This window comes from Vibrio sp. Y51_MX_L26 (genome assembly GCF_024181935.1).
In the GTDB taxonomy this organism is placed as follows: domain Bacteria; phylum Pseudomonadota; class Gammaproteobacteria; order Enterobacterales; family Vibrionaceae; genus Vibrio; species Vibrio diabolicus.
In genome coordinates, this window is the sequence record NZ_JAMZAS010000001.1 from 74671 (window position 1) to 190013 (window position 115343).

Genomic DNA, 115343 nt, shown 5'->3' on the forward strand with positions numbered 1-115343 from the left:
TTGCTGTTGCTGTTGCTGTTGCTGTTGCTGTTGCTGTTGCTGTTGCTGTTGCTGTTGCTGTTGCTGTTGCTGTTGCTGTTGCTGTTGCTGTTGCTGTTGCTGTTGCTGTTGCTGTTGCTGTTGCTGTTTCAGCTTTTGTTCCACAACCGACAAGTTTTTCTTTGCAGCTTCAAAGTTGGGCTTTTCTTCAAGCAGTTTTTTATAAAGCTCTGCTGCTTCTTCTAATTGACCATTTTGCGCCAGAGAGTTGGCAAGGTTATAGCGGCCGTTAGGAGAGGAGTCATGAGAAAATGCTTCAATAGCGGCTTCGTAGTCACCTTTTTGGTAACTGGCGGCTCCTTTCCAGCTTGGGTTTGTAAATAGGTTTTGCGCCTGTTCATACTCACCTTGCTTGTAGAGTTCCGCTCCTCGTTGGTCGGCATTTAAGAACGGATTTGCTTCAGCGTGTTGTGTCCAAGTCATCGGTATTATTGTTGCCACAAACATCCAAATCAGGCCGCGTCGGAACAGTAAAGCTGCAGGCAGAAGTAACAGCGGCAGCAACCAAAAGCCACCGTTTAAGCGAGAGTCAGTGCTCACTTCTTCACTCTGCTTGGCCGAAAGTTGACTGCCAACGTTGTTCGTAAAGGCTGAAATGTTCTCAACATCGCGATTGGTGTGCTGAATAGGAACAAAAATTCCACCTGTTTTCTTTGCTAGTATTTGTAAATTCTTCAGATTTGTTTTCGCTACGACTGTTGTGCCTTGTGCAGTTTTTAAAAGAGAACCATCGGGTAGGGCGATGGGAGCGCCATTAGCGGTTCCTACTGCGAGAACTGAGATGCGAATGTTTTTACCTTCGACCAAATTCAACGTCCGAGACAGTTCTGACTCATCAAGGTCATCAGCTAACACGATGATGTCGCCTTGTTGCACACCTGCTTGAGAGAACTGGTTGAGCGCTAATTCAATTGCGGAAGGCAGGTTTGCCCCTTGAAAAGGCATTAGCTCTGGTGACAAATTCTCGATAATGACGGCAAGCGTACTGGAATCAGTCGTCAGTGGACTTAAGTTATAGGCATCGCCAGCGTAAGCAATAAGACCCGTAGCCCCTTCTTTCCATTTAGGAAGTAAGTCCAGCGCCTTATAACGTGTTTGCGCGAGTCGATTAGGCTTGATGTCCGTAGCGAACATCGAGCGAGACATATCAAGCACTAAAATGCGGTTTTGGTTTAACTCAAAGCTTGGGCGAGCGTTGGATTGCCAGCTTGGTCCCGCTAGCGCAATACAGGCAATCGCCCAAGCTACGCCCCAGAGAATAAAATAGTGTTTGGACTGCGTGTTTTGTCCGAGCACTTTAGCTAGGTGAGGGGCAATCAGTGTCGATTTTTTTGCTCTAAATTTGTGATTGAGCAAGAGCGCAATAGGGATTGCGATAAGCCCCAAAAGCCAATAAGGGTTAAGGAAAATAAACTCAGCCATGTTTTCTCCTCAGTAGGAATAACAATACCGACAGTACGAATGCAGCGCTTAATGGGTATGGGAACCATTCTGACTGCGGACGCCAAGTTTGCGTGTCGCTTGACACGGGCTCGAGCTGGTTGATCGTGTCGTAGATCTTTTCGAGCTGTTCAGTATCTCGCGCCCGAAAATATTGTCCACCAGTCATCTCTGCCACTTTAGTTAGTGTTTGCTCATCCAAGTCGGCTGCGGTGTTAACCTTGCGAGTCATGAAAAACTCTTTCACCATCATTTCACCAGCACCTACGCCTACGGTGTAAATGGTCGCATTGTATTTTTTTGCGATTTCCGCTGCTTCGAGCGGTTCGAGCACACCGGCAGTATTGCTGCCGTCACTAAGCAAAATCATGACTCGTTGCGGAGCATCACTGTCTACAAAAGTTTTCGTGCCTAGACCAATACCATCACCAATGGCGGTTCGTTGACCAACCAAGCCGATGACTGTTTGATTAATCTGCTGCATGACGGTTTTACGGTCTGCAGTGAGTGGCGTTTGCAAATACGCGTGATCGCCAAACAAAACAACCCCGAGACGGTCACCTTTTCTTTTTGCCACGAAATCCGATAGAACTTTTTTGACAGCGGTGAGGCGGTCAATGTATTCGCCGTTGAGCTCCATGTCTTCTTGTTGCATCGAGCCAGATAGGTCGACGACTAACATCAAGTCCCGGTATTTGGGTTGGAACTCAACTGGATCACCAAACCAAACTGGACGCGCACAAGCAATGATAAGAAGAACCCAGATCGCCACTGATAGTGATTTTTGCAGGGCTTGCTTAGGCTTGCTGCCATTCTCATTAGCTGGTAAGTACGCCAATTTGATCTCGGCTTGTTGAGATTCTTGTGGCAGGAGCTTGTATACCAGCCAGGGGACAGGCAGCAAAAATAGTGCCCACCACCAGACAAATTCAATGTTTAGCCATTGGGCAAGATCGGTTATGAGTGTTTGCTCAGTCACGGTTATTTGCCTTTTTCTTTGGTGGCAAAGCGTGAGTTATCCAAAAGACACAATCATCGACCAAGCTTTGATGATTTTCTTGAGAGGATTTCTGATACAGCGCTTCTTGCCACTGATGTTGTTTGTCTACGAATCGAGTTTCTTTGGTATGGCTATCGAGAAATTCATACCAAGCGATTCCAGTTAATGGCGCGATTTCTTCACGCGGAAAGTAACTCAATGCCGCCTGACGCAATATTTCTAGAGCAGAGGAAGGGGTATGAGGTGTGACAGATTGAGTTAAAAGTTTTAAGGCTGCCTTTTGCGCGCGTAGGCGTTTTTTACGCCACTTCGTATAAAGATAAATGCTGAAAACGAAAAGTACGGTGGCCGCAAGCACTGCCCACCATCCCCAAGCGAGCGGAAACCAATCCGGAGCGTTTGGTAAAATCAGAGGTTCAAGGTCTAGGCTTTGGTTGTTTGTTGTCATTATTATTACTGCTTAATAAATGCTGCTTGTACAGTTTGTTAGCTTAATTGTGAAATCAAGGGCCAACCACTTGATAGCGTGTTAAATGGAATCGCCATCGAATGGCATTGCTGTTTAATGGTTTCTTGGTGTTGAGTAAAGTGTGTTTCGAGTTCCTTTCTTTGGCCCTTGGAGCCAAAGTTGAACCATTGACTACGTTGTCCATCTGAGGCTTTTACTTGACCTCTAAAGTTTGTTTCACCTCTTTCTAAAGGGTCATAAAACTGTATAGCCCTCACACTGTTGTGCTGTTTTAGTCGACGTAACTGCGTCAACTCTGCTGCGCTTATGTGGGCAAAGTCGCTGAGCATAATCAGTTCGCTGCCCTTAGGTGTCAGTGTATGAAGTGTTTCTAACACCTGAGTATACGGCAGTGTACGAGCCTCGTTGTTGGCAGTACGAGCCACCTGCGCGTTATGTGTATCGACGATAGCATTAAGAATCCGCAGCCCCTGTTTTTGTAGAGAGGAAGGGCGAAACTCAAAACATTGATGTCCATCGTCAATCACCGCACCGATGCGATCCTTTTTAGCCAAAGTGAGCCAAATCAACACGCTGGCAAAGTGAGCCAATTGAACCGACTTAAGCATATACTTAGACCCAAAATGCAGGCTAGAACTCAGGTCAAGGTAAAGAATCACAGCTTGCTCTTTGTCTTCTGCAAATAACTTTGTGTGCGCTTTCCCTGTACGAGCAGTTACCCGCCAATCAATACTGCGGATATCATCGCCAGGTTGGTATTGGCGTACTTCCATAAAATCCATGCCTCGCCCTTTTTGGCGGCTGGTATGGTTACCGCTCATTTGCGACCAGATACTTTGTGCTGGTGGCAACCAACGTACAGATTGAGTGCGGTATTGCAGCAGCTCTTCAAGGGTTAATGTCACCCCATTCGCATGAGGTGGCAGTGGATGCGTTGTGGACATATCACTCCCTCGTCTTATGCACTGCCAACGAGGTTTAGCAGCTTATCAATGACTTGGTTTGCTGTAATGCCTTCCGCTTGAGCGTGGTAACTCAGTAATAAACGGTGGCGCAAAACCGGATAAGCCATGGTTTGAACATCTTCTGGGGACACAAAATCACGACCTGCAAGCCAAGCGTGCGCACGGGCACAACGATCCAGAGCGATGGTGGCACGTGGACTAACGCCCATTGACAACCACTTATCCAGCTCAGTGTCATATTCGCTGGCTCGACGTGTTGCCATAACTAAACGGACGATGTACTGCTCTATCGTTTCCGCCATATGAATATCCAACACTTCTTTACGCGCAGTGAAGATATCTTGTTGGCTTAACATTGGGCGCTCGACGGTAGTTTCGCCTTTTGCTTCACCGCGGTTAATACGCAAGATAGATAGCTCATGTTCCGCATCTGGGTATTCCACTTCTAAATGTAATAAAAAGCGATCTAGCTGTGCTTCAGGTAGTGGATAAGTCCCTTCTTGTTCAATCGGGTTTTGAGTCGCCATGACCAAAAACAACTCTGGCAACGGGTAAGTATGGCGACCTGCTGTGACTTGTTTTTCTGCCATTGCTTCAAGCATCGCCGCTTGTACTTTGGCCGGTGCACGGTTTATCTCATCCGCAAGAATAAGAGAATTGAAGATAGGACCAGATTGGAAAGTGAACTCTCCGGTTTCGGGGCGGAAGATATCGGTGCCGGTTAAATCGGCTGGCAGCAAGTCAGGGGTAAACTGAATTCGGTGGAAGTCGCCTTCAACACAATCTGAGAGTGATTTTACTGCACGGGTTTTTGCCAGCCCAGGAGGGCCCTCAACCAAAATATGTCCATCGGCCAAAAGGGCAACAAGCAGTTGTTTGACTAGATCTTGCTGACCAATGATCTGCGACTCTAGGTATTGCTGAAGAGTTTCGAAGTTAGATTTATGCATGCTTTGGACTCTCGATATCCATTTGATTTTTGTGTTGAGTATTGGTCATTTTCCAGATGGAAAAAGTTCCAATGCGCTTTCGCAATTTATCTTTTCAATATTGGGACTCTGCAGAGAATTGCAAGTACTTGCTATCACTGAAAGTTCTTATCTGACATGGCGTTACATTTATTTTTCATAATATAGTGAGAAATGCCTCTAGTTTTGTATATGTGAGCCGATAAAGTTTCTGTGATGTGCGTGTCATGAGATATGCACCAGATTCCCCTTATGGGGCCAATAACAAGTGATTCTTTTAAAAGGTCCGAATATGTTGAAACTTCATTCCTTGAGCATCAAACAGAAGGTTGTACTTGGTATTACGTTTGCTGTTTTAGCATCAACAATTATCGTTGGTGTTATGGCTCAGCGTCATGCAAGAGATGTGTTGAGCCACCGTCTTGTTGATATCGAACTACCTGCGATGCTGCAGCAAATCAATACAGAAATTGACCGCGAAGTTGTAGAGATGCAACAAGCCGCAAAACAGCTCGCAACAAACGAGTTTATTGTCGAAGCTCTATCTAATACAGACCGCGATCCGTCGGTAGAAGTTCAGTTAGTTCAGCAGCTCAATAACGTTAAATCCCAGTACGGACTAAATGATGCGTCGGTAGCCAATCGTCAAACGGCATATTACTGGAATCAAAACGGGTTCTTGCGTCAGCTTAATCGAACTCAAGATGCTTGGTTCTTTGGCTTTACGTCTTCTGGTCAAGAAACGTCAGTGAGCGTTTTCCAAGAGGCAAACGGCGAAGTAAAAATGTTTGCCAACTACCAAGACTTAAATGGTACATCAATGTCAGGTCTTTCAAAGTCGATGGACGACATGGTTGCGCTGCTCAATGGGTTTAAAATTGAAGATACGGGTTATGTGTTCCTCACTAACGAACAGGGTGAGATTCAAATACATCGTCAACAAGGTAAAAACCAAACTTCTATCACCAAGCTATTTGGTAGTGATGCGAGTGCACTGCTGAATAAAAACAGCTTCAATTTGATTAATGTGGACTTTGAAGGGCAGGACACGTTTGTTTCCAGTTTGTATGTTCCTTCAATGAATTGGTTTGTCATTGGTGTAGTTCCTGTCGATGAAGTCTTCGCGGACCTAAATGCTACTGCGCAAAAAATGCTGTTTACGACCATCATTGTCGCCGTTGTATTCATCCTGATGGGCGTATGGTTGGCAAATAGTATTACTAAACCAATTCGACTGATTGTTGATCGTTTTACCGATCTTGGGCAAGGTGAGGGCGACTTGGCGCAGCGCATTGAAATTCAGGGTAATGATGAAATTGCTCAGCTTTCAAAAGGCTTCAACGGATTTATTGAGAAGATCCACGCCACAATGAAAGAAGTTGCTTTAACCAGTGGCTCATTAAGTCAAGCGGCAGAAAGTGTGTCGACGAAAGCAACATCCACACATGACAACAGCCAAGAGCAACGTGATCAAACCATTCAAGTTGTTGCGGCGATTAATCAGATGGGTGCGACCATCAGCGAAATTGCATCGAACGCGGCTACTGCTGCCGATACGGCAAATCAGGCTTCTGATAATACTCAAACGGGTCGTGAAGTGGTTATGAAAGCCAAAGAGGTGATTAGCCGCCTAGCTGATGACGTAGAAACGACCAATATTGTCGTCACGCAGCTGGCATCGACAACTAAAGATATTGGCTCGATTCTGGGCGTAATTCGTGACATATCAGAACAAACCAACTTGCTCGCGTTGAATGCCGCGATTGAGGCTGCACGCGCTGGAGAGCAAGGTCGTGGTTTTGCGGTGGTTGCTGACGAGGTAAGAAACCTAGCGTCACGCACGGCTGATTCAACAGAAGAGATCCAACGGATGATCAACCAACTTCAAAGTGACGCACAAGACGCAGTAAGTGCGATGGAAGCGGGTAAAGCGGTCACTATTGAAGGGGTCGCTTCAACCGATGAAGCAGTGGAAGTGTTAGTCAATATTTCTGAGCGAATTACAGACATCTCTGATCGTAATACGCAAGTTGCGACGGCGACGGAAGAGCAATCCACTGTGGTGCATACCATTAACCAAAACATTGAAGAAATCAACGCGATCAATGAAATGACAACGGCAACGGCAGAAGAGCTGGCGGATGCAAGTCGTGATCTTCAAGCGCTCTCTTCACGTCTGGACAAGATGGTTGGTAGCTTCAAGCTATAGAGTTGGATAGAATAGCCGAAGTTTAAAAGTTCACTAACTAAATTTAGGTAAGTACTATGAATGACTTCGAAAAAGAACTAGAGCAGATTTCTCAGGAAGCCGCTCAGGAGCCAGAAGTAAAACTGCCGTCGCTAGAAGAGCAAAAAGCGATCGTCGCTGAGCTAAAAAAGCTAGAAGCAGAAGGTAAGTTGACGCCAGAAGTGTTAGAGCAACACTTTGGTAAATTTAACCAAAAAAACTCTGTTCCAGTTCACTAAGCTAGGGTGAGGTTTCGGCTCTAACGGGCGCGACAAAATCACCAACTCAAATACAAAAAGGGAGTGTATGCTCCCTTTTTAATGCCTGAAAAATGCTAATACCCCTTACATACTTGCTACTTAAAAATTATTGACACTTCAATGAGTTATTAATTAGTACTAGTTATTTTCATACTTGACAAGACTACCGCTCTATCTAAATCTATTGCGTATTTCAATAAAAGCGACCAAGGGAATGCGATCAGGATGGAGCAACAAAAAACAAGAAATGTCATTTTAATCACGGAGGGCAGTCTGCAGTCATCTCTGCTGAAAGATGTATTGGAGACCAAACTCGGTATTAGTGTTGCTCTAATCACACCAGACTCTCTTATTCACGGAGCGTTAGATTCGCCTTTAGCGTCAGCCATTATTGTTGATTGCAGCGTGATCACTGATGAAATCTTTCGGCGTTATTCGGAGTTTAAAGAGTCGCAACAGAAAGATACGCTCGAAATCTTAATTAATTGTGATCAATCCATTTCAACTGAAGATCTTTTTGCTTGGCGTACTCTAGCAGGTATTTTCTATACCTCTGATGATATAAAAACGCTGCAAGTTGGGATTGGTAAGGTACTTCAGGGGGATATGTGGTTCAGCCGTAAGTTTTCTCAGCAATACATTACTCACCTTCGTCGCCACTGCAAACCTATAAATAAGAATGTTCCCGCTATTTTGACCAAACGAGAGCAACAAATAATTACCTTTCTCTCTATGGGGGCTTCCAATCAACAAATTGCCGAACAACTATTTGTGAGCGAGAATACGGTAAAGACTCATTTACACAATATTTTCAAGAAGATTGAAGTAAAAAATAGAGTCCAAGCACTTATTTGGGCGAAAGAAAATATTTCGGATAACTCGTTAACAGTGTAATGTCCTTGAAATATTGCGTTATTTAATTTAGTGAATTCTTAATCATTACTGTGACCTAAATGTGTTAAAAGTGTTTCTTTTATGAGAAACACTTTTTTTGATTCTCTTTTTAATAACTTTGGAATTTAAAAAAGTAGCAAATAACTTTACTCTGTGGACTAGCACTTACATATCACACTAAGTGCGGACGATTAACGACTAATTTAAGAATGTTAAGTCACTGAAAGTATGAGAAACATTATGGAACAGTATATGGAAAAGCCTGAAGTCCTAATGCTCACTCAACAAAGTTTACAGAGTGAAAACTTTAAGGAAATGCTTTCTAAAAATATAGAAACTAAAATAACGATCATAGATACTAAAAACCCTAGCTATCACGAACTCATTCCGGAACGCTACTTTTTGCTTGTTGATTTTTCAGTTGAGATTCCATCCGAAACTTTAGTTTATTTAAAAGATAGTAATAAAGTGCTAGGAACCATAATGCTTAATTTAGGTTATGACTTAGACACAGAAGAACTCGCCTCATGGCCGCATGTAAAGGGTATATTCGGTCCGGGAGACTCCATGGACAAGGTGTGTCAGGGGTTAAAAGCAATAATAAAAGGGGATAATTGGCTGTCTCGAAGATTACTGGATCAGCTGGTTAATTATTATCGAGGAAAAGAAGCGAATAGCATTATTGAGCCTGCTATCGAGGTAGAGCTTACTCGGCGTGAAATTCAAGTTTTAAAAATGTTGAAAGAAGGAGGCTCAAATATGGAAATTGCTGATTCTTTATTTATCAGTGAGCATACTATTAAATCACATCTATACAATATTTTTAGAAAGTTAGAAGTAAAGAACCGTACGCAAGCAACAAGTTGGGCTAGGCGAAATTTGTAGTACTAGTATTAACTTACTGTAATAAAAAGAAAATACTCTATAAAGTACTAAGTTTTATATTTATTATTAAAATGTCAGTCTGAAATATCATCCCATATTCAAACTTATTCCTATTCGGTTGACTATTAGACTTCTCATGTCTGTTACAAATCTACTCAGACATAGAATAAAAGGTCTATTCAATTATTAAGACAAGAGGGAATAAAAATGAGCACAAGTGACAATGACACGTATCTAGGCGATGCAGGTGTAAATAACCAATTTGCTGATTTCGATGGCGGCGATGACTTGTTTATTGGTTTTGGTGGTAATGATTCGTTTGTTGGCGGTGGCGGTAACGATTATGTGATCGGCGGCGACGGTGATGATCGCCTAACTGGTGGTGCTGGTGATGACATCCTAAGGGCTGGTACAGGAAACGATTACCTCGGCGGTGGTACAGGTAATGATTTGCTTTTGGGTTTGTTGGGTGACAACAAACTAAATGGCGGCGTCGGTGAAGATATTCTTGTAGCTGGTTCTGGTGATAATGTTCTAGTTGGCGGCAGCAATGGCGATAAGTTTGTGTTCACGGATAAGTTTGGTGGCCATGGCGAAGCAAAAGTTGTGGATTTCACCATTGGTGAAGATTCTTTGCACATTATTAGCGACTCGGTCACAGACTTCGGTGATTTAAGCTTTAGCTATGATGCTGTAGGTAATGCCGTGTTTACCGATGGTGCTGATCTAACCGTGAAACTCATTGGCGTTACCGAAACTGACATCAATACTTACGGTGCGGATTTATTTGCAATCTAAATGACCTAAATCACTCAGAATGGGATTAGTTTGTGTGGCTCTGTCACGCGGAGGTGAACTAACTCGGTCATTCTAGAGTGTATTTGAGGCTGTCTTAAGTTAGGTGCTAGCTTTTGCTGGCGCCTACATTTTCAATTTAAACGGAAATAGTCGTGCAAAAAACGGTTTTCAAAGAAGTGAGACAAAAACTATGCACGCTTGCGGGCTTGCTAATCGCTTTTAGCCTTTTTATCAACTTACTAGTCCTCTCGATACCCTTGTACATGCTTCAAGTGTACAACCGAGTGATATCCTCCTATTCAACCGATACTCTACTTTTGCTCACTATTATCGTGATTGTCGCGTTATTAACCATGTCGATTATTGATATCGCTCGCGCCCAAATGAGTAAATCATTTGGTTATTGGATGGACACCAAACTGTCCACTTTTATGCTTAAGCGCAGCATTCAATACCAATCGCACACAGGGAAGAGTTACACCTCGCAAACGCTGCGAGACATTCAGAACATCAAAAGCTTTTTGAGCAGCCAAGCACCCTATCCACTATTGGATGCGCCTTGGACACCGCTGTTTATTTTGTTCGTATATTTATTGCACCCAGTATTGGGTCACATCGCGTTACTCGGGTCTATCGTATTGTTTAGTCTCGGGCTACTCAATGAGCTAATGACGCGTAAAACCATGCAAGAAAGTGAAGTTAGGGCGATCTCTCATATCAACAACGCCGAGCTAGCCACGCAAAATGCCAATTCAATTCTTGCGATGGGGATGATGAACGCGTTTTTAGAGAAATGGCAGTCGCGCGTGAATGAAGTCAATGTGCTCGAAGAGCGAGTGGCAGGTAAGTCCATTTACATGGCTAACTTTTCTAAGTTTGTACGTGGTTCACTACAGATCTTTTTGCTGGGGGGCGGAGCATGGTTAGTGATCCAACATGAGATTACTGCGGGAGCGATGATCGCGAGTTCCATTTTAATGAGTCGGGCACTCTCGCCGATGGAGCAGGCGATTGGAACATGGCGAAGTGCTATGTCTGCTAAAGGCGCGTATAAACGACTAAAAGAAATCGACGCAATCGTGCGCCAAGATGAATCGAATATGCCACTGCCAAAGCCAAAAGGACACTATGAACTTACTGGACTTGCTTATCGCCATCCTGGCACAGCAGAGCCTGTACTCTCATCGATCAACTTATCTATTCCTCCCGGAGTCGCTGTCGGAGTTATTGGCCCTTCTGGTACTGGTAAATCGACGTTTGCTCGGTTGTTATTAGGTACGATCAAGCCATTAGCAGGTAAGGTTACGCTTGATGGTATGGAAGTGTCTACTTGGGCATCGGAAGATCGCGGCGCCCATTTTGGTTATCTCGCTCAAGAAGTAGAGTTGTTTCCTGGCACAATTCGGGAGAACATCGCGCGCTTCAAAGAGGAAGACCCCGCTAAAGTCATCAAGGCGGCGCAACTAGCAGGATGTCATGAATTAATACTCAAGAAAAACAAAGGCTATGATTTCGTTATTGGCGAAAATGGCCGTGGTTTATCTGGAGGAGAAAGGCAGAGAATCGCACTTGCAAGAGCCGTTTATGGCGATCCATCTATTGTGATTTTCGATGAAGCTAATGCCAACCTTGATGGTGAAGGAGAGGCTGCATATCAACGTTTGATTGCCCATTTAAAGGCGCAAGGATCAACGATTATCGTCATTGCCCATAATCCGAGTACATTACGACAAATGGATAGATTGCTGTATTTAGCTGAAGGTCGAGTCAAATTATACGGTGATAAAGATGAAGTATTAAAACGCTTGATGGGCGAAGAAAGAACAGATATTCCAAGGGTAAGAAATGAGCAATCAACTGCCAGCCGTTAATCAGCATCCGTCTGAAACCGTTTATCGTTTTAGTCCGCAAGCGAAACTAAGCTTTCGAAAGCCAATTTTACTTGGTGTGGTGACGCTAAGTGTTTTTCTTGGCGGTCTAGGCTACTGGGCTGCGACAGCGAAATTAGAGAGTGCTGCGATTGCTTATGGCGATTTGTCTGTTCTCACTAAGCGACAAGAAATTCAACATCTAGAAGGCGGCATTATTGAAAAGCTGTACGTGCAGGAGGGGGACTTAGTTGAAAAAGGTCAATTATTAATTCAACTCTCTAAGCGACAAGCTATGGCGAAGTTGGATTCATTAAGTGGTCAGTTTATTCATACTCTAGCGAAGGAAAACCGTCTAAGTGCTGAGCTAGATGAATTGCCAACGATCGTATGGTCTGATGATCTTGAAAGTATTCCTCGCGTCGATATCGTCCAAGAAGCTCAACTGGTTCAAAACAAGATCTTTGAAGCGAGAAAGCGATTCTTTGATAGTAAGCTGAGCATCATTGAGCAGAGTATTTCTGGGGCAAATTTGGAGCTGGAAAACCTCCAGCAAACCAAAGTAATTGAGAGAGAAAGACTCAATTTTATCGCCGAAGAAATAGACAGTAACCAAGCTCTAGTTCAAAAAGGCTTTTCGGGTAAATCCACCTTACTTCAACTCAAACGTCTTGCGGCGGAAGTGCGGAGTACCTTAAGTCAGTTAGACAGACAATCACTCACAGTAAGCAAAAGGTTGGATGAAAACCAAGCGCAAATTGAAGAGTTGAAGCTTGAAAGACTAAATGAGATTGTCGAGGAGCTACGAAACACCAAAAAGGAAATCGTCGCCATTCGTGAAGAGTATCGCTCAGCACAAGATATTGTAGCGAGAACAACCATCAATGCACCTATTGCAGGCCGTGTGGTCAACATGCAGGTGTTTACTGAAAAAGGTGTGATTGGTTCGGGTGAAACGCTATTGGAGTTGGTTCCTCAAGACGATAAGTTGTTAGTCGAGGCTCGCGTGAATCCCCAGGATATCGATTTAGTTAACCCAGGTCAGCAGGCGCATGTTCGTCTGACCGCTCTGAATGCTAGAACGTTGGCACCATTAGACGGCACGGTGTTAACGATTTCTGCGGATAAGCTTTCACAAGAAAACCAAGAGGATTTTTACCTCGCTAGAATTGCAATTTCGCAAGAAGATGTAGCCAAACACCGCTTAACTTCAGGAATGAACGCGGAAGTGCTTATTTTATCTGAACCGCGAACGCCTTTAAGTTATTTAATAAAGCCAATCACTGAAAGCATGAATCGCGCTTTTAGAGAGGAGTAATCTCAAAAGTACTTGAGTGAACACGGACAACTGACAAAATAATTTGTTATGGTTACCCGTTACTAGGCCGTATTTTAATTCTAAGGGAGCCGTGGAATGGAGAAAGTGCAGTTAGTCGTCGATTTTCTTCTCACTCATAAACTGATTTTTACCGCACTGATCTTTGTGATTATGTGGTTAATTCGTCGTACCATTTTATCGATGATTCGTGGTGACCATGCCTTTCTTTCTGAAGATCAGCGCAGCTGGATGTCCAGAACTAAGAACGGCACCTTTGCCGTTACATTACTGATTTTATTTATTTTATGGCAATCAGAAATAAACGAGTTTGCTCTAAGTGTCACGGCGATAGCGGTTGCCATTGTTGTGGCATCCAAAGAGATAATTTTGTGTTTTACAGGCTCGATTCAAAGAGCAAGCTCACGTTCTTTTCGTGTCGGTGACTGGATTGAGGTCGGTAAACTGTGCGGCGAAGTGATCGAGCACAATATGATGGCGACGGTGATTCAAGAGATCGACCTGCACCATGGTCAATATCACTACACCGGAAAAACCGCGACCTTACCCAATAGTATGTTTTTTACTTACCCAGTAAAGAACCTCAATTTTATGAAGCGCTACGTCTACCACAATTTCTCTATCGTGGTGAAAGACTTCGTTAATTTGTATCCTCTGTTACCAATCTTGACCGACAAGATTGAAGAGCATTGTAGCTACTTCAGTGATGTTGCACATCGCTACAATGCGATGATTGAAAAACACGCTGGGGTCGATCTTCCCGGTGCAGAGCCACATATGCATATTTCTAGCAATATCAATGGTGAGCAGATTTTGCATGTTATGATTTTCTGCCCGACCGATAAAGCTAACCACTTGGAGCATTTGATTCGTAAAGACTTTATGGAACTTTATGAGCAGCGCTTTCCTGTGGTGAGTGAAAAATAGAGAAGTGTCGTACGCCAGTTAGAAAAACAAACCCCGCTATCAAACATAGCGGGGTTTGTTTTTCTAACGGTATTTCCAGCTCTAACTATATTCCCTGAATACTTAGCTGAATTTACTTTTCAGCATTAAAAACAGAAAGTAAGTACTGCCTAAAATAGCGACCAATGTGCCAGCTGCGACCTGACTTGGATAAATAGCGATTTGTCCCAGCCAATCTGCCCACAACATTAGGGTTGCACCAATTAAGGCTCCGACACTTAGTTGCTCTTTCACTTTTCTTGCTCCTAACATCATCGCCATATGGGGAGCGACCAAGCCAACAAAAGATATCGGACCAACTGTAGCGGTAGAAAAGGCGCATAATAAAGCAACGATGGTGAGCATTAGCGTATTGGCTACGGTGGGGTTAAGTCCTCGTGCATTTGAGAATTGTCGTCCGATGGAAATTAATGTTAGCCAGCGAGAAACCGCGAATACAGCGGTAAGCAGAACCATTATTGCCAAACATAGCATCAGTGCGGTGTCGGCTGTGACTCGATAAATTGAACCAGTTAGCCATAATAAAATTTTGTAACTGTCACCAGAACCTTGAGCTAGCGAAAATTGAACAAGGGCTTCTAATAGTGCCGTTAGTGCGATGCCGGACAACACGAAGTTAGATGGATTAAAATTGCTTCGTTTACCGATAATCAGCAATAACATCAATACGGACATACTTCCGAAAAAAGCGATACCCCAGTTAAATGCGGAGATAAGTGACCCAGCGATGACTCCTGTCGTAATAATGGCAAACGTGGCTCCGGAAGACACACCGAGAATATCGGGACTTGCCAGAGGGTTGTAAACAATGCGTTGCAAAATGATTCCGGCAACGGATAGAGCAATAGCGACAGAAAGTGCAGTTAACATTCTCGGCCAGCGCAATTGCCATTGGAACTCACCTGGCACAGACCATTGAATTCCGTTCATACCATGGGTAACGAATGAGTAAGCTAGAATCCCAACCAGACTGAATAGCGCAATGCTGCATACCGCGCGTTTAGAAAGCGCCGTTTTTCCTTGGCTCATTGAAAGGTTAAGTTGATCGGTTGCCGTCAGCTTTTTACGAGTAAACCAAATTAAAGCGGGAGCGCCAATAGCTGCAGCCGCTACGCCGCTAGGAATGGTTTCCTCTAACCATAAGCTTAGCGAGATAGCGGCAGAGTCTGTGATGATTAATAGCATTGCGCCCAAAAGCATGCTGCTGATCAATTCGTCGCGCGGTGTTCTTGCCCCCATCGCTCTGGCGATATTGGGGGTCAGTAATCCGATGAAGCTGATAATGCCAACTGCGGTGATTGAGGCAGATACCAGCCAAATACCCATCACCATTAACGTACCAAAAGCAGGTAATACTGCTAACCCACGCGCTGCTGCGCCTTCTTGCCCTAGTTTCATTAAGGTCAGAATACGTGGTGCGACGATCAAAATGACGATTGCAATAGCAGCGCGTGGCAGCAACCATTCAAACCAATCCCAGCTGTATTGTGAGAGGTCGCCTGCTCCCCACATAAAAATATTTTGCGCAAACTGAGCATTTAAAATAATGATGGCTGTGGCGATAGAACCGAGCAGGATATTAATCACCATCCCCGAAACGACCAGCGGCAAACCTGTCATATTACGCACACCAGCAATTGATACGATCAGGCCAAACGCCACTAAAGCCCCCGCCATTGCGGCTAATGCAGAGTAATCGGCTACCCAATCGACGAACCAAATGTTTACCACGACTAATGCAAGCCAAGCACCAGAAGAGGTGCCAAGAGTTAACGGCGAGGTGAGGTTATTCTGCGTTAATTGCTGCATTAAGCTGCCGGTGAGACCAAGCATGGCACCAACAAGCAGGGTCATACTTAACCTAGGAAGCTGAGCTTGCGTAAAAAATACGTCACGAAATTCGCTCGCTACCTCTGGTTTTGTTAATAATTGCCATTGTTCGAAGAGTGATAAATTAGTGTCAATTTGTAGACTAAAGACGCTAAGTAACGTAATCAGCGCCAGATAACCAATATAATGTTTCGTTCTCATTGCTTTGGTGCCAACTCTATTAGACTGTCGGTAATCGCTTCAGCGGTGTATTGCAAAGACATAGCACCGCCATACGCCCACACTGCTCTGACTGAATTTACCCGCAGCTTCTTTACAAACGGCATCGCTTGCCAAAGTGGCGAATCTTTCAGTTTGCGTTCTTCTGGGAAAGGTTGTACGTAGAGAACGTAGCTGTTTTGAAGGTTTTGAAGTCGATTAATCCGATCTTGCTTTACGCCCCACGCGCGTGGAGCCTCTTTAATTGGAGCGTGTAATCCCAGCTTTCTGACCACGTAGTCTGTGGTGGAATTTTCGGTTGCAAGAAACACCGTATTCGGGGTTGAAAAACGCATCACCAGAACACTGAGCGGCTCAGAGTAATAGTGGCGAATTCGCTGGCGCATCTGCGCAAATGAAGCATCTAATTCTGCCAGTTTCTGTTCAGCAAGTGCCTCTTTATTGAATAGCTTGCCGAGCGTACGAAAGTGACGAATGGCCGTTTCAGCTGCGGCCTCACTTTCGGAAAAATTAGGTAAATAGATTACCGGAGCAATTTGTTTGAGTAACGGAATCAAGTCTTGCTGTGGAGACGCAGCAAGGATGACATCTGGTTTCAAACTGGCTATTTTTTCTAAGTTGGGCTCTGCTCGGGTTCCAATATCTTCGATTGACTCTGGCGCATACGGATTAACCACCCATTGGCGGTAGCCTGGTAAATTAGGGGCAGCAATTGGTTCCACGCCTAGCGCCAAAACTTGTTCTAGGATGTCCCAATTTAAGGCGATAACGCGCTGCGGCGCTTGCTCAAAACTATGCTCACCATATTCATCGGTAACGGTGATGACTGCATTTGCATTAGTCATAAAAAATGCTAACAGAAAAGCAGATTGTGTAACCACAGTAAGTAAACGAGCTATTATGCGCATACAACAGCCACCTTTTGGCTCGCCAATGTGTTGGCTGGAGTTGGATGATCAATGAGCTTAATCGGTGACTCATACAACTCAGAAAGGCGCTCCTCATCTAGCAACATGTCGGCGGTGCCTTCAAAGGCAATTTTACCTTTCTTGAGCGCAACAATGTGGGTTGCATAGCGCAGTGCTAAGTTCAAATCGTGCAGGATCACGATAATGCCTACGTTCTCGGTTCTATTTAGCTCTGCCAGTAACGCCATCAGTTGAAATTGATGGTGAACATCGAGCGCGGAGGTCGGTTCGTCTAGGATCAAAATTGGCGATTGTTGAGCCAACAGCATAGACACCCAAGCGCGTTGACGCTCGCCGCCCGATAAGTCATCCGCCAAAGCTTGAGCAAAAGGTGTAACTCCTGTTCGTTCCATAGCCTGCGTGATGATCTGTTTGTCTTCAGGTTTCCAACGACCAAGTGCGCCACGCCACGGAAAGCGGCCTAAGCGCACTAGCTCTTCTACCGTTAAACCAGCTGAGGAGGGCAGCTTTTGTGGCAAATAGGCGATCTGCTTTGCCAGCTCTTTGGTTTTGAGTGATGAAAGGGAAGTGTCGTTTAATGCTACCGTGCCTTTATCTGGTGACATTTGACCAGAAAGCAGGTTCACCAGTGTCGATTTGCCTGAACCGTTATGGCCCAAAACGACAGTTAGTTCATTCGTTGGGATGTTAAGTTGGTCGATGACGAGGATCTGACGTCCACCTCGAACGATCTCAATATTAGACAGTTGAAACATGGATGACTCTTAGGAGAAAACTCCCCCTCAAGAGAGGGGAGTAGAAAGTTCAATTACCAGCGGTAGTTTGCGTTTAGCATGACAGAGCGAGACTGGCCGTAGTAACACCAGTAATCGCAACCTGAAACAAACTCTTTATCCAGAATGTTGTTAACGTTTAGCTGTGCTTGCCACTGTGAAGTGATGTCGTAAGTGACTGACGCATCCCAAAGAGTGACTGAAGGAACAGTTAGGTTCGAGTTCTTAGGGTTATCTTTTGACTCACCTACGTAGCGCACACCAGTACCGATATTGAGGCCTGGAATCAGGCTGTAGGCGCTGTAGTCTACCCATGCTGAAGCTTGGTGTTCAGGAATAAGTGCGGCTTGTTTTTTACCTTGGCCAAAACTCTCATCTGTTTTCGCTTTAGTGTAGGTGTAGCTTGCCATCAGTTTTAGATCGTCGGTTAGCTGCGCCGTGCTTTCAAGCTCAATACCTTGAGAAGTCACTTCACCCGTTTGTGTCGCGATCCATGTTGATGGGTTGGTCACCAACGCGTTCTTTTGCGTAATGTCGAACCATGCAAGGTTGATAAAGCCATCCATAAAGCTTGGCTCATACTTCACACCCACTTCTACTTGCTCGCCTTCCAGCGGTTTGTAAAGCTCATTGGTTGCTGTATCAATTGTACTGATCACTTCAAACGACTGAGAGTAGTTTGCGTAAGGTGACAGACCATTGTTTGCAAGGAACATCACACCCGCGCTGAGAGACAACTGACCATCATCACGAGATTCGTTTTGATCAACGCCTGCGCCTTTGCCAGAGTTTTCTGTTTTCACCCAGTCGTAACGAGCACCGATGTTACCAATCCACTGTTCATGCAGTTTCAATTGGTATTGCGAATAGACACTTGCTTGAGATTTCTCAATCTCACGTTTCACGTTGTTGGCAGGATCAAGAGGGGTGAAGTTGCCGTAAACTGGGTTCCACGGGTTGATGGTGCCAAACGCGTAGTTGTCCTGCTCGTCGCCATCGGTTTTGTGGAATTGCAGATCCATACCGACAAGCACCGTGTGCTCTGCGTTGTCAGTCATCCAGTTGCCGACAGCGTTATTGTCGAATGTGATGCTCTGGTTTTTGCCGTCACGGAATACGATGCCTTGCGCTAATTCTTCTTTTGCAGGATCGTTGTTTGAGAATGCGTAAGAGCTGCGCAAGTACAACTCATTGGAGCCGTAGTTGAGATTTTGAGAGAATGACCACGTGTCATTGATGTCGTGCTCTAGTAAGTAACCTAGAGAAAACTGCGTGCGTTCGTATTTATCGTAGTTTGGCTGACCAAGGTTAGTCGAAGGATCGATTTTGCCAAAGTTAGAACCAATCAGAGTACCTGCTGCCGGGAAGAATGGGTTAGTTGGTACACCGTCATCATGAAGGTAAGTAGCCAAAACGGTCAGCATTGTACGGTCAGAAATGTCGAACTCGACACTTGGCGCTAGGTAGAAACGCTCGTTATTTGTGCCGTCCAGTTCACCGTCTTGGCTTGTCATCAGGCCAACCAAACGGTAGCGGATTGTGCCAGCGTCGTTTGCTTCATCAGCAATGTCAAAACCTACAGACTGGTGTTGGTTGTTGCCTACTTCGACTTTTACTTCACCTTGAGGCGTAAACGTTGGTTTTTTCTGCACCGCATTCACGATACCGCCTGGTGCCGATTCACCAAACAGAATAGCTGATGGGCCTTTAACCACTTCCACACTTTCTAGGCCGTAAGGTTCGACCAACCATGTGTAGTAACCATCGCGGAAGAGGCGGTTGCCGTTTAGGTAAGTCGCTGCGTCAAAACCGCGAACTTTGAACCAATCGGTGTCGTTGTCTGCGCCATAAGGCTGAGCGGTTACGCCAGATGTGTAGCGTAATGCTTCGTCCAATTTTTGCGGTGCACGAACGCGAAGCTCGTCTTCAGAGATAATAGAAACGCTGCGTGGTGTTTCTGCCGCAGGGGTTTCTACTTTAAGTGCTTGCGCGGTGACCGTAATGGTCTCCATGGCAATCACGTCATCTTGTACAACGTCTTCTTGAGCTTGTGCTGTGAATGCAACCACTGCTGCTGTTGGTGCCAAAGCACAGACCAACGCGTTACGGATCGCGATGGTCAGTAAGTTATTCTTTGTCATAAATATATTCCCGACAATTATGATTAACGCTAAGCTTAATTGTAATTATTATCATTTGAACTTTTGTTTCGGTATTTTACTGACTTTTGTATCAAAAGATAGTAAAACGTTCGCAAATTCATTCGCGGTACTTAAAGTCGTTGTTATGTTCAATTGGTTTGAAAAACTGACCCAACCCTTTCCCCAGATGGAAACCGAAAAGCCACCGAAGACACTTTTTGGCTTCTGTCGCTTTTACACTCGTGGCTTTGAAGCCCCTTTACTTGTCATGGCTGTGTTCAGTGCGCTTATTGCCATTACTGAGGTGACGCTGTTGCGTTATATGGGTGAGCTCGTCGATATTCTCTCTAATCAGGATCGCGCAACATTCTGGCAAGATCAGGGTGATCGCATGCTAATGATGCTGTTCTTAGTGGCGGTTGTGATGCCAGCTCTCGGTTTTGTCCACTCAATGGTGATGCACCAAACGTTATTGGGTAACTACCCGATGTCTATCCGTTGGTTGATTCACCGTTACTTGCTAAAACAAGCGGTTGGATTTTTCCAACGTGACTTTGCAGGCCGAGTTGCGACCAAAGTGATGCAAAGTGCGTTAGCGGTACGAGAAACGGTCATGAAGTTGGTGGATGTACTGGTTTATATCAGCGTTTATTTTCTTTCGATGCTTTGGATGATGGGCGAGGCCGATGGTTTGCTGATGTTGCCTATTGTGATTTGGATAGGAATGTACGCGGTTATCCAGTTCTACTTTATCCCTAAAATGAAACAAGTAGCGACAGAGCAAGCGGATGCTCGCTCTGTAATGACTGGACGCATTGTCGATTCTTACACCAACATTTCTACCGTAAAACTATTCGCTCATTCACAGCGAGAGTTGGAATACGCAGAAAGCAGCATGAAGCAATTTTTGGTGACGGTTTACCGCCAAATGCGCATGGTGACTTGTTTGCTGTTTAGTGTTGATGCCATCAACTATTTGCTGCTGATGTCTATTAGTGCCATTTCGGTTTATCTATGGCTAGATCACGCTGTAACAATTGGTGCTATTGCGATTGCCATCAGTATTGCGTTGCGCGTACAAGGTATGTCGAAGTGGATCATGTGGGAAGTTAGCGCACTGTTTGAAAACATCGGTACAGTAGTAGACGGTATAAATACGATTTCAAACGATGTTGAAGTGAAAGACGTACCAAATGCTAAGCCTTTGCAAATCTCTCAAGGTGAGATCTGCTTTGATCACGTAGGTTTTAACTACAGTGATGAGAAGGCAGTATTTGAGAACTTGAATCTGACTATCAAACCGGGCGAAAAAGTCGGCATTGTCGGTCGCTCTGGGGCAGGTAAATCCACGTTGGTCAACTTGTTGCTGCGCTTTTACGACGTAAATAGCGGTAAGATTTGTATTGATGGACAGGACATTTCGCAAGTCGAACAAGAGTCGCTTCGCCAACACATCGGTATGATCACGCAAGACACCTCTTTGCTGCATCGTTCAATTAAAGAGAACATTCTTTACGGTGATCCAGATGCTTCAATGGATGCCGTTATCGCAGCTGCTGAGAAAGCACATGCCCATGATTTCATTCAATCTCTACGAGACGAGCAAGGTAACGTTGGCTATGACGTTGAAGTGGGTGAACGCGGTGTGAAGCTGTCTGGTGGTCAGCGTCAACGTGTGGCGATTGCTCGCGTGCTGCTGAAAAACGCGCCAATTTTGATCATGGATGAAGCAACGTCTGCACTTGATTCAGAAGTAGAATCGGCAATTCAAGAAAACCTTGAAGTTCTGATGGAAGGAAAAACTGTGATTGCGATTGCTCACCGTTTATCAACGATTGCCGCGATGGATCGTTTGATTGTGATGGATGACGGCAAAATCATTGAGCAAGGCTCGCATTACGAGCTGCTGCAATTGGGTGGTGTTTACGCTCAGTTGTGGAAGCATCAAACCGGCGACTTTTTGTCTGAGCAAGGTGATGCTCAACTGCAAGTCATCTAATATGACGCTACACGAAAGAGGGCAAATGCTCTAATGCCGATCAGTTAACGGATTAATCGGCAGATCAATTGCACGCTCTTCCTGTATGTAAAAATCCGATAGACTACGTTTATCGGATTTTTATGCACGTTTCCCAAGCCCTAAACATCATCAAACCAAATCAAGTTGAGATTCTCGCAGATCTCCTGCCAATTGAACTCATCAATAGTGCTTATGAGCTGACTGACACCGTTACTCTAAGAAAACGAAAGCTAATTTTAGAGTCGATGTTGTGGTTACTGGTTGGCATGGCTATCTATAACGATAAATCCATGGCAGATATTGTAAACATGCTCGATATTGCTTACCGCACATGTAAGCCATTTGTTGTTCCAAGTGCATTACCACAGCGAAGAAAAAATTCTCGGAGAATCAGCCGCTAAAGCGCTCTTTGAGTGTACGCAGCGTCATTGGTTCGCTCAGGCTAACTTGCCGAATTGGAATGGTGAGGTTACTCTGCGTCGATGGGGTTTTATGGCGAGCAGAAGACTCGAAAGACAATGCTGAAGCGTTTGCTAAGCCCACGAATAAGGATGGCCAAGAGACGCAGTATCCACAGTTACATATGGTATGTCAGATGGAATTGAGCAGTCATTTGATCACAGGCAGTGCATTCGACTGCTATACCGTGAACGAAATGAAGTTAGCCTAGCAACTTATAGAGACGACCCCCCAATAAAAGCCTAACGCTCTTCGACAAAGGTTTTTACTCCCTTGGTTTGCTTCAAGCATGGAGCTCGAAAGGCATCAATCGACATTGGCTTATCCCGATGAAAAAGGACTAACTTATGAAATTGTTCAGTCTCTAGGCAGAAAAGATAAACTGATAAAACTGAAGAGTAATCCGCAAGCGCGTAAGAAGTGGCCAGAGCTAGAACAAGAAGTAGTTGTACGCTTAATCACAAGAGTCAAAGATGGCAAGTAATACGATGTTCTCACCTCAATGCTTGATCCTATGCTCTACCCAAAGTCAGGTATCGTAGGCTTATATGGGTATCGTTGGGAAATTGAACTCTGCTACCGTGAGCAAAAACAGTACATGCTTGGTAACCGACTCACGCTTCGAAGTCGGACTCCCTGAATTAGTGAAGCAAGAACTCTGGGGAATACTACTGACCTATAACTTGGTCTGGTATCAAATGGTGCAGATGTGTAATAAGTTGAATGGAGATTACTTGCCAGATCAACTTAGCTTCAATGGAGCATTAGCTCACATCATACGCCTGATAGTGGGACTTCCATACTCGTCACCAGGAGCCATACCGAGACAACTTCAAAACTTTTACGCAATGAGTGGGAGTTTAATATTGGAGCCTAGGTGAGAAAGATTCTGTCCTAGAGTAGTGAAGAATAAGCCAAGTCGATATCTTAGAAAAACAATGCCGATCGCCTTAAGTGAACGGCATTAGGGCCTTTGCTCCCTTTTTAGTTATCAAGTATCCGTTATTAAGCTCAGGTTGAGACAGAAGTTTATTTAAGTTTCTGATGAATACGGTAGCCAACAACAAAACCTATGTAGAATAGCGCTGCGAGAGTAAGCATTGCCGTAGCGTACGCCAGTAGGCTGTTTAACCCTAAACCAAAAGCCAGAGTGAAGGCGATACCATGAATGGCCTCCGCAGGGATTCGGTACCAAGCAGCGTGGACGGAAGATCCGAAGAGGATAAAGGTACTAAGTAAGACAATCGTGCCGCCTATAAAGCCGACCCATCTGCTGTTGTTCATGTTGTAATCTCAGGTGTTACCTAGGTAACGTAACAAAATATTTCAGAGCCTGTATTATACAACCGAGAGAGGGTATAGGTGGTAGAAATATTTGCCTCACAAACTAAGAGGCCATCTAAGTGGCCTCTTTTTAACCGATTTAACGGCATCCGTTATGACGCAAAGGTGTGAGGCTTGTAAGAAACCTAACCTTTGGCATTCGTGTCGGGTTGTGCTTCTGGTTGTAGCGTCCAATCACCACCAAGCGATTTGTAGAGCGCAATCGTAGCGCGTGCGGTTTGTAACTTTGCCGCGACTCGCTGATCTTGCATCATGCGTTGCTGACGTTGCGCGTCCAAAACCGACAAATGATCAATCAAGCCAGCGCGGTAAAGTGACTTAGCTTTGTTGACGGCGTTATTGGTGGCTTTCAATGCCTCATCGATTCGGCGCTGATTTTCTTGGCTGCGGCCATAAGTAAACAGCGTGGATTCGGTTTCTGCCAAAGCCGCCTCTACCGTATGTTGATAAGACAATGTCGCCGAATCAAAACGCGCTTGGTTGATGGCTTCAATCGCTTCGCCACGACCCCCATCGAACAAGTTCCAGCTTACGCCTGCCGCACCCATCCAACCGAAAGAATCGCTACTGAAGAGATCGTCAAAGCTTGACGCCGACAACCCCGGAGCGCCCGTCAAAAAGAACTTCGGATATTGATCAGCAACGCTTGCTGCTAACTCTTCATTGAGCGCGGCCATTTCGCGCTCGGCTAAGCGAATATCGGTACGACGCTTCAACAGATCGGAAGGTAAACCGACCGGCACCATGTCTTGCATGACAGGTACACTATGTTGCTTAGACAGACGGATTTCGACTTGCGTTAGCGGCTCGCCAAGCAGCACCGCTAAACGATGTTTGTGCGCTTGTTGTGCAATCTCTAACTGCGGAACGAGCGATTCCATCGCCGCAAGCGTGGCCTTCGCTTGGGCTAAATCGAGATCAGAACCGTAGCCGCTGCGCACGACTTTCTCGACGAGATCAAGTGTGCGTCGTTGATCTTCTAAGTTCGACTTTGCTAACTCAAGGCGCTCGCTTGCGCCTTGGTATTGCAAGTAATTGTGAATCAAATCCGCTGTGATCACCGTGTTCAAGCCGCTTTGATAGATCTGAGCTTGTTCGAGACGAATTTGCGCCGCGTTCGCTTGGCGGTCAATGCGCCCAAACAGATCAACTTCCCAAGCGATACTCGCGCCTGCAAATACGCCATCGTGTTGATTATCCATTAGGGTGACGTTACCAATTTGAGGTGGTAGACCCGGCACGGCATCACTGAGTGGATTCAATATCGGACCGAGTGAAGAGTCATTTTTACTGAACTGATAGTTCATGTAACCCGCACCGAGATTAATTGTCGGTACTTTGAATGACTCCACCATGGTTTTATAGTTGTTGGCCATTTTCACCCGCTCGGCCGCCACTTTCAGCGGAATGTTTTGGCTCTGCATGTCTTGAACCATTTGATTCAACACTGGATCGTGAAACTTAGTCCACCAAAACTCAACGTGTTGTGAATCGGTACTCAACCCTGCATTTTCGGCGTTCAAGTAGGTTTCTGCCATGCTGGTGGTCGGTGCTTGGTAGTCTGGCCCCACTGCACAGCCCGCTAAACTTAGGGCTAGAACGACAGGCGTTAGAATGAATTTTTTCACGATGACGCCTCCTCTAGCTCAGCGTTGGTTTGTATGGATGGTGCTTTTTCTTTATAAGCAAGGCGATACAGTGCCGGCATGACAAACAGTGACAATATGGTTGCGGCCGCCAAGCCTCCGATGATGGTTGCCGCCATTTGGTCAAACAGCAGATCTGACAGCAGCGGTATCATGCCGAGAGCGGTCGTTAACGCACCCATAGAAATAGCCATAGTACGGTTGACCGTGGCTTCTTTGATGGCGTCAGACAAGCTCATGCCATTTGCGCGTTCGAGCTCAATTTGATCCATTAGTACGATGCCATTTTTGATGATCATCCCGGTCAGAGTGATGGCTCCGATCAGTGCCATAAAGCCAAATGGTTTATCGAATCCAAGCAGAGCAAACACGGCCCCTGATGCTGCCAGTGGTAGCGTTGCGAGGATGATGATTGGCTGCTTAAAGCCGTTGAACATCGCGACTAGGATGATCACCATGATCAGCATTGCTTTTGGTTGCTGCTTCATGATGTCGGTGACCGCTTTGTCTTCATCGTAATATTCGCCGCCCCATTCCATGCTGTAACCCGCCGGAAGTTGGATAGCTTCAACCTGATCTTTAATGGCATTTCTTACGTTCGCTGGTGTGGAGTCTCGGCTCACACCCGCTTGAACCGTGATGGTTTTCACGCGGTCTCGTCGCCAAATCATGCTCTCTTCGGTGACCAGTTCGAATCCATCCACCACTTGACCAAGCGGAACGCTGTTAAAGCCAAGTAGCGAGCGCACAGGTAGCGTTTCTAGTGACGCCATGTTTTGCGATGTGCCACGTAACTGAATTGGAATCAGCTCATCATTCAGGTTCATTTGTCCGAGCGGCATGCCGTCTGATGCACGTTTTAGCGCGAAAGCGACATCGGCGCGGTTAATGCCTGCTTGACGCATTTTGTCTTGGTTTAGAATCGGCTTGAGCACTTTGCTTTCTTGGCGCCAATCATCGCGAATGTATTTTGCATCAGGGTTTGAAGCAAAAATCGTTTTCGCTACCGCCGCTAGTTGATGTAATACGGTTTCATCCGGACCAGAAAAACGCACCTCAACCGCGAACTTATCTTTGGTTGCCAGCTTCAGCGCTCGGAAGCGAGGTTCGGCATCCGGAAACGCCTCTTCCAGCCAATCATCACCACGCGTTACTAAGTGACTGATACTCTCGTAGTCTTTGGTGTTGATCAGAATCTGCCCGTAGGCAGGGTCGAGCGGCTCAGGTTCTACCGTTACCGAAAAGCGCGGTGCACTGGTGCCGACATAGCTAGAGATACTTTCCACTTCTGGCTGTGCGACCAACCATTCTTCAACTTTGCGCATGTCTGCCGAGGTTTGTTCTATCTTGGCACCATTGGGTAGCCAGTAATCGAGAAATACAATTGAGCGATCCGACTGAGGAATAAAGTTCACGGCCACATACGGGATTGCCACGGCGGTGATTAAAATCAGCGGAACCAAAGCGGCTAATGCTTTACGCGGGTTGTCCACCGTCCAGAATACCAACTGTTTATAACGGCTCGGTTTGGTCTCTTCTCTGTTAGCTTTTGGCTTGATGAACATCCACGCCATTAATACCGTAAACGTCATCGCGACGATCCATGAAAGCAACAGTGACGATGCCACAATGTAGAACACAGAGCTCGCAAACTCGGCGGAGTCGGTTTTGGAGAACAACACTGGGCTTGCGCCCATAATCGCGATGATTGTTGCGCCTAAAAGTGGCACAGCGGTTTCTTTGACCGAATCAATCGCGGCGCGAGTTCGCTCGATACCTTTGTTGAGCTTGGCGATCATCATATCGGTGATCACAATGGCGTTATCCACCAACATGCCCAGTGCGAGAATAAACGTACCTAGCGAGACACGGTGTAAATCGATGCTGGCGATGTTCATGTATACAAGCGTGAGCAAAATCGTCAGGAGCAAGCTTGCGCCAACGATGGTTGCACTCTTAAAGCCCATGAAAACCAACAACACCACAAAAACAATCGCGACACTTTCAAGCAGGTTGCCAACAAAGTCGTCGATAGACTTTTGTACTTCTTCAGGTTGATAAGCAACGGTCGAGATGTCGACACCCAGCGGCAGTGTTGCTTGGTAGTTAGCGATGATGTCTTGAATCGTATCGCCAAGTGACACCACGTTAATGCCTTGAACTGGGCTCACCGCCAAGGTGACAGCGGGCTCTCCGTTGTAGCGGTTTTCTGCCAATGCTGGTGTTTGATAACCCATGGTGATGTCGGCGATGTCACCAAGACGAATCAACCCCGAGCCAAACTCTGCGGTGCCACCATTGATGATTAAATTGCGAATGTCTTCTAGAGACTGAAACTCACTGGTTTGCGCAATACGAATACGCTCTGTACCTGCATCGAATTTTCCCGCTTCGAACGTGCTGTTTTGTGTGCTCAGTTGGTTCCAAACTTGTGCGATCGACAAACCATATTGAGCCAAGCGCTCGTCTGGCATATCGATATGTACAACGCGAGGTTGAACGCCGTGTAGCTCGATCTTTTTGATGCCGTCGACGGCTTTGATTTGGCGTTGCAGCTCTTCGGCGTAGCGACGCAACTCTTCTGGCGCAGCATCTGTGCTGTGGATAGAGAAAAGCATGCCGTAGACTTCAGAGAACTCGTCTTGTACTACGCTGATCTGCGCGCTGGAAGGCAGCTGCAGTTTTACATCGTCCACTTTGCGTCTCAATAAGTCCCATTCCTGCGGAAGTGCTTTGGAATTAAGGCTCTCTTTGAGGTCAACAAAGACCATAGATAAACCGGGGCGAGACAATGAGCGCAAGCGATCTAACTCCGCCATTTCCTGCAATTTGGTTTCCACGGTATCGGTGACTTGGTGTTCGACTTCTTCGGCAGATGCACCCGGATAAAGGGTCACGACTACCGCAGTTTTTACCGTAAAGCTCGGGTCTTCCAACTTGCCTAAGTCGAAGTAAGAATAGATGCCAGCGATCACGCTCAATACGATAAAGAACAGAACGAACTTACGTTGGCGAATCGCGAATTCAGCTAAATTGATCATGGATTCGCACCTACAACGTCTTGATGGTCAGGTTTGGGGCGGCATCGCCCTCGCTCAGATAATGGCTACCGCTGATCACCACGTAATCGCCTTGCTCAAAACTTCCGGTCACACACGCTTGGTATGCGTCGATAGAGTCAAGATTGACCGGCTCTGAATGAATAACCGCATCACGAACCACATTCACGTGCAGAGTTTGTTTCTCACCCAAAATTGCAGAGTAAGGAAAGCAATGGCTTGAGTGACTGGTGTTGAGCGCGGTGTTTACCGTGACTGCTTTACCGTTGAATAGCGCACTGGAAATCGAATCGATGTCTAGCGTGACGGTATAGGTTTGTTTGAGCAGGTGCTTTTTCGGCGCGATTTCTGCCACGGTTGCTCGGTAGGATTGCTCCGAATCATACCAAGTCAACGATGCTGGCTGACCTAGTGCGAATTGCGCAATCATATTTTCCGGCACGTCGATGTCGACTTCCCAGCTGCCTTCTTGCTGAATTGACACAACACTGCCGCCCGGCAAGGTTTGCTCATGTGGATCAACAGAAACGTCGGCAACAATGCCAGTGAATGGCGCACGTAGAGTGGTGTAACGTAGGGCATCTTTTGCACGTTGGATGTTTTTCTCAACCACTTTGACAGCAGAGAGGCTACGCTCGTAGCTGCTGATGGCTCGGTCTAAGTTTACGCTGGCAATGGCATCATCAGAAGTCGCTTGTTTTACGCGCTTTAACTCGGCTTTCGCGAGTTTGTGTGCTGATTGTGCTTCTAACATACGTGCTTGTAATTCTTCTAATGAGACTTGGTAGTCGTGCTTGTCCAGCGTGGCAATGACTTGGCCTTTTTCTACCAAGCTGCCTTTATTTACGAACACGCTTTCCACGGTGCCAGGTACACGAAAAGAGAGTGAGGCGGTTTCTTTTGCTTTTACGATCCCGCTGAATGATTTGTTGAGTTCTTCATTCCTTTCGTTGACTTCAATTACTTGAACGGGTCTGGATGAGCTTGGCTCCTCAACCTGGGGTTGAGCTTGATTACAGCCGAGTAGAGAGAGCGCGATAGTGCTCAGCGCAGCGGTTTTGATTTGATGATTCATAAGATGGCTCCATAATTTCGGCGCCATCTTATAATTCACAGATGTTCAGATAATCATGCGTACGCATGATTCAATGTCACAAAATTTATGACAATAAATGTAAACTACAAAAGTTTTGGTATTTTATTGCACAAGTGTTCAATAAGTAATCGACTAGCTTGGTTCAGCGTTTTCGGCTTAGGGTAGAGCAACCACCCCGTTTCTTCTGTGACGGCATATTGAGACAATACTTGCACCAATGCACCGGATTCGAGCTCATTTTTTACCAACAGTTTTGGGATATAACTAATGCCGCGGTCAAGCACTGTGGAGCTTTTGATAAAGCCGATGTTGTTGGAAATGAGTTTCGGTTTGAGCGCTACGTTTTGTTCCTGAAAATGCCAAAGGTTGTCGACATTGCCATTTGGCCAACGAAAACAAATGCACTGATGATCGCTCAACGCTTCTAATGTGGCGGGTGTGCCGTGAGTTTGAAGATAGTTCGGTGAGGCAACGACACATCGGTCTAGCGTTAAGATCTTTCTCGCGACAATGTCTGAATCAAACAGTATGCCGCCGTGCAGCGCGATGTCCAACCCCTGCTGAAACATATCAATAAAGCCATTGTTGATATTGCGAATGTCGAGCTCAACCTGCGGGTATTGATCCTGAAATTCAAACAAAATGGGTTGAAGAGGTTCATAGGTTTCTGGCAGAAGGCCAAGTTTGATTTTGCCTCTGACCTCGATGCTTTCGTTACTGGCTTGCTGGTTTGCCGAATCAAGTAAGGTGAGCACTTTTTGCAGATCTTGGTAGTAGGCATCGCCTTTGTTTGTCAGCGAAAGGCTGCGAGTGGTGCGGTGAAAAAGTTGCGTTCCGAGGTAACGTTCCAGTTCTCCAATGCGTCGGCTAACATTTGCTCGTGGCAAATCCAAAGCATTGGCTGCCGCTGTAAAGCTGCCAAGTTGGACGACTTTGGTGAACAGTTTTAGATCGTCAATTTTCACTCTTGAACTCCATACTCTTTGAGCGCCGTACTAAACCCTGACACTCTAGAGTATTGATGTGTGGTATACAAAACTTATTATTAATTATCGAAATATAAATAAGGGCTTCAACATGTTGAGATTTATACAACGTCGCCGCATTAAGAAAGTGATTAAGCTAATGAGTACCAGATTGGTGGTGGGATACGGCAGTCGTGAGTACTTTTCCGTCGGTCAGGTAAAGACGAGCACCAGTGAGTTAAGCACGTGCCAACAAAAAATTGCGTTGGCGTTGTACGCGAATCCGCAAGATCTTGATTTGGAAAATCAACCAGAGTTGCAAGCCATCCGCTCTGATGTGGCGAATGACTTCTTTTCTGGTGCCGATTATACCGCTCAAGATGTGCTTAATTTATTCGGTGCTGGTGGCTGGAAAGGCGGCCGAATGGAAGATGGAATGTCTCATCATTTTGGTATGCACAGCCGATACTAGAGCGAGCTAACCTTATAAAGTCTTGTCAGTTAACTCGCTATATCACTTTGCCTTGTGAGGTGTCACTCCGATGCTTTGTTAAGCGGTACGCTTTACGAGGCAGAAGTGCTTTTTACCGCGTTGTAGTAACCAGTATTGGTCAAACAGTGGGAAGCTTAAACTCGGGTTATCAGCCGACACTTTTTCACCGTTTACACTGATGGCGTTGTTGCTGATGTGTTCGCGTGCAACACGTTTCGAGCTTGCTAAGCCCGACTCAATCAACAGCTCAACCAAATCTTGTTGTGCGCTCTCAATGCTTGGTAAACCATCCAACTCCAATTGTTTTAATTCACTCAAACTCAGTTGTTGCACATTACCGCTGAATAAAGCTTGCGTGATGCGTTCGGCACTGGCTAGACCTTCTTCGCCATGAACAAATCGCGTCATTTCCTCAGCGAGAATACGTTGTGCTTGCGGCTTGCCTTGGCTTGCTTGGTCTTGCGCTTCAATGCTGGCAATTTCTTCGCAGCTCAAGAACGTGTAGTAACGCAAGAAGTGGTAAACGTCGGCGTCTTCTGCGCCAAGCCAGAACTGGTAGAAGGCGTAAGGCGAGGTTTTGCTAGGATCTAGCCATACTGCGCCGCCTTCGGTTTTGCCAAATTTGGTGCCATCGGATTTGGTGATCAGCGGCAGAGTTAAGCCAAATACTTGCTCACCATTTTGGCGACGAGTTAAATCGATCCCGCTGACGATGTTTCCCCATTGGTCATTGCCACCGATTTGCAGACGGCAACCGTATTGACGGTTTAGCTCGGCAAAATCGTACGATTGCAGCAGAGCGTAGCTAAATTCGGTGAAGGAGATACCTTGGTCAGGTCGTTGCAGGCGTTGTTTTACCGATTCTCGGTTGATCATGGTATTGATCGAGAAGTGCTTACCCACATCACGGAAGAAGTCGATGACGTTGATCGCTTTCATCCAGTCAGCATTGTTCACCATGATCATTGGCTTGGTCAGTTGGTGATTCATCAACTGCTGAATTTGATTAGAAAGATCGTTAACCCAACCTGAGACGATTTCTGAAGAATTCAGGCTGCGCTCGGTCGCTTTAAAGCTCGGGTCGCCAATCATGCCCGTTGCACCGCCAATCAAGGCAACAGCTTGGTGTCCGGCATCTTGAAAGCGCTTAAGCATGATCAAAGGCACAAGGTGGCCGATGTGCAAGCTGCCAGCTGTAGGATCGAAGCCGCAGTAAACGGTTTGTGGCCGTGAGAGAAGTGTCTGAATTTCTTCCAAATCGCTGGCCTGCGCAATCAAGCCACGATCTTGTAAATCTTGCAGTAATGGTGTCGTCATTCTTTTTGTCTGTCTTATTGGTTGTTGTATTCAGACTAAAACGCGACACATTTTGTCGATATATCCCTTAAGGGACAGTTTTTTATCTTGAATGGAGAATAAGGTGATTGAGGAAAAGCTGGAATAACTCACTCAATGAAGACACATTTAACTGCGAGTAAATGCGTTTTCGATGATTTTTGACCGTGCCTTGCACTAAGTGTAACCGCGCGGCAATTTCTTTGGTGTCAAACCCTTGAGCGAGAAGTGAAGCCACCTCTTGCTCGCGACGAGTGAGTGATTCTACGCCAAATGTTGCTAAAGCTTGCTCAATGGCTAATCGCATACTGCCAGAATAAGCACTCTGGGCAAAAACAGGCTCAGAAAAGGTAAACTCCGTTTGTTTCCAGTGCTGTTGACAAAGCGATTGAATTATCGGGAAGTAGGGCTTTAATTTATTGATTTGCTGTTGAGAAAAGTATTTTCCATCATTCATATACCCGAAGTACAACATGACCCAACGGCCAGGTTCGACTTCGACTAGCATGCTCAGTTCGTCTTTCCACCCTGTCTGATGGTAGAACTGTTCGCAGTAGGAAGTAAAATCAACGCCTTTGCGTGCTACGTCTTTGAGCGTAAATACGCCTTGTTGCTTTGTCTCGTTTAGTTTGAGAAAAAAAGGGTCATTTTGAAATGAGTCAGTAAGGTAGCGTTGAAAAAGTAACTCTCGCTCGTTCTCAATCGAGTCGTAGAGATAGATAGGATGTTTACCTTCTCGATAACCTAAAATAACCGCGCAATCAAAATGAAAAAGAGTGCGAATGACACGCATAAGCTTAGGAGTAAAGTTAGGCGTATTAAGAGCAGAAATTGCTTCTGCCAGCAGATTATTAAAGTTATTGTCAGGCATGGGATACCGAATCGCAGATGGTTTTGGGCAAGCATAACGAAAAGCCATCCAACGAGAAAGGGAAGTCACCATCTTCTGGTGACTTCCCATGAGAAAGTTGCACAAGTACTCAGTTTTGAGGAGTCATAGCTACGTTAACTTATTGATAAGGGTGCACAAGTACTCAGTTTTGAGGAGTCATAGCTACGTTAACTTATTGATAAGGGTGCATAACAACCGTTCTATTTAAGCGATTAGTTGCTATGCGTTACTGCGAGTTGGTGAGCTCTTCGTTAACCCAATATTTAGAACCAGACACGTTGGCATCGATGAGCAAGCCTTTTGCATTCAACTGATAAACGGCGACGCCACTGTTAAATTGCTTTGAAAGTTGCTCAGAATCTTCGCCAGCTACAGCAGAGGCTTCACTGGTCGCTTCCCATCCTTCGTTGACGAAAGTGTCAAAGTCTTCTTTGCTCTCAAACAGAATCACTTGTTGGTAAAACTTGCCGCCAGCCCCAAGTGCGACGCCCAAACCAAACATATTCATATAAGTGCGTTTTTCTGTTTCCTTATTGACAGCGACACCTGACCCTGAGTTGGTGTGAAACAATAAAGACAATTTACGAGAATCAAAGACCGCGTAGCCGTAAGCGTTGTCGTAAATGGCTTTGGCCTCTGGCTTTTCATTAAACAACTTGAGCAAAGCACTATCCGCCATTAAGTCTACGGCTTGGCGAGCTTCTTCTGGCGTGTCGCCTTCCATCAGTTCATCAATTTTCTTGTCGGCTGCATCTATCCATTCTTTGCTTTTCTCGATACTAGCTTCTGTCCACTCGCCCGCGGTATTGATTGCTTCCTCGGACCAGTTCGTGAAATCTTGCCACGCTTGTTTTGAAAACGCTTTGGTATCGTCCCAAGCATCTTGGGCAGTATCAGAAACTGCGTCGCCAAGCTCAGACATTTTATTGGAAATTTCATCCCAATCGGCATAAGCAGGGGATGACAGGAGCATCAATGTAGTAAGGAGTGCGATAGACTTTTTCATCAAATTCTCTCTGGAGTTGTCGATACATCATTCATTCTAGGTCATCAGACTTTGATAATGAAATTGACTAAATGGCGATCTTGAGAGAGGAATCACGAACTGATTGCGAAATGACGTATGAATAACAAAGCCCTCACAAGGGGAGTGTGAGGGCTTAAGTTTTTAGCGCGTTACTTGCTGCTAACTTTACCGAGCTGTAACCAAGTATCGATAACGGTGTCTGGGTTTAGTGAAACAGAGCTGATGCCTTGCTCCATCAACCATTCCGCCAAATCTTCATGATCTGATGGGCCCTGACCACAAATACCCACGTACTTGCCAGCTTTGGTTGCTGCGTCAATTGCCATTTTCAGCATGATTTTCACCGCCGCGTTACGCTCATCAAATAGGTGAGCAACGTCGCCAGAGTCACGGTCCAGACCAAGCGTTAGCTGAGTCATGTCGTTTGAACCAATCGAGAAGCCATCAAAGTACTTCAAGAACTCATCGGCAAGTACCGCGTTGGATGGCAGTTCACACATCATGATGACTTTAAGACCTTGGTCGCCACGGCGCAGATCAAACTTAGCTAGCAAATCAATCACTGAGGCAGCTTCGCTTGGTGTACGCACGAATGGAATCATGATTTCAACGTTTTTCAGACCCATTTCGTTACGAACGCGCTTGATAGCTTGAGTTTCTAACTCGAAGCAATCTTCAAACACTGGAGAAATGTAACGAGACGCACCACGGAAGCCAAGCATTGGGTTTTCTTCATGCGGTTCGTAGGCTTTACCACCAACCAAGTTGCTGTATTCGTTCGACTTAAAGTCAGACATACGAACGATGACGCGTTTTGGCCAGAAAGCAGAAGCGATAGTCGCGATGCCTTCAGTCAGTTTGCTTACGTAGAAATCGATAGGATCTTTGTAACCACGAATGCGCTGTTTGATTTCTGCTTTTAGCTCATCGCTTTGCGCATCAAAGTTAAGTAATGCTTTCGGGTGAATACCGATCATCTTGTTGATGATGAACTCTAGACGAGCAAGGCCAACACCTTCGTTTGGAATCTGAGCAAAGTCGAATGCGCGATCTGGGTTGCCCACATTCATCATCACTTTGGTCGGCAGCAGTGGCAGTTCATCAACAGAAGAGCGTTTTACATCAAACTCAAGTTCACCTTGGTAAACGTAACCCGTTTCGCCTTCTGCACAAGATACTGTTACTGTTGCGCCATCAGTCAGTTTGCTTGTCGCATCGCCACAGCCAACGATTGCAGGAATACCAAGTTCACGAGCAATGATTGCTGCGTGACAAGTACGTCCGCCACGGTTGGTAACAATAGCAGAAGCTTTCTTCATCACTGGTTCCCAGTCTGGGTCAGTCATGTCTGTAACTAACACATCACCTTCTTGAACCAATGACATTTGGTCCAGAGAATCAACCAAACGCACTGCACCTTTACCGATACGTTGACCGATTGCACGACCTTCAATCAAAACATCTGCTTTGTTTTGTAGCTCGTAGCGCTCAATCACGTTTTGTTCCGTTTGTGAACATACGGTTTCAGGACGCGCTTGAACAATGTACAGCTTGCCGTCGATGCCATCTTTTGCCCACTCAATGTCCATTGGACGCTGGTAGTGCTTCTCGATGATCATCGCTTGTTTGGCGAGCTCTTTGATCTCTTCGTCGTTCAGTGAGAACGTGTTGCGCTCTTCATCAGAAGTGTCAACGATATCAACTTGTTTGCCGATCTCTTGGTTGTCAGAGTAGATCATTTTGATCAACTTAGAACCAAATGTTTTCTTAACGATCGGGTGCTCACCTGCTTCAAGCATTGGCTTATGAACGTAGAATTCATCAGGGTTTACTGCGCCTTGAACGACCATTTCACCTAGGCCCCATGAAGAGGTGATGAAGACAACTTGGTCGAAACCAGACTCAGTATCAAGCGTAAACATTACACCCGAAGAAGCTTTGTCTGAACGCACCATACGTTGGATACCCGCAGATAGCGAGATACCACGGTGGTCGAAACCTTGGTGTACACGGTAAGAGATCGCACGGTCGTTAAATAGAGAAGCGTAAACGTGCTTAGTTGCTTCTAGTACTGCATCGATGCCTTTCACGTTCAAAAACGTTTCTTGCTGACCAGCAAAAGAAGCATCAGGCAGGTCTTCTGCCGTAGCAGACGAACGAACTGCGACTGAAAGCTCAGGGTTGCCTTCAATCAGTTCTTGGTAGTTTTCACGGATTTCTTGTTCAAGGTCCGCAGGGAAAGGGGCCTCTAATACCCATTGACGGATGGTTGCACCTGTCTTACGCAGAGCTTCCACATCCTCAACGTCTAGTTCATCAAGTAATTGGTGAATACGCTCATCCAAACCTTCGTGGTCAAGGAATTGGTTAAACGCGTATGAGGTTGTCGCAAAACCATTTGGTACAGAAACGCCTGCGTTCGCTAGGTTAGAAACCATTTCGCCAAGTGAAGCATTCTTACCGCCGACTTTGTCGACATCATCCATGGATAGGCCATTGAACCAGAGGGTGTTCTTTTGCATGTCTTTCTCCAGAAACATTGCAGCTTAGTAGGGGGACTTAAATCGCTCTAAACAATCGCATGTTGGCTGTTATTACACTTTGACCATACATTGCTTCATTTAGATTGATATCAAAGGCAAACGATTACGTTCTGGCTGAAAAAAATTCAAAAGAATTTTTAAAGCTGTGGTGAACCTAACTGAAAGCCAAACTGATTTATTAATATTATGTTTACCATCCTACTCAAAAGATTTTGAAAAATTAAACAGAAATGCAAATAAATAACCAAAGTCGTGATGTGTTCTATGTTTCTGACGGTACGGCGATAACATGTGAGACATTAGGGCATGTTGTTCTCGGTCAATTTCCGTTCATTCCTAACGAAAAAACCTTTCCGTTCGTAGAAAGCCAGGACAAAGTTGCTGACGTTGTAAAAGAAATTGAAACTTCCTACCAACGCAATGGCGTCAAACCTCTGGTGTTTTTCTCTATCGTGGTGCCAGACGTACGTGAAATGCTGCTGGAAGCGCCTGCATACAGCTACGATGTGTTGGAAAGCATTGTACAGAAAGTGCAAGATGACATTCAGATGGCGCCAAAACCCAAGTTGCAACGTTCTCGCAGTGTGGGGAAAGATTCCGATACCTATTTCGACCGTATCGCGGCCATTGAATATACATTGGCGCATGATGATGGCATCACGCTAAAAGGGTTGGAGCAAGCCGATATCATCCTGCTGGGAGTATCGCGCAGCGGAAAAACCCCCACCAGCTTGTATATGGCGATGCAATTTGGTTTGCGTGTCGTGAACTATCCGTTCATTGCGGAAGATGTGAAGATGATGCGTTTGTTGCCTGAGTTTGAGATCCATCGTCATAAATTATTCGGGCTTACTATCGACCCTGAACGTTTGACTGAAATCCGTGAGAATCGTTTGTCTGGAAGTGATTACGCCAGTACTGAGCAGTGTAAGTTGGAGCTAGACACCGTAGAGGCGTTGTTTAGAAGAGAGGCGATCCCATACATCAATACGTCCTCTCTCTCTGTGGAAGAGATCACCACGCGTATTCTTGAAAAAGCAGGGATGAAGCGCCGTTTGTTTGGTTAACAGGGGGCACCAACATCGTCGTGTGCAAGAGGAGGCGAGTAACTCCTCCTCTTGTGCATCTAAAGATGCCTTACACAGAATGATTTAATAGTATTGGAACATCTTTTGGATGTCTTGATAGTTTTTGGTTTGAGTCAGTGACAGCATCAGTAAGATACGTGCTTTTTGTGGGTTTAGTGTGCCTGAGGCAACAAAGCCATATTTGTCGTCATCAATTTCAGCATCCAAAGTGGTTGAGCCGGTTGGTGTGCGAGAGCTTCTTACAACAACAACGCCATCTTTGCTCGCTTTTTCTAGCTCATCAAAGATCGTGTGGTACAAGTTACCATTACCCACACCAGCACTTACAATACCGTCAAACTTGGCATCAACAAAGGCTTTGACTGGTAAGCTCGACGCATTTGCATAGTTATAAACAATTCCTACTTTAGGTAGTGTGTTGAGTTTTGATACATCGAATGGTGTTTCTGTGGTGTGTTTACGCTCTGGGCTTCGTTGATATTTGGCATCGCTATTATGAATGTAACCGATAGGACCAAAGTTAGGTGACTGGAAAGTACTGACGGAGGTGGTGTTTGTTTTAGTTACGTCTCGCGCATCGAAAATAGTGTCATTCATCGCGACTAACACGCCGCGCCCTTCAGAATCTTCATCGGTGGCAGTCACGACGGCGTTGTATAAATTAACTGGGCCATCAGCACTCATTGCGGTGGAAGGACGCATTGCACCGACGATCACAACTGGCTTTTTGCTCTTGACGGTCAGATCAAGGAAGTAAGCGGTTTCTTCTAATGTATCGGTACCATGAGTAATGACGATACCGTCAACATCATCTTGAGCGAGCAGTTCGTTGACGCGTTTGGCTAATTTAAGCCATACCTCATCATTCATATCTTGTGAACCAATACTGACCACTTGCTCTCCGGAAATATCGGCAATGTTGGTCATGCTAGGTACCGCAGAAATCAATGATTCGACACCGACTTTACCTGCGGTGTAGTTTGACTCTGTCGCAGATTGACCTGCGCCTGCTATGGTGCCGCCAGTGGCAAGGATTTTAATGTTCGGAAGATCGGATTGCGCAAAAGAGAACGAACTGATGCATAAACCGAGAGTTATCGTACTGAGGCGGAAAAGATTTTTCGTCATAGGAATCACCTGCTGTTAGGTTGGATGTTGGGGAACTCATCTATCCTAAAAACAGCGGGTTAGATTTTTTGAGCACTAGTTCAACAAATTGCAGATGAAGATCGTGATCAAGCAATCAGTTAAAGAACATTAATTCAAACAATTAACTTAAATAACGTGCTTCTTTAACAAGTGAGATGTACTAATAACGTGCACAATGCGTTATATGCTCTAATCTATTGATTGATAAATAAAGAGGGAAGGGAGGCGCGATTAGGTTACTAAACACGAATTGAGAAGTGCAATTTCTTCAAAGTTTACAGTGTAAAAAAAGCGGCTTTACCCCGGAACAGATAAAAGCCGCTTGCCAATGATGTGTTAATTCACATCTTATCGCATAATCATTTGTTCACGGCCTGGACCCACAGACACCATTTTTACTGGTACGCCCATCAGTTCCTCAATGCGTAGAACGTATTTCTGTGCTGCTACTGGAAGCTCTTCAAACTTACGACAACCTGTGATGTCCTCGCTCCAGCTTTCCATCTTCTCGTAGATTGGCGCAAGAGATGCCGTTTGAGGCCAGATTGGGTTTTCGCTGTGGTCGCCTTCGTAGCCAACACAGATTTTCAGATCGTTAAGGCCAGTCAAACAGTCTACTTTCGTTAGTGCAATTTCAGTTGCGGCTTGAAGTTCAACACCGTTCTTTGTTGCTACTGCGTCGAAGTAACCCATATCGCGTGGGCGACCTGTAGTTGCACCAAACTCGCCTGCAAGTTCGCGGAAAGCGTCTTGCTCTTCCATTGCCGTGATCAACGTACCGGTACCTACTGATGAGCTGAATGCTTTTGCAACCGCAATAACGCGCTCAGGACGAAGTGCTGGAAGACCACTGCCGATACCCGCATACATTGATACAACGTTAGAAGATGTTGTCCAAGGGTACTCACCGTAAACAAGGTCACGACCCGCACCAAGCTGCGCTTCGAACAACAGTGTTTTGTCTTTTGTTTGTAGCTCTTTTAGAGGCAGCGTTACGTTGCAAATTGAATCGCGCCAAGGTGCAGATACTTCTAGCAGCCAGTTCGCCAGTTCTTCAGCGGTTTGTTCAAAATCGAACGTCGGGTAAAGCGCACGCAGTTGTGGCAGTTTCCAATCCATCATGAATTGAAGGCGTTCAACCAATACTTCTGGTTGCTTCAACCAACCAACTAGGATGCCTTTCTTCATTACGCGGTCACCGTACGCAGGTGCAATACCTTGACGAGTTGAGCCGTATGCTTTGTCGCCTAAACGTTGTTCTTCTAGCGTATCTTCTAGTGCGTGTAGAGGTAGACAGAGTGTTGCGCGATCAGAGATGCACATATTCACTTTTACACCCGCTTCTTCAACTTCCGCAATCTCCTGAGACAGCAATGCAGGGCTGATAACCATACCCGGACCTAATACTGCCAAACAGTCTGGGTTGAAAACGCCACTTGGTAGCTGGTGCAGCTTGAACGTACCTAGGTCGTTAACCACGGTGTGACCCGCGTTGTTACCACCTTGGAAACGAATGCTTGCAGAAGCTTGCTCTGCCAAAAAGTCAACGATGCGGCCTTTGCCTTCATCACCCCAGTTTGCACCCACAACAACGATAGACGACATAATTTAATCTCCAAAAACAGATGCAAAAATCTTAAGATGTTCGCCATAATAAGAGAAATTAATTATACTCATTAACTTGATAAGAATCTCATATCGGAATTGGCAATGTTAGATTTGAACTGGCTGCGAACCTTCGTAACTCTTGCAGAGGTAAAGCATTTCGGCAAAACAGCGACGGAACTGCACATGACGCAACCGAACGTCAGCTTGCATATCAAGCAGTTGGAGCAGGCCACACGCACGAAATTGATTGAGCGAAATCCTGTGCAGTTGACGCAAGCGGGGAAGCGTTTGTTAGATACGGCGCAGCGGATGCTTAATGAGCTGCAAATTTGCCAATCGGATCTCAATGCCATCAACGATCTTACGCAAGGAACGCTTTCTATTGCGGCGAGCGATATCGTTTCACGTTTACTGCTTATCAAACCATTTCAGCAATTCAAAAGTGAATACCCGGGTATCGACTTGGCATTGTTCAATACCACGTCTTCTCAAGCGGTGGATTTGGTGAAAAGTGCGCGTGCCGATATCGGCTTTGTTATCGCACAAAAAGAGAGTCAACCGCTGCATTTTACGCCTCTCACGCAGATTCATTGGTGTGCGTTTGGCGATAACATTTTTGAGTGGCAGGACAATCGAAAAGAGAGCCAGACGTTGATTCTGCTAGGGCACGACACGCGAACCCGTGAGCTGATAGATGCGTCTTTACCTGAGTTAAATCTGCCGAAGCATCGCGTGATGGAAGTGGGCAGTGTGGAAGCACAAATCGACTGGGCAGAAGCAGGATTTGGGACCGCCATTGTGCCGGATTTCTCTCTTGATCCGAGGTTAACGCTTTCCCGAGAAGTCACGCCTTTGCCTAGTTTTCCAAACACCGATTTCGGCTACATTGTGCGCCAAAATCAGGTACTCTCCAAAGCCGCCAAACAGCTACTCACTTGGGTTGGAGAGAATGTGTCAGTGGTGGGAGAGTAACGGATGAAAGATGACGACATTATTGTTTCGCTTCCCTCTCTGATTCATCGCATTGGCGGTGAGAATGCTAAACGCATTAAAGTCATTGCGGCGGATTGCGGGTGTGACGTTAAGCGAGTTAGGCGTTCTCGTCATTGGCAAGTTTCTGGAGAAGCTTTGAACTTAAAAGCGTTACTTGATCAGCTAAAAGCAGGGCAGTGTGAAGAGCTAAGGTTTGTGATGAATAAGTTGGAGAAAGGGTTATCCGTTCATCAGGACAAACTGGAACCGTTAGAAGAAAAACTGATTCGGTTGGTGGTGCAAAACCCAAATATCACCTTGGCAGAGTTGATGACAGAAACGCACTGTACGATTGCGCAAGCCAGAGCAGCTCGGTTTGAAGCGGAAATGCTCTAGCGTAGAATTTTTATTTACTCATTCTAGCAGCCAATGTTACGGTGCGGGCTATTACTAAAAATTAAGGCCATTTTTTATCATGGATATTTGGAAGCTCCTCCTTTTTATTCCCGCTTGCTTTGCTCTGAATATGACTCCAGGCCCAAACAACTTATTGGCAATGAATAATGCGCGTTGTTACGGTTTTCGTGCCGCGTTTGTCGCTAGTTTAGGGCGTATTACGGCATTTTCTGGTATGATCGCGTTGTCTGCCTCTGGGCTCGCAGTGATTTTGTACACATCAGAAATGCTGTTTTTAGCGTTAAAGCTGGTGGGTGCGTTGTACCTATTGTGGATTGCATTCAACCTTTGGCGTTCGGAATCGAGCCCGCTCTCTGAGTTAACTAACTCACGCAACTATGCAGGGCTTGCGAAACAAGAGTTTACGCTTGCCGCCGGCAACCCGAAGGCGATTCTTATTTTTACTGCATTTTTGCCGCAGTTTGTAGATGTGAACGCTAACGTTCAAGAGCAGTTTTTTGCCCTTGGCTCCACGTTTTTGATATTAGAAATGGTCGCCATTTCAATTTACGCGATTTTTGGTTTGTACCTTAGACATTGGTTCTCAAATCCAAAAATGGCGAAACGTTTTAATCGCGGATGTTCGCTGTTTTTAGCCGCATCTGGTGTGAATTTGCTACTAAGTAAGCAATAACGCACATCATTTCTGTAGCGTATTTTTTCTATTAAAAAGAGCCGCTGATGTTATATCAGCGGCTCTTTTCGTTTATGCATCTATTGTTTGTTGTTACCACATCAAGTCATCTGGCACGACGAAATCTGCGTATGGGTCGTCTTCTGCTGGAATGTCCGATTCTGGTTCTTTCTGTTCGATGATGACGGATTCATCACGTTGAGCAATTTTATTCGCTACTCCGCGTGGAATGACAACGTAGCTTTCACCGACAATCGCAATGGCTAGAATGCCTTTAATCAACTGTTCACGGATGAGAGCATCAACATACAGTGACTTAACCAAGGTGCCATCGGTGAAGTTGTACTTAATATCGCCATCTTTTAAGTCGATCTTGTTCATCTCAATCAATTGATTGATTTGCGCTTTGAGCTCTTTATTCAAACGCTCGGCATTTTGCTGTTCGCTCAATTGTTTATCACGCTCTAACTGTTGGCGTTTATTCTCTTCAACCGCCGCTTTTACTTCGCGTGCTTGAACGCGTGATTTTTTAGAGCCTTTCTTCGCTTTCTTTAGTTTCTTTTCATTAACTAAGCCAGCTTTCAGCATTTGTTCTTGAAGGGTAAGTTTTGCCATGTTTCATCCAGTTAGTGCGCAATTTTGTGCATTTTAGCGAGTCCTTATCAGCAAGGAAAGGGCGATGATGACACGTCGGAGAAATTATCGGACTCAAGCAAACGCAATGCGTCCCAAAGCATCACTTGGTTGGAGCTTAGTACAGGAATACCAAAGCGGCTTGAGAAATAAGGCAGTAGATGCATGACTCGCATGTTCGTGCATGAAATAAATACCGCGTCCACAGTGCAATCAATCGACTCAAGCAGCTGCGCTAAGGCATTTTCTATGTCTTGTCCTCCAATGGTTGGGATATGGGGATCGTAGTCGAGATTGAAATACCCAAAGGCCAGAACGTCAATGCCATGTTCGGTCATGGACTCATAAAGTGGGTGATTGACGTCATTAGTATACGGCGTCAGAATAACGATTCTTTGAGCTTGATGGTGTTCAAGCGCTCTCAGTGCGGCTTGCCAAGGGTTAGTTGTTATGGCTTCGGGTCTCTCTTGACGAATTAAATCAGTGATTTTATCGGAGCCAATGAGCACACTAGCTGACGTACAGCCAAACGCCATGACGTTGATTGGCCACATTGGCACGATGGTGCGTACACACTCGTGGATACTGTTTTGCATGTCTGTTAAGTGCAGAGGATCGACAGTACCTGTAGTGAGAAAGCGTGAAGTGTATAAGCGAACATCTGCGGGTAAATGCTCGCGCCATTCGTTTTCTAGCACATAGTCGGTCGCGAGTTGAATGAGTCCGATTGAACGTTGATAAGCGGATACATCCGCCGAAAACTCAAACTGAGTGGTTAAAGATTGAAACGTACAGAGCTCTGGCATGTTACGGCCCTCAAAAAGTGCGGTGGTTGCCCACCGCCAAAGTCACAGGGAATAAGTTACATCGTGGATTGAATGCTGGTGAGTTGTTGAGCGGTGTAGTCAGCGATTGCGGTGTCTTGAACGCCAGTTCCCGTTAAATCACATACCGAAACATCGTCAACACGCCTTGAGTAGAGGTGCTTGCCGCAAATGATGTCGCCAAGTTCGACTAGGCTACGGGTGAGCGGTTTGTCTACACCACGTAATTCGCCAAGTGATTCTGACTGACTGATTCGATCAACCACCAGATGCTCAGCGTTTAGGATGACTGAGGTGGCAAGCTCACGTTTATGAGGGCTGTCTGAACCCATAGCGATCACGTGTGCTCCGGATGGGATATCTTCCCAATTCAGCAAAGGTTCTTTTGATGGTGTTGTCGTGACAATAATGTCGGCTTCTTGGCATGCTTGCTGGATAGAGGAGTGTACGGATACGGATAGATCGTATCGTTGCTCCATACGTTGTTTGTAAGCCTGCGATTTTGTGTTGTCTCTTGCCCAGATGTTCACTTGGGAGATTGGCCTAACTAATTTTATTGCAGCGACTTGTAGTTCTGCTTGAAGCCCACTGCCAATAACCGTAATTTTAGATGCTTCTGAGTTCGACAGGTATTTCGCGGAGGTAGCGCCGGCGAGAGCAGTACGAATGTCGGTTAGATACCCTTCGTCAAACAATACGCTATCAACCAGCCCTGTTTTCGCGCTAAAGAGCACCATCAAACCATTTAGGCTGGGTAGTCCCAGTTTTGGGTTATCAAAAAAACCTGGGCTGATTTTTATCGCGAAGCGCTCATTGCCTTTGATATGCGCCGTTTTTACATCCACTTCGCCGTTATGCTCTTCGATTGCCATACTAAGAATCGGAGGCATGGTGACGTTGCCTTGCCCAAGTGCTTTGAAGCCATTTTCCACGGCCGCTAACGCATTAAGATCTAACTGAGTCACTTGCTCTATCTGAGATTTACTATAGATTTTCATTCGCACGACCTCGGTTATTCTTTGACTTGGCGGCCAATTTTTAATGCCGTCTCAAAAGTGTCTGAAGAGACGTTTTTTCCACTGAGCACCAAAACGACTTTCTTACCGCGTAAGTCCAGTTGATGCTGGTGAATGGCGGCAAGCCCCACTGCGGCTGCGCCTTCTACGGCAAATTTTTCTGCATCGAAAATATCTGCCATGCCTTTGGCGATGTTGTGTTCACTGACTAAAAACGCTTTATCCATGACTTCTTGCACGAGTTTGAAGGTATAGCGATTGTCTAAACCTATGCCGCCACCTAAGCTGTCAGCAAACGATTCGTGCTCTTCAACTTGTACTGGTTTTCCTGCTTTAATGCTTTCTACCATCGCAGCGCCTTTGTCCATGGAAACGCCATACACGTTCACTTTGCTGCTATTTGATTTTGCGGCTAAGCCAATACCACCAATCAATCCGCCACCAGATAACCCGGCGAAAATGACGTCGACATCAGGAAGATCTTCAATGATTTCTAGCCCAATGGTCCCTTGTCCGGCGATGATGTCTGGGTGTTCGAATGGTGAGAGATAGGTCATCGACTCTTCTTCTGTTAGCCTCAATGCTTCTCGCTCCGCGTCGTCTTGAGCTTGACCAACAATTCGAACTTCTGCGCCTAATGCTTTAATTGCGTCGACTTTGTTTTGTGGCACTAAATTGGACATACAAATCACGGTGCGGACTCCTAGTCGTTGCCCAGCATAAGCCACGGCACGGCCGTGATTACCAGTAGAGCAAGTGACGACGCCATGTTGTTTTTGTTCCTCACTCAGTTTGTTCATGGCATGAGTCGCTCCACGCAATTTAAAAGCACCAATAGGTTGTAGTGTTTCCAGTTTTAACCAAATTTCACATTGATATTGTTGCGATAACAGTGGTGAGTGAAGTAATGGTGTGCGACTGACTAATCCGTTAATCGCTTTCTTTGCGGCAAAGATTGCTTGTGTTTCCATGTAGTACGTCTCTTAGGACCGCCCCCTCTAATTTGGTCAGAGGGGGCGGTAATCATTGGTAGGTTTGTGAGTTGGTTAATTCGCGGTTATTTTGGCTGCCACTGTTTAGACGTGACGAGGTTATCCATCACTTTATTGACCGCTTGGTGCGCTTTGTCGACAATAGTGTCGATGTCATTACGATTTGCGATAAGCGGTGGAGCAAATCCGAGGATGTCACCATGTGGCATGGCGCGAGCGATTAAGCCTTGCTCTAAACAGGCCGCCGCGATTTGCGGACCTACTTTCAAGTTTGGATCAAAGTGTGCTCGGCGGAGTTTATCTGAAGAAAACTCCAACGCATGCAACAAGCCAACGCCACGAGTATCACCGACCAATGGATGATCGTTAAACGTCTCCGCCATACGTTGCTGCAGGTAAGCACCGACCTCGGCTGCGTTTTGCACCAAGCCTTCACGTTCAATGATATCGAGGTTGCAGTTCGCGGCTGCCGCTCCCATTGGGTGACCGGAGTAGGTATAACCGTGTCCGATAGCGCCCCATTGGTCGGTGCCGTTTTCTAGCACACTCCAAACTCGTTCACCCACGATCACGCCAGACAGCGGTTGATACGCTGAGGTTAACCCTTTCGCTACCGTGATGAGATCCGGTTTCATGTCGTAGTGCAGTGAGCCAAAATCGGAGCCGAGGCGGCCAAAGCCACAGACCACTTCATCCGCAATCAAGAGTACATCGTATTTGTCGAGTACTTTGCGAATCGCCTGCCAGTACCCTTCTGGTGGTGGCACAATACCGCCAGTACCGAGCACTGGTTCCGCAATCATCGCTGCTACCGTTTCAGGGCCTTCTTCCAAGATCATCGCTTCGAGTTGATCCGCACAATATTGAGAGAATTCAAGCTCAGACATGCTCTCGTCTTCACGGCGATAGTAATACGGCGCCATAGTGTGCTTGATGCGCTCAAGCGGTAAATCAAAATGTGCGTGGAACAGAGGTAGCCCTGTCATTGAACCCGAAGCGATACTTGAGCCATGGTAGCCGCGATCACGGGAGATGATTTTTTTCTTCTCTGGTAGACCACGAGCATTGTTGTAATACCACACCAACTTAAGTTGAGTTTCGTTCGCATCACTGCCTGACATGCCGTAGTAGACTTTACTCATGCCTTCAGGCGCCATTTTGATGATGCGATCTGACAGTGTCACTAGTGCTTCGTTGGTATGACCGACGTAAGTATGGTAGTACGCCAGCTCTTTGGCTTGTTCATAAATAGCATCGGCCATTTCAGTCCTGCCATAGCCAATGTTCACACAATACAACCCGGCAAAGCCGTCTATCAGCTCGATGCCTTCTGAATCGGTGATGCGTATTCCGCTTCCGCTCGAGATAATTCTTCCCGAAAGCTCCCCAGCCGCATACTGCTTCAGGTGGGTTGAGGCATGAAATACTCTCTGACGGTCGATCTCTAAAAGTTGTTGGGTTTTGTTGCTCATGATCCTTCTCCTCGAATAATTGGATATCCATATTTCGTGCCTTAACTGCCACTGACGGTTGGTAAAGCGCCTAAGCAGCAGTATTTGATTTCACTGTATTCTTCAAAGCCGTGGCGACTGCCTTCTCGTCCAAGCCCTGACTGTTTCACGCCGCCGAATGGGATAGGGTGGCCAGTCATCTTGACGGAGTTCACGCTCACCATGCCAAACTCCAAACCACGCATGCAGCGCCAAATTTGGTGAATATCGTGACCATAAACATAGGCAGCTAAGCCGTACTCAGTGTCGTTGCTCATTTCAATCACGGTATCTAAGCCTTGGTAAGGCAATACGCCTGCCACAGGACAAAAATTCTCTTCGCGATACACCGCCATATCAGGGGTGACATCGGCCAGCAATGTCGGCGCAAAGAAGTTTTCGCCTGGTACGGGCTGGTGGTATCCCGCTACCAATCGCGCGCCTTTGTCGAGTGCGTCACGCACCAAATCATGCGCTTTATCCGCCGCAGCGCGATTGATCAGCGGCCCCATGGTGGTTTTTTCATCTAAACCATTGCCTAAAATGATGTGGCTCATTTCTTTGGCAAACGCTTCCAAAAACGCTTCGTACTTATCTTCGGGGACGAAAATACGGTTTGCGGCCAAGCAGTCTTGTCCTGCAGTTTGAAACTTGGCATCCACGGCGGCTTTGGCTGCTTGCTCGACATCCATATCTGGCAGCACGATGAAAGGGGCATTACCGCCGAGCTCCATACTGCACTTCTTCACGGTTTGTGCCGCGTCACGCAGCAGCAACTTACCCACTCGAGTTGAACCTGTGAACGAGAGCGCTTTGACTTTATCGGAGTGACACAAGGTTTGTGACACCATCACCGCATCGCCAGTGATCACGTTAAATACACCAGGTGGAAAGCCAGCTCGGTCTGCTAATTCTGCCAAGGCCAATGCGGAGAAAGGCGTTTCACTGGCAGGTTTGATAAGCACCGGACAGCCTATCGCTAATGCTGCGGCGGCTTTACGGGTGACCATTGCATTAGGAAAATTCCATGGTGTAATCAGAGCTGCGACACCAATCGGTTCGCGCACCGTTGACAGCTGCGCATTCGGAATATGACTTGGGATGGTTTCGCCATAACTGCGGCGTGCTTCCTCTGCAAACCAACGAACAAAGGATGCGCCGTAGTCAATTTCACCCAAAGCATCACTTAATGTTTTGCCTTGCTCCATAACCATCAAACGAGCAAGATCTTGTTTTGATTCTAAAATCAGATCGTGCCAACGCATGAGAATTTCAGCGCGCTCTTCTGCTTGCATTTTTCGCCATTGACGAAAGGCTTGGTCGGCTTCATCAATCGCTTGATAGAGTTGTTGCTGAGATAGCTTGGTAATGTAGCCGATGACCTTACCATCCGCTGGATTATCCACCGGATGAAATTGGTCACCACTTACCCATTTGCCATTTACGTACGCTAAACCTCTCACCAAACGTACGTCTTTCATTATCGCCATCATGTCGTGCGAGGCTTTTAATTCCTCAGCATGTAAGCTGTGCAGTGCTGTCATGAGTCCTTCTCCCAGCGTCGTTGTCCATAGTTAAACTGTAATGGAGAAGTGACCGAAATAATTTCTGATGCCGAGGTTTAAACCATCAAAACTTTCTTTTCCACACCATCAGATATGGTGATTTTTCTGGTCGTCTTTTAAGCGTGTTTTCCCTTTTAGAACAAGGCGTTTTGGTTCACTTCTAATGTGCCTGCATCACGTTTGATTGTTTTCGTCACGATGTAAGTAAAGTAGCGCTCAATGCCCACTTCTGACTCTAACCAGTTGTCGATAAGCCGCTGATATTGGTCAATATCTTCCGACTGAATTTTGAGGATGTAATCGACACCGCCGCCTGTGGCATAACAATCAGTGACTTCTGGTGAGTGTTGAACCAGTTGCTCGAAACGTTTGAACGCTTGGGCACTGTGCTCTTTGAGCGTAACTTCAACCATGACCGACGTTCGTTTGAACAAAACATCGGTATTTACTTTTGCCCCGTAGCCTTCAATGATGCCTGCTTCTTCCAGTTTTTTGACACGCTCCCAGCAAGGGCTCACGGATAGGTTAATGGCCTCGGCAAGGTGAGATTTGGTAATACGGCCATTGTCATGAAGTATTTGTAGAATTTTTACGTCGTAGCGATCGAGGCGCATAATTGGTCTCCCTGTAAAATACCAATCAGTTCAGAATAGTTGATGACTGGTCAACCGCTATAAGGTGGCCCGAAGGCCACTCCTTTTTCTGTTATTGATTGAACTCTTGTTCCAGTGAGCTCAGCACCGCTTTACCGCTGTCGCCTGTAAGCTCGATGTATTTGTCCCGCATTGGCATAGAGGCTTGTTTAAATGCTGCACGTTCGTCACTGTCGAGTTTGATCATCTGCATATCTGGTTTTGCTTGCTTAATTTGCTCAAGACGTTTTTGGTTAAACTCATCCTGTTTTTCAAATATAAAGTCAGTCATACCAGCGATGACTTTATTGACCTGATCTTGGCGGTCTTGTGGAAGGGTTTCGAACCAACTGTTGTTGGTAATGACAGTAGTAGTAAATTGTTGTTGTCCTGCCCAGATCATGTAGTCGTTCACTTCGTAGAACTTCATTTCTTCGATAGCAAAAACGGGGTTTACTTGACCATCGATCATTTTAAGTTGCAGAGCACCATAGACTTCTGAGTAGGGTAAAGGCGTAGGGTCGGCTCCAAACGATTTATAAGCCTCAACCAGCATTGGCGATGCCATCACGCGTATTTTGAAGTTATCAAAATCTTTTGGAGAACGAATCTCACGGTTGGTCGTCCACACCATTTCACCTTCTGGATACATAGTGAGAAGTTTGAGGTTTTTCTGTTCTAGCTTTTTGCCGAGTGTGTCATAGATAGTAGGGCTTGAACTCAGCACTTTTTTATTCACATCATTGTCTTGCGACAAAAGGTAAGGGATGGAGAAAACCTGCATTTCGGGCACGAATGAACCAAAAATACCTGGCGATGCGTTGGTAAATTGGATAATACCGTTCGCAGTAAGCTCGGTAAGATCTTCTGACTGACCTAATGTGCCGTATGGATAGACTTCCACTGTGACGTCGCCATCGGTTGCATTTTCGATGCGCTTTTTAAACTCTTGCGCATAAGCATCTTGCACCGAGCCTTTGACTTCTTCTAGAGCGAATTTCCACGTTTCTGCATAAACATTGCTGGTGGCAAAGCTGGCAGCGATCAGTACGGCACTCGTTAGGTAGCTGTGTTTCATCGGATTCATCCATTTCTTCCTTAATCAGTTTGTGAGTCAATTCACCAACGGCAGGTGATACACCAGACCCGATGTTGTGTCGTGTTTAGGGCGTGTTGACCTTTCGAGCTGATTTTTGCAGCGCTTTGTGGGTGGCCTACATAAAAAGCCGATAACGCAGTAGAAATGAACCACAAAGGCTGCCCGAAGGGTTCGGTTTAAATCGTTTTATGCTTTGTTGAAGACCATTTGCTTAGAATGACTAGGCTGCATAGTCTTCGCCGCGCCTAAAACGATTTTACCTCGAACAAAATTTAACCGCGAAAGGTCAATACGCCCTAGTAAGAGTTAGTTTAATTCGCCACAGTCTTCGGCAATTACGGCGACCGTGTCACCAATGTTGACCATGGCAGGGAAACGACGTGCAGCAAAAATCCCACTGCGCTGCGCTTTGTATTCGATTGGGTCGCTCCCTGTACGCTCGGTTGAATAGATTCTTGCCAGTACATCGTCTTGTTTGATGGTATCGCCAAGCTCAAATAAGTATTCGGTGATACCGTTGTGCTGGCTTTGCACGTAGCAACTTGCATCGGGCATATCAAGCAACCTAGTTGGCAGGGTTGGTTTTTCGTAATCACCTGATAAGTTGCCTGAAAAACGCAAGAAGTTACGAATACCACGGTCGGCATAAGCGATGGTTTCTGGAGTGCTGGTTCCGCCACCTCTGAGCTCTGTGGTGACGAAGATTTTGCCTTGAGATTCCACTGCGGTGTCGTACAGGCTAGTGGCGTCCATTTCGAGCAAGATCATGGTGTAAGGTGCGCCAAACAGTTTCGCACCTAAGATGCATGCTTCTTCTTGATCGAGGTTGTCGAGGCGATGGGCTGCGGCGAAAGGCACGATGTCTAACGTTTTACCACCTGAATGAATGTCTAACGCAAAATCGCACATGGGTACTAAGTAACGAGTAAAGTAATCCGCGATTTTTTCGGTCACTGAGCCTACAGGGTTTCCGGGAAAGCTGCGATTTAAATTCCCTTTATCGATAGACGATGTGCGCGAGGCATTTTGTACCGCAGGTAAGTTCATCATTGGCACAATAATGACGCGCCCTTGGATTTGCTCTGCTTGCAGCGAGTTTGCCAATTTAAGCAGGCTGGTAATGCCTTCGTATTCATCACCGTGATTACCGCCAGTAAGCAGCGCCGTTGGCCCGTGACCATTTTTGATCACGGTGATAGGTATCATGATGCTTCCCCAAGCGGAGTCATCATGGGAATAGGGCAGCGCTAAAAAGCCGTGCTGCACGCCTTCTCGGTCAAAGTCTACGGTGGCTGTGATCGAGCTCTTTTGCATATCGAGTCCTTTTTGTTCTTAAGCCTAGTTCAACAGAACTTACGGTTTGAAAAATTAGTGTTTAACAAATAAGTGGCGTGGAAAATCACACAGTGTTTTTGCACCATCACGGGTGATGACAATGCTTTCGGTGGTTTCTAACCCCCAGTCTTCAAACCATAGCCCCGGCATAAAGTGGAATGTCATGCCTTCTTTTAATACGGTTTTATCGGTGTCTCGCAAGCTCATGGTTCGTTCGCCCCAGTCAGGAGGGTAGCTCAGACCAATTGGGTAACCACAGCGGGCGCCTTCACGTGAGAATCCTGCTTTATCCAGAACTTGGTTCAATGCGTTGGCGATGTCGGCGCAAGTATTGCCTGGTCTTGCGACTTCTAAGCCTGCTTCGAGACCTAAAGTTAATGCTTCATCTGCACGTTTGAATTTGTCGTCTGGTTCCCCAAGAAAAATAGTGCGAGAGAGTGGGCAATGGTAACGGCGATGCGCCCCAGCGATTTCGAAAAAAGTACCTTCGCCTTTTTTGAAAGGCCTATCGTCCCACGTTAGGTGAGGTGCAGAAGCATCAGAACCAGATGGTAAAAGCGGTACGATCGCGGTGTAATCGCCAAAGTGATCTTCATGCCCAAGTACTGCTTGGCGGTTAATCTCGGCGACAAGGTGATGTTTCGGCAATCCTGGCTCGATCATATCGAACGCGACACGATGCATGTTTTCAACAATGCGAGCTGCGCGGTACATATAAGCCAGTTCTTGATCAGATTTAACGGCGCGACACCAATTGACTAGCCCGGTTGCATCGAGAAGTTGAGCATTCGGTAAGTGCGTGGTGAGTGACTCGTAAGCGGTGGCACTAAAGTAATAGTTATCTTTTTCCACACCGATACGGCCGCGATCCCAAAGACGCGGGGCGAGTACCGCTTCTACCAAAAAATCCATTGGGTGTAATGGTGGATTCATTACATAATGGTCTGGGTAGTAAGTGATATTTTCTGCCGACATATACGCAGTTCTGTATGCCCCATTGGCATCTTGGCAGCGCCCAAACCAAACAGGCTCGCCAGATGATCCTACAACGACACATTGTGGGACATAAAAAGACCAACCGTCATAACCTGTCAGCCATGCCATGTTAGAAGGGTCGTGAATGATAAGGACATCCAACTCTCGTTCTTCCATCGACTGCCGAACTTTTGTTAATCGGTCCTGGAATTCATCCAGTGTAAAATGCAAAGCAACGCCTCTCATATTTTCTCCTTGTTAAAAATCCGACGCCTTATGGGCCTTCGGAGACGTTGAGGTATTTCTACCTTCCACCAGGTCAGCCAGACCTGCGTTTAAAAACTATTGCAACTCACCACTGCGGCTGGGTTTGGATTAAACGATGCCATTTAACATGTTTGTTGAATCTATATTTCTCATGTCAATCATTACAATTGTGGCTCATTTTTGTGCATTACACCGCATTTGATGGCTAAAAACTCGCCATTTGTTAAATTGAAGTTACAATGAGCATTAAAAATGAATCAATTAAAATATTGTGTCATGACAATTTCTTTGAACCCGATCATTCGCCCAGGCACCGCTAAGTACATCTCCATTGGCAATTATCTTGTCGAATGTGTCCGCAGTGGTTACCTAAAACCCGGTACTCGACTACCCACACATCGTGAGTTTGCGGAGCAAATTGGCGTGAGCGTACAAACCGTCAGTCATGCATATGGTTATGCAGAGAAAAAAGGTGCGCTCGAGTCTTGGGTGGGAAACGGTACGTTTGTAAAATCAGGCTTTGTGGATGAAAGCACGGACACGGAGTTCATGCTGACGCAAGAGATGAAAGAAACGCCGGATGAAATTGATATGTCGATCGCTCATCCGGTAGTAACCGATCGCCACATTACGCTTTTTAATCAGGCGTTAATGGAAATTGCTGGGCAAACAAACAATCGCAGTTTGATCAGTAAAGCAAAGCCAGTAACAGGTCAGCCTCATCATATTGAGTCCGGAGCGCGATTTCTCAGTAGCCAAGGGTTAGACGTTGGTACCGATCAAATATTACTCACAAACGGTGCATGCCATGGCTTGACCTTGGCTTTAAGCACCGTTGTTGAACACGGTGATTTAGTCGCTTGTGGCCACTTAGTCGATCATGGCTTGATCTCTCGCTCGAGAATGCTTGGATTTAAGTTACAGCCGCTTGAGATGGATGAGTTTGGTATCACGCCGGATGCATTTGAATGGGCATGTAAACACAAACCAATCAAGGCGCTGTGTTGCACACCGAGCATGGCCAATCCGAATAGTGCGCATATGGATATTTCGCGCCGAGAGGCGATAGCAAATATTGCGAAGCAGTATGAGATCTACGTGATTGAAGATGACGTGTATGGGGCACTAGAGCCCAATCGTGTCCCACCTCTCGCCGCACTGTTACCCGAGCAGGCTTTTTATGTCACCAGTTTAACCAAAGTCGTAGCGCCAGGTATGCGTACGGGCTATTTAACGGTCCCACGTCATTTTTTGCAGCATGCGATTGGCCGTTTAGCAGCGACGAGTTGGTCTGCGACCCCGCTACCGTTTGAAGTCGCTCATTTGTGGATCGAGAACGGTACATTAAATCGACTTATTCGATTTCAAGTCAATGAATTTGCCAAGCGCCAGCGAATAGCAAAAGCTACTTTAGAAGGGCATGTTTATAGCTCACACCCGAATGGTCAGCACATTTGGTTGAGGTTACCTGAGCAGTGGAGCAGTGATGATCTGGTCGCTTCGGCTAAGCGTTCTGGGGTGCAGATCACGGGGTATAAACCTTTTGTTCTCGATACTAATCAGCCAATGCCTTACGTGCGAATCAGTTTGGGAGCAGAGACTAATCGAGGCTACATCAAGCATGGGTTATCTGTGATTGCAGAAATTCTCGATACAAACCCTCCAACCTCTCACTTTTTGGTCTGAGCAGTATGCTCTGACCAATTTTTTCTGCGAAAGCGCCAAGTTCAGAAAATCTTTCTTATTCACCTGATTGACTTGATTGTCATGAAAAAGATAACGTTTCATTAACATTTTTGTTGATCAGGAGCAGCGCGGATGAAAGGGATTTTTCAGTGGCTAGATAAATATATACAGAAAGCGGAGGCGGCACTGCTCATTGGCTCGGTGCTTCTTATTGCGTTGAACTCAATTGCTAACGTGTTAGGGCGCTACCTCTTTAGCCAAAGCATCTACTTTTCGGAAGAACTCAATTATTTCCTCATTATCGCCGTCACGTTTATTGGTTGCAGTTATGCTGCCCGCCAATCTCGCCATATCCGTATGACGGCATTTACCGATATGCTTCCAAAGCGTATACAAACTTTAGCAAACGGCATTATTTATTTACTCACCGCCGCATTGGTGGCGGTGCTAACTTGGTATTCGTGGCAATACATTGGCAAGGTGAGCCAAATGGGGCGTCTTTCTCCTGCAATGCAAGTACCTTTGAGTTGGGTGTACTTAATCGCACCGGTTGGCCTTTTCTTTAGCACGGTTCAGTTCGCGCGTGTGGGTGGTCGCCATATCAAACGTTTTATAACGCTGACAAAGCGTTCACGCTCATCTCGACCAGATGGCATCGGCTCTACCACTAAGCAGGAGAAAGCGCTATGACGACCGCTCTTGTTGCAACGATGATCACGTTGTTGGCTTTTGGCTTTCCGATGTTGGTACCGCTATTAGCGGCGACCATGTTGGGATTTATTGTTTTTCTTGGCTTGGGGCCAGATTTTATGATCCAGCAAATGCTTGCTGGCATCAAACCCGCTGCGTTGATCGCTGTGCCTATGTTTATTCTCGCGGCAGAAATTATTACCCGAGGCGTGGCAGCAACGCGCTTGCTAGATGTCGCAATGGCGTTTGTTGGGCACGTTCGTGGCGGTCTGGCGATCACCTCATCGCTTAGCTGTGCGATGTTTGGTGCGGTATCTGGGTCTACACAAGCCACCGTTGTTTCTGTTGGCTCTATTATGCGACCGAAAATGTTGGAGTATGGTTACAAAGACAGTTTTGCTCTGGCTTTGATTATTAACGCCTCTGACTTAGCGCTCCTTATTCCACCGAGTATCGGTATGATCATCTATGGTGTGGTGTCTGGAACATCGGTTGCTGAGCTGTTTATTGCTGGTATTGGACCGGCGATCGTGATTTTATTGATGTTTTCTGCCTACTGTTATTTTTATGCAGGTAAAATCTCTGTAGAAAATGCCCCGCGAGCCAGCTGGAAAGAACGTTGGACCACAATACGTAAAGCGGTTTTACCATTTGGTTTTCCGATCATTACTGTTGGCGGTATTTATGCTGGAGTATTTAGCCCTACCGAAGCGGCGTCGGTTTCGGTGTTGTACGCTGTGTTATTAGAAATGGTTATCTTCCGTAAAGTGAAATGGAAGGAGCTTGGCGAAATCGCGCTTTCTACGGGCATGGTTACCGCGGTGGTATTTATCTTAGTCGCAGCAGGGGCTGCTTTTTCTTGGGTAATTTCATTTGCCCAGATCCCGCAAGAATTGTTGGGTATGATCGGGATTAATGATCTTTCGCAGACCGAGTTACTGGTCGTTATTTCAATTGCGTTCTTTATTGGTTGTATGTTCGTTGATCCAATCGTAGTGATGCTGATTTTGATCCCTATCTTTGCACCTGTGATTAAGTCCTCTGGCATTGACCCAGTACTTGTCGGCACCATCGTGACCTTGCAAGCAGCGATAGGTTCTGCAACGCCGCCATTCGGTTGTGATATTTTTACCGCGATTGCCGTGTTTAAACGCCCTTATGTAGAAGTGATTCGCGGGACACCACCGTTTGTGTTCATCTTGCTTTTGGTCTCTGTGATGCTGATTTTCTTCCCATCAATCTCACTCGCGCTGCGCGATCTTGCTTTCCGTTAGCAATTCACTTAATCCATTCAGCCGCTGTACATCAGCGGCTTTTTCTTTTCTTCAAACCGGAATATTTATCCATCCTTCTTAGACCAAAGTCGCCCATGCACATAAACAGATTGGCTGAAGGCATGCACAAAATTGCTATCTCCATTTATCTATGAGAGTGATAACAGCCTACACACTAATTCCTAAGTAATATCTGCGTCATCGTGAGAACAAAGGATTAGTCCCTATGTACAAATATAAATTACCTGTCCTTGAGAAGATCGGCTTTGGCGCCGGTGACATGGCAGTCAACGTGGTGATTTCATCGATGATGTTAATAATCACCTTCTTCTATACGGATATTTTTGGCATCAAACCCGAAGATTTAGCCATGCTATTCATCGTGGTTCGATTGATCGACGCGGTGACCGACCCACTAATGGGCATGATTACCGATAAATTTACCTCTCGTTGGGGTCGCTACCGCCAATACCTACTCTTTCTAGCGATTCCTTTCGGTATCTCGGTTTACCTCGCGTTCAGCACACCTGATGGCGATTACAACACCAAGCTGGTTTACGCCTACGCGACCTACATTCTTGTCACCTTGATGTTTACCGCCGTGACGATTCCGTACATCTCGCTAATTAGTGTGATGACCGATGACCCGAAAGAGCGCCTGTCTGCAAACGGCTATCGCTTATTCTTCGCCAAAATCGCGGCGTTTCTTGTCACCATCATCGTTCCGCAGTTATCAGCGGCATGGGGTCAAGACAACATCCAGTTGGGTTACCAATATTCGATGGGTCTAATGGGACTGATGGGCACATTGCTGTTCTTGTTCTGCTTCGCGACCACCAAAGAGCGTATCGAACACGTTGTCGATAAAAAATCGTTTAAAGACCAAGTCAAACTGCTGGTGAAAAACGACCAGTGGTTGGTACTGTGCGCGGTATGTGTAACGGGCACTATCGGCTACGTAATCCGTGGTTCTGTCGCAGCGTACTACGCCAAGTATTACCTTGGTGGCGATGCGGGCACGATTTCCGCGTTTCTCGCAACGGGGGTAAGTGCGGCGATTCTGGCGATGGTCGCCTCGACTTGGATCACGAAGAAGTACTGCAAAATTAAACTGTTCCGCTACAGCCAAGTCGCGGTGCTACTGCTTAGCGCGATGCTGTACTTGTTTGTCGGTCGCGAAGACTTGGCGCTGGCTTTCGTGTTGTATTTCTTGGTGTCGTTCGTAGTGGATCTGCATGCTCCAGTATTCTGGTCAGCGATTGCAGAAGCCGTCGACTACGGCGCGTACAAAACGGGTAAACGCGTATCTGGGCTGGCGTTCGGCGGTATCTCATTTAGCCAAAAATTGGGCATGGGTATCGGCGGCGCGGTAGTCGGTTGGCTACTCACCTTCTTCAACTACGTACCAAACGAAGCGCAGTCAGATTACGCCCTAACAGGTATCGCGCTGATGCTAACGGTTATCCCTGGCTTGTTCCACTTCTTGATGGGCTCATTAATGTTCAAATACAAAGTGACCGACAAGTACTACCAAGCAATGACAGCGACCAACATCCTAGAAGAAGAGAAAAATCTAAGCGATGTTCAATCTTCAAAACCTCAATCACGTTACGCAAATTAAGGTAAGCAGTATGACTGATTTCGTAAATCCCATTATTGAGCAACGTGCCGACCCGCACATCTACAAACACACGGACGGCTACTACTATTTCACCGCTTCGGTACCGGAATATGATCGCATTGAGATTCGTCGAGCAAAAACCATTGCTGAGCTCGACACCACCAGCGAACTAATTAACGCATGGTACAAACCCGATACAGGCCCTTACAGTGATTTAATCTGGGCGCCAGAGCTGCACTTTATCGACAACGCTTGGTATGTCTACTTTGCCGCCGCGCCATCAAGAGAAATCATCGATGGCTTGTTCCAGCACCGCATGTACGCGATTTCTAACTCGAACCCGAATCCAATCACGCCGGAATGGACATTCGAAGGACAAATCGACACTGGCATGGATACGTTCTGTTTGGATGCGACTTCATTCAGCCACAAAGGCGTTAACTACTATGTTTGGGCGCAAAAGGACAACAACATTGGCGGTAACTCTAACTTGTACATTGCAGAGTTAGAAACACCGACCAAACTGCGTACGGCGCCACAGTGCCTGACCATTCCAGAGTTTGAGTGGGAGCAAATCGGCTTTTGGGTTAATGAAGGGCCGTCGGTGATCCACCGTCACGGTAAATTCTGGATGACTTATTCCGCCAGCGCGACCGACGAAAACTACTGCATGGGCCTGCTCTACGCGGATGAAAACAGTGACTTGCTTGACCCGAAAAGCTGGGTAAAAGCCGAGCACCCCGTGTTTAAAACTAACTGGGAGAAAAAGGTCTACGGACCGGGCCACAATAGCTTTACCGTCGATGAACAAGGCCACGACTTGCTGGTGTACCACGCGCGCGATTACACCGAAATTGAGGGCGACCCGCTTTGGGATCCGAACCGCCATACGCGCATCAAACGCCTCATCTGGAAAGACGGTTTTCCTATCTTCGGCGAAGCGATTTAACCCTGTTATCTCAGTACCTGCATTTCGCGGGTACTGTGTTTTTGAAAGGAGCCTTTATGCCCAACAGCATCATTCCACCCGACTCGATCAAAGCCGCTATCGAGCGCGAGCTCTTCACTGATGGAGAACCAGCTAAGGTTCATATTTTACGCAATCATCACGGCATGACGGCCACGTTTATGGACATCGGCGCCACATGGCTAAGCTGCCAACTTCCTACGCCTTCAGGGCAGCGAGAAGTACTGCTCGGCATGACATCACTGCGCGATTATCAGTCCCATTCGGCGTTTTTAGGCGCGACCATCGGCCGCTTTGCCAATCGTATTGCCAAAGGACAGTTCAGCTTAAACGGACAAACGTATTCGATTACCCGTAACGATAACGGCAACAGCCTACATGGTGGTATTGAAGGTTTTGATAAGCGCCGCTGGTTGGTGAAAGCCAAAAGCGACTCTCACATTACGTACTGTTTAATGTCTCCAGACGGTGACCAAGGATTCCCAGGAAACCTCACCGCCGAAGTCGCGTATACACTGACGGAAAACAACCAATTGTGCATCGAATACTCGGCGATTTGTGACCAAGACTGCCCGATCAACCTGACCAACCATGCCTACTTTAATTTGGATGGTGCCGAGTCAGGCAAAACCATTCTCGACCATGAATTGCAACTGCGAGCGAACGAATATCTGCCTACTGATGAAGAGCTTATCCCGACAGGCAAACTCAAAGCAGTGCAAGAAAGCAGTTTTGACTTCAATACCGCGAAGCGAATCGGGGCACGTTTGCTGGAAGATGAAGACCAGAAGCTCGCTAAAGGCTATGACCACGCTTTTACTTTGCCAGAGGAGCTGACTGACGGCGCAAGCACGATCGCTCGGCTGATTAGCTCAGATAAACAGGTGGTGATGTCTGTGTTTACCGACAAACCGGCGATTCAGTTCTACAGCGGTAACTTCTTGGCAGGAACGCCGTCACGCACTGGTGAATATCAAGATTATCAAGGATTAGCGCTTGAAACTCAGTTCTTACCGGACTGCCCTAACCATCCAGAATGGCCAGAAACGAACAAACGCTTTATTACCCAAAAGTCATTCTACCAGCACCAAACCAGCTACCAGTTTACGACCCATCACAGCAAGTAATCACAAACGATTCGGGCAGGTGAAATTCCTGCCCGATCACGCTTACATCACTTTCTCACGATAGAGTTTCGGGCTTAACCCTGCTTTGTTCTTGAACACGCGTGAAAAGTAGAGCGGGTCAGAATAACCAATCAAGCGAGAGATTTGGTTGATGGAGTAGTTCGACGTCACCAGCAACTGCTTGGCACGGCTGATGCGTTGGTCATCTCGCCATTGGGTAATCGTCATGCCGACTTCATCGCGGAACAAATGTCCTAAGCGAGACGGCGACAAACAGACTAACTCCGCCAATTTTTCATTACTGAAATCTTCGTTGAGGTGCTTGGCCATGTAGTTCAAGACCTCGGTGATACGTGGATCTACGCGCTTCTTAATCAGATTAGGCTGGTTCATCTTGCATCGAATCAGTAACTGCTCTAGCAAGTTGAGCGTCAGTTCATCGCTGTATGGCTCGTCCTGTTTGCTCAATTCTTCTATCTGCTTAAACAGCAGCTCAAGCTTTTCTTGATCGTCAATGTGCACGCCTTTTGTGATAAACACACCGTTGATGCAGTTTTCCCACTTAAGACGGTTAATCCAATATGCGCGAGGGCGAAAATAAATCCAGCGGTGGTACCAATCCTCCGCCTGTTCTGAGCGGTGGTAATAGTGCGGTACACCTGTGGGAAAGAGCAATAAATCGCCTTCGTTGACCGTAAAAGACTCATCACCGTGGAACACAGTGCCTTGTCCTTTAACCGTCAGGTTGATGATAAAGCCCTTCATCCCATTCGGACGGTCTATCACAAAGTCTAGATCGTTGCCTTTTGAGATCGGCGTTAAGCCCGCAACCAAATGAGCATTGAAGTCATATCCAGGTTTCAGTGGATCGTTTTGCATTCTCTCTTCCGTATGACAGCAGTATACCAATCGTAGTAAATAACTGTTCATTCTAGCTTGCTAAAATACTCGATAACTGCATTAAAATTTTTGATTGTAGAATAACTACTTATCGAAAAATTTTGCCTTGTTCTCAAGCATTTTTTCTACGCGATTTCTGACCATTTACTTACTGTGATTGGTATTAACAAGTGCCGCAAAAGTCGCGCGGCGAAAAAGTAAATCAAAGTGGGAAGAGTTGTTTGAGTAATTGTGCTAACCCTTCGCCATGGTTGTCGGTCGTGGTCACTCTATCGGCGTGACGCTTAACGCCTTCATCGGCGTGCAACATCGCAACACCACAACCCGCCATGCTCAACATGGATACATCATTATAGTTGTCACCAACCGCAACCGCTTGCTCAATATCAAGTTGCAGTGTAGCAAGATAGTCTTTCAACGCTTGACCTTTGCTGTGGCCTTTCATCGCCAAATCCACGCGATTCTCGCCGGAGAATGAACCAGAAAAGTGCTCAACAATCGCAGGTTCCTGCATAAAGGTGTGAAAGTTTTCATCGTCGCCCTGAACCACAAACTTCCAAACCTCGGTCGCTAACTCCAATTCGTGGCGAAAGTCTTCGATTTGGTAAATATTAGGTCTTTTCTCAATTGGATAGCTCATCGCCCAACGTTGCAGCGGGATCATGTAAGGCATCGGATTTTGCTGTAAGTACGCCATGCCAGACTCGGTATACATCACCATTCTTAGCGCGTGCTGATTGGCTAAGCTTAAGAAGTCTTTCGCCAAAGATTTAGGAATCGGCATGCTGGTTTCAACCGTATCCGACGCATAGTCATAACGATACACGCCATTGCAGCAGATGATTGGCGTATCGATGCCAAGCTCTTCGTAGTAAGGCTTGGCCGCCGTATGATGACGCCCAGTCACCACCATCACGTGATATTTTTTCGCTAGCTGCTGCACACACTCGATAACCCAAGGGTTCAACGTGTGGTCGTCTCTGAGCGTGGTTCCATCAAGGTCTAGTGCAAGCACTTGGTATGACATAATTGTTCCTTTTGGCATCCGCATAAAGATCCAATTTTACTCGATTATTCCGCGCAAGAATGAAATAAGTAACGAAAACGAGGGGTTGAGGGAATAGTTCAAGTCATTGGGGGAAAGAAGATACGAAGTGCGGAAGTCGATTAGAGAAAACGCCTATTCAACTGAACTCGTCAGCCAAATAGGCGTTGGCGTTGTTAGATACCGCTGCTAAAACGGTAGAACAGGCTGTTGTGTTTTAGCCCTGTTTTGAAGTCACGAATGGTGGTGTTCTTATCAATCACAACCAGCTCGATACCCGCAAATTCAGCGAAGTCTTCCAACATATCTAAGGTAACGTTTTGCGTGTATACGCTATGGTGCGCGCCACCAGCATGAATCCACGCCGCTGCCGACACTTCTAGATTTGGTTGTGGTTCCCAAAGCGCGTGTGCCACTGGCAAGTTTGGTAGCTCTGATGGTGGCGTCACGGTATCAATTTCGTTCACCAACAAGCGGTAGCGGTTACCTAAATCAATCAAGGTCGCCACTAATGCTGGGCCTGCTTTGGCACTGAAAATTGCGCGAGCCACATCGTCGGTTTTACCAATAGTATGACGATGGATTTCAATCGATGGTTTATCAGCCGCAATCGTCGGGCACACTTCCAACATATGCGCGCCCAGCACTTGTCCTTCACCGGTTAGGTTGTAGGTGTAATCTTCCATAAAAGACGTACCGCCCGGTAAACCTTGACCCATGGTCTTGATGATGCGTGTCAGCGCCGCTGTTTTCCAGTCGCCTTCACCGCCGTAGCCGTAGCCTTTTTCCATTAAACGTTGCGTTGCAAGGCCAGGCAGGTTAGTTAAACCCGTCAGGTTTTCAAACGTGTTGACGAATGCCATGCAGCCACGCTCTTGCAGGAAGGTTTCCATACCGAGTTCAAGACGCGCTTCGTTCTTAAGAATTTCTAGCTGTTCTGGCGTTTCGAAGATCTCAGGCGCGATACGATACGTAGCGCGGTACTCTTCTAGCAGAGCGTTAATTGCACTGTCTTCCACTTGGTTGACGACTTCGGTCAGTTCACCCAAACCGTAGGCGTGTACTTCGAAGCCAAACTCGATTTGCGCACTGACTTTGTTGCCTTCTGTTACTGCTACTTGACGCATGTTGTCGCCAAAACGAGCAACACGTAGCGTGTGGCTTTCGTGCCAGCCAATCGCTGCACGGCACCAGTGGTCAAGCTGCTTGCGTACAGATTCTTTCTGCCAATGACCAACGATCACTCGGCGATCCAAACCAAGACGCGTGCCGATAAAGCCAAATTCACGGTCACCGTGCGCACTTTGGTTTAGGTTCATGTAGTTCATATCGATGCTTTCCCAAGGCAGCGCTTCGCTGAACTGGGTGTGCAAATGAACAAACGGTTTGTTCAGTTGCTTAAGACCAGAAATCCACATTTTGGCTGGCGAGAAAGTGTGCATCCACAGCACCACGCCCAGACAGTTTTCGTCGTTGTTCGCTTGTTGGCAAACGTTCAGGATCTCTTCAGGAGACTTCACCGTCTCTTTACACACAATCGGCACACACACATCGTTGCTCTGGTTAAAGCCTGCAACGATCTCTTCGCTGTTCTTCGCCACTTGCTCCAATACTTTAGGGCCGTAAAGGTGCTGTGAACCTGTGATAAACCATACAGATTTGTTCGTTAAATCTTTCATAAGTGCCTCTGTTATTCTGTGTCGCATGGTCACCTCGCCAATTCGCCAGGCGACGATTGTTAGTTACTTTTGTCCGTAGTACGCGTCTTTGCCGTGCTTGCGCAGGTAGTGCTTATCCAGCAAGGTCTGTGGAATCGGCAACGTGCTCGGATTGATGGTCAGGGTGCGGAATGCCATTTTGGCGACTTCTTCCACCACCACCGCGTTGTGTACCGCGTTGTGCGGGTCAGTTCCCCAAGTAAATGGCGCGTGCTCGCGAACCAAGATGCCAGGAATCGCCATCGGGTCACCCTCACCAATCGTCTCGACGATCACTTTGCCGGTATTCAGCTCGTAATCGCTTTCAATCTCTTGTTGAGTCAAAGCGCGCGCACATGGAATATGGCCGTAGAAATAGTCCGCATGAGTGGTACCAAACGCAGGAATCACCGCGCCCGCTTGCGCCCATGAAGTCGCATAAGACGAATGGGTATGCACCACACCGCCCAATTGAGGAAATGCACGGTACAACTCTAGATGTGTCGCGGTATCTGAAGATGGTTTCAGAGAGCCTTGAATCACCGAACCATCTAGGTCGACGATCACCATGTTCTCTGGACAAAGATCTTCGTAGGCAACGCCGCTTGGCTTAATCACCACCAAGCCCGACTTGCGGTCGATACCGGAAACGTTGCCCCAGGTAAATGTCACCAACTTATGAACTTGTAAGTCCATATTGGCACGCCAAACTTGCTCTCTGAGTTCAGGGAGTAGCAGCGGATTAGAGATCACGTCCTGCATGCTTAAGCCTCCTTCTGTTGGTCAGTAAAGGTTTCAATGTGCTGACCTAGTTGCGAGTACGCTTGATGACGGCCTTGATAGAAGTCCGCACGGCGCTGAACTGGGGTGTATACGTGTCGGATTGGGCTCGCCATTGCCGCCTGCGCTTCGCTCACACTAGCATGTGCATCCGCAGCAACAGCCGCGAAGATAGCCGCGCCCAAGGCACAACATTGGTCAGATTCGACCACTGCGATATCACGTCCCATTACGTCGGCACAGGTCTGCATCACCAGTGGTGATTTCTGCGCAATCCCGCCAATCGCCAACACACGATTCACATCAACGCCTTGGGTTGTCATGCAATCCATGATCGCCTTGGCACTGTGCGCCGTTGATTCCACCAAGCTGTAGAAAATGTCAGGAGCTGAGCTACCAAGGTTTAATCCACTCACCACGCCTTTCAAACGCTGGTTGGCATTTGGTGTTCTGCGACCGTTGTGCCAGTCGAGGCTGAGTGGTGAATGTTCCGTTTGTGGATGTTCAATCGCCGCATCGGCCAACATTGGGATCAGGACATTGTCGAGGTTGTCGAGCAGGTGCTGGTCTTCAGGGTGCTTAGCCACCCATTGTTGGATTGGCCACATCAATAAACGTTTGTACCACGCATAAACATCACCAAATGCCGATTGACCCGCTTCGAGTGCCACCAGTTGAGGAAGCGCGCTGCCTTTCACTTGGCCGCAAATCCCTTCAATGGTTTTGTCACCCAGCTGCTGTGGGTCAACCATCAAAATGTCACAGGTAGAAGTACCGATCACTTTCACTAAATCGTGCTCACCCGCACCCGCGCCGACTGCACCCATGTGACAGTCAAACTCACCGATAGCGACAGCGATACCTTCCGGTAGGCCAAAGCGCTCAGCCCATTCGGCCGACAGCAGACCTGCTTGTTGGTCTGAGGTATATACGCGGTCAAACATACGCTCGCGAATACCGTCTAGAGTCGGTGAAATTGCAGATAAGAATTCTTGAGACGGCAGACCGTTCCACTCGTCATGCCATAGTGCTTTGTGCCCCGCCGCACAGATGCCACGACGTAGTTTATTCGGTGCTTGATTACCGGAGATTAACGCTGGAATCCAGTCACATAACTCGACCCAAGTGTATGCTTGCTCAGCGACTTTTGCGTCTTGCTCACCGATCCATGCAGCTTTCGCCCAGAACCATTCAGATGAGTAAATGCCGCCAACATAACGGGTGTAATCAGGGAAATCACCGCTGTGCGCAAGCTGGTTGATGCGCTCTGCTTTTTGAATCGAGGTGTGGTCTTTCCACAAAATGAACATTGCGTTTGGATTGTGTTCAAACTCTGGCAACAGCGCCAGTACATTACCGTCTTTGTCCACTGGCGCTGGTGTTGAACCTGTGGTGTCGACGCCGATACCCACGACGCTTTGTCGTACTTGTTCTGATACTTGTGCCAGCGTCTCTTTGACAGCGGCTGTCATCGCTTCGATGTAGTCGCGAGGGTGTTGGCGGAACTGCGACATCGCCGCGTGACAATATTGTCCTTCCATCCAGCGCGGATAGTATTGAACGCCACATGCCACTTCCTGACCTGTGGTCGTATTTACCAATAATGCACGAACAGAATCAGAGCCGAAGTCCAGACCAATCGTATATTTTTCAACACTCATAACTGCCTACCAATGATTGAAAGTGAAGGTTTGTTTTCACTTATTTAATCGGAGCAGCGTGGGGAGCTCCATTCAGGCATCGGCTAAATATATAGACAATATCGCTAGCCACTGCAGAGTGCTATTTCGATCGGTTTCGCAAGGGCTAGCTGGATAGCGTTAGAAAGCATAAGAAATAGCGAGCATATAAACGTTTGCTAAACCTAGAAAACAGGCTCTACTTCATACTATTTTCTTTATAAAACAATAAGTAACAGAAATGCCTCTTCAAAATAATCGTTCTGAAAAAGTTGCTATATGAATGGATAAAATCGCTATAAATTTTTCACGTGATCGAGTTCGCTTTATTTCAGATTCACATTCCTAAACTAACGCCATTCCAACGTGAAAAATTCAAAGGGTAACTAATTATGGAAAATGTGCAGGCGATATCGCCACCAGTACAAAAAGATGGGTTAAAGATCCGCGAAAGGATGGGATACGGATTCGGTGATGCTGGCGGTACAGTCATTACTGGCTTGATTTCTAACTTCTTAACCTTTTTCTACACCGACATTTTTGGTTTAACACCGGCGATCGTTGGTACCATTTTCGTCGTGCTGCGCATCTTTGACGCCGTTACCGACCCTTTAGTCGGCGTGATTGCCGATAAAACAGAAACCAAACACGGCAAGTTCCGTCCATTTATCTTATGGACCGCGGTGCCGCTAGCACTAATCTGTATTATGACCTTTACCGTCCCAGACCTTTCTTACGGCTGGAAAGTGTTCTACGCGATTGTCACTTACTTTGGTTTATCGCTACTTTACACCCTTAACAACGTCCCTTATTGCGCGCTGATCACTCGCATCACGGATAATCCAGCGGAAGTGATCTCTTGTCAGTCTTACCGCTTTGCCATTTCAGGCGTAGCTGGTTTTGCTGTTTCGGCGGGTCTTCCGTTCTTGGTGACTTACTTTGGTGGAGACGACCAAGCATTAGGTTACCAAGTTGGCGTAGGTATTCTCGCATTTGCGGCGATGCTGATGATCCTTTTCTGCTTCTTCAATACTAAAGAACATATCAAAGCAAAAACAACCAAGTTTGACCTGAAGAAGAACCTGAAAAACATCCGTCAAAACGACCAATTGATCCTCACTTTCATCATGTCGCTACTGCTGATCACCATCTTCAACACCAAAGGCGGCGCGGCGATGTACTTTATCACTTACGTGCTGAATGAAGGCGGGACTTACGTATCATGGTTCTTTGGTCTGGCGACGCTTGGCGGCATCATCGGCGCGTTGATTCTTCCTTACTTCACCCAGCGTTTTAAAGTGCGTGACATCTACTTTGCGATTAATGCAATCCTAGCTGTCGCTCACTTTGTAGTGTACTTCGTACCGGGAGACAGCCCGACTCTATGGCTTGGCCTCGTCTTTATCTGCTGTGTGGTATTTGGCTTTGCCCTACCGCTGCACTTCACCATGGTGGCGTTTGCCGACGAATACGGCGTATTCAAAACTGGGGTCAGAACATCAGGCATGAACTTCGCGTTCAACCTCTTCTTTATCAAACTCGCTTGGGCGCTATCTGGTCTTATCATCAGCGGCGTATTGGTTGCGGTGTCTTACTCTGCTGGTGCAGAGAACCAAACGCCGCTTTCGCTACAAGGCATCTCGCTACTTTCAACCATCATCCCTGGCGTACTGCATTTACTCCTTGCTCTGACAGTGAAGCGTTTCTTTGTCGATAAAGAACTGCTTTCCAGCTTAGCAATGAAAAAATTAGAAACTGGTCAAGCATCTATTTAATGGGTTTTATCATGAAAATGACTTCCATCAAGCCACTTGAAATCGCATTACAAAATATTGATATTCAAGACTCTTTTTGGCTTAACTATCAAAAATTAGTGAAAGACGTTGTGATTCCGTATCAATGGGATGCGCTGAATGACAACATCGAAGGTGCAGAGCCAAGCCACGCGATCGACAACTACGCAATCGCGGCAGGCCTACAAGATGGTGAATTCCACGGCATGGTCTTCCAAGACAGTGATGTAACCAAATGGCTGGAATCCGCGGCGTACATCTTAGCGAAAAATCCAGATCCGGCGTTGGAAAAAACCATTGATGACATCGTCGATTTACTCGCTAAAGTGCAAGATGACAACGGCTACCTAAACACGTATTTCACGATCAAAGAACCAGAGAATCGCTGGAAAGACCTATGTGAATGCCACGAGTTATATTGTGCAGGACATTTGTTTGAGGCGGCAGTGGCTTACTATCAAGCGACGGGGAAAGATAAGCTGCTCAACATCTCTTGCAAATTTGCCGACCACATTGCCGACACCTTTGGCCCTGAAGAAGGTCAAATTCAAGGCTATCCGGGACACCCAGAGATCGAACTGGCGTTAATGCGCCTATACGAAGTGACGGGCAACCAACGTTACTCGGATCTAACAGATTTCTTTATTGAGCAACGTGGTAAAAAACAAGACCCGCATTTCTACGATCAAGAACAAGCCAAGCGTGACGGTGGTTTCCATTACAACGACCACGGCCCGTCTTGGATGATCAAAGACAAAACCTACAGCCAAGCGCACAAACACTTGAGCGAACAGAAAGAAGCGATTGGTCACGCGGTTCGATTTGTCTACTTGTTGGCGGGTGTAGCCCATCTGGCGCGTCTATCGAAAGACCAAGAGAAGTTCAATTGGTGTAAGGACTTGTGGCGTAATGTCATCGACAAACAGATGTACATTACTGGCGCGATTGGTTCTCAAAGCCGTGGCGAAGCATTCACCACCGATTACGACTTGCCAAACGACACCGCGTATACCGAGACCTGTGCATCAGTAGGTTTATTGATGTTTGCCAACCGTATGCTGCAAATCGAGAGCGACGGCGAGTACGGCGACATTATGGAGCGCGCGCTGTACAACACCATCCTTGCAGGCATGGCGCTAGACGGCAAACACTTCTTCTACGTCAATCCGCTGGAAGTTACGCCGAAAGTTATTCATGCCAACCACAAATACGATCACGTCAAACCGGTACGTCAGGCATGGTTTGGCTGTTCATGCTGTCCGACCAACGTCGCTCGTACGCTGGCGTCTTTAGGGCAGTACATTTTCACCGTCAAAGAAGATGTGGCGCTGGTGAACCTGTTTATCTCCAATCAAGCCAAACTGGAGCTAAACCAGCAACCGATCACGCTAAGCATTGACGCCAACATCCCACAAAGCGATAAAGTGTCGATTAGCGTAACAGACGCCAACCAAGTCAACGGTTCGATTGCGGTACGCGTGCCAAGCTGGTGTGCCAATATGAGCGCAACGCTCAACGGCAAAGCCATCGACGTCAAAGCCAATAGCAAACAGGGATACCTGTACATCACCAACACATGGAATAGCGGCGATAAGATTGAAGTCACGCTGCCGATGGAAGCGTTTTTTATCCAAGCGAATCCATTGCTGAGCGTCAACTTTGGTAAAGTCGCGGTGCAGCGTGGACCTTTCGTTTACTGTATTGAGCAAGCGGACAACGGCGAAGCGTTACACACCATTAAAGTTGAAGCCAAATCTGGTCTGAAAGAGGTGGAAGGCGAAGGATTATTTGCTGGTAGCGTATTGCTCAAAGCGAGCGGGTCTAAAGTCGTCATCCAAGACGCACCTCAGCAATCGTTGTACCACCATTATCCGTACACGCCGCAAGAGCAAACTTGCGACATCACCTTGATTCCTTACTACGCGTGGGCAAACCGTGGGGAAGGTGAAATGCGAGTTTGGATAAACGAAAAGTAACCCGCGCCAATTTAAACCTTAGCCAAAAAAAGACGCCTCAACGGCGTCTTTTTATTTGCGTGAGTAAGTGGCTACTCACTGCTGTTGTCTTGTCTCCATTGGCTGGGCGACTTTCCTGTCCAACTGCGAAAGTGGCGGCTGAATACCGCAGTTTCTGCATAGCCCAGTTGTAACGCGATATCGGTAATACTCTGAATATTTTCACTTAAACGCTGCTCGGCAAAATCCTGTCGTACTTGTTGTAACAACTGTCGATAACTTGTTTCCTGTTGTTTTAACTTGCTTTGCAGCATTCTTGGGTGCAGGTCTAATGCTCTTGCAACGCGCTCCACGCTGCATTCTCCCGTCGACAACAAACGACCAATCATATTCGCTGCTTGATCACTCAGATTGTTAGGATAGCGGGTTTGCAAATACTTGAGGTGCTGTTGAAAGTGGCGCTCTAGTGCGTCTTCATCTTGGTGGTTCTTAGCGTTAAGCAGGCTCGCTTTAAGTAGGATACCGTCAAACTTATCACCAAAACGCAGTTTGTTCTGTTGGGCAAACTTGCTTTGCTCTACTTCCAATGTTGCGTGTTGAGTCAAATGTAGCGCGAAGTGGCTTGCTTCAATATCGAGCAAACTGGCGATAAACATGGCTAAGTGTGACACACTGAGCTGCATCAACTGCGCAATACCGCGGTCACTATTCACATCAATATTGAGCGACAATCGTACCCAATCATCTTGTGGCGTCATGTTGAGAGTAACGCCTGACGAATGCAGATAGAGATAATCATTCACCCGCGCCAATGCATCACCGACCGTTTCAGCACGAGAAACCAGCATCGGCAAATCGCCTAAACTTTGCAGGTTTTGGCGCTCGGCGAGTAACGCACCAAACAACGGTTGCTTACAACGAGCAGCCGCTTCCTCCAGCAATTCAGCCAATCTTGGATAAGCGAGATACGTATCGGGATCGCGAAACTGCGCGGCAGACAGGCCAGCAGCGGCCATTATCTCTTGCGGATTCTGACCTAATTCTGAAACCAAGCTATCAAATTTATCGGCAGCGCCACTTCGTACGATATACATGTCTCGATTTTTAAATGTTAACAGGTTGTAAATCGCAATATATCAAATTTACTTCGTAAAAGGTCAAGTGAGTGCCAGTGAGTTGATCTAAGTTACATTTCGATAACAACAACGCATGGATGAGAAGCTGTATGGAACTTATCAATAAAACTGCCATCGTGACTGGCGCTGCGGGTGGAATTGGGCAAGCTATTATTGCAAAGCTAAGAGAGCAAGGAGCCAAAGTGCTTGCTGTCGATATTTCAGAGCAATCACTGCAAATGTACGCAAGTTTTGGCTCTAAGCAGTTGGAAACCTTTGTTGCGGACGTCACCGATTACCAACAAGTCGAAGCCATGGTGAGGTACGCGGTCGAACAATTTGGCTCACTTGACATCATGGTCAACAATGCAGGTATCGGCGCACCGAAACCTCTGCTTGAACATGATCCTATCGCCGACTTTGAGCCTATCTCTAAAGTCAACCAAAACGGCGTTTACTATGGCATTCTCGCCGCTGGACGACAATTCCAAGCGCAAGGGACACCGGGCGTGATCCTCAATACCTCTTCCGTTTACGCCCAAATGGCCTCCGAGATGACGTTTACCTACAACGTCAGTAAAGCCGCAGTCGATATGATGACCAAATGCGCCGCTCTAGAGTTAGCGCCTCTGGATATTCGTGTGTGTGCCGTCGCTCCGGGACGTGTCGATACTCCGATGTTAAGGCAATACGAAGAGATCGGCTTGTGGAACCACATCCGCAAAGAACAGATGCGCCAAAACTTCACGCAACCAGAAGAGATTGCCAACGTGGTAGCGTTTCTTGTCAGCGAGAAAGCCAACTGTATCAACGGCTGCACCATTAGCGCATCTGACGGTTTCGAGAATTTTAAGTACCCGCTCATGGGATAGATGGAATAGGCGAGCACGCCAAATTACAGCAATAGTGAGGATGTAAGTTATGTCATTACCAGAAGTTATTCAGCATCAAGATTTCCTATTAACTCTTAATACTAATGAAGAGTCGATCATTAAAGACGCGCTACCGGGTGTTGATGTTTACCCGCTGTTTCTTGACCCAGAAAATGGTACGTGGGTGATTCGCGCCAAGTTCAAACCGGGTATCACTCTGCCTAAGCACTTCCATACTGGTGTGGTGCATTTCTATACACTGAGTGGCGCGTGGCACTACATCGAGTATCCAGACCAAGTCCAAACCGCTGGTAGCTACTTATATGAGCCGGGCGGTTCGATTCATACCTTTCACTGTCCAGAAGAGTCGGGTGGCGCAGATGGCTTTATGGTGATCCAAGGTGCGAACATTAACTTTGACGAAGAGGGTAACTTTATCAACATCATGGATGCAGGTTGGATTGAGCAAGTGGTGGTTGCCGCTGCCAAAGCGCAAGGCTTCACTGCGCGCTATATCAAACCGGGTGCGATTGCTGCCCTGAGTGATGAGCTAGCGGAGTAACCCCATGCAACAGATGAACAGTATCGTAATGCAGGATGGTAGTGTCCGCCTGAAGCAAGTCGAAATCCCCAAACCCGCAGCGGGACAAGTCTTGGTTCGTAGTCTCGCCTGTGGGATTTGTGGCTCCGACCTACACATTACTCGACACGCGGATGAGGTGTTTGATGTATTCTACCAGCTCGGGTTGATGCCTGATGAAGTAGGTGAGCACGCTCAAGTGATGTTGGGACATGAATTCTGTGCGGAAATTGTCGAATACGGTGCCGATACGCAGCAAACGTTGCCTGTCGGTAGCCGAGTCACCTCTGTTCCGATGTTGCTCAGCCAAAATGGCGCAGGCGTTGGTGTCACTCCGGGTACTTACGGCGCTTACTCTGAGTATTTCCTACTTGATGAAGCGCTCCTACTGCCAGTGCCTGACGAAATACCGTCTGAAGCGGCAGCGTTAACCGAGCCGCTGGCGGTCGGTTTGCATGCGGTCAATCGCAGTGAAATCGAAACGGATGATACAGCGCTGGTTGTCGGTTGCGGCCCTATAGGGCTGGCGGTGATTGCAGCGCTCAAACAACGCGGTGTGAGCAACATTCTTGCGGTCGATCTTCAGGAAGAGAAGCTGCAACTTGCCAGCGAGTTTGGCGCAAATCGATTGATCAACCCGACCAAGGAGGACGAGATCGCCGTCGGGGCACAGTATGGAATGAATTCACGTTTGGTCATCTATGAGTGTGTTGGCAAACATACTTTGATTGATGATTTCATGCGCCGTGCTCCTGCCCGATCTCGAATCGTTGTATCAGGCATTCATACGGCTCCAGCAACCATTAACTACGCGTACGCGACGGTAAAAGAGCTCGATTTGAGATTCTCTTACTACTACCAACCGCAAGAGTTTGAGCAATGCCTTCAAGCGATTGCCGAACACAAGTTGCCTTGGCAGAAAATGCTTACCGCCAAAGTGGGAATCGATGGTGTGGAAGATGCGTTTAGACAGTTAATGACGCCAAATGATCACATCAAAGTCGTTATCGAACCTTGGCGCAGCGGCGCGTTAGAAGTGATTTAACTCTTAGCCAGATTAAGCTAGCTAAAACCAATTCTAGTTTGGTGACAGCCCCAACCGTAGCAGCTAGGTTGGGGCTTTTTTTGTTAGGCCTGTTCTGCGTATTCCTGTTGCAGAGCAGGGTAATCGGTGTAGCCTCGTTCGTTTCCGCCAAACAACGTTGAGCCATCGAGTTCTGCCAACGGATGTTGATGTTGCAAGCGAGAGACTAAGTCTGGGTTTGCTACGAATGGCCGTCCGAATGCGACAAGATCCGCGTAGCCTTTCTCTAATACTTCGTTTGCTCGTTGAGGATCGTAGCGACCTGCAACAATGATAGCGTTGTGAAAGCGCTTTCTAAGTTCGATTCGAAACGTCTCAGGAATCGTTGGAGCATCTGCCCAATCGGCCTCGGACAAGTGCAAGTAGGCAATGTCGCGCTCCTGTAGCTGTTTTGATGCTTCCAAGATTGTTGGCACGATATCTGGGCAGTCCATATCTTTAAACGTAATGAATGGTGCCAATCTCACTCCAACTCGATGCGCACCAACAGCGGCGATAACTGCATCCACCACTTCGATAAGAAAACGGATACGATTTTCTCGTGAACCGCCGTAGTTGTCTGTTCGATGGTTTGAGTTGGTTCTTAAGTACTGATCGATCAGATACCCATTCCCGCCGTGGATTTCTACACCATCAAAACCCGATTCAATGGCGCGTTTGGCTGCGTTCGCGAAATCACCGGCAACTCGGTTGATGTCCGCTTGTGTCATGGCGCGTGGCTCAACACAATCGACCATATTGCCGTTGCCTTGTTCATCTGCAATCCAAACTTGCGTCTCTACCGGAGCGAGCGCAGATGGCGCGATAGGCTGTTCACCATTTTGGAATGTTGGGTGAGACACTCTGCCCACATGCCATAGCTGACAAAACATCGCTGCGCCTTGTAATTTGACCGCTTGGGTCACACCTTGCCAGCCGGCCACTTGCGCATCGGTGTAAACGCCAGGTGTGAACGAATAGCCTTGAGAATCGTCCGAAATTTGTGTGGCTTCGGAAATGATCAGCCCGGCAGAAGCGCGCTGTTGATAATACGTTGCCATCATCTCATTCGGGATGTTGCCCGGCTGAGTGGTGCGTGCGCGAGTCATTGGTGCCATGACAATGCGGTTTTGTAGTGACAACGCTTTCAGTTGAGCTGGTTCAAACAGCTTATTTGTTCTTTGTTTCATGATGCGCTCCTTAGATAAGTACTGGCACGTTGGTCGCTTTACGAGCGGTTGCCATCCAGTGAAGTACGGCTGGATCCCATTGCACTTCGGGCGCACTGAAAAAGCCGCGTAGAATGGAAAACATAATGGCTTGATCAACCAGTGACGTTTGCTTTTCTGAACTCAGGTTGAGCAAGGGTTTGGTTTGTTCTATCAAAGCGGCGACTTCTTTCGCAATCGCAGGTGTATCGTTAATCAAAGCTTCAAAATTTAACGCTTCGGTTTCTTTTTTTTCACGCCATGCTTGTTTAGCGGTTTCTGTTGCAAATTCCGGTAACGTCATGTTTGACCAACGCGGATACCCGACTTTTTGTAGCGGTAAAAACGCTTGTTTTTGCCAGTCTAAAACCGGTGTTGAGGGTTGGCTGCTTTCATTGGAAGATGCCAATTCAAGGAAGTAGTTGATGATGTCTAAGCTTTCCGCCATGGCTTCACCATCGTCTTTGATCAAAAGAGGAACTTGTTTTGCGCCGATGATGTTTGTGGTGGTGCTCTCGTCGTCATAAGCAATGTTGATGACGTCGAGCTGAATATTCAGCATGCCTGCAACAAAACGGACGCGGGCGCTAAAGGGGCAATGTTCATAAATGTACAGTTTCATTTTTTGTTTCCTATCTCTTGGCTGGGCAGGGCGTGTTGTTGTGCGTTGAACACAGTGACGCCGAATACAGCTTTATGGCGTTTAACTTTGCCCTGTCACATAACGTTCTGGGTCTAAACAATGTCGATAGGGCCAGTATATGGATTCGACTTAATTTGATAATTGGGTAATATCTGAATTGATTATTCAGTTTTTCCAAATAATAAGGGCGCGAAGATGGATAAGTTTTCGGATATGACGTTGTTTGTCAGCATCGTTAAACATCAAGGTCTGGCAGCGGCGGGAAGGGAGCTAGGTTTGTCTCCGGCGACGGTAACGGCAAGGCTGCAAGCGATAGAAGAACGCTATGGCGTAAAGCTGCTCAACCGAAGCACACGCCACGTATCACTCACGGACGCCGGGGCAATGTACCATCAAGCTTGTCTGAACATCATTGATAGCGTGAAAGAGACCGAAAACTTACTGCAAACGGGTATTTCGGAAGTGCGCGGAACGTTGAAAATTTCAGCTCCACGAGATATTGGCAAACAAATTATTTCGCCGATGGTGTCGGATTTTTCTGAGCAATATCCGGATGTGACGCCTTATCTTTACCTTAATGACAATTTGTCGAACTTGGCTGAATCGGGGCTCGATTTGGTGATTCGTTACGGTGAGTTAGCGGACAGTAATCTCATCTCGCGCAAGCTGGCGTCGAGTCAACGTGTGCTGTGCGCGTCACCTGATTACTTGGCGAAGCAAGGTGTCCCAAACTGTCCACAAGATCTCGCGGATCATCGCTGCTTAGCGATGGTGCGCAGCAATGAAGAATTAAAAACGTGGCACTTTAAAGATGAAGAGTCTCACCAAACGATCACTGTCACGCCAAAGCGCTTTTCTGATGATGGTGAAGTAATTCGACAATGGGCGTTGGACGGTGCGGGGATTGCGTTGAAGTCGATTTTAGATATTCAGCAAGACCTCAAACAACAACGTTTAGTAACGGTTTTGGATGGGTATATGAAAAACTTCAGCGCCTTTTCGCAAGGCGCTGAAGCGGATCTGCATGTCATTTATCAAAGCCGTCAATATCAACCGAAAAGAGCTCGCCTGTTTTTGGACTTTCTAGTTGAGCAATTTAGCGCGCTGAGTGATGCCAGCAATCAGATCTAGATGCGATTCAGAAGTTTCTCGGCGGTGGCGATAAATCCCGACGGTGCCAGGGTTTGGTTCGTTTTCCATGGTTAAGCATCGTAAGCCAAAGGATTCCAAATACGGTTTCAGGTGGCCGGTATAAGACATCACCGCGACGCTTTCTTTCAGTACATCAATACTGGCGAGCAGAGAATCCACTTCGTAAGTCGGTCTATCATCCAGTTGCTGCCTTTCGCGTTCATTTTGTTTCGGGATTGGGTTATCGATGACGTGAGCGAATTTCTTAGCGTCATAAGTGACCGAAAGAGCGGGGTATTCGTGCAGCATCTCTTCGGTGACGGTTTTCCCTAGAAGTGGGTGGCTTGGGGAAACAAAATAGGCATCAACCGTTTGAAATAGTGGAATAAACGTAACATCGCATTTAGACGACAAGCCGACAATCTCGTGGCCGATGAAAAATTCAATCTGTTCGTTGATTAATGAATCCATCAAGCCTAAGTGATTGCCAAATTCGACGTGCGTAGATGCCGATGGCTGCTTGGTCAGATGTTCATTGAGTGCTTGTTTGACGAACAGCGGCCACCACGCATCGCCAGTACCCATTTTAATTTTTCCGACTTGGTACTGTTTCCGTTCATCAATGCTTTGCATCATTTGGTTGTATTCATGCTGCATCGCGTTGCTATGGCGATAGAGGATGCGTCCGTATTCGGTCAACACCATGCCATTAGGATGACGTTCAAACAGCGTCACGCCGAGATTCTCTTCCAGCTTCTTTAAATTGCTTGTTACCGTTGGCTGGCTTAACCCTGCCATTCTTGCCGCAGCACTGATGCTTTGGCAGCGTGCAACCAGTAAAAATTGCTGCAGAGATTTGTCCATTTTCTTTCCCCTCTAAGAACGAGGGGTATTTTGCACAATTTCATTTATAAATCACAAATCTGTAATCTCATTTGATTGAAATTATGCGCATTTCATAGATCTACATCACTGTTGGGGTTTGACGTATAGATGTTATCTATAGCTCGCTCCTGACTTCCTATTTTCCCCTCAAAAAGGTGTTCTTTAGACTGTCGCCAAAACAACAATCTAAGGGATGAACATGAAACCGAGTTTTATTGCGCTTGCTGTCGCGTCTTGTATTGGTCTTGCTGGATGTGGATCAGATTCCTCTGATGCGCCTGTGCAGGTCGACAAACCAATTATTTCAGCCGACTTATATTTACGTGGTTTAAATGGGGATTGGGGCACGGCAGAGCATGCCAAGCTAAACTATTTGGGTAATAACGAGTACGAAACCGTACTGCGCGTCGCTCGAGGTAGTAATCAGTTCAAGATTGCTGATCCGGGTTGGCAGATCCAATACACCTATTTTGAGGAGCCCGCGGCGTTCGATAAAGCTCAGGAGTACCTGCCAAAACCAGACACAAATGAAGCGTGTATGAACGATGATTGTAACTCTGAGATCACGTTTGAAGACAAAGGGTATTACAAGTTTTCTGTGAGCTTTGCCGATGAAAGTCGCGCGACAATGACTGTGACAAAAGCAACGCAAGAAGAAGCGGAAAAATACTACTCTGATGCGATTCTCGACCCTGCAATGGTGCATGAAGGGCATCAGAGTAAAGAAGTGAAACTGTTCGCCAATTACGATGACTCGAGTGATACCGTGATTTTCTCGGTGAAAGATCCTAAAGCTGAACTGCGTGAATTTGGTATTTCAACGACGACAGAATTGCGTGATGCGCTCGACCAAGGCTTAGTGATTAATGAACAAACAGGGCCGCGAGTGGTGTCGGGCGATGTCGCGTTTGACGCATTGTTTGCGTTGACGATGAAAGAGCTAGACCAGCTTGCCGTTTCTGAAATCAAAGACGGCAATTACAACTACAACAACCCAATCAAGGCGGAAGTTTTTGAGACGGGCGCGAAGTGGCATTACGTATGGACGCGTGATTTAGCGTACGCAGCAGACCTTTCACTTGCATTGATGAATCCAACTCGCGTGCAAAATGGTTTGAATTTCAAATTGTCCGCTTTCCGCGACACGACCGATCAGCAATATGATGGCGAGCAGATTGTGCAAGACACGGGCACTGGCGGCAGCTGGCCAATCAGTACCGACCGCACGACTTGGGCGCTTGGTGCAGAACGCTTACTTTCGGCATTGGATGGAGAAGAGTACAACCAGTTTGCTGAGCGCGCATATAAAGCCATCAGTAATACACTTGAAGCCGATCGCCTGGCGGCTTTTGATGCGAAATCTGGTTTATACACTGGTGAGCAATCATTCCTCGATTGGCGTGAGCAAACGTATTCAACGTGGACGCCAAACGATGTCAATGCGATTGGTAGCAGCAAAGCGTTATCGACAAACGTGGTTCACTACCGCGCGATTCAGCTCGCGGCTAAGTTGGCAGAGAAGTACGATTCAACCAACGCGGTCAAATACACCGATTGGGCTGAGCAGTTAAAAACCGCTATCAACGAGCAGTTTTGGAATGCCGAACGCGGTATGTACGTAAGCTATTTGTTTGATAATGGCAAAGACATCGCGGTCGACAAATACGACATGTTGGGCGAAGCACTTGCGATCATCAGTGGCGTGGCAAGTGATGCGCAGGCGAAACAAATCATGGCCAATTACCCACACAGTGAGTTTGGCGTGCCGGTTTATTTCCCTCAACAACCGGATGTGCCTGTGTACCATAACCGCGCAATTTGGCCATTTGTTACCGCGTACAGCTTGCGCGCCGCGCATCAAACACAAAACGTGGCTGCGGCGAACAATGCCATTCAATCGTTGGTTCGTGGTACGGCAACCAATTTATCCAACATGGAAAACTTAGAGTGGCTTTCTGGTAAGTCATTCATCATCCATAGTGATCATGGCGAAGATCCGAGCTTGGATGGCCCAGTGATTAACTCTCAGCGTCAGCTTTGGTCTGTGGGTGGCTACTTGAACATGGTGGTAGAGACCCTATTCGGCATCCATACCGAAACAGGTAAGTTGGAAGTGAAGCCATTTATCACAAGTTGGGTGCGCAATAATTTGTTGGCTCAGTCTGAACAAATCACGTTGGAAAACTTTGCCTTCAAAGGAAAGAACTACTCGGTAACGATTGACTTGCCTGAAGTAAGCAAAGATGAAACAGGTTACTACCCAGTTGAAAATGTCACGATGGACGAAGAGGGGCATTTCCACGTGACACTGGGCGCGCTTGTGAATGTAGATAGCAGCATTACTTTAGTTTCTGGGGTGAAACCGTATGTGAGTGAAGACAGTCGCGTTTATTCTCCGCAAGAGCCAACATTGGTGGTAAAAAGCGTTGAGAATTCGGTTTCGATTGACGTGACGAGCAAGTACAACGTGAACTTGTATCGCAATGGCGAGCTGATTCAAAAGAACGTGATTGCTCAATCTTATTCCGATACGCCAACTGGTTTTGCTTGTTATTTGGCTGAAAGCATTAACGATAAAGGCTTCCGTTCTAACCCAAGCCAACCGGTTTGTGTCGGTGAAGAGATCCGCATCAAACTTGATGGCGAATATCAGCCACTCAAAGACAATGTCTCAGTAGTTACGGTGAGCAAAGACAGCGGCGTCGTAAAAGGTGCAGAGTCGTTTACAGCTCCTGTAACGGGTACTTACCAGTTCGATGCTTGGTACAACAATAACCTAGGGCAACTTAATACTGGCATCACGAACACCGTGAAATTGTTAGAGGTATTGGATGATGCAGGTAAAGTGGTTGGTCAAGGTTACTTGCAGATGGGCCATATTGGTGAAAACCAAGGTATGCGTTACTCAACGCCAATTGAAGTGGCGTTGGAGCAGGGGAAAACCTATCAGATCGCGCTGAAGGACCACTTCAATATGAGTTACCTCACATCGAATGAAACCTACATCTACGCTGGTGGTATTGAGGGTGAAAAGAACGAAGCGCAAATCGCAGATATTCGAATCACACCTTTAATGTAGGCTGTTTTAACAAAGCTGTGTTCTAAAAATTGTGTTCTAAGAAAGACAAAGCCGCTGAGATTATCAGCGGCTTTGTTGTATTTGCTATCAGTGGCCGTTTACAGATTAGTTTGCAGCCTGCGGACGAGGTTTACGGCGCTGACCTGATGGTTTGTTTCCTGCAGGCTTAGCATTGTTTGGCTTGCGGTTACCAGACGGTTTACCAGCGTTGCCACTCTTATTACCGTTTGGTTTATTTCCATTCGGTTTATTGCCATTTGGCTTGTTGCCGTTAGGTTTACGGTCATCTGGTTTACTGTTTGCACGACCTTGGCCTTCACGGTTGCCTTTAGGCTTGCCCGCACCGCCTTGGTTGGTGCTGTTTTTGTTGCCGTTGTTACCACTGTTGAAGCGACGTTTAGGTTTGTTTGCACCATTGCCTGCTTTCTTTTCGGTTGCTGGAGCGTTTTCACCCGCAGCATTTGGCGCTTTTGGTTTCTTCGGCTTCTTAGGTTTTTTCGGTTTGATTGGACGAGTATCCAGTTTAGATTCTGGTACCACATTGGTTGGCGCAAAACCTTCCAACTCTTTACGTGGTAGCACTTCTTGAATCAAACGTTCAATCGCAAACAGCTCAGATGCTTCCAGCGCACACACCAGTGAAATCGCTTTACCTACTTCGCCAGCACGGCCAGTTCGACCAATACGGTGAACGTAGTCTTCTGCCACTTTAGGTAGCTCAAAGTTCACCACTTGCGGCAATTGAGGAATATCGATACCGCGTGCAGCAATGTCCGTCGCGACCAACACACGAATTTCACCCGATTTAAAATCCGCCAGTGCTTTGGTACGCGCGCCTTGGCTCTTGTTACCGTGGATGGCAGCAGCAGGTAGATTTTGTTCGATCAGGAACTTCGCCAGACGGTTTGCTCCGTGTTTCGTTTTCGTAAACACCAGCACTTGCTTCCAATCGCCGTCTTTGATCAATTTAACCAACATCGGTGCTTTCTTCTTAACGTCTGCTGGGTAGATGCTTTGCTCAACCGTTCTCGCCGTCGAGTTTGCCGGGTTCACTGAAATCTCAACCGGGTTGTTCACCAAGCCTTTCGCAAGATCGCGGATCTCATCCGAGAAAGTCGCCGAGAACAATAGGTTCTGACGTTGTTTGGGTAGTAGTGCTAGGATCTTACGAATGTCACGGATAAAGCCCATATCCAACATACGGTCTGCTTCATCCAGTACCAGAACTTCTAGTTGGTCGAATTTCACTGCATTTTGGTTGTACAAATCCATCAGGCGCCCTGGTGTTGCTACCAACACATCCGCACCTTTGCGAAGACGCAGCATTTGCGGGTTGATCTTCACGCCACCAAAAACAACCGCACTGCTTAGTGGAAGATGACGGCCGTACATAAACACGTTTTCTTGCACCTGAGCCGCAAGTTCACGCGTTGGCGTCAGGATAAGTGCACGAACTTGGTTAGCACGAACGCGAGGGCCATTCGATAAACGCTCAAGAATCGGTAGCGTAAAGCCTGCAGTTTTACCTGTACCAGTCTGCGCTGCTGCCATTACGTCTTTCCCTTCCAAAATAGCAGGAATTGCTTTTGCCTGAATTGGCGAGGGAGTGTCGTAGCCTTTCTCTTGAATAGCTTTAAGGATTGGAGCAGATAGACCTAACGAGGTAAAACCCATATGTATGATTCTCAATTGTAGAGTTAGATAACAACGCGCCGAAAACAAATCGGTGCGAAAAGTGCGACATTCTGAGGCTTTTACGCGCAGGCTTCAACTAATTCCGTCATGGATAAATATTTGAACTGGATCTCATTTATTTTTGGCAGGCAAAAATAGGTTCTTTACCTAAACTTAGCTTGAGGTTCTAGAGTTGCATTAACAACAAAAAACAAGAACCCAAAGGAAAACACATGAGCAGTTATGTAGAACATGCCAATATCTCAGTCGTTGACGCACAAAAGATGATCCAATTTTTGACCGCCGCTATCCCTGAATGGAAAGTGCGCGGCGGCGGAAAAATAGATAATTGGTTTGGCCGACCAATTGAATGGTTTCACGTAGGTGATGATCATTCTTATATTGCCATCTCGTCGGGAGGAAAAGGCGACGCTACTCATTGGACATCACACTTCACAGGTTTTAAACACATAGGGATTGTGGTTCCGGATGTAGAAGCCCTCATCGAAAGGCTAAGCAAAGCAGGTTATGAGCTCGACCACCGAGGCGACGAGCACCCATTTAGAAAGAACGTCTACTATCTAGAAGACCACGGTATGCTGTTTGAGTTTATCGAGTACTTCTCGGAGAAAGGCAGCGAACGAAATGACTATATCCAATAGCTAGAAGCTGTTCGGAGCAAGGGTGAGGCTTGCTCCTTTCATTACTCAGTTTTTGCATGCATTAAAAACGCGCTAGTCAGTTGCTGAAAGAGTGAATCTATCGAGGGGCGGTCGGATATATGATTGAAGAGCGGTGTGTGGACATCACCACGAATATCATCGTTGTAACCGCAAAGTTGATTACACAATTTTACCGGTGCGACAATCTTTTCAACGTCGGCATCAATCAGAATGCATGCTTGTGATAACACCACTTGTCCACCGCCTTTTTTCAGTAAAACGCGCTGCGCGGTTCCCACAACTTTTTGACCACCAATATTGAGGTTGTACTCGCCATCACAGTAGGAATAAGGCGTAGCATGGACATCTACTTTCACGCCCAGTTGCTCAAAGAAAACTGTCAAAATCGCACACAAATCGAGATACGCTTTCTTGATGTCGTAAGGCTCACCGTCTGGCCAGTGATAGATGTGGGATAGATTAATAATACCCGGTACTTGAGGGACGGGGGCACCACCAGTTTTACGTGAAAAGAGTTTCCAGCCAGACGCATTTAACGCATGTTCTAACTCATTAGACACTGGCCATTTCTTACCCGCGGGAAGCACGAGCGTCGGGCTTTTTACTTGCCAAAGTAATAGCACTTGCGAGAGTTGGTTAGACTGAACTTGTTTAATGAGCTCATCTTCTTTTTCAAATGCATCAGCGACTTCCGTAGCCGTATAGCGAATTAGCTTATTTTTAGAAACCAAACTCTATCCCTCATCCGTATATTATCGCTACTGTTTTATCTTAGATGCCATGTGATTACTAGCGGTATACGCTGCCTTTAGAGTTTTCTTCGCTTCCATTATTTCTATTTAAAGGGGCGATAGAAATATTTTGTTGGTCATCACATAAGCAATTCATAAAATCCGCCATCTAAATAATTTTTAGGTGATATGACTATGAAAAAGCGAGTGATGTGTCTTGCGTTAGCGGCATCATTGACGGGATGTGTGACGTTCCCGACCCAAGAATCTGAGCAAGTCCAAGTGCTTTGGGACAACGTGAATGCGATTGAAAACTGCGAGCTAATGGGAACGGTAATTGGCTCGGAAGGGCACTTTTATGATTATTGGCTGCACGCAGATAAAGACATGGTTTGGGGTACGTTAAACCAAATGCGCATCAAAGCGGCAGATTTGGGCGCAGATACATTGTATTTATATGAGCCGTTGGACTTCTCCACATCGGTTACTATGTTTGCTAATGCTTATAAGTGCAAACAGTGATAATTTTACTTTTCCGAAAGCAAAGACAGGCGAAATGTGCCTGTCTTTGATCTTGCTGCCAAACAACAAGTTTACGTCTGTGCGCGTTGTGATGAGCACTTTTCAGCTAATTTACATTCGCTGTAGCCACAGTCGTCGTGTCAGAAAACGACAGCGTGAAGTCTTGTTCGGTATTTAATACTTTGGCTGGGAACTCCAAGCTTAACTGTGCGTGTGGTGCGACTTCTGAAGCGATACTGGTGACGAATTTTCGGGTTTCACCCGGAGAGATTGACAAGTTATTTCCCCCTCGTGATGAGAGCTCTGCGATCCCCATGGTTTCAAGTGTGTTACCCGCAGTATCTGCTAAGTTCAACAAAGATTCCGATTTATACACTAGCTCTCCGCTTTCGGTGCGATAGGCATTAAACGTGTTGAAGTTTGGCTGTAATGAACCTTGTGAACCGACGTTAGTCACGGAAAACGTCACATTAGAGCCATCAAAATTCTCGACTTTCACCAACACGTTACCGTCTTGGTAACGCGCTGCTGCGGCAGCACTGGCTTGCTGTTTCTGTCTCTGTTGTTCTTTCTCAATGTTGCTTAACTGTTCCTGCTCGCTAGTAATTCTATTTTCTGCCATGGCGTAAGATTGATCCACCATTGCTAGCAAAGCGGGGATTGAATACAACGTGAGACCTTCCAAATGGTCAAAGTCGATTTTGGCATGCTGAGTAAGTTCGTGGTTCGAGAACTGGCAGTAACCATCAATCAAGCTAACAAATGCGACTTCAAAAGTGCCTTGTAATCGGCTCACTTCCAGTGCGGCTTTTTCCAAATCTGAGCGTACTTTTCTGATCTCTTCCAATGTCTTTTGTGGTAAACGTCCATTGGGTGACACTTCGTTGGAAACCGAGACCAGTGCTTCGGTCACAAATGGATTGTTTTTGGCTGGAATCACTGTGGTGATGCGGTTGGATTTAGTGATGTCTTCGCCCAGTAAAACCATCATTTTTTGCGATACGGCAGTTGTGTTACCCGCTAAAACATCACTACAGTTTGGAGACGTATTCGCATACGCGGCGAATGCGGTAAAAAGTGAAAAGATAACGGACCAGCCAGTGGCGACGAGTCCTGTCGTGGTTCGAGTGTTCATCCTGATAACCCCTCTGTCATTTGGTGCGATTCACTGACGTAATTGCCAATCAAAAGATTGGCTCGCGACATTCAGAATGGTTCTGGTCAATCCTTCGTAGTGGGTATGCCCGCAGATGCTTTCTAGTCGTTTTTTCAATCGCTAAGCCACGACTGAGTAAAGTGTCTGAAATTGAGAACATTAATGCTGCGAAGTTGATGTCTTTTGTTTGAAAGATAGACGTAACTTTTCTAACCATCAAATACGTGATTAGGTTCTCATTTTTATATGAGTGAGAGGATCAAGAGAAAACAGGCACTTACTGTAGAGAGTTGATTTGAGAGAAAAATATAAATTTTTTTGGGGAACTTTTTTGATGCTGCCTTTGAGACTTTTTCGAATCTCAAAGGCAGATTCTAACGCATGCGCTTAATTACAAAGCGTTGAGTACATCCGCAAGCCGAGTGACAGCAGTCGTCAGTTCTTCTGGTGTGGCATTGGTAAAGTTAAGACGCAGAGCGGCTTTTACCTTTGAACCTTCCGGATAAAATACCGGGCTTGGCACTACAGCAACCCAGTTTGCGAGAAGGGTCTTCGCAAGTTCGAACGTGTCACATTCTGGAATTTCTACCCAGACAAACATACCACCATCGACAGGTTTGAGTACGCAACTTTCTGGCAGCTGTTTTTGCAGCTCAGTAAACATGACATCGTAACGCGATTTGTAAAGCGCACAGATGGTTGAAATGTGCGTTTCGAAGTTGTCATGTTGCAGTAGACCATGCAGCAAAGCTTGCATAGGAATACTAGAGTGCAGATCGGCACCTTGTTTGATTTTGATGAGTGGCTCAAGGTAACTGCGTTTGCCCGTTACCACACCAATACGCAAGCCTGGTGAGGCGATTTTGGAGAATGAACGCAATACGATGGAGTGCTGCGGGCAGAAATCCGAAACCAGTGGCAGTGCTTCACCAGAAAAACGCAGCTCGCGGTATGGTGCGTCTTCAATGAATGCAACGTCGTATTGGATACAAAGCTCGGCAACTTTTTGGCGAGTCTCTAGCGCCCAGCATACGCCCGTTGGGTTGTGAAAATCGGGCACGGCGTAGAACATTTTTGGTTGCTGCGTGGCAAAGCATTGCTCGAGTTCTTCAAGGTTTGGGCCACACTCGGTTTGCGAAACGGTCACGATGTTAGCTTGCACTAAACCAAATACCTGCATGGCTCCAAGGTAGCTTGGTGCTTCCATCACCACTTTATCGCCCGGATTCACGTACGCACGCGCAATCAAATCTAGCCCTTGCTGAGAACCCGTTGTGATCATCGCCAAATGAGATTCTGGTAGCTGGTAATAATCGGTCAAAAAGTTAAGTAGCGGTGCGTAGCCTGCTGTTGCGCCGTATTGAAACACCTCTGGCATGTTCGCGAGGTTTTCGAGCGTCGGTTTCATTAAGTCGATCGGGAAGGTTTTTTCGTCCGGTAAGCCACCCGCAAGAGAAATAACGTTCTTATCGCTCGCTGCTGCGAGGATCTCTCGAATATAGGATGACTTAGTTTGTTGTAATGACTGTGCGATTTCCATGTGCTGTGCTTCTCGTAATTGTCTTTTTTTATGTCAGAAATAGTATAGGTAAATTGCCAAGCTTGGTGTGTCCATTTATGCTGTTAAACATGTCCATTTATGCTGTTTGAGCGAAAGTTTACTCCGTGAGCCATCAACAAGTTTCCAGAATCAATGACGTGCTGTTTTACATTCACCAGGACATTAGCAGAGATTTATCGGCTAAAGAGCTAGCAGATGTAGCAGCCTATTCTGAGCAACACTTCCATCGTATTTTTAAAGATGTGGTAGGGGAGTCTGTCCATCAATATATCCGCCGCACAAGAATGGAATACGCCGCCAATCAACTGATGTTTGATACCAGCTCGTCGGTGTTAGACATTGCTAACAAGTGCGGTTTTAGCTCGGTATCTTCTTTTAGCCGAGCGTTTAAAGCGACGTTCGCTATGTCACCTGGTGCGTGGCGAAAGCATGATTTACAAGTCGCAGAAAAACCGTATTTGAAGGATCCGGAAGTGGCTGTGGGTTATCATCGTGTTGCTAAACGCGAGTTGCCAGAACCTAAAATTATGGAGGTTCCACAACGCTTTGCGGCGTATGTTCGACATGAGGGCTATAACCGTTCCATTCGCAATGCGTGGCTGATTTTGAAAGCGTGGGCAAGTTCTGAGAATCGGGACTTTTCGGTTCAATACGGCTTGCATCACTCCAACCCTGCTTGGGTAGAACTCGACAAGTGTCGCTATGTGGCTTGTATGGAGATTGATACGCCGCTCAAAGTGCGTGGCGTCGTGAATCAAATGACCATCCCAGGCGGTTTACATGCCGTCTTTCGCTTAACGGGCGTATATGGTGAGCTTCTTCCTCAACTGAGTATGGTATTAGAGAAGTGGTTGCCTAACTCTGGCTTTAAACAGCGTTCTACGCCCGCTTATGTCCATTATCATAAAAATCACTTTCTCAGCCATGATGAGGCGTTTGAGCTGGATTTCTATCTACCCATTAGCTTCTTCTAAGGATGAAAACGAACGTATTATCTTGTGAGTCGATTTGTGGTGAGCAAAGAGCTGACCAAGAACGCCATGAAGAAAAGGCAGAGCTTGTGCTGACTCTGCCATTTCTAGGGGATCTTAAAAGTTTGCGTCTGTATTAGTACCAACGGATACGTTAAGTCCGCTAGTTGATTGATAAATGCTGAAAGTTTCGCCAGCGACAATACCTTCTTCAGAGTCGTCATTTGCCGTACAGGTATAACCGACCGAGTAAGTACCAGGTTCTACAAAACCGAATTCGTACTCGTAATTTGCATCATCAACGTCTTGAACCACGTTCGCTGCTGCGATTGGCATTGCTTGGCCTTCTGCGCCGGCAAATGGCCCCATGTTTTCTTCGGCGATATTTCCTTGATATAAGTAGACCGCGTGCGAATATCCATTTGCACTTGGGGTATCCGTTTCGCAGCTTTGATAGGTCAATGTTGCGACATCACCCTGAATCTCCCCCGTTGTAACCGTGTTAATTAAAGTGACGGAGGTGCGTTGAATGCTGTAGCCTTCGTTTTGGCCTGTTCCGTCTTTTAAGCCACGGCGCAGATCAAATTCAACTACGAACTCATTATTGTCAGGGTTGACTGAAAAGGTGTTGTTAAAGAACAGTACTCCAGAGTCAGGATCCTTTCCGACACCTTGTGGGCAAGCACCATCACCTTTGACGGTCAGTGGGATTTGATTTCCTGTCGCTTCGTCAATCACATACGATGGGTAGTTTGGATGATCGCCATCATTAGCAAACACGCAGAGTTTATAATTACCAGTTGGTATCAGTTCATCATCCACCAATTCTTGTGCGTCACTGCCTTGGAAGTTGAGTAAGTTAACACTTAGGGGGAGTGGATCTTCACCATCGGGAAGGGGGTTACCATCTTCGTCGACCAAATTGCCTTCTTCGTCTGTTTTATACACATCGAATACTTGTGGTGTGCCACCATCAAGAGGAAGAAATGCAACTTGGTTATATGTGATCACCACTTCTGATACGTCATCAATAGGGGCATCTGATACGGACAAAGTAACAGGAGTCATTGTACTGACAGAGTCACTGTCTGAATTACAGCCAATAAGTGCAACGGCTATTGATGCACTGATTAGGCCAATTTTCATGCTGTTCATTAGATGTACCTTTTTATGAGAAGTGTATTAAATGTAGCTTATTATTGACAAAATACAGAATAACAACGAGCGGAGTTACCGGGTCGAAAACAGTGACGAACCATCATTAAGACGTTCAGTAAAAGTGTGCTCAAATCGACGATATTGTGCTCAATGAAGTGCTATGGTTAAGAATGTGTCGCTCAAAAAATGAGCGGAGATATACATCAATAACTCTAGCCAAGAGGTCTCTATGTTAGGTGAAAATCACTCATTAACTCATGAATTCCCAGAACATTTGGATACCATTACTCAGCTTGCCGAAAACGATGCATCATTTGCTGAAACCGTTAAAAACTACAATGCTTTAGATAAGGAAATCCGCGTACTAGAACTGCAAGGAAGCCCGATTGATGATCACGAAATGAACGTGTTAAAACATAATCGAGCTGAGCTCAAAGATTGGCTCCACTCGAGAATTATGGGCTCTTAACGACGCAATGATCATCGGCTCGTAATCTACGAGCCGATTTTAGTTTCAAGGGACGATGCCAAGTATGCCAACATTAGGATTGCTGAGCGGGAGCTTGGAGTGGCAGGTGGCCTGTTTTTACCCAAATGATCGTTTCTTGCTCTACAAAAGGAAAGTGCTCACTCATATGTGGACTGCGTATCCAAGAGTAGGGAGGATAGGTTCCTAGCTCGTCTTTAAACTCTCCCGATAACACAAAAATTTCTTCACCACCAAAGTGACGGTGTGGTTGAAACTTCTCGCCTTTCGGCCATTTAACCAATGCGACATGTTCATGCTCAAAATCATGCAATGGCATGACTTTCAGCCCACCGATGCCAGGTAACCAATTCGCTTCGTTCGTGTTGATGCGAACTGTTTCAAGATCATCAGAATTGAATTGATTTAGTTTAACTAAAATCACACAGCCTTCTTTGCTATAGGGCGCATGTTGACTTCCAGGAGGGTTACGCAAGTAGGTTCCAGCAGGGTAGTCACCATGTTCGTCAGAGAACACTCCTTCGAGCACTAATATTTCTTCTCCGTGAGGATGAGGATGAGTCGAAAAGTGCGAGTTTGGCTCATACTTCACTACGCTGGTGGTGTGCCCTGATTCTTTGGCTTCTCTTTCCAAAGGTTTACGCCACACGCCTTTGGAAGGGCTGGCGATCCACTCCTGTTCACCTGTTTCTATCACGATTCTTTTCGAGAAATCCATATTCAACATACTGAAATTCCATTACTTATCTAATGATTGACTCTCAATAGTATACGTATAAAAAACATCAATTGATTCACTTGTTGATAGTCAAAATCAGGGATTGAATACGAGCTAGCTGTCGGAACCAAGTTAAATTTCTGCTTGTGTAATGATAATTGTTATGTTATAACATTGCAAAATTAAATGTTATAACATAACAAAAGGAAAGAAGTAGTGAATAAGAAATTGGTTTCTCTCGCGATCGGTAGCATTTTTGCGTCCCCTGTTTTTGCCGATACATTATCGAACCCACAGATTGGTGTTGTTGTTGATGGCTACTACCAAGATGGTCAACGTCATAATTCTGAGCGCGAAGAAGGCTTTGGCCTAGGCCATACGGAATTGAACTTATCATCAAATATTGACGATAAGTTTCACGGTGCGTTGACCGCTGTTCTTGAAAGTCATGGCGATGAGACAGAATTAGAGCTTGAAGAAGCATTCATCGAAACTTTGGCATTGCCATACGGTGTAAACGTGCGCGCAGGCCGATTCCTATCTGACTTCGGTTACCTCAACAATCAACACATGCACACTGACAGTTTCGTTGAACGCCCAATTGCTTACCGTACTTTCCTTGGTTCGCATTACTATGATGACGGTGTACGCGCAAACATCGTTCTGCCAACCGATCTTTACGTGAAGTTTGGTGTAGAAGCATTAAGCGGCAACAAGATGTCTTCTGTTGAAGATGGCTCTAAAGTTGGTGTTTACACGACAACGATGAAGCTTGGTAATGATTTCTCTGAATCTTCAAGTTGGCAGTTTGGTTTAAGTTACCTGCGTAACGAAAATGGCAAAGTTAAAGAATTCGAAGATCACGACCATGGTCACGAAGAAGAACATGACCACAGCCACGCTGCGGCTGTAACGGGTGCGAACCTATACGGCGCAGATTTTGTGTGGAAGTGGGCACCAGATGGTAACTACAAGTACAGCAACTTCACGCTATCTGCGGAATACATGTTGTTAGACGGTGTAGTAGACAGCAAATACAAGAACGATGCAGAGTCACCAGACAACTTAAGCGCATACTATGTTTCGGGCGTTTATCGCTTCAACCCAAGCTGGTCTGCAGGCCTACGTTACGGCGAAGCAGAAAGCTATGATGGCCACGCACACGGCGATCATATGCATTTCACAGCACTGAATGATAAAGAGATGGATGCGATGATCGCATGGGATTCTTCTCATTTCGGTACGATCCGTGCGCAATACACTCGCATTGATAACCAAGACAGCGAAACAGACAACGTGTTTACTCTGCAATACGTGATGACATTTGGAGCGCACGGTGCACATGCGTTCTAAACTTGCGATAAGTAAATGCAGTTTAGTGATGATGGCGGCGGGATCTGCCATCATCTCTTCGCCTGCTTTGGCTCTCAACATTTTCGTTTGTGAGCCTGAATGGAAAGCTTTTCTTGAAAGTCATGCCCCAAACGCCACCATTTACTCAGCAACCACGGCTAAGCAAGATCCGCATTATGTTCAAGCTCGTCCGTCTTTAATTGCCAAGATGCGCCAAGCTGACATGGCGATGTGCTCTGGCGCTGAGTTGGAGGTAGGTTGGTTGCCGATGCTTCAAAATAGAAGTGGCAATAGTGCTGTTCAAAATGGTGCTCAAAGCATGATTTATGCGACCGATTTCGTGCGTATGTTGGACTCTCATGATCATGTTGACCGCAGCATGGGGGACATTCATGCGCACGGAAATCCACATGTTCAGTTTGCGGCAAATGACATGATTCCGTTGTCTCGCAAAGTAACGGAGCGCTTAAAAGCGATTGATCCCGACAACGCACAAAGTTACCAAGTTAATGGTATGAAGTTTCGCGCGAAGTGGCAAAAAAAGCTCAATGAATGGGAACAAAAAGCTCAACCATTACAGGGGAAACGGGTCGTTGGATATCACTCCACTTACCGATACCTATTTGATTGGCTAGGTATGGTTCAAGTCGCGGATCTTGAACCGAAACCGGGGATATCGCCAACGACGTCGCATCTGCAATCTTTAACTCAATTGGATGCCAAACAGTTTGACGCTATTGTGTTTTCATCTCATCAAGATCAACGTCCGGCTATGTGGTTAAAGCAACAAACGGATAAGCCTGTAGCGCAGTTACCTTTGACGGTCTCAAAACAGCAAAGCTTAGATGAGCTCTATGATGAAGTGATTACTGATCTGCTCGCCACGTTGGTATCACCCAGTTCAGTGAAATTTTAATTATGGGTGAATACCTTTGGTTAGCGCCAGCGGTTTTGTGTGGCTTAATTGCGTTAGTTGGCAACATCGTTCTGGGGCAACAAGTTCTTAATCGTCAGATCATCTTTATAGATTTGGCGGTTGCTCAGGTCGCAGCATTGGGAGCAGCGCTAAGTCACTATTGGCTGAACTCTTCTTCTTGGTATGCTGGTTCTCCTTGGATATCCGAATCATGGCTTGGCAGCATGCTTGGTCCTTGGATGATGTCTTTGGTGCTTTGTGGTGTTATTGCTGCGCTTGAAAAGCGTAAACATCCTCACCTAGAACCGATGATCGGCAGCTTGTTTGTTGTGTCCGCTTCATTGGCAGTATTACTGGTTAGCAAAGACCCACACGGTGCAGATTTTATTCAAGGGATCTTGAATGGTCAGCTACTGTGGTCAACATGGCAAGATGTTTGGCCTTTGGCTGCAATTACGGGGGCAATGTTATTGCTGCTAACGCTGAAACCGGAGTTTATGCATGGTAGCGGTTTTTACCTCATCTTCGCTATTTTGATGCCTATCACCGTCAAACTGACAGGGATTTACTTGGAGTTTGCCTTGCTTGTGATTCCGGCTTTATGTGCCGCAAGCCTTAAAGGTAGACGTTTTTTAATCACCAGTTTAGGTATTGGAACAATTGGTATTCTGCTGGGGATAGCAGCTTCTGCAAAGTATGATTTACCGAGCGGCGCGACGATTGTTATTACGTTGTTTATCATCGGAGTGATATTTAACCTGCTCCCACCGTTCAAAAGGCTCGTCTTGTTAGAGGCAAAGCATTAACACGGCATTTACTCAAAAGCACCACTGGCATTGTTGGTGCTTTTTTCTTCAAAGGCTTAGGGCTCTCCGTCGTATTTCTATCTTGATTCTAGGATAATACGGGCTGAAACATCATCAAGTTGTCTTGATTCATTCACACCCTACTTCCAGAATATTCCTATAGTTTCATTATCTAAATAAACTCCTTTGCGTATGAGAAGCACAAAGCCACATAACGATAAGCGCTTAGGAGCAAGCAAGATTTGTACTCTCAACATTTAAGGAAGACCAAGATGAAAGACGAAAAAGTCGCCGTCGTTACAGGGGCTGCTCGCGGTATAGGGCAGGCCATTTGCGAACAATTACTCGAAGATGGATTTCACGTCGTGGGGCTAGATATCTCGCCTGTGGAGTGGAGTCAGTCGCCAAACCTTTCAAGTTATCAAGAGAATCTCTGTGAGGCCGCAGCGGTAAGTGAAGTGGTCGACCGCATCGTCGCGAAACATCAACGCATTGATGTTTTGGTCAACAACGCCGGGATAACGAGAGATGCACTGCTGCCAGACATGTTAGAGCAAGACTGGGACAGCGTTATCGACGTGAACCTAAAAGCGGTGTTTTTACTCACCCAGCGCGTTGCACCTGTCATGCTAGAGCAAGGCGCAGGCAGTATTGTCAGTATTTCGTCTATCGTGGGAACGGATGGCAATATTGGTCAAAGTAATTATGGCGCGAGTAAAGGTGGCGTGATAGCGATGAGCAAAGGCTGGGCGAAAGAGTTAGCAAGAAAAGGCGCTCAAATCCGAGTCAACTGTGTTGCTCCAGGTTTTATCGCTACCGACATGACAAAGAGCTTGCCTGAAAAAGTCATTCAAATGATGGAAAGTAAAACGCCTCTGGGACGCATGGGCTCGGCGCAAGACATTGCGAATGGCGTTGCGTTTCTAGCGTCTGATAAAAGTGCGTTTATAACCGGACAAGTGCTCAAGATTGATGGTGGGTTGGTGTTATAACTCGCTAATCAAAACCTCAAATAACAAACGCCCTTTACTGATGTGAAGGGCGTTTCTGTTTGGGGAACGTTAATTGAGCTGCTGGTATTTTTTGCTCCTAAATGATTCAGTGGAACCAGTCAATAGTACGTAATGAAAGGTATAATTGCTTACTTTTATTAGCGAAGAAACTGATTGTATTGAGTGTTTTGTAGCCACTTGTTTTCTGGTAGCTTACAGCTCTTATTAAAGCTGTTGTGCCAGTCACACCTAATTAACCAAACATACAAGGAAGGAATTGTGAAGTATACGCCAAAGCCAAGGCCTATTCGACCTAGCAACCCATCTGCATTAGAGTTGGCTATTTATCGCTACGAATGTCAGGCCGCTGAATATCACGACAAAAAGAATAGTGTTGCGCCTAACAATGAATCTAAAGAAGCTTGCAAGCAGCGTATTGATGCTTTGGAAAAGGATTGGGCACACCTTCAGCATGAGCGAAAAAAGATCACTGCTCAGGTGATGCTACAGCAGGATCTTGAAACATACCGTGCTGAAAACAAGTTGAAAGATGAAGATGAGTTGTTCGAGGAGGCTCATCATCCGACTCGTGTGCTGGCTCGTAATCTCACTGCAGTTGGTGAACCTAAGCCGAGTAGCATCCATGACCCACATCATATCATTCCGGGTAAAGGGCGGTTTCAGCAGGTTAGACTTGTTGTGACACGATTAGCTCTTCATGCTCACGGTATTGGAATCAATGACCCGTTGAATGGCGCTTGGCTACCTCGCTATAAAAAAGCACAAAGGGCACTGGGCAGGCAGTGAAGCACCTGCTCATCGAGAGATACATCGGTATAACTATGAATCATGGATTGTGAATACGTTTAGTTCTCCAATGCTGCCTGAGCAGGCAATGATTAGTCGCTTACAAAGAGTAAAGCACAAACTTCTGCATGGTGGATATCCGCAGAAAATTATTGAAAAGAAAGACACTAGCTGGAGCGGTCAATCATGAAAATCTACCAGTTAAAGCAACGCCCTGAGGAGTTTAAAACTCTAACTCTGGATATTATGAATCTTGCTAATCAGCTTGGTAATAAAAAGCTAGTAAGGCAACTCCGACTACAGCCCTCTACTAATGAGCCTTTACTACCAATTTGGAAAGATGGTGTGGTTGGCGATTTTGAGGATGTTTTAGGAAAAAACTCTACGATGCCGGACATATCAACATGGTATAGCACATATCTAGCGCTAACTGCAGGTGCATGCGATAAGCTAGGATCGGTACTAGCGTCTGAGGGAGAGTTCTTGCCCATAAACGTTGGTGACGAAACCATATATGCTTTTAATTGCCTTAGTTTTGGCGCTGAAGATGAGTCTATGTGCCTTAAGAAGTATACCGATGGTTTTGAAGATGGTCTGGAAACCATTGAGTTTGATGAAGAGGATATCGAACCACGCTATGTATTCAAATCTCGCTTACAAGGCTGTACAGTGCTCTATGCTACAGAATCTTTCAAGCTTTTGTGCGAAGAGCATGGACTAGAAGGACTTAAGTTTGATGAAGATTTGCTGGATCCGTTTTAGTAGTTGACCAATGGGGTGAATGAATTCAGCCACTACTATTAGAGATTTGCAATACTTAAGCTAATGTTAGTGAGTTAATCGGCTCGTGGTTTTTCACAGTAGAGCCACATTAGAAGTTGCATTTCTTGCTAGTTCTATCTTTTCTTTAGTAACAGTAGAATATGAAATCATGCAATCGAGGCGTCAGGATTGCAAAGCAGTCTTTATCTCTAGTATCAAAGAGGACGGGGATCCGCTTTTCACAGGCGACTATATCGAATACACTAATTAGCGCGGTTTTAATAAGCGTAATGAAAATGAGAAGCTGAGAAAGCCCGAGAGGAACTGTTAAGTCGAGATTCATTTCTAAGATGTAGTGGGTGCGTCGTCACCAAGTAGATTGGGGAAGTGAGTGATTATCATTCCCTCAAGCGAACATCAAATTCCCATTCACAACCTGATATCTTCAAACTAATTCCGCTAGAACGAATAATTTAACTGTGCGCTGGTTAATGATTTTTATGTAAGTAACACAATTGAACGTGATAGAAGTAACAAATTCGCTTCCTTGCGGTAACGTTCCCGAAAATTTTATATATTATCGCCCCATTGACAAAAGTGGTAGAGACGCTCTGTATCTGAGCGCTCTGAAATTCAGGCTTTAGATGGACATTTAAAGTCACCATAAGTTTGCAATTTTTATTGGGAACGTTTGCAAGCAACCTAAGTATAAATTTACGTGAGACTATGGAAATGAAACTACACACTTTGACGATGGCAGTAGCGCTTGGGCTGGTTACTGCACCTGCATTCGCAGCAACAGATGTTGACGCTCTTGAAAAGCGAATTAATGAATTAGAACAGAGACTTGAACAGACAGAAAAAGTATCCATAGAAGCAAATGAGAAAGCCTCAAGCTTTGAGTTTCATGGCTACGCTCGTTCCGGGCTGCTCATTAATGATGATCTGAATGGTGCAGTGGGTACTGGTCCTTACATGACGGCTGCTGGTGCTATCGGCGCGCCAATTGGACGATTAGGGGTTGAGGATGATCATTATGTGGAAGCAAACCTTATTCACAAACGTTTTGCAGATGATGGCTCCAGCGCTTTGTTCCGAATCATGTTGGCAGATAGTACGGAAACCAATAACGAATGGACGGCGAGTGAGAGTCAATTAAACGTTCGTCAGGTATATGCTGAGCTAAACAAGTTGAGCATGTTCTCTGAATCAAGTGCGTTTGCTGACGCAACGTTTTGGGCAGGTAAACGATTTGACCGTGATAACTTTGACATTCACTTCTTTGACTCGGATATCGTTTTCCTATCTGGTACTGGTGCTGGCGTGTATGACGTCCAAATGAGCGATTCGTGGAAAGCAAACTTCTCGATCTATGGTCGTGATTTTGGTGAGATTGATAGCTCGTCAACTGATGTTGAAAACTATATCGCGACAATGAACAACCGCTTTGGTAATTGGCAATTGATGCTGAGCGGCATGACGTCAGCTGATAACAATGATCGCGTAGAAGGAGCAGCGGACAAAGGTTTACATGCGATGTTTGCTTACCATGGCGATAACTTCTTTGGCATGAGTGAAGGCTTCTCTAAAACTGGTATTTTGATGGGTGATGGACTGGGTGCAGAACTTAAAGGCATTGGTTCAAACGGTGATTTGCTAGAAGACGCAAAAGCCGTACGTTTGTTCAGTTATGGTGTAACACGCATCGGCGACAACTGGCGTGTAGCACCTGCGTTGCTAGCAGAACATAGCCAAGATCGCTTTGCTAAAAATGATGAATTTACTTGGGCATCGTTCAACATCCGCTTAGCGCAAGAGTTTACACAAAACTTTGAGATGGTTTATGAAGGCTCATACCAATACATGGACCTAGACAATGCGATTGATAAAGCAAGTGGCAGTTTTTACAAAGCGACAATTGCACCAACGCTTAAGATGTCTACCGCAGCAGGTTTCTTTGACCGTCCGGAGCTACGTTTTGCTGTTAGCTACGTTGATTGGAGCGAAGACTTGAATGGCTACTCGATTAGCCAGGATGCGGGCGCTGCAACGATGGGTGATGGTGGTGAAGTTCTGTTTGCACTGCAAATGGAAACTTGGTTCTAAAGGGATCTAACCGACAAAGAGTAATAAGAAAAGCGCCAACTGATTTCAGTTGGCGCTTTTTCATTAACAGGACTGACGCTCAATTGTTTTGAAGGTTAGTACCATCTTACTCATTTCAAAACTTCTGTTGGCAATTCTATCTAGTAATAGTTTCGCACCATTTTCCCCTGCTTTATCAAATGCATAGTTAAATGTTGATAAGGTTGGGGTGCACACTGATGCGAGCTCATCATCACCAACTCCTAGCACTAAAACGTCTTTACCCGGTGTTAACCCGAGCTCTTGAATCGCTCTCATCGCACCGATAGCAATACGGTCTGTCGCACAGAACAAGCCATCTATCTTACGGTTCTCTGTTAAGTGTTGTTTTGCCAATGCATAGCCAGAGTCGATGGTAAAGTCACCACGAGCATGGAAGGCGAGCTCAAAACCATGGTGTTGCAGCGCTTGAACAAATCCTTCAGAGCGTTGCTTATCTACCGCGATATCGTCACCTTGTACGCCAATAAAGCCCATGGTTTGGCAACCTTTTGCAACCAGTCTATTTCCCGCTTCAAACCCTACTCGTGCGTCATCATGAATGATGCTTGGAATATTAAACATGGAACCATCTTGACCGACGAGCACAACTGGGACCGCTGAGTTTTGAATTGCTTTTACCAGCTTGGAATCGAGGTGGGTGGCGTAAAGAATGATCCCTTCAACCCGTTTTTGGTTAAAGATCTGAATGTATTCCAGTTCTTTTTCGTGGGCTTGGTGAGTGCTAGCAAGTAAGACATGTTTCCCGGCTTTTTCAAGGACATCGGTTAATCCATCGACACCTTGGGATGTGGCATGAGAGGAAACCCGAGGAACAATGACACCAACCAGATTGGTCTTTTGAGATTTTAGATCTTTAGCGACTTGGTTCGGCACATAGCCACACTCCGCTACTGCTTGGCGGACCTTCTGTTTTGTCGCTTCTTTTACGCCATACTCATTGTTTATAACCCGTGACACTGTTGATTTTGATACGCCAGCCAGACGGGCGACATCATGCAGACTCGCCATTGTTCCTATCCATTCTGTTTTTCGTTTTTGGGATTGTTTGCAAAGAGAAGATGAAAAGCTCTTTGATAAGTAGCGATTCTAACCTCCTATACTGCTCTTAGGGAGAGAATTTGACGATCATTCTCACATTCTCTCTGCTTTATCTTTGATCATTTGGTTTTATTGAGCAAAAATCTGTTTTGCAAACGTTCCCGAAAATTTCGCAAGCTCAGATAATAATCCAATGGGGTATGAAATGAATTATCCGGCAGTAGCAAAAGAGTTGTTAACTCTATTAGGTGGTAAAAGCAACATCACCGCACTTGCGCATTGTGCGACACGCTTACGCCTTGCCGTTGCAGATGAGCAAAAAATAGATGAACAAGCGATTGATAACCTTGAAGGGGTAAAAGGGCAGTTCAAAGTTGCGGGTCAGTACCAAATCATTTTTGGATCAGGCATCGTAAACCAAGTTTATGCAGAAATGGCGAAGTTGACGGGTATGAGTGAAATGTCCACCAACGACGTTGCGTCTGCTGGCGCAGAGAAACAAAACATCGTTCAGCGCGCAGTGAAGGGGCTGTCTGATATTTTCGTCCCAATCATTCCAGCAATCGTCGCTGGCGGTTTGTTGATGGGTATTTACAACCTACTGACTGCCCAAGGCTTGTTTATTGATGGTAAATCCTTGATTGAGGCCAACCCAGGACTGACTGACTTGGCGAACATGATCAACACGTTTGCAAACGCGCCGTTTGTTTACCTGCCTATCCTGTTGGCATTTTCAGCCAGCAAGAAGTTTGGCGGCAACCCATATTTAGGGGCAGCGCTAGGTATGTTGATGGTTCACCCTGACTTGCTGAATGGTTGGGGATTCGGCGGCGCATCTGTGTCTGGCAACATTCCGGTTTGGAATATTCTTGGTTTTGAAATCCAAAAAGTGGGTTACCAAGGTTCAGTGTTACCGGTTTTGGTATCGGCATTCATTCTTGCGAAGGTTGAGCTAGGCTTACGTAAAGTCATACCTTCTGTTTTAGACAACCTTTTAACGCCATTACTGGCGATTTTCATAGCGGGTTTGCTGACGTTTACTGTCGTCGGTCCGTTCACGCGTGATATCGGTTTCCTATTGGGTGATGGTCTGAACTGGCTATACAACACAGCTGGCTTTGTTGGTGGTGCGGTATTTGGTCTTATTTATGCTCCGTTTGTTATTACTGGTATGCATCACAGCTTCATTGCGATTGAAACGCAACTTCTTGCGGATATTGCGACGACGGGCGGCACCTTTATCTTTCCTATTGCGGCGATGTCTAACGTTTCTCAAGGAGCGGCAGCGTTGGCGGTGGGCGTGATGAGCAAAGATAAGAAGATGAAAGGTATTGCGATTCCATCTGGTGTTACGGGTTTGCTGGGTATTACAGAACCAGCCATGTTTGGTGTTAACTTAAAACTACGTTACCCATTTATTGCGGCAGTTTGCGCTGCGGCGTTATCGAGCGCGTTCATTACAATGTTTAATGTGAAAGCTCAGGCATTGGGTGCAGCAGGTCTTCCAGGCATCATTTCCATCACGCCAGATAAGATTGGGTACTACATCGCGGGTATGGTGATCGCGTTCTTGACCGCATTTGTTCTCACCATTGTTCTTGGTATGCGTGACCGCGCTAAAGTCGGTAAAAAAGCAGCGGCTTAATCTGAACTCCTTAAGGGTGGAGTCCCCCAAAATCCACTTCTTTTCCTAAATGTTTGGGGTGCTAGCCAAGCACTCATGGTTTGGCTAGCCTTTTTCAATTTTTACTTGGTAGTGAATGTGTTCAACACGTTGGACTATTAGGGCTTTAATTTTAAGGTAAGCAAGATGAATCAAGTGTGGGTAACTGGTGATGCTGTTGTCGATCTAATACCGGAATCTGAGACTTCTTTACTCAAATGTCCCGGAGGTGCACCAGCGAATGTCGCCGTAGCAATTGCTCGTCTATCTGGTAAGAGTGCGTTTTTTGGACGTGTGGGTGATGACCCATTTGGTCGCTTCATGCAATCAACGCTCGATCAAGAGGGCGTGAGCACGGAGTTTCTCGTTAAAGACCCTGAGCAAAGAACATCAACAGTGGTGGTGGGTTTAGACGAACAAGGTGAACGCAGCTTTACATTTATGGTGAAACCGAGCGCAGATCAGTTTATGTCTGTTGAAGACATCCCAAACTTTAAGCAAGGTGACTGGCTGCATGTCTGCTCGATTTCACTGGCAAATGAGCCAAGTAGAAGCAGCACGTTTGAGGCGATCAAAAGAGCAAAAGCCGCTGGTGGTTTCATTAGCTTTGACCCTAACTTGCGTGATGAAGTGTGGCAAGATCAATCAGAAATCCAAGCTGTCGTGATGAAGGCTGTAGCGATGGCTGATGTGGTTAAGTTCTCTGAAGAAGAGCTTTTGTTCTTAACTGACTCAACATCGATGACGCAAGGTTTACAACAAATAGCCGCTATGAATATTGCTTTGGTCTTGGTGACACAAGGTGCGAAAGGCGTTTGGCGCGTCTTTGAAAGTCAGAGTGAGCTGATCACAGGTCAAGTCGTTAGTCCGATTGATACCACAGGTGCGGGTGATGCTTTTGTCGGAGGGTTACTGGCATGTCTGTCTCAACATGACGATTGGAAAAATCATCCTGTTGTTAGCTCTGCGATTCAATGGGCAAATGGCTGTGGTGCATTGGCGACGACGCAAAAAGGCGCAATGACCGCGCTTCCGACCCAGACAGAATTGCTGCAATTTATTGGGCAATGATCTTCAGATCCAATTTCAGTTGAGAAAAATTATGAGCTTAAACAACCGTTGGACTGTAGAGCAAAGATATCGCCGACTTGAGCAAATCCCTCAGTGTGATATCGAAGAAATGACACTTTTACGTCAGCAAGATAAAGGCTTTCCTAGTTTTCATATCGCCCCTAAATTTGGGCTGTTAAATGATCCAAATGGGTTGTGCTATTTCAATGGTGAGCACCACATCTTTTACCAGTGGACGCCTGTGGGACCGGTTCATGGAATGAAGTATTGGTATCACCTTTCTACTAAAGACTTCATCCATTTTACTGATCATGGTGTTGGTCTTCATCCTGACCAAGACTACGACTCACATGGTGTCTATTCGGGCGGCGCTTTGGTGGAAAACAACAAGGCTTTGCTGTTTTTTACTGGCAACAAGCGTGACCAAAACTGGAATCGAACCCCAACACAGTGTTTTGCCACCATGGATTCAGACGGCAACATTGAAAAGCACGGTGTGGTCATTGAGAACGAACATTACACGGAGCACTTTCGTGATCCAAAAGTTTGGAAGAAAGGCGACGACTATTTGATGGTGGTGGGTGCTCAAACCAAAACTGAGCATGGCTCAATGGCGCTTTATCAAAGCAAAGATTTGAAAACGTGGCAGCATAAAGGTCCTATCAAGACCAATTTTTCTGACCTTGGGTACATGTGGGAGTGTCCTGATTTCTTTGAGATTAATGGTCAATCGGTGATGCTGTTTTCTCCACAGGGTGTGAGCAGTAGTAATCCTTATGATTTCAAAAACATCTATTCTGTCGCGTATATCGTGGGTGATCAGTTGAACCTGGAGTCGATGACTTTAGAAAACCACCAAGATATTTTACAGCCAGATTATGGGTTTGATTTCTACGCCCCCCAAACCTATTTAGATGAGAGTGGGCGTCGCATTCTTATTGCATGGATAGGGTTGCCAGAAATCGACACACCATCGGTCACACACCAGTGGGCAGGAATGTTGTCTCTTCCTAGAGAACTAACGTTGAAAGATGGTTTTCTTGTTCAAACTCCACTCCCTGAGCTGGAGAGTTTAAGAAAAGAAGAGGTGGTCTTTGCACAATCCCATACACTGGAAAGCACAAGTTGTTTGATCCAATTAGACCTTGTGGGTGATGGTTTTGAACTTGAGCTGAGTAACCTCAAAGGTGACAACATCGTCTTTAGTGCGACAGAGCACGAGTTTATGCTGGATCGTCGTCACATGTCGCACTTGTACGCAGAAGAATTTGGTAGCATTCGAAAAGCACCAAGATTGGACGCTAAGCAGACGATTGAGATATATATCGACAATTCTGTCATCGAGATTTTTATTAATGGTGGCAAACACACGATGACCAGTCGTTTCTTTATTGATGACCTTAGTAAGGTAACGTTGAGAAGGTTGGAGCAAGCAAGGCTTTTCCCTTTGAAAGGCATCACTGGTTTGTTTGAATCAGCTAAGTAACGGTTTCGATTACAAAGATATTAAAACGCCCTTCATTGACTCAGTGAAAGGCGTTTTTCTTTTTAACGATCTAACCTAACTATCTTTCACGTACGTAAGTCTTCTGAATCAAAGTATCTAACACTACTTCGCTCTTAGTGACTGTAAAGTTAAGCGGTTGTTCTAAATCACCAAACAGAGATGCGCCGCCGAGTTGGGCTTACTCATTATTGTTAGCATCTCGAACCTAACTCACATTAACACAACGTTTTTCCTTATAGCGTGAAAGAAAATCCCATAACCAAAGGTTCTAATTAAGTGAAAGGTCAGGACTTTTATTTGAAGATTCCGGCCTAATATCTTGGGTATGCCCATTTATCGAATGCGGTGGGTTACTTCATCATGCTTGCTGGCGCACTGAGTTTGCCAGTTTGATAATGCATTCAAACACAATAAGGGATAACAATGGCTAACGAATACATTCCACCAAAAGTTTGGACAAACGATAACGAAAACGGTGGCCAGTGGGCGAGCATTAACCGTCCGGACTCAGGCGCTCGTCATGAGCAAGAATTGCCTGTTGGGGAACACCCATTCCAACTTTATTCCATGGGGACTCCAAACGGCCAGAAAGTAACGATCATGTTTGAAGAGCTTCTGGCGGCAGGCGTAAAAGAAGCAGAATATGATGCATACCTGATCAAGATTGGTGACGGCGACCAGTTTGGTTCTGGCTTTGTAGCTGTTAACCCAAACTCTAAAATTCCGGCATTGGTTGACCGTTCGGGTTCTGAGCCAGTGAACGTGTTTGAATCTGGCAACATCTTGTTTTATCTAGCAGAGAAGTTTGATCATTTCTTACCAAAAGAAGGCGCTAAGCGTGCTGAGGTAATGAACTGGTTATTCTGGCTGCAAGGTTCTGCGCCATACCTAGGCGGTGGTTTTGGTCACTTCTACGCGTACGCACCAGAGAAGTTCGAGTACCCAATCAACCGTTTTACAATGGAAGCAAAACGTCAGTTAGATGTATTAGACAAGCGTCTTGCGAACAATGAATTCCTAGGTGGCGATGATTACAGTATCGCTGATATCGCAACATGGCCATGGTACGGCAACCTTGTACTGGGTCGTGCTTACGATGCGGCTGAATTCTTAGACGTAGAAAGCTATAAAAACGTTGTGCGTTGGGCGAAAGCGATTGATGAGCGAGAAGCTGTCCAGCGTGGTCGTATTGTGAATCGCTCATGGGGAGAAGAGTGGGAGCAGTTACCTGAACGTCACAGCGCAGAAGATATTGATAAGGTATTGAAGCTTAAACCATAAGCAAACTTGGCTCAGTCACTTCAAGTAAGTTTGTTTTCATCCGAACTCATACTCCAAAACTGATCAAATCCATAGCGCATCTTACTAGATGCGCTACTTTTATTTGAATTGTAACCCCGTTGAAGATTATTCAATCTATAGATGGTTCTTTGCTTCTATTTGTCGTTTTCATACTCAACAAGCCCTCTGCATTTCTATTAACTATTAGCTGATGACATTTTGAAAATTTATACTTTAGATAACCTTAAATTTATAACTTAATTTTATATCTAATATAAATAAACTTAATGATAATTAATCTTTGACATAACCTTTTATTTTGTGTGGAATGTGCGGGTTAATCTATTTAAATCAAAATTTATAGATAAATAAAATTTAAATAATTTACTGAATTCTACATCTAGCTTTGAGCAATGTTTAATTACAACTGCTTATACCATGAAAGAGGATATGTATAATGTCGTCGTTTGAGTCGTACTGGGTTGGGGTACGTGAAAGAATTGCTATACAAACTGAAGGTAACCGAAATTTAAAGTCTTTAGTGATAAAAAAGCAGAGAGTGAACTTAAATAACAGTGGCTTATCTTTTCGCGCTAAAGCCGGATGCCTTATCCCTCATTGTTACACTCAGTTTACTGATGACGATACAAACTCAAAGGCATCGAAAAAAGCCTCCCTTAGTTTTAAGAAAGGGAAATTATACTTTTCTCCTGTCTAGTAATAGATAATATTTAGGTTATATATAAATTAAATTTTTATTTTTATCTGAAATTCTGACAATAAATTATTATGTTGTTATGACCGAGATGAAGCATTGGTTAGTAAATGATTAGTTCAGATTATTAATTGAATTGTAGATTTTCTTAGTTGCCCCTAGTTAGATAGTGATAAAATTTTTAGCTATCTTTTCCCGTACAAGCTTAGTTTTAGATCTGGCTTGTACGGTTTTTTCTCTGAACACTAATTACATAGCATAACGGCATGATTTCTCGCCTCTTGTCTCATCTTTCTAGACGAAAGCTCTACCTGCCTCTCATTATTCTCGACAAACATTGAGTAAAAGTAACTAATCGTAACAAGGTGGCTGTAACTGAGCGCCGTTTCAATATACTCGCTCTTTACCTAGGTAACCCTGCGCTTTGAATTCATTCGGGTACCGTTTGTAAGCCTTAAATGCTACTAAGATAAGATGTCATGATGAGAAAAAGTACTATATTAAACACAGTGTTAATTACAGGGTTCGCTGCTGTATCTTCGTTGGCTTATGCAGCACCAACGGTTGTGCCAAATGCACCGGAACTCAGTTCTCGTGGCTATGTTTTGATGGACTTTCACACTGGGAAAGTGCTGGTTGAACGTGATGCACATAAACGGCTAAATCCTGCGAGCTTAACGAAGTTAATGACGGCTTATGTGGCTGGTCAAGAAATTAACGCAGGTAATATTACTTTGGATGATGAGGTCGTCATTAGCCGAAATGCTTGGGCAAAAAACTTCCCAGATTCCTCAAAGATGTTTATTGAAGTCAATACTTCCGTTTCTTTATCTGACTTATACCGTGGCCTGGTTGTTCAATCAGGTAATGATGCTAGTGTGGCCATTGCTGAACATGTCGCAGGTAGTGAGTCAGGGTTTGTAAGCTTGATGAATAGTTGGGCTGCTAAGCTTGAATTAAATAACACGGCTTTCACCAACCCTCATGGTCTAGACAGTGACGGTTTATATTCAACACCTTATGACATTGCCAAGTTGGGTCAAGCTATTATTCGTGACTTACCTGACATCTACCCACTGTATAGCGAAACCTCGTTTACCTACAACGGCATTACGCAATATAACCGCAATGGCTTGCTTCGTGATCGCAGTATGAATGTTGATGGCATGAAAACTGGTTATACGAGCGGTGCTGGTTATAGTCTAGCGACTTCAGCGACTCAAGGTGATATGCGTTTGATTGCTGTTGTAATGGGAGCGAAAAGTGAGAATATCCGTGAATCCGAAAGCAAACAACTGCTAAGTTATGGCTTCCGCTTTTACGATACGGTAATGCCAACCGAGGCAGGAACGGAAGTTGCGAACGCTCGAGTTTGGATGGGCGAACAAGACGAGCTTAAAGTAGGCGTTGCCAATGACGTTTATCTCACTTTACCAAAAGGGGATGTGAAAAAGCTACAAGCTGAAGTTGAATATAATGGCGATTTGGTAGCGCCAATTTCTGAGCAACAAGTGGTTGGTAAAGTGCTTTACAAAGTCGAAGGTAAAGTTGTGAATGAAGCCGAACTTGTAGCGTTGGAATCGGTGGAAGAAGGCAGCTTATTCAAGCGAATTTTAGACTGGTTTAAGCAATTGGTCGCGAGTTGGCTCTAAAAAACAGCTAACTTCTGCCATTATCACTCTATCTTGTTATTGTTCTATTAAATCAATTTACTAAGGCGGCCAACGTGGTCGCCTTACTTTTTTGGAATACTCGTTGCGCTAAAACATCGAACCTTCTCGTATGGGTCTATTTTCGCCTAATTAGAAGCGTTTTTGTGTTTTTGAGTGCGAGAGAAAAGAAACTAGAACAAAAATGGAGTGACACGTGCACAAGATTTTATCTTTGACATTGATTTTATCGCTCATGGGCTGCGCTATGCCTTACCAGCAGCAGGTCGATAGTGGCCAATGTGTTGGAGTAATGACCTCTCAGGATGCGTATGGTTATTTAAACCCAAACCATTACACGATGCAGGTACTCGCGCTAAAGCAAGAAAAAGATGTGAAAGATTACATTCGTTATATCGATCCTAAGCATCCGGTTTGGGTTAACTGGAAAAACAGCCGAGGCACGCGTTGGTATACGGTAACTGTTGGTGATTTTAAAACGAAACAGGATGCCTACAATGCGCTTTCTTCACTGCCGAGCCGCGTAAAGCAGTCATCCCCATTTGTGCTGACTTTTGCGGAAATGCAGCGTAAGCAACAAACGAGTGTTGTGAGAATGCGTTAGCCAACAAAAAACGGAAGCAATGGCTTCCGTTTTTTGTATCTAAGGGTAAGCTTAAAGCGCCGCTAAAATCGTTTCTGCTTTGCTCGCTTCAAACTCTTTTGGTTCTTCAACGTTAAGTTTGGTCACAATGCCGTTTTCAATGATCATGGCGTAGCGTTGTGAGCGAATACCACCAAAGCCGCCGGTATCCATTTCAAGACCCAATGCTTTAGTAAAGCTTGCGTCGCCATCACCCAACATCAGGATTTCTGAAGCGTTTTGAGCTTCGCCCCAAGCTTGCATCACAAATGCATCGTTTACAGAAACACAAGCTATTAAATCAACACCTTTTGCCTTCAACTCGTCGGCTAATACCACATAGCCTGGTAGGTGAGCTTCCGAGCACGTTGGGGTGAATGCGCCAGGTACAGCGAAGAGTACGACTTTCTTGTTTGCAAACAGCTCAGTAACGTCGTGGTTAACCATACCATCGGCAGTCAATTCGCTTAGAGTCGCAACTGGTAGAGCTTGGCCTTGTTGAATCATGATTTTATTCCTTTTTGTGTGCTAGTTTAGCTTTCTCAGTCTAGCGCTTATAAATGCGGTTAACCACAGAGCTTTTGTAAGGTTTTAGCACCTAAGTGTTTGACCCAAGATGTAGCACTGATGGATTTATTACAACGCTTCATGCTGACTTACGTATTGACTAACGAGATGGCGATACTTCGCTTTCAACTCATTATCGATGAAGCTAGCATCAATCGCATTCATTGTGAATTGAGCTAGTTCATTCTTACTCATTGGGTGTGCGTTGTTGACGGCTAAAAAGTTATCTGTCATGTAACCACCAAAGTATACCGGATCGTCCGAATTAATCGTCACAGCGACACCTTTGCGCAGTAGCTCGACAATATTGTGATCGTTCATATCGTCAAATACACACAATTTAAGGTTCGATAATGGACATACCGTCAGTGGCATTTTGCTTTCAATTAACGACTCGACTAATGCTTCATCGTCAACACAGCGAACACCATGATCCACGCGGCTGACGTGAAGCATTTCAATTGCATCGGTAATGTTTTGTGCGGGGCCTTCTTCACCTGCGTGAGCAACAGTCAGTAAGCCTGCTTCTACCGCTTTTTTAAATACTCGTTTGAACTTAGCTGGTGGATGGCCTTGTTCTGAAGAATCTAGACCGACACCGATGATCTTATCACGGTGTTTCAGAACGGCTTGCAGAGTCTCCATAGCGCTTTCTTCTGAAAGGTGACGGAGGAAACACGCAATGATTTGTGAAGTAATGCCGAGCTTCTCGTGCCCATCTTGTAGTGCGCGGGCGATCCCGTGGATAACGGTGTCAAAGTCAATACCGCGCTCTGTATGCGTTTGTGGGTCAAAAAAGATTTCGGTATGAATAACGTTATCCGCTTTACAGTGCAGTAAGTATTCCCAAGTGAGATCGTAAAAGTCTTGCTCTGTACGCAAAACATCCGCCCCTTGGTAATAAAGGTCAAGGAATGACTGTAAGTCTTCGAACTGATACGCGCTGCGTAGTTCACTCGGAGAAGAGTAAGGAATGTCGATGTCGTTTCGTTGTGCTAACTTGAAGAGAAGTTCTGGCTCAAGTGAACCTTCGATATGTAAGTGCAGCTCTACTTTTGGAAGACCTTGAATAAATGCGTTCATATTCCACCTTATGTGTATTGTGGATGCAGTTACTCTAAGAATAGGTATAGATAAGAATAAATCGAACGCTATCACAAAGAGTAAGACCCACGATGATCTCAACTCTTCGTAATCAGCACTTTGCGGGAACTGGTAGAGACCCCCAAACCATATCATTGGGGTTATACGAAGCAAACGAGGCGATTATACGCAAAATTCTCAATTTGGCTATACGCAAATAACCTAGTTGTCAGTAGTCGAAGGGTTTTTCTAAGAAAAGTAACTGGCAACCGTATAAGTCACTTGGGTATAGAGGAGCAAATTGGCTTTTAAGCGTGAACGAGGCTTATCGTGTTGTTATAAGTGAGGAAAAAGAGTGAGGCTTCGTTTGAGCAAAGGTAGGTGGCGGTACCTTGCACAACGATGGAGCAGAGAAAGCATTGAGAGAGTCAAGGGTAGCTTATAGATCAAATAACTTGTCAAATTCTCTTTGTTCCATAATGTCTTCTATACGGCGTCGCGTTTTTTGTTTTACCGCCGCCGCGTTTTGCTCAGACTCTTTCTTGTCTTTTTCTGCTTGCTTCTTACTTTTTCTAGCCATTGGATACCTTCCAAATTAGTTGCATCATTCATTAATGCATGAAAACTGAATTAGTTAACAGTAAAACTTCCTAACTTTGAACCTGAATCACAGAGAATAGTTCCAGATTGCGTTTTCTCACAATATTCAAAATCGATCATGTAGCTATGAGAATGAAGCTTAGGTAATACGTGCCTTCGTAAAATATCACCATTTAATTGATGTATTTTAGCGTTCCAAGAGGTGTGAGGTTGTTCTAGATTAAATTCAATTTCTAACATTTATTCTCCTGTTTCTTAGTGATTTTGTCTTTGTTAAGTAATTGATACCAATGCCTTTGACGGCCGGTTCTTTTTGAGGACATGATTTTTCCTATAAATAATAAATTAAGCAGTACTATCCTATTTATTTTAGGTAGCACAAAGCAATGCCTGATATTAAGCTGAGTGATTAAAGTGAGAATATTTTTGAAGGAGAGAGATTTGGTGCAGCATGGGCATGCTACACCAAGAAAAGCAGTCTTATAGAGGAGTTACTTCAGTCGCTTGAGGACCTTTTTTACCTTGCTCTACGTTGAAGCTTACTTTCTGACCTTCAGTCAGTGTTTTGAAACCGTCAGAAACGATAGCGTTGAAGTGTACGAATACATCTTGACCACCGTTGTCTTGAGATAGGAAGCCAAAGCCTTTAGTTTCGTTAAACCATTTTACTGAGCCGTTTACTTTAGACATAAAAATACCTTTGAATTAAACATTAAAATTTGAATTTGTTTTGTGGATCTTTTCTAAGCTATTGAATGTTCAATCAAGAGGAAGTTGTACGCAGGTGTCTGAATTGGGGGATTCAAGATTTTACTGAGAGGAAACTTAAACTAAATGTTGCATTAACAGCTCTCTTCTAAGAGCCAAGGCCTACTATACACCTTGTTTAGGAAATAGCTACACTTATTTTTAAATATATGTCGACAGCTTGGATAAGTGTGCTGTTCGAAAAATTTGAATAAGTAGCTCAAATAGCAAGGCTCATGATTATTTTTCTTCAATCTAAAATAGAACCATATCGATAGCCATGGCTGAACATGCGGTTTGCAAGCGGCCACAAAGGTAAACGAGGAGAAATAGTATGAGCACATTCAGAGAAATTCGTCAGCTTATTCAATCACAACCCACTGCTGATGGTGACGGAGTGAAAATTCGTCGAGTAGCAGGGTTTAATAATGCGAGTTTTTCTCCATTTTTGATGATGGATGAACTTAAGTCTGACGACCGTGCTGATTATGTTGGTGGCTTTCCTCCTCATCCGCATCGCGGCATCGAGACGCTTACTTATATGTTGAAAGGTCATTTCCAGCATCGTGACCACATGGATAATGTTGGTGAGCTTCGTTCTGGTGGCGCTCAATGGATGGCGGCAGGAAGAGGTGTCATCCATAGTGAGATGCCTATTATGCAGGAAGGTGAATTGCATGGTTTCCAAATTTGGATAAACCAGCCTGCGAAAAATAAGATGGCACCGGCTCAATATCATGACTTTCAACCTGAAACGATAACGGAATTCGAAACTCAAAGCTCGGGTGTTGTTCGCTTGATTGCTGGTCATCTGACTATAGACAACGAACGTATTCAGGGGCCTCTAACAGAAACAGGTGTTGCTGCCACGGTGGCCGATTGGAGAGCGATGGTTGGTCACGCTTTGAATTTGACCACGGAGCAAGACCACAACATGATGCTCTACGTTTATAAAGGTCGTATTCAGTTAAAAGATCGTGAGATCAATCAAGGCGAAATGGCGATTCTATCGAAAGGTGAATGGGTTGAATTACAAGCCGAAAAGGAGAGTGGTGCTCTGATTTTTATTGGCGAACCAATCAATGAACCAGTGGTTCACTATGGCCCTTTTGTAATGAATAGCATGGAAGAAATAGAACAAGCAATCCAAGATTACAATTCAGGATTGTTTGAAACCTACTAGCATCAACATCCTAACTCCCTTTTCTGTGAGTAGCGCAGTTATCAACAGTTTTGAGCCTGACCATTGGGCTCGACCAGAAGCAAATACGATAATCCACTGCCATCGAATTTGCGTTAGCCACGTCTAATCCACGTGGCTTTTTTCTACTTCTGATTCCATCGCATGATGGCTTCTTTTCCTGCTTCAATACCTAACTCATAAGCTTGACGCAATGGTGCTGGCGAGCGACTCAATCGTTTTAATTTAAATGATTCAGGAGGACAAACTTGGATGATTTCGACTCCCGATGGTGGATTGTCGATCAGTGCTAAAGTTTGATTGTAGCGAACTTCACGCGTCAACATCGGCTCAATTAATCCTGGCGTTTCTTTCAACATCCGTTTGGTTAGTGCGCTGAACTTTCCTTTCGGCTTTTGATAGCTGGAGGGTTGACTGCGTAAAACCATAATCTTTTTGGCTCCTCGCTTTATTGCTTCTGCGACAGGAAGTGCATCAGAAACCCCACCATCAACGTATCGGGTACCGTTCAGTAAGACACCATTTCGGTAAAGTACGGGAAGTGCGCTGCTGGCTTTCATTGTTTCTGCGAGCTCGTCGACATTAGGAGTATGGTACTCGGCTTGGCCATTGTCTTGACGTGTTACGCCTAACAAGAAAGGTCTCGAATCCGCTTTTAGTGCGGACTTGTCGATGCCAAGCTCTTCGAGAGTGACGTTCCACATCCAATCTAAGTTCATCATATCGCCGCCACGTAGAATCTGAGATGGTGAGATGAATTCTTTCCTTAAACTGTAATCAAGATAGATTTTTAAGTTGCGCCCGGGCATTTTAGCTAAATACGCCGCCAAGTTACTTGCGCCCGCCGATACGCCCCAAAAGCTATCAAATGGAGAGAAATCGTTAGCGAGAAAATGATCGAGTATGCCGCAAGAAAATACACCTCGCATCGCACCACCTTCGACAATCAACGCACGCTCTCCTACTTGTTCCATCACTGTGTTCCGTTCTTTACCTATTGGATGAATAGAATGCAGCTTAACGCATAACGGTTTTATACCCAAGTGGTCCTAAGTGCTAGGGCATCTCCTTAAGTAAAAGAAAAGGGCATCGATGGATGCCCTTTTTATATTAAGCCTAGGGAGTTACAGGTTATTGAGCAGCTCATTTAGTGAAAGCGCACTGAATAAATATGTCACTCCCACACAGAAAGCGGCGCCTGTAATTCCGATACTGATCGTTGTTGTAATTAAAAGAAGTGTCATCTTAGACATACAAGATCAAACTCCTTTTTTATATTTAAGTGGGGCGTTGTGCGTCTGGTTATCGTTTTGAATCATGATGCAAGCGCCCTAAGTTTATTGTTCTAATAAAAGTGATGATCACTTGTCAAAAAAGCAGATAAATAGCACCCAAACTGTCGTTAATGCGAGCAGCGGAGTGAATACTTTCTGTATAGAGGCGCCATCGGTTAGGTTGTAGATTTTGATGGATTCGTTATAGAACGCCCGCTTGAACGCCTTAAAAGAAATATCATTTTTCACATGAGATTGTTCATAGTGTAGGTGTGCTGCGTCTGATAGTTGGTATTCTAAGTCTTGGAGTTCGTACTCTTTGTTAAGAAATGCCTCCCAAGCCGAAAGACGGGCTATCGTTTTTGGAGATTGATTACCCTTTAACTTCTCTAGACGTTTGGCATAAGCAGCTTGATATTTATCCACGGTGTATTCCTGTCTGAATAGACGTTGAGTTAGAACATTTGTAAAAAGAAAAACGAGCAAAAAAGGGGCTTTACGTTCTATGTCTGTGATAAATGCTAAGGAGCTCAATGGTCTATTTCTCTGATGTCGCGAATAATATTGATTGAACTTAAATGCGACAAACAAAATAATTTACTCAAGATAACAACGAATATTTGTTGCCTTTAAAGAAAAGCTATAGTGATGCGAAGTGGTGGCTTTGATCGGGAAGAAACCCGCTTTCGTAACGGCTTGCGTTTACTGAGAAAAAGTAAACGCTGGAACTATCGCTGGATTGGTGTGAGTTATTTATCGTCAAAAATCATTAATATCAACTATGCTTATAGTTCGACTTTTCGTAAATGAACTCAATTTAGATGAGCGGAAATAATACTGATTTTTGAGCGTGGGTGAGCTTGGAGGGTTAAGCTAATTCATTGATTAATAAAAAGTAAAGTAGTGCAGAGCTAGGGTGAACTTCAACTTAAAGGTGACGGTATGGATATACAATCAACCATTATTGAATATGCGATAGCGATAATAGGCTTACTTTTGACGGGAGTTGCCCTCTGAGCACGATTGCCCAGAGGATAGAAAGTATATTGGCTGTTTGTTAGCGGTTGATATTGTACCGAGCCATTGCAGCTTCTTCTGACGACACAACCGTTTTACCAATTGGTGCGAGTGAAATAACCGCAAGCTTCAGGTGTTGGAGTGCAAACGGAATACCAATGATGGTTACAAAACACGCTGCGGCGGAAAGTACGTGACCGATTGCTAACCAAAGACCTGCAAAGACAAACCAAAGGACGTTGCCGATAACGCCTAGAGGGCTCGTACCAATGTCCATTTCATTGGTCAATTCATCGCGTGAAATGGCTTCTTTTCCGAATGGGAAAAAGGAAAAATTACCCATAACGATACACGCACGCCCCCAAGGTATTCCGATGATGCTAATAAAGGCTAAGATACCGAAAAACCACCATAGCAACCCCATAAATACG

General features: G+C 45.8%; 99 protein-coding genes, 2 pseudogenes and 1 riboswitch (1 of these 102 running past the window's edge). Of the genes and pseudogenes, 46 read left to right on the forward strand and 55 right to left on the reverse strand.

Annotated features, from left to right (window positions below; genetic code table 11):
* The 5 genes from NL645_RS00305 to NL645_RS00325 form a co-directional block, all read right to left on the reverse strand.
* On the reverse strand, positions 1–1461 hold a 1461-nt coding region (locus NL645_RS00305; protein ID WP_253650938.1), incomplete at its 3' end, for a VWA domain-containing protein.
* Positions 1454–2458 carry a VWA domain-containing protein gene (locus NL645_RS00310; protein WP_167427711.1) on the reverse strand — a complete coding sequence of 335 codons (1005 nt, stop codon included), beginning with the start codon at positions 2456–2458 and terminating at the stop codon, positions 1454–1456. The genes NL645_RS00305 and NL645_RS00310, both read right to left, overlap by 8 nt.
* Positions 2451–2927, reverse strand: a complete 477-nt coding sequence (locus tag NL645_RS00315; protein WP_047008481.1) for a DUF4381 domain-containing protein — start codon at positions 2925–2927, stop codon at positions 2451–2453. The genes NL645_RS00310 and NL645_RS00315 overlap by 8 nt, the downstream gene beginning before the upstream one ends.
* 38 nt (positions 2928–2965) lie before the next feature.
* A complete protein-coding gene (locus tag NL645_RS00320; RefSeq protein ID WP_053808320.1) occupies positions 2966–3892 on the reverse strand; it encodes a DUF58 domain-containing protein in 927 nt (308 codons plus the stop codon).
* A gap of 14 nt (positions 3893–3906) precedes the next feature.
* A complete protein-coding gene (locus NL645_RS00325) occupies positions 3907–4863 on the reverse strand; it encodes a MoxR family ATPase (protein WP_005392397.1) in 957 nt (318 codons plus the stop codon).
* Between the two features lie 310 nt (positions 4864–5173).
* Between NL645_RS00325 and NL645_RS00330 the strand changes: the two genes are divergently transcribed.
* From NL645_RS00330 to NL645_RS00365, 8 genes are all read left to right on the forward strand, one after another.
* Positions 5174–7090 carry a methyl-accepting chemotaxis protein gene (locus tag NL645_RS00330; protein ID WP_253650939.1) on the forward strand — a complete coding sequence of 639 codons (1917 nt, stop codon included), beginning with the start codon at positions 5174–5176 and terminating at the stop codon, positions 7088–7090.
* Between the two features lie 56 nt (positions 7091–7146).
* Entirely contained in the window at positions 7147–7347 is a 201-nt protein-coding gene (locus tag NL645_RS00335; protein ID WP_005392406.1) for a restriction endonuclease subunit S, read from the forward strand.
* A gap of 246 nt (positions 7348–7593) precedes the next feature.
* The gene (locus NL645_RS00340) at positions 7594–8262 is read left to right on the forward strand and encodes a LuxR C-terminal-related transcriptional regulator (RefSeq protein ID WP_150917684.1); all 669 of its coding nucleotides are present in this window, start codon (positions 7594–7596) and stop codon (positions 8260–8262) included.
* A 228-nt stretch (positions 8263–8490) separates the two neighbouring features.
* A complete protein-coding gene (locus NL645_RS00345) occupies positions 8491–9147 on the forward strand; it encodes a LuxR C-terminal-related transcriptional regulator (protein WP_080619247.1) in 657 nt (218 codons plus the stop codon).
* A 207-nt stretch (positions 9148–9354) separates the two neighbouring features.
* Positions 9355–9945: a calcium-binding protein gene (locus NL645_RS00350; RefSeq protein ID WP_005392412.1), complete on the forward strand. Its 591-nt coding sequence runs from the start codon at positions 9355–9357 to the stop codon at positions 9943–9945.
* A gap of 152 nt (positions 9946–10097) precedes the next feature.
* Positions 10098–11816 (forward strand): type I secretion system permease/ATPase, encoded by a 1719-nt coding sequence (locus NL645_RS00355; protein ID WP_253650940.1) that lies wholly within the window; start codon positions 10098–10100, stop codon positions 11814–11816.
* Entirely contained in the window at positions 11791–13131 is a 1341-nt protein-coding gene (locus tag NL645_RS00360) for an HlyD family type I secretion periplasmic adaptor subunit (RefSeq protein ID WP_047008476.1), read from the forward strand. The genes NL645_RS00355 and NL645_RS00360 overlap by 26 nt, the downstream gene beginning before the upstream one ends.
* A gap of 96 nt (positions 13132–13227) precedes the next feature.
* Positions 13228–14076 (forward strand): mechanosensitive ion channel family protein, encoded by an 849-nt coding sequence (locus NL645_RS00365; RefSeq protein ID WP_005392418.1) that lies wholly within the window; start codon positions 13228–13230, stop codon positions 14074–14076.
* 102 nt (positions 14077–14178) lie between these two features.
* Here the strand turns inward: NL645_RS00365 and fhuB are convergent, their stop codons facing one another.
* Genes fhuB through NL645_RS00385 form a run of 4 tightly spaced genes read right to left on the reverse strand, consistent with a single transcriptional unit; the run spans position 14179 to position 20007 of the window.
* The gene (fhuB, locus tag NL645_RS00370) at positions 14179–16146 is read right to left on the reverse strand and encodes a Fe(3+)-hydroxamate ABC transporter permease FhuB (RefSeq protein ID WP_253650941.1); all 1968 of its coding nucleotides are present in this window, start codon (positions 16144–16146) and stop codon (positions 14179–14181) included.
* Positions 16143–17072, reverse strand: coding sequence for an iron-siderophore ABC transporter substrate-binding protein (locus NL645_RS00375; protein ID WP_104972881.1), 930 nt, complete (start codon positions 17070–17072; stop codon positions 16143–16145). Before NL645_RS00375 ends, fhuB begins: the two co-directional genes overlap by 4 nt.
* Positions 17063–17848, reverse strand: a complete 786-nt coding sequence (locus NL645_RS00380; RefSeq protein WP_046875804.1) for an ABC transporter ATP-binding protein — start codon at positions 17846–17848, stop codon at positions 17063–17065. Before NL645_RS00380 ends, NL645_RS00375 begins: the two co-directional genes overlap by 10 nt.
* A gap of 53 nt (positions 17849–17901) precedes the next feature.
* The gene (locus NL645_RS00385) at positions 17902–20007 is read right to left on the reverse strand and encodes a TonB-dependent siderophore receptor (RefSeq protein WP_253650942.1); all 2106 of its coding nucleotides are present in this window, start codon (positions 20005–20007) and stop codon (positions 17902–17904) included.
* 145 nt (positions 20008–20152) lie between these two features.
* On the opposite strand from NL645_RS00385, the gene NL645_RS00390 reads away from it, so the two are divergent.
* Both NL645_RS00390 and NL645_RS00395 read left to right on the forward strand, forming a co-directional pair.
* The gene (locus tag NL645_RS00390; protein WP_253650943.1) at positions 20153–22006 is read left to right on the forward strand and encodes an ABC transporter ATP-binding protein; all 1854 of its coding nucleotides are present in this window, start codon (positions 20153–20155) and stop codon (positions 22004–22006) included.
* Between the two features lie 122 nt (positions 22007–22128).
* Positions 22129–23364 (forward strand): annotated as a pseudogene (locus NL645_RS00395) (IS4 family transposase); the annotation flags it as partial.
* A gap of 151 nt (positions 23365–23515) precedes the next feature.
* Here NL645_RS00395 and NL645_RS00400 read toward each other — a convergent pair.
* From NL645_RS00400 to NL645_RS00420, 5 genes are all read right to left on the reverse strand, one after another.
* Positions 23516–23770 (reverse strand): hypothetical protein, encoded by a 255-nt coding sequence (locus NL645_RS00400; RefSeq protein ID WP_046875806.1) that lies wholly within the window; start codon positions 23768–23770, stop codon positions 23516–23518.
* Between the two features lie 185 nt (positions 23771–23955).
* Complete coding sequence (locus NL645_RS00405) at positions 23956–25458, reverse strand: efflux transporter outer membrane subunit (protein ID WP_253650944.1); 1503 nt, start codon at positions 25456–25458, stop codon at positions 23956–23958.
* Positions 25455–28517: an efflux RND transporter permease subunit gene (locus tag NL645_RS00410; RefSeq protein ID WP_253650945.1), complete on the reverse strand. Its 3063-nt coding sequence runs from the start codon at positions 28515–28517 to the stop codon at positions 25455–25457. Before NL645_RS00410 ends, NL645_RS00405 begins: the two co-directional genes overlap by 4 nt.
* Positions 28518–28527: 10 nt before the next feature.
* Entirely contained in the window at positions 28528–29610 is a 1083-nt protein-coding gene (locus NL645_RS00415) for an efflux RND transporter periplasmic adaptor subunit (RefSeq protein WP_053807626.1), read from the reverse strand.
* A gap of 104 nt (positions 29611–29714) precedes the next feature.
* Positions 29715–30596, reverse strand: coding sequence for a LysR family transcriptional regulator (locus NL645_RS00420; protein ID WP_253650946.1), 882 nt, complete (start codon positions 30594–30596; stop codon positions 29715–29717).
* 112 nt (positions 30597–30708) lie between these two features.
* Here NL645_RS00420 and NL645_RS00425 point away from each other — a divergent pair, with 112 nt between their 5' ends.
* On the forward strand, positions 30709–31068 hold the full coding sequence (locus NL645_RS00425; protein ID WP_048624761.1) for a DUF6559 family protein: 360 nt from the start codon (positions 30709–30711) through the stop codon (positions 31066–31068).
* Positions 31069–31146: 78 nt separating this feature from the next.
* Here NL645_RS00425 and tyrS read toward each other — a convergent pair whose 3' ends face one another.
* The 4 genes from tyrS to ppsA all read right to left on the reverse strand — a co-directional run bounded on the left by tyrS (position 31147) and on the right by ppsA (position 36865).
* Positions 31147–32406, reverse strand: coding sequence for a tyrosine--tRNA ligase (gene tyrS / locus NL645_RS00430; RefSeq protein ID WP_253650947.1), 1260 nt, complete (start codon positions 32404–32406; stop codon positions 31147–31149).
* Positions 32407–32488: 82 nt separating this feature from the next.
* Positions 32489–33295, reverse strand: a complete 807-nt coding sequence (locus tag NL645_RS00435; RefSeq protein ID WP_046876144.1) for a response regulator transcription factor — start codon at positions 33293–33295, stop codon at positions 32489–32491.
* A gap of 247 nt (positions 33296–33542) precedes the next feature.
* A complete protein-coding gene (locus NL645_RS00440) occupies positions 33543–34322 on the reverse strand; it encodes a hypothetical protein (RefSeq protein WP_253650948.1) in 780 nt (259 codons plus the stop codon).
* Positions 34323–34492: 170 nt separating this feature from the next.
* The gene (gene ppsA / locus NL645_RS00445; RefSeq protein WP_006741382.1) at positions 34493–36865 is read right to left on the reverse strand and encodes a phosphoenolpyruvate synthase; all 2373 of its coding nucleotides are present in this window, start codon (positions 36863–36865) and stop codon (positions 34493–34495) included.
* 251 nt (positions 36866–37116) lie between these two features.
* On the opposite strand from ppsA, the gene NL645_RS00450 reads away from it, so the two are divergent.
* A complete protein-coding gene (locus tag NL645_RS00450; RefSeq protein WP_005392709.1) occupies positions 37117–37953 on the forward strand; it encodes a pyruvate, water dikinase regulatory protein in 837 nt (278 codons plus the stop codon).
* Positions 37954–38037: 84 nt separating this feature from the next.
* Here NL645_RS00450 and ansB read toward each other — a convergent pair whose 3' ends face one another.
* The gene (gene ansB, locus NL645_RS00455) at positions 38038–39102 is read right to left on the reverse strand and encodes an L-asparaginase 2 (protein WP_253650949.1); all 1065 of its coding nucleotides are present in this window, start codon (positions 39100–39102) and stop codon (positions 38038–38040) included.
* Between the two features lie 369 nt (positions 39103–39471).
* Positions 39472–40728 carry an adenylosuccinate synthase gene (locus NL645_RS00460; protein WP_253650950.1) on the reverse strand — a complete coding sequence of 419 codons (1257 nt, stop codon included), beginning with the start codon at positions 40726–40728 and terminating at the stop codon, positions 39472–39474.
* A gap of 105 nt (positions 40729–40833) precedes the next feature.
* Here NL645_RS00460 and NL645_RS00465 point away from each other — a divergent pair, with 105 nt between their 5' ends.
* The 3 genes from NL645_RS00465 to NL645_RS00475 all read left to right on the forward strand — a co-directional run bounded on the left by NL645_RS00465 (position 40834) and on the right by NL645_RS00475 (position 42793).
* A complete protein-coding gene (locus NL645_RS00465) occupies positions 40834–41703 on the forward strand; it encodes a LysR family transcriptional regulator (RefSeq protein ID WP_253650951.1) in 870 nt (289 codons plus the stop codon).
* A 3-nt stretch (positions 41704–41706) separates the two neighbouring features.
* Positions 41707–42099, forward strand: coding sequence for a ribosome recycling factor family protein (locus NL645_RS00470; protein ID WP_048624767.1), 393 nt, complete (start codon positions 41707–41709; stop codon positions 42097–42099).
* Between the two features lie 79 nt (positions 42100–42178).
* A complete protein-coding gene (locus NL645_RS00475; protein ID WP_114323419.1) occupies positions 42179–42793 on the forward strand; it encodes a LysE family translocator in 615 nt (204 codons plus the stop codon).
* A gap of 93 nt (positions 42794–42886) precedes the next feature.
* Here NL645_RS00475 and NL645_RS00480 read toward each other — a convergent pair whose 3' ends face one another.
* The 10 genes from NL645_RS00480 to doeA all read right to left on the reverse strand — a co-directional run bounded on the left by NL645_RS00480 (position 42887) and on the right by doeA (position 53600).
* The gene (locus tag NL645_RS00480) at positions 42887–43408 is read right to left on the reverse strand and encodes a DUF2058 domain-containing protein (RefSeq protein ID WP_253650952.1); all 522 of its coding nucleotides are present in this window, start codon (positions 43406–43408) and stop codon (positions 42887–42889) included.
* 47 nt (positions 43409–43455) lie between these two features.
* On the reverse strand, positions 43456–44232 hold the full coding sequence (locus NL645_RS00485; RefSeq protein WP_253650953.1) for an Asp/Glu racemase: 777 nt from the start codon (positions 44230–44232) through the stop codon (positions 43456–43458).
* Between the two features lie 56 nt (positions 44233–44288).
* Entirely contained in the window at positions 44289–45248 is a 960-nt protein-coding gene (locus NL645_RS00490; RefSeq protein WP_253650954.1) for a cyclodeaminase, read from the reverse strand.
* 14 nt (positions 45249–45262) lie between these two features.
* A complete protein-coding gene (gene eutB, locus NL645_RS00495; RefSeq protein WP_006741390.1) occupies positions 45263–46237 on the reverse strand; it encodes a hydroxyectoine utilization dehydratase EutB in 975 nt (324 codons plus the stop codon).
* 86 nt (positions 46238–46323) lie between these two features.
* Positions 46324–47730 (reverse strand): aspartate aminotransferase family protein, encoded by a 1407-nt coding sequence (locus NL645_RS00500; RefSeq protein WP_053808062.1) that lies wholly within the window; start codon positions 47728–47730, stop codon positions 46324–46326.
* Positions 47731–47771: 41 nt separating this feature from the next.
* Positions 47772–49292, reverse strand: coding sequence for an NAD-dependent succinate-semialdehyde dehydrogenase (locus NL645_RS00505; protein WP_253650955.1), 1521 nt, complete (start codon positions 49290–49292; stop codon positions 47772–47774).
* 155 nt (positions 49293–49447) lie between these two features.
* Positions 49448–49927 carry an Lrp/AsnC family transcriptional regulator gene (locus NL645_RS00510; protein ID WP_006741393.1) on the reverse strand — a complete coding sequence of 160 codons (480 nt, stop codon included), beginning with the start codon at positions 49925–49927 and terminating at the stop codon, positions 49448–49450.
* 91 nt (positions 49928–50018) lie between these two features.
* On the reverse strand, positions 50019–51032 hold the full coding sequence (gene dctP, locus NL645_RS00515; protein WP_253650956.1) for a TRAP transporter substrate-binding protein DctP: 1014 nt from the start codon (positions 51030–51032) through the stop codon (positions 50019–50021).
* Positions 51033–51350: 318 nt separating this feature from the next.
* A complete protein-coding gene (gene doeB, locus NL645_RS00520; RefSeq protein WP_006741395.1) occupies positions 51351–52358 on the reverse strand; it encodes a N(2)-acetyl-L-2,4-diaminobutanoate deacetylase DoeB in 1008 nt (335 codons plus the stop codon).
* 54 nt (positions 52359–52412) lie between these two features.
* Complete coding sequence (gene doeA, locus NL645_RS00525; protein WP_005392731.1) at positions 52413–53600, reverse strand: ectoine hydrolase DoeA; 1188 nt, start codon at positions 53598–53600, stop codon at positions 52413–52415.
* A gap of 273 nt (positions 53601–53873) precedes the next feature.
* Between doeA and NL645_RS00530 the strand changes: the two genes are divergently transcribed.
* From NL645_RS00530 to galM, 6 genes are all read left to right on the forward strand, one after another.
* Complete coding sequence (locus NL645_RS00530) at positions 53874–55307, forward strand: PLP-dependent aminotransferase family protein (protein WP_104973447.1); 1434 nt, start codon at positions 53874–53876, stop codon at positions 55305–55307.
* A 132-nt stretch (positions 55308–55439) separates the two neighbouring features.
* Positions 55440–55997, forward strand: a complete 558-nt coding sequence (locus tag NL645_RS00535; RefSeq protein ID WP_253650957.1) for a TRAP transporter small permease — start codon at positions 55440–55442, stop codon at positions 55995–55997.
* Positions 55994–57271, forward strand: coding sequence for a TRAP transporter large permease (locus NL645_RS00540; protein WP_253650958.1), 1278 nt, complete (start codon positions 55994–55996; stop codon positions 57269–57271). Before NL645_RS00535 ends, NL645_RS00540 begins: the two co-directional genes overlap by 4 nt.
* 226 nt (positions 57272–57497) lie before the next feature.
* Complete coding sequence (locus tag NL645_RS00545) at positions 57498–58892, forward strand: MFS transporter (protein WP_253650959.1); 1395 nt, start codon at positions 57498–57500, stop codon at positions 58890–58892.
* A gap of 10 nt (positions 58893–58902) precedes the next feature.
* Positions 58903–59841: a family 43 glycosylhydrolase gene (locus tag NL645_RS00550; RefSeq protein WP_253650960.1), complete on the forward strand. Its 939-nt coding sequence runs from the start codon at positions 58903–58905 to the stop codon at positions 59839–59841.
* 56 nt (positions 59842–59897) lie between these two features.
* A complete protein-coding gene (gene galM, locus NL645_RS00555; protein WP_253650961.1) occupies positions 59898–60986 on the forward strand; it encodes a galactose-1-epimerase in 1089 nt (362 codons plus the stop codon).
* Positions 60987–61028: 42 nt separating this feature from the next.
* On the opposite strand, the gene araC is transcribed toward galM, so the two are convergent.
* The 5 genes from araC to NL645_RS00580 form a co-directional block, all read right to left on the reverse strand.
* Positions 61029–61865, reverse strand: a complete 837-nt coding sequence (gene araC, locus NL645_RS00560) for an arabinose operon transcriptional regulator AraC (RefSeq protein WP_025524254.1) — start codon at positions 61863–61865, stop codon at positions 61029–61031.
* A 223-nt stretch (positions 61866–62088) separates the two neighbouring features.
* Complete coding sequence (locus tag NL645_RS00565) at positions 62089–62913, reverse strand: Cof-type HAD-IIB family hydrolase (RefSeq protein ID WP_023624742.1); 825 nt, start codon at positions 62911–62913, stop codon at positions 62089–62091.
* 194 nt (positions 62914–63107) lie between these two features.
* Positions 63108–64610 carry an L-arabinose isomerase gene (gene araA / locus NL645_RS00570; RefSeq protein WP_253650962.1) on the reverse strand — a complete coding sequence of 501 codons (1503 nt, stop codon included), beginning with the start codon at positions 64608–64610 and terminating at the stop codon, positions 63108–63110.
* 63 nt (positions 64611–64673) lie between these two features.
* Complete coding sequence (locus NL645_RS00575) at positions 64674–65390, reverse strand: L-ribulose-5-phosphate 4-epimerase (RefSeq protein WP_023624743.1); 717 nt, start codon at positions 65388–65390, stop codon at positions 64674–64676.
* A 2-nt stretch (positions 65391–65392) separates the two neighbouring features.
* Positions 65393–67069, reverse strand: a complete 1677-nt coding sequence (locus NL645_RS00580; RefSeq protein ID WP_253650963.1) for a ribulokinase — start codon at positions 67067–67069, stop codon at positions 65393–65395.
* 410 nt (positions 67070–67479) lie between these two features.
* Between NL645_RS00580 and NL645_RS00585 the strand changes: the two genes are divergently transcribed.
* Both NL645_RS00585 and NL645_RS00590 read left to right on the forward strand, forming a co-directional pair.
* Complete coding sequence (locus NL645_RS00585; RefSeq protein WP_025540613.1) at positions 67480–68862, forward strand: MFS transporter; 1383 nt, start codon at positions 67480–67482, stop codon at positions 68860–68862.
* Between the two features lie 11 nt (positions 68863–68873).
* Positions 68874–70856 (forward strand): glycoside hydrolase family 127 protein, encoded by a 1983-nt coding sequence (locus NL645_RS00590; RefSeq protein WP_253650964.1) that lies wholly within the window; start codon positions 68874–68876, stop codon positions 70854–70856.
* A 71-nt stretch (positions 70857–70927) separates the two neighbouring features.
* On the opposite strand, the gene NL645_RS00595 is transcribed toward NL645_RS00590, so the two are convergent.
* Positions 70928–71929, reverse strand: a complete 1002-nt coding sequence (locus tag NL645_RS00595) for an AraC family transcriptional regulator (RefSeq protein WP_253650965.1) — start codon at positions 71927–71929, stop codon at positions 70928–70930.
* Between the two features lie 131 nt (positions 71930–72060).
* On the opposite strand from NL645_RS00595, the gene NL645_RS00600 reads away from it, so the two are divergent.
* The 3 genes from NL645_RS00600 to NL645_RS00610 are packed head-to-tail and all read left to right on the forward strand — an operon-like array spanning position 72061 to position 74447.
* Positions 72061–72822 carry an SDR family NAD(P)-dependent oxidoreductase gene (locus NL645_RS00600; protein ID WP_047008061.1) on the forward strand — a complete coding sequence of 254 codons (762 nt, stop codon included), beginning with the start codon at positions 72061–72063 and terminating at the stop codon, positions 72820–72822.
* Positions 72823–72871: 49 nt separating this feature from the next.
* Entirely contained in the window at positions 72872–73384 is a 513-nt protein-coding gene (locus NL645_RS00605) for a 2,4'-dihydroxyacetophenone dioxygenase family protein (RefSeq protein ID WP_025633388.1), read from the forward strand.
* A 4-nt stretch (positions 73385–73388) separates the two neighbouring features.
* Positions 73389–74447 (forward strand): zinc-binding dehydrogenase, encoded by a 1059-nt coding sequence (locus tag NL645_RS00610; protein WP_253650966.1) that lies wholly within the window; start codon positions 73389–73391, stop codon positions 74445–74447.
* Between the two features lie 83 nt (positions 74448–74530).
* Here the strand turns inward: NL645_RS00610 and NL645_RS00615 are convergent, their stop codons facing one another.
* Both NL645_RS00615 and grxB read right to left on the reverse strand, forming a co-directional pair.
* Positions 74531–75655 carry an alkene reductase gene (locus NL645_RS00615; RefSeq protein ID WP_253650967.1) on the reverse strand — a complete coding sequence of 375 codons (1125 nt, stop codon included), beginning with the start codon at positions 75653–75655 and terminating at the stop codon, positions 74531–74533.
* A gap of 10 nt (positions 75656–75665) precedes the next feature.
* A complete protein-coding gene (gene grxB, locus NL645_RS00620; protein ID WP_025523058.1) occupies positions 75666–76295 on the reverse strand; it encodes a glutaredoxin 2 in 630 nt (209 codons plus the stop codon).
* A gap of 216 nt (positions 76296–76511) precedes the next feature.
* Here grxB and NL645_RS00625 point away from each other — a divergent pair, with 216 nt between their 5' ends.
* Positions 76512–77447 carry a LysR family transcriptional regulator gene (locus tag NL645_RS00625; protein WP_253650968.1) on the forward strand — a complete coding sequence of 312 codons (936 nt, stop codon included), beginning with the start codon at positions 76512–76514 and terminating at the stop codon, positions 77445–77447.
* On the opposite strand, the gene NL645_RS00630 is transcribed toward NL645_RS00625, so the two are convergent.
* Positions 77400–78311 (reverse strand): LysR family transcriptional regulator, encoded by a 912-nt coding sequence (locus tag NL645_RS00630; RefSeq protein ID WP_253650969.1) that lies wholly within the window; start codon positions 78309–78311, stop codon positions 77400–77402. The genes NL645_RS00625 and NL645_RS00630 overlap by 48 nt on opposite strands.
* 220 nt (positions 78312–78531) lie before the next feature.
* Here NL645_RS00630 and NL645_RS00635 point away from each other — a divergent pair, with 220 nt between their 5' ends.
* Positions 78532–81411 (forward strand): amylo-alpha-1,6-glucosidase, encoded by a 2880-nt coding sequence (locus NL645_RS00635; protein ID WP_253650970.1) that lies wholly within the window; start codon positions 78532–78534, stop codon positions 81409–81411.
* A 105-nt stretch (positions 81412–81516) separates the two neighbouring features.
* Here the strand turns inward: NL645_RS00635 and NL645_RS00640 are convergent, their stop codons facing one another.
* Positions 81517–83085, reverse strand: coding sequence for a DEAD/DEAH box helicase (locus tag NL645_RS00640; protein ID WP_253650971.1), 1569 nt, complete (start codon positions 83083–83085; stop codon positions 81517–81519).
* A 233-nt stretch (positions 83086–83318) separates the two neighbouring features.
* On the opposite strand from NL645_RS00640, the gene NL645_RS00645 reads away from it, so the two are divergent.
* Complete coding sequence (locus NL645_RS00645; RefSeq protein WP_021484233.1) at positions 83319–83747, forward strand: VOC family protein; 429 nt, start codon at positions 83319–83321, stop codon at positions 83745–83747.
* 41 nt (positions 83748–83788) lie between these two features.
* On the opposite strand, the gene NL645_RS00650 is transcribed toward NL645_RS00645, so the two are convergent.
* Complete coding sequence (locus NL645_RS00650) at positions 83789–84499, reverse strand: lipoate--protein ligase (protein ID WP_253650972.1); 711 nt, start codon at positions 84497–84499, stop codon at positions 83789–83791.
* A 195-nt stretch (positions 84500–84694) separates the two neighbouring features.
* Between NL645_RS00650 and NL645_RS00655 the strand changes: the two genes are divergently transcribed.
* Positions 84695–85021, forward strand: a complete 327-nt coding sequence (locus tag NL645_RS00655) for a DUF4156 domain-containing protein (protein WP_025592803.1) — start codon at positions 84695–84697, stop codon at positions 85019–85021.
* Positions 85022–85127: 106 nt separating this feature from the next.
* On the opposite strand, the gene NL645_RS00660 is transcribed toward NL645_RS00655, so the two are convergent.
* Both NL645_RS00660 and NL645_RS00665 read right to left on the reverse strand, forming a co-directional pair.
* Positions 85128–86156, reverse strand: coding sequence for a hypothetical protein (locus NL645_RS00660; RefSeq protein ID WP_253650973.1), 1029 nt, complete (start codon positions 86154–86156; stop codon positions 85128–85130).
* Positions 86157–86568: 412 nt separating this feature from the next.
* Complete coding sequence (locus NL645_RS00665) at positions 86569–87717, reverse strand: PLP-dependent aminotransferase family protein (RefSeq protein ID WP_182018749.1); 1149 nt, start codon at positions 87715–87717, stop codon at positions 86569–86571.
* A gap of 125 nt (positions 87718–87842) precedes the next feature.
* Here NL645_RS00665 and NL645_RS00670 point away from each other — a divergent pair, with 125 nt between their 5' ends.
* Positions 87843–88712, forward strand: a complete 870-nt coding sequence (locus tag NL645_RS00670; protein WP_253650974.1) for a GyrI-like domain-containing protein — start codon at positions 87843–87845, stop codon at positions 88710–88712.
* A gap of 114 nt (positions 88713–88826) precedes the next feature.
* Here NL645_RS00670 and NL645_RS00675 read toward each other — a convergent pair whose 3' ends face one another.
* Entirely contained in the window at positions 88827–89864 is a 1038-nt protein-coding gene (locus tag NL645_RS00675) for a DUF4382 domain-containing protein (RefSeq protein WP_253650975.1), read from the reverse strand.
* A 232-nt stretch (positions 89865–90096) separates the two neighbouring features.
* Between NL645_RS00675 and NL645_RS00680 the strand changes: the two genes are divergently transcribed.
* Complete coding sequence (locus NL645_RS00680; protein WP_005392770.1) at positions 90097–90336, forward strand: YdcH family protein; 240 nt, start codon at positions 90097–90099, stop codon at positions 90334–90336.
* Positions 90337–90409: 73 nt separating this feature from the next.
* Here NL645_RS00680 and NL645_RS00685 read toward each other — a convergent pair whose 3' ends face one another.
* Positions 90410–91081, reverse strand: a complete 672-nt coding sequence (locus tag NL645_RS00685) for a cupin domain-containing protein (RefSeq protein WP_253650976.1) — start codon at positions 91079–91081, stop codon at positions 90410–90412.
* Between the two features lie 207 nt (positions 91082–91288).
* Here NL645_RS00685 and NL645_RS00690 point away from each other — a divergent pair, with 207 nt between their 5' ends.
* The 7 genes from NL645_RS00690 (at position 91289) to NL645_RS00720 (ending at position 98814) form a co-directional block, all read left to right on the forward strand.
* On the forward strand, positions 91289–92425 hold the full coding sequence (locus NL645_RS00690; protein WP_047008076.1) for a hypothetical protein: 1137 nt from the start codon (positions 91289–91291) through the stop codon (positions 92423–92425).
* On the forward strand, positions 92415–93341 hold the full coding sequence (locus tag NL645_RS00695; RefSeq protein ID WP_253644515.1) for a zinc ABC transporter substrate-binding protein: 927 nt from the start codon (positions 92415–92417) through the stop codon (positions 93339–93341). Before NL645_RS00690 ends, NL645_RS00695 begins: the two co-directional genes overlap by 11 nt.
* Before the next feature lie 2 nt (positions 93342–93343).
* Positions 93344–94147, forward strand: coding sequence for a metal ABC transporter permease (locus tag NL645_RS00700; RefSeq protein ID WP_253650977.1), 804 nt, complete (start codon positions 93344–93346; stop codon positions 94145–94147).
* A 272-nt stretch (positions 94148–94419) separates the two neighbouring features.
* Complete coding sequence (locus tag NL645_RS00705; protein ID WP_253650978.1) at positions 94420–95139, forward strand: beta-ketoacyl-ACP reductase; 720 nt, start codon at positions 94420–94422, stop codon at positions 95137–95139.
* 279 nt (positions 95140–95418) lie between these two features.
* The gene (locus NL645_RS23170) at positions 95419–95946 is read left to right on the forward strand and encodes an AHH domain-containing protein (RefSeq protein ID WP_253650979.1); all 528 of its coding nucleotides are present in this window, start codon (positions 95419–95421) and stop codon (positions 95944–95946) included.
* A gap of 186 nt (positions 95947–96132) precedes the next feature.
* Positions 96133–96708, forward strand: coding sequence for a hypothetical protein (locus NL645_RS00715; protein ID WP_046875841.1), 576 nt, complete (start codon positions 96133–96135; stop codon positions 96706–96708).
* A 732-nt stretch (positions 96709–97440) separates the two neighbouring features.
* Positions 97441–98814 (forward strand): carbohydrate porin, encoded by a 1374-nt coding sequence (locus NL645_RS00720; protein ID WP_046875842.1) that lies wholly within the window; start codon positions 97441–97443, stop codon positions 98812–98814.
* Between the two features lie 63 nt (positions 98815–98877).
* Here the strand turns inward: NL645_RS00720 and NL645_RS00725 are convergent, their stop codons facing one another.
* Complete coding sequence (locus NL645_RS00725) at positions 98878–99864, reverse strand: LacI family DNA-binding transcriptional regulator (protein WP_046875843.1); 987 nt, start codon at positions 99862–99864, stop codon at positions 98878–98880.
* Between the two features lie 235 nt (positions 99865–100099).
* Here NL645_RS00725 and NL645_RS00730 point away from each other — a divergent pair, with 235 nt between their 5' ends.
* From NL645_RS00730 to NL645_RS00740, 3 genes are all read left to right on the forward strand, one after another.
* Complete coding sequence (locus tag NL645_RS00730; protein ID WP_104973469.1) at positions 100100–101539, forward strand: sucrose-specific PTS transporter subunit IIBC; 1440 nt, start codon at positions 100100–100102, stop codon at positions 101537–101539.
* Positions 101540–101704: 165 nt separating this feature from the next.
* Positions 101705–102628: an aminoimidazole riboside kinase gene (locus NL645_RS00735; RefSeq protein WP_253650980.1), complete on the forward strand. Its 924-nt coding sequence runs from the start codon at positions 101705–101707 to the stop codon at positions 102626–102628.
* A 31-nt stretch (positions 102629–102659) separates the two neighbouring features.
* Complete coding sequence (locus NL645_RS00740; protein ID WP_253650981.1) at positions 102660–104114, forward strand: sucrose-6-phosphate hydrolase; 1455 nt, start codon at positions 102660–102662, stop codon at positions 104112–104114.
* A 79-nt stretch (positions 104115–104193) separates the two neighbouring features.
* Here the strand turns inward: NL645_RS00740 and NL645_RS23175 are convergent.
* Positions 104194–104304 (reverse strand): annotated as a pseudogene (locus NL645_RS23175) (dihydrofolate reductase); the annotation flags it as partial.
* 254 nt (positions 104305–104558) lie between these two features.
* Here NL645_RS23175 and yghU point away from each other — a divergent pair.
* The 3 genes from yghU (at position 104559) to NL645_RS00755 (ending at position 108405) form a co-directional block, all read left to right on the forward strand.
* The gene (gene yghU, locus NL645_RS00745; protein WP_253650982.1) at positions 104559–105416 is read left to right on the forward strand and encodes a glutathione-dependent disulfide-bond oxidoreductase; all 858 of its coding nucleotides are present in this window, start codon (positions 104559–104561) and stop codon (positions 105414–105416) included.
* A 1197-nt stretch (positions 105417–106613) separates the two neighbouring features.
* A complete protein-coding gene (locus tag NL645_RS00750) occupies positions 106614–107783 on the forward strand; it encodes a D-alanyl-D-alanine carboxypeptidase family protein (RefSeq protein ID WP_170901895.1) in 1170 nt (389 codons plus the stop codon).
* Between the two features lie 214 nt (positions 107784–107997).
* On the forward strand, positions 107998–108405 hold the full coding sequence (locus NL645_RS00755; RefSeq protein ID WP_006741205.1) for an SPOR domain-containing protein: 408 nt from the start codon (positions 107998–108000) through the stop codon (positions 108403–108405).
* A 51-nt stretch (positions 108406–108456) separates the two neighbouring features.
* Here NL645_RS00755 and NL645_RS00760 read toward each other — a convergent pair whose 3' ends face one another.
* The 5 genes from NL645_RS00760 to NL645_RS00780 form a co-directional block, all read right to left on the reverse strand.
* Positions 108457–108930, reverse strand: coding sequence for a peroxiredoxin (locus tag NL645_RS00760; protein ID WP_005396331.1), 474 nt, complete (start codon positions 108928–108930; stop codon positions 108457–108459).
* 129 nt (positions 108931–109059) lie between these two features.
* The gene (locus NL645_RS00765; protein ID WP_253650983.1) at positions 109060–110073 is read right to left on the reverse strand and encodes an adenosine deaminase; all 1014 of its coding nucleotides are present in this window, start codon (positions 110071–110073) and stop codon (positions 109060–109062) included.
* Positions 110074–110162: 89 nt separating this feature from the next.
* Positions 110163–110262, reverse strand: a riboswitch (purine riboswitch).
* A gap of 250 nt (positions 110263–110512) precedes the next feature.
* The gene (locus tag NL645_RS00770; RefSeq protein WP_005396335.1) at positions 110513–110653 is read right to left on the reverse strand and encodes a PA3496 family putative envelope integrity protein; all 141 of its coding nucleotides are present in this window, start codon (positions 110651–110653) and stop codon (positions 110513–110515) included.
* A gap of 50 nt (positions 110654–110703) precedes the next feature.
* Entirely contained in the window at positions 110704–110913 is a 210-nt protein-coding gene (locus NL645_RS00775) for a hypothetical protein (RefSeq protein WP_053807947.1), read from the reverse strand.
* 240 nt (positions 110914–111153) lie between these two features.
* A complete protein-coding gene (locus NL645_RS00780) occupies positions 111154–111363 on the reverse strand; it encodes a cold-shock protein (protein ID WP_005396336.1) in 210 nt (69 codons plus the stop codon).
* A gap of 391 nt (positions 111364–111754) precedes the next feature.
* Here NL645_RS00780 and NL645_RS00785 point away from each other — a divergent pair, with 391 nt between their 5' ends.
* Positions 111755–112603, forward strand: a complete 849-nt coding sequence (locus NL645_RS00785; RefSeq protein WP_253650984.1) for a pirin family protein — start codon at positions 111755–111757, stop codon at positions 112601–112603.
* Between the two features lie 143 nt (positions 112604–112746).
* On the opposite strand, the gene NL645_RS00790 is transcribed toward NL645_RS00785, so the two are convergent.
* From NL645_RS00790 to NL645_RS00800, 3 genes are all read right to left on the reverse strand, one after another.
* Positions 112747–113595: a patatin family protein gene (locus NL645_RS00790; protein ID WP_253650985.1), complete on the reverse strand. Its 849-nt coding sequence runs from the start codon at positions 113593–113595 to the stop codon at positions 112747–112749.
* Between the two features lie 387 nt (positions 113596–113982).
* Positions 113983–114321, reverse strand: coding sequence for a hypothetical protein (locus tag NL645_RS00795; protein WP_006741201.1), 339 nt, complete (start codon positions 114319–114321; stop codon positions 113983–113985).
* Between the two features lie 631 nt (positions 114322–114952).
* Positions 114953–115343, reverse strand: partial view of a YccF domain-containing protein gene (locus tag NL645_RS00800; protein ID WP_005373685.1) — the 3' portion only. The gene runs 41 nt beyond the window's last position; the window shows 391 of its 432 coding nt (coding positions 42–432); its start codon lies beyond the right edge, outside the window — the gene reads right to left on this strand; the stop codon is at positions 114953–114955.

Coding starts and splice junctions, on each gene's coding strand:
- NL645_RS00315 (WP_047008481.1), bottom strand. CDS start 2,927: ATGACAACAAACAACCAAAGCCTAGACCTTGAACCTCTGATTTTACCA.
- NL645_RS00320 (WP_053808320.1), bottom strand. CDS start 3,892: ATGTCCACAACGCATCCACTGCCACCTCATGCGAATGGGGTGACATTA.
- NL645_RS00325 (WP_005392397.1), bottom strand. CDS start 4,863: ATGCATAAATCTAACTTCGAAACTCTTCAGCAATACCTAGAGTCGCAG.
- NL645_RS00330 (WP_253650939.1), top strand. CDS start 5,174: ATGTTGAAACTTCATTCCTTGAGCATCAAACAGAAGGTTGTACTTGGT.
- NL645_RS00335 (WP_005392406.1), top strand. CDS start 7,147: ATGAATGACTTCGAAAAAGAACTAGAGCAGATTTCTCAGGAAGCCGCT.
- NL645_RS00340 (WP_150917684.1), top strand. CDS start 7,594: ATGGAGCAACAAAAAACAAGAAATGTCATTTTAATCACGGAGGGCAGT.
- NL645_RS00345 (WP_080619247.1), top strand. CDS start 8,491: ATGAGAAACATTATGGAACAGTATATGGAAAAGCCTGAAGTCCTAATG.
- NL645_RS00350 (WP_005392412.1), top strand. CDS start 9,355: ATGAGCACAAGTGACAATGACACGTATCTAGGCGATGCAGGTGTAAAT.
- NL645_RS00360 (WP_047008476.1), top strand. CDS start 11,791: ATGAGCAATCAACTGCCAGCCGTTAATCAGCATCCGTCTGAAACCGTT.
- NL645_RS00365 (WP_005392418.1), top strand. CDS start 13,228: ATGGAGAAAGTGCAGTTAGTCGTCGATTTTCTTCTCACTCATAAACTG.
- fhuB (WP_253650941.1), bottom strand. CDS start 16,146: ATGAGAACGAAACATTATATTGGTTATCTGGCGCTGATTACGTTACTT.
- NL645_RS00375 (WP_104972881.1), bottom strand. CDS start 17,072: ATGCGCATAATAGCTCGTTTACTTACTGTGGTTACACAATCTGCTTTT.
- NL645_RS00380 (WP_046875804.1), bottom strand. CDS start 17,848: ATGTTTCAACTGTCTAATATTGAGATCGTTCGAGGTGGACGTCAGATC.
- NL645_RS00385 (WP_253650942.1), bottom strand. CDS start 20,007: ATGACAAAGAATAACTTACTGACCATCGCGATCCGTAACGCGTTGGTC.
- NL645_RS00390 (WP_253650943.1), top strand. CDS start 20,153: ATGTTCAATTGGTTTGAAAAACTGACCCAACCCTTTCCCCAGATGGAA.
- NL645_RS00400 (WP_046875806.1), bottom strand. CDS start 23,770: ATGAACAACAGCAGATGGGTCGGCTTTATAGGCGGCACGATTGTCTTA.
- NL645_RS00410 (WP_253650945.1), bottom strand. CDS start 28,517: ATGATCAATTTAGCTGAATTCGCGATTCGCCAACGTAAGTTCGTTCTG.
- NL645_RS00415 (WP_053807626.1), bottom strand. CDS start 29,610: ATGAATCATCAAATCAAAACCGCTGCGCTGAGCACTATCGCGCTCTCT.
- NL645_RS00425 (WP_048624761.1), top strand. CDS start 30,709: ATGTTGAGATTTATACAACGTCGCCGCATTAAGAAAGTGATTAAGCTA.
- tyrS (WP_253650947.1), bottom strand. CDS start 32,406: ATGACGACACCATTACTGCAAGATTTACAAGATCGTGGCTTGATTGCG.
- NL645_RS00435 (WP_046876144.1), bottom strand. CDS start 33,295: ATGCCTGACAATAACTTTAATAATCTGCTGGCAGAAGCAATTTCTGCT.
- NL645_RS00440 (WP_253650948.1), bottom strand. CDS start 34,322: ATGAAAAAGTCTATCGCACTCCTTACTACATTGATGCTCCTGTCATCC.
- ppsA (WP_006741382.1), bottom strand. CDS start 36,865: ATGCAAAAGAACACCCTCTGGTTCAATGGCCTATCCATGGATGATGTC.
- NL645_RS00450 (WP_005392709.1), top strand. CDS start 37,117: ATGCAAATAAATAACCAAAGTCGTGATGTGTTCTATGTTTCTGACGGT.
- ansB (WP_253650949.1), bottom strand. CDS start 39,102: ATGACGAAAAATCTTTTCCGCCTCAGTACGATAACTCTCGGTTTATGC.
- NL645_RS00460 (WP_253650950.1), bottom strand. CDS start 40,728: ATGTCGTCTATCGTTGTTGTGGGTGCAAACTGGGGTGATGAAGGCAAA.
- NL645_RS00465 (WP_253650951.1), top strand. CDS start 40,834: ATGTTAGATTTGAACTGGCTGCGAACCTTCGTAACTCTTGCAGAGGTA.
- NL645_RS00470 (WP_048624767.1), top strand. CDS start 41,707: ATGAAAGATGACGACATTATTGTTTCGCTTCCCTCTCTGATTCATCGC.
- NL645_RS00475 (WP_114323419.1), top strand. CDS start 42,179: ATGGATATTTGGAAGCTCCTCCTTTTTATTCCCGCTTGCTTTGCTCTG.
- NL645_RS00480 (WP_253650952.1), bottom strand. CDS start 43,408: ATGGCAAAACTTACCCTTCAAGAACAAATGCTGAAAGCTGGCTTAGTT.
- NL645_RS00485 (WP_253650953.1), bottom strand. CDS start 44,232: ATGCCAGAGCTCTGTACGTTTCAATCTTTAACCACTCAGTTTGAGTTT.
- NL645_RS00490 (WP_253650954.1), bottom strand. CDS start 45,248: ATGAAAATCTATAGTAAATCTCAGATAGAGCAAGTGACTCAGTTAGAT.
- eutB (WP_006741390.1), bottom strand. CDS start 46,237: ATGGAAACACAAGCAATCTTTGCCGCAAAGAAAGCGATTAACGGATTA.
- NL645_RS00500 (WP_053808062.1), bottom strand. CDS start 47,730: ATGAGCAACAAAACCCAACAACTTTTAGAGATCGACCGTCAGAGAGTA.
- NL645_RS00505 (WP_253650955.1), bottom strand. CDS start 49,292: ATGACAGCACTGCACAGCTTACATGCTGAGGAATTAAAAGCCTCGCAC.
- NL645_RS00510 (WP_006741393.1), bottom strand. CDS start 49,927: ATGCGCCTCGATCGCTACGACGTAAAAATTCTACAAATACTTCATGAC.
- dctP (WP_253650956.1), bottom strand. CDS start 51,032: ATGAATCCGATGAAACACAGCTACCTAACGAGTGCCGTACTGATCGCT.
- doeB (WP_006741395.1), bottom strand. CDS start 52,358: ATGCAAAAGAGCTCGATCACAGCCACCGTAGACTTTGACCGAGAAGGC.
- doeA (WP_005392731.1), bottom strand. CDS start 53,600: ATGAGAGGCGTTGCTTTGCATTTTACACTGGATGAATTCCAGGACCGA.
- NL645_RS00530 (WP_104973447.1), top strand. CDS start 53,874: ATGAATCAATTAAAATATTGTGTCATGACAATTTCTTTGAACCCGATC.
- NL645_RS00535 (WP_253650957.1), top strand. CDS start 55,440: ATGAAAGGGATTTTTCAGTGGCTAGATAAATATATACAGAAAGCGGAG.
- NL645_RS00540 (WP_253650958.1), top strand. CDS start 55,994: ATGACGACCGCTCTTGTTGCAACGATGATCACGTTGTTGGCTTTTGGC.
- NL645_RS00545 (WP_253650959.1), top strand. CDS start 57,498: ATGTACAAATATAAATTACCTGTCCTTGAGAAGATCGGCTTTGGCGCC.
- NL645_RS00550 (WP_253650960.1), top strand. CDS start 58,903: ATGACTGATTTCGTAAATCCCATTATTGAGCAACGTGCCGACCCGCAC.
- galM (WP_253650961.1), top strand. CDS start 59,898: ATGCCCAACAGCATCATTCCACCCGACTCGATCAAAGCCGCTATCGAG.
- araC (WP_025524254.1), bottom strand. CDS start 61,865: ATGCAAAACGATCCACTGAAACCTGGATATGACTTCAATGCTCATTTG.
- NL645_RS00565 (WP_023624742.1), bottom strand. CDS start 62,913: ATGTCATACCAAGTGCTTGCACTAGACCTTGATGGAACCACGCTCAGA.
- araA (WP_253650962.1), bottom strand. CDS start 64,610: ATGAAAGATTTAACGAACAAATCTGTATGGTTTATCACAGGTTCACAG.
- NL645_RS00575 (WP_023624743.1), bottom strand. CDS start 65,390: ATGCAGGACGTGATCTCTAATCCGCTGCTACTCCCTGAACTCAGAGAG.
- NL645_RS00580 (WP_253650963.1), bottom strand. CDS start 67,069: ATGAGTGTTGAAAAATATACGATTGGTCTGGACTTCGGCTCTGATTCT.
- NL645_RS00585 (WP_025540613.1), top strand. CDS start 67,480: ATGGAAAATGTGCAGGCGATATCGCCACCAGTACAAAAAGATGGGTTA.
- NL645_RS00590 (WP_253650964.1), top strand. CDS start 68,874: ATGAAAATGACTTCCATCAAGCCACTTGAAATCGCATTACAAAATATT.
- NL645_RS00595 (WP_253650965.1), bottom strand. CDS start 71,929: ATGTATATCGTACGAAGTGGCGCTGCCGATAAATTTGATAGCTTGGTT.
- NL645_RS00600 (WP_047008061.1), top strand. CDS start 72,061: ATGGAACTTATCAATAAAACTGCCATCGTGACTGGCGCTGCGGGTGGA.
- NL645_RS00605 (WP_025633388.1), top strand. CDS start 72,872: ATGTCATTACCAGAAGTTATTCAGCATCAAGATTTCCTATTAACTCTT.
- NL645_RS00610 (WP_253650966.1), top strand. CDS start 73,389: ATGCAACAGATGAACAGTATCGTAATGCAGGATGGTAGTGTCCGCCTG.
- NL645_RS00615 (WP_253650967.1), bottom strand. CDS start 75,655: ATGAAACAAAGAACAAATAAGCTGTTTGAACCAGCTCAACTGAAAGCG.
- grxB (WP_025523058.1), bottom strand. CDS start 76,295: ATGAAACTGTACATTTATGAACATTGCCCCTTTAGCGCCCGCGTCCGT.
- NL645_RS00625 (WP_253650968.1), top strand. CDS start 76,512: ATGGATAAGTTTTCGGATATGACGTTGTTTGTCAGCATCGTTAAACAT.
- NL645_RS00630 (WP_253650969.1), bottom strand. CDS start 78,311: ATGGACAAATCTCTGCAGCAATTTTTACTGGTTGCACGCTGCCAAAGC.
- NL645_RS00635 (WP_253650970.1), top strand. CDS start 78,532: ATGAAACCGAGTTTTATTGCGCTTGCTGTCGCGTCTTGTATTGGTCTT.
- NL645_RS00640 (WP_253650971.1), bottom strand. CDS start 83,085: ATGGGTTTTACCTCGTTAGGTCTATCTGCTCCAATCCTTAAAGCTATT.
- NL645_RS00645 (WP_021484233.1), top strand. CDS start 83,319: ATGAGCAGTTATGTAGAACATGCCAATATCTCAGTCGTTGACGCACAA.
- NL645_RS00655 (WP_025592803.1), top strand. CDS start 84,695: ATGAAAAAGCGAGTGATGTGTCTTGCGTTAGCGGCATCATTGACGGGA.
- NL645_RS00660 (WP_253650973.1), bottom strand. CDS start 86,156: ATGAACACTCGAACCACGACAGGACTCGTCGCCACTGGCTGGTCCGTT.
- NL645_RS00665 (WP_182018749.1), bottom strand. CDS start 87,717: ATGGAAATCGCACAGTCATTACAACAAACTAAGTCATCCTATATTCGA.
- NL645_RS00675 (WP_253650975.1), bottom strand. CDS start 89,864: ATGAACAGCATGAAAATTGGCCTAATCAGTGCATCAATAGCCGTTGCA.
- NL645_RS00680 (WP_005392770.1), top strand. CDS start 90,097: ATGTTAGGTGAAAATCACTCATTAACTCATGAATTCCCAGAACATTTG.
- NL645_RS00685 (WP_253650976.1), bottom strand. CDS start 91,081: ATGTTGAATATGGATTTCTCGAAAAGAATCGTGATAGAAACAGGTGAA.
- NL645_RS00695 (WP_253644515.1), top strand. CDS start 92,415: ATGCGTTCTAAACTTGCGATAAGTAAATGCAGTTTAGTGATGATGGCG.
- NL645_RS00700 (WP_253650977.1), top strand. CDS start 93,344: ATGGGTGAATACCTTTGGTTAGCGCCAGCGGTTTTGTGTGGCTTAATT.
- NL645_RS00705 (WP_253650978.1), top strand. CDS start 94,420: ATGAAAGACGAAAAAGTCGCCGTCGTTACAGGGGCTGCTCGCGGTATA.
- NL645_RS00715 (WP_046875841.1), top strand. CDS start 96,133: ATGAAAATCTACCAGTTAAAGCAACGCCCTGAGGAGTTTAAAACTCTA.
- NL645_RS00720 (WP_046875842.1), top strand. CDS start 97,441: ATGAAACTACACACTTTGACGATGGCAGTAGCGCTTGGGCTGGTTACT.
- NL645_RS00725 (WP_046875843.1), bottom strand. CDS start 99,864: ATGGCGAGTCTGCATGATGTCGCCCGTCTGGCTGGCGTATCAAAATCA.
- NL645_RS00730 (WP_104973469.1), top strand. CDS start 100,100: ATGAATTATCCGGCAGTAGCAAAAGAGTTGTTAACTCTATTAGGTGGT.
- NL645_RS00735 (WP_253650980.1), top strand. CDS start 101,705: ATGAATCAAGTGTGGGTAACTGGTGATGCTGTTGTCGATCTAATACCG.
- NL645_RS00740 (WP_253650981.1), top strand. CDS start 102,660: ATGAGCTTAAACAACCGTTGGACTGTAGAGCAAAGATATCGCCGACTT.
- yghU (WP_253650982.1), top strand. CDS start 104,559: ATGGCTAACGAATACATTCCACCAAAAGTTTGGACAAACGATAACGAA.
- NL645_RS00750 (WP_170901895.1), top strand. CDS start 106,614: ATGAGAAAAAGTACTATATTAAACACAGTGTTAATTACAGGGTTCGCT.
- NL645_RS00760 (WP_005396331.1), bottom strand. CDS start 108,930: ATGATTCAACAAGGCCAAGCTCTACCAGTTGCGACTCTAAGCGAATTG.
- NL645_RS00765 (WP_253650983.1), bottom strand. CDS start 110,073: ATGAACGCATTTATTCAAGGTCTTCCAAAAGTAGAGCTGCACTTACAT.
- NL645_RS00770 (WP_005396335.1), bottom strand. CDS start 110,653: ATGGCTAGAAAAAGTAAGAAGCAAGCAGAAAAAGACAAGAAAGAGTCT.
- NL645_RS00775 (WP_053807947.1), bottom strand. CDS start 110,913: ATGTTAGAAATTGAATTTAATCTAGAACAACCTCACACCTCTTGGAAC.
- NL645_RS00780 (WP_005396336.1), bottom strand. CDS start 111,363: ATGTCTAAAGTAAACGGCTCAGTAAAATGGTTTAACGAAACTAAAGGC.
- NL645_RS00785 (WP_253650984.1), top strand. CDS start 111,755: ATGAGCACATTCAGAGAAATTCGTCAGCTTATTCAATCACAACCCACT.
- NL645_RS00790 (WP_253650985.1), bottom strand. CDS start 113,595: ATGGAACAAGTAGGAGAGCGTGCGTTGATTGTCGAAGGTGGTGCGATG.